Below are 100,085 nucleotides of genomic sequence, written 5' to 3'. Positions count from 1 at the left end.
TCACGAATCCGCTTCTGAAGATCACGGATGGCCTTGTCTTCTGGGTTTAGTTGTCCACTACCGGGAAACGCTTGACTGCCGTCCTGTTTGAACTCGGCGATCCAGCGGTAGATCGTATTCTCATGCAGACCCATCTCACGGGCTACCTGCGCCACCGACTTCCCATCTTCTTGAACGAGTCGAACGGTTTGAAGTTTGAATTCTTTGTCGTACTTTTTTGTCATGTCGGACACCTCGATTATGAATGCTTTTATTTTCGCACTCTCGGTTCTCCGTGTCCAATATTGAGTCTAGCACCAATTACTTATCTTGCTGTGATATTGATCTCTTTATCTCCAATACTAGGTCATTTAACTTTCTTTTATCTTCCTCCTTACGAAACAGCACTTTATTCCAACAATCGTCGCAATTTACTGTCCAGCAATCGTCATCCAAATCACGTATGGATGCTTCCTGAGCACCACAACGATAACAAGGTTCACTTACTTGTTTAGCTTTGAGCGCATCTTTCATTTTTTCATACTCTGCCTTGGCAGATTGATAACAACTATCGCAATAAGCCGTTGACTGTCCGTTGATTACTCGAATACTTCCCCCCTGACTGCAGGTCGCACAAGTCATTTTTGATAAATCCGTATACTTTCTGATAATAGGACTCAGATAAATCACTACCATTTTGCCATAACTCTCACTTATAGCGAAGATCTCCGGTTTAATTGAAGATTCATCAAGCTCCTCGAACATATTCCATATGAGTTGAAACCAACCTTCACCCACTGAAATGTTTACATCTGCTGCCCAAGGAAAACGCTCAACCAGCTTTTCTTTAAAATTCTGATTACACATAGATTAACCCCTCCAAGTTCTCATTTTGTATTAGCAGTACGCTTCTCAGCACAAGGATTACAATCTGTAAGTTACCAACCATCATGGAATCATGGTTGGACTTCACCTTACACTTCATATGAGTTTTCTCGCCGCGCTACTCTTGAAATAGAAAAATCTCAATCGGCTACCCCTTACTGCATTTCGGAGAAGAATAATCCGTTCCTGATCTTTAAGCTGCAGACAAACTACTCAAGACAAAATAAAAAGCTGCCGTTTTTCGCGGCAGCTGCATACTCCTACAAAATTATTGAGCGGCGGTTTCGGTATTTTCTTTTTCGGGCTTACCATATCTGAATGCGGAGTTACCCTCGAGCCGACTCAACAGGACCTTTCGAGCAGACTTGTATATATTTCCAGTCATGCCACAGCGAATGAGGAAAAGTCGAAAGGTGAACTTATCGTTGTCCGTTTCTTTCGACTTATTGGAAGCATACTTCAACGTCTTGGCAGTTTGATTCAATACTTCCACAAAATGCGTATATGCTTGAACCTTCTCGGCGGTCTGCTCACCTTGGAAGAACTTGAAGGTGATCGTCCGGTTGTCAAAGTCGAAAGCTATACCTGGGCAGAGGTTCTCCACTTCCGCTATTTTCGAAATAAGCTTCTCACTAGTGTCGACGGTCGGATCATGGATCGCCGCGATGAAAGGCTCCTCGATAATGTTACCCTCGAAACCGAGTGCCTTACCTATGAGGGATTGGCGGCTGTAAATCAGATTAACCAAGTTTCTTAAGGTAAACCCCGAATGATCGTCCAAAGGAACGGTGATCTCAAGGTCACGGATGACGGATTCAACATTCGGCGCGGCGGGAGATGCAGGTTCGGCAGGATTCCCCGGCTCAGAAGTGGCTGCCTGTCCTAATGATTCCGGCGCGGCAGGGGATTCAGGTTGAGCGGGAGGTTCCTGCTCAGTTGAACCTTCTTCTTGGGATTTTGACTCTGGATCAGTAGGAGCTACGGATGGAACCGGATCGGCAGGAACTTTGGGCTCGGGCGCACCGTCCGGATCGGTGGGGGCTTGCGATTCAGCAGAAGCCGCTATCCCATCAGCAGGAGAGCCGTTCAGCAAGCTCTGAAGCGCGACCTCGTTACCCTGTGGGTCTTTTACCTTCCCTGCCTGATCGACCGAGTAGACCCCGTTGGGAGCCTCAAAATGATAAATAAACGATGGGGCTCCCATATACTTAGGCTTGACAGCAAAGTGTTTACTTAATGCTTTGACGATCTCTTTTCTGTCCAAAATACGACCTCCAATTTTATCATGACGTTTTCAACAACGAGGTAATTAATAACCTTCGATTGAGGTTGTTGTTGTTCTACCTTGACTTTCATTGATTTGCAAGTAATTTTTGAGCAATAGAGGAAATAAGGGCAGTAATGTGTTCCCGTATAAAAACGAAAAATGTGACGCCGCTTTAAGGGCATCACATTGATGGTAGGTTAATTCCAGTATTTTCGATGTTACTTATGATGGACGCTTCCTTGTACGTTTCCACACCTTACAATGCCACCATCATAAACCTTCCCATGAACATTTCCACATTGAACACTTTCGCGAGCATCGACGTTTTTCCAAACCGTTTCACAAGTCACGTAGCCTCTGACGATCTCATTACTTTGCACATAGCCTCTGACGATCTCATCACTTTGCACATTTCCGTGAACAGTTACACTTGCATCAGATTGAAGTGAAGCAAGATCGACTTTAACTTTTTGGCCATATACACAAATGGAACCTCTAATAATGGAAACTTCATCTCCAATCTTGTTCATACGAACTCGCCTCATTTTCTCAATAGCGGCTGCAATCATTTTCATCAGCACCTTTCAATTAGACCGTAATAGGATACCTGTGACTTCTTTCTGCGCCGCGCCATCAGATGATAAAATCACTTCCACTCGTGTATTAAGATAAAGTAGCTAAGGATTCCACCAACAACGACTCCTGCGTATGGGATTCCAAATTGATAAAATAAAACAATGCACCCACCTACAATGGAAACAAGTAGAGAAGTGAAGATCGTCGCTTCTTTAAGCATGTCAAACCAGCACCTTTCGCAATGAATTGTGTGAACCTTTATTACTGTAATTTATCTCGTCCAGTGACTCCTAAATTAGAAAGTAATCTCGACTTCTGTGATAAAAGGTGCGGGAATTTATCCTACAACACAAAGAAAGGTGCTGAGAAAATCAGCACCTTCATTGTTTGCTATGAGAATGAGAACAACTGATACAAAGAAAAAATGGCGAATTACACTGCAGTTTGAGCCTTCAGATTAATTAAATCTTTGATCATTGACAGTTTCTAAAATCCCCTTCGTCCAATAGTCGTTAGACCAAACATACTCAGCGCGGGGAACAGCTTTAACAAAGTACTTCTCAGCCCATGTGCGGAAACCACCACTATTTGTCTGAATGAAGTATGAAAAGAGTGAAACGCTACCCCTCGGGGGAGCAATAGAACTGACTGCGGAATCAATAATGTACTCCAACCAGTATTTATCTCCACCTGCATATTTCAATACGCAACATAAGGATTCCTTACGAGACACATGATAAGCCAGCTTCAACCAGTTACTCGCGGCGCTAACCTTCTTCGTTACCCCATCCTCAATAAACTCTTTATCGGAAACATTGAAGAAGGACTGGAACTCATTCTTGTAATAATAATATTCCTTACCAAGAACATGACCGAAGAAGCTATTATAAAACTCTTTTGAAAGACCCAAGTCTCTATTCGATAGGCGTCCCATTGCTGTTGCAAAGACATGTACATCTCCAGCAAACTTATCTCGGTAATTTCCCGACTCTGTGCGAGCTAAGCGTTTAAGCTCTAGCTTGAACTGATTCACCATACGAGAAAACGGAAGGGAAGGAATCAGTTGCTCTAAATTCTCCAATACAAGCGGGCTGAGTTGACCTATCTCCTCGAACTTCTCTTTATAGTTGTTGTTCACAATAGCAGGGAATAGCTTATCAAATTCATTTCCTTCGAAAGCTTTCTCAAAACTGCGATTGATCTGGTCACGATACTTTTGGAACTCTTTAGGTAGTCGAACCTGTTCATTAAACATGACACGATATGTCTCATAATTACTGTTGTTCGAGATGAAACTTGCACATTCTTCAACAGCATCTACCCGACCGACATCCCGCTGCGAGAAGTCGTAGGACTGCTCTTTGGTATAGAAAATATGATCCCAAATACCCCGATCCTTTGACAACCATTCAATAACTTTTTCCTTCTCCGCACTATTCTGAGTGATGCTTTGTCTTAATTCGCTCAACTCTTCACGAATATCTTTTAACAGAGCCTTCTCTGCCTCTGCTCTATTCTCCTGAAGCTCTTCGTCTAGACTAATCTTCTCTTTACAGAAATCAAGCAAGTCGATAAGATCTTCATCTGTTACTACAGGAGGTGCTGTATCTAAAGAAACTGCTCCCGTTTCCGATTCGTTTGAAGAAGCACCCCACTCGGCAAGGCTATCATAAAGCTTACTGATCATATTCCCTTCAAGTAAGCCTGTGATTCGAGCGATATACTTCTCATACTCATTCTTTAAGGTTGTATAGCTACTCAGTATTTCAGGCGAAAGTATCGTGTTCCTTGAAGGCAAATAACTCAACAATGAGCCAAGGCAGGTATTGATCGCGCAGTAAAAGTTAAACGTATTGGTGTCAAAATACTTGGAGCTAATAAGGAAACAGTTATAGATCGCTTCGCTCTGGCTATTTAAGCGGTCGATCCGTCCATATCGCTGCTCTAAAGCAGATGGGTAAGCAGAAATATGGTAATTTACAATATGGTTATACCCCGGCAGATTAATGCCTTGCTCAGCAATCTGATACGTTAAGATCAATACAGTAGGCAAGTCAGTCAGCTTTGAAAAGTCTGACAATTCTTGAGGGTTACGTCCTGTGACAATATAATATGTCGGCTTGTCGGGTAGCTCTTTATTGGACTTTACGAAGCCTTCTGCTTCAAGCTGACCCCCGATGACATCAGCTTCTTTTACCACATATCTGGTGAATATGACAAAGCGATTGTCCTTGGACTCGGCGTAAAGATCTCGTAAATTCTTAACCAGTACTTCGTTTTTATTGCTGTACGATTGATACTTCCAAGTTAGGGTTTCATACCGTTTTGCCTGAGTCTTCTTATACCCCTCAGTCTGGAGAGACTTAATGGTGTCTTTGAAATACCGCGTTACCGGAAATTTCACGTCGAACTGACTGCAGATTAACTCTTCGGGCTGCTTACCTGATGTCTGCAATTGAGTGATCCAGCTTTCGTCAACATCTTTTCCAATAAGGGCAGCTGCAATGCGAGGGTATACCCTCAAATCCGAAACGTCCTGTTTAATCGGCGTTGCTGTTAGGAATACAACTTTGTTAGCAGAAACGTTCTGAACCAAGTTAGAATAACGCTGCGTTCCTTGACTCAAGAACAAATGCGCTTCATCAATAATGACTAAACCATATTTTTGCTTAATCTTAAACTTCGAGTGGTGATTGTTTACAGCCTTGATTCGGTGACTGAAGCCAAGATCTTCGAATGGCAACTTATCGAACCAATCCCCAATAAACTGTCCATGTTGCTTGATATTGCTACTTTGTGCGAGAGCATTAGTAGTAATAATAAGAACATTTTCATTAGGGTTTTGCTCCATGTAATCGAGTGCCATGATGCCGCTACTAATTGTCTTACCGCTACCAACTTCATCGAAAATGTAAACAACATCATTACCATGATTGTTTAAGCGTTCAATATTAGCAAACTGAAGTGGATACAAATCCACCACGTTCGGGTTTAATAAATTTAACCACTTCTTATCGACAGCCAAAGTCACAACTATTTCCTCCTAACTCTTAATGGTGTGATCATCTTGGTGGGTAGGTAGCTCACTTCAGATTCATGTTCCTAATGGATAAGGAAAAAAAAACCACGATACCCCAAATTTCTACATTATTCTACAGTCGACTCCTTATATCCTGTCTGAACAAACAAAAGCACCAAGACCCCAGTTTAAAGGGAGCTTGGTGCCTACCAATACGTTAACAAACCATACCACTCATACTTTCAAAGGTCGGCTCAATTGGAGAGCCTAGTATCAATCCATTGGAGCAACACTTTAATGAAAAAGAGATGAAGTCAGAATGACCCCATCTCCGTATTGTTATGAGCCTACTTTTACCGTCTTGGTTTGAGTGCCGGCTCTGTATGTTAAGACCCCATCCTTGAATCCCATGAACGTTACCTGCTTGTCCTCGAAAAGAAGTGTATCTTTCAAGCTATCCAGTTGCAAATCATGTATGCGGCTATTCTGGTCAAAACCTTTCGAGTAATCGAGAGCTTCTACATAAAACAGGTAGTTGTCCGAGAATAAATAGTTCCCGAAATCAATGTTCTTAGCGATGACTGTATCAGAAGTTCCCTCCAGTGTCACGCGATGAATTTCAACCTGCATGTTCTTACTGGCTTCATAATAAATGTAGTTATTTGATACAGACAACATACGTACGTCTTCCAAAAGGACTTTATCTTCTCCGGTACTCAAAGATACACGATGGATTGAAGTTTTGCTCGGGAGCTTACGAGCAGGATCATACCAAGTGGAGTAATAATAGACGTTACCCCCGATGATCTTAGGCTGACCATTCATGTCCTTAGCAACTAGTGTTTTATCCTTACCGTCCAATGTGACTCGATACAAATCTATCGTATGTTCGCCAGTCCGCTGATCGACAGTATAGAACAAGTGATTGTCGATAACGATCTCGTTCAGGAAGCCATTAATTTGTTCTTTTGCGAGCGCTCCACTAACTTCCTTACCATCTTTATCAATTGTCACAAGTGATACTGTAGAGTTACTATTTGCTCTCTGAACAATAATGTTATTTTTTGATTCGTAAACCGGAAAATAAAAACCAGTAGCTAATGGATCACCAAAGAGTTTATCAAACTTTGTTCCTGACTTAGGGTACTTATCCTTTTGGAAACGATGTGTTGCATATATAAAGTTGTCCGAAACCAAGAAGTAATCTAAATCTACGTCACCATACGGTGCAGGATAAACTGTGTCTTTGCGCTTCAAATCCCGATCATTCCAAGTACTATCAACATGATAATACTCGCCATCTAACTTCACCAGATTCCATGTGTGCATTTCCCAACTCTTTTTATCACTAGGTACTTCGCCAGTAATAATTCTGTTCTCAATCTTGGCTTTATCTAGAAATAACTTCATAGCCTCGGTATATCCCTGACAAACTGCAAAGCCCTTTAGAAGTGCACCTTCGGGGGTAAAGCTCTCTTTAGGAATCGTGTCATTCATGTAGTTGTTATAATCGTAGATGACATTATTGGCGAGATACTTGTTGAAGGCGTAGACCTTTTGGAAATCAGTCATTGAAGCATCAATGATACTGGAGTAGATTTCATTAACCTTTTGCTCCAACGTCGAAATGGTCTTTACACTCGTAATACTGACTTTCCTTGTATCGTTATTGAATGAGACATCAGCCCCTAATGCTTCGGCTACGAAGCGAAGTGGAACCATTGTGTTGCCATTGATGATCTCAGCATTTACTGCCAAGGTTATCGTTTCGCCGTTAATTGAAGCAGTTGACTTATTAATCGTAAGCTCAATTAGTTGGGCGCCTTTTTGTGCAACGACCCGCTGCAGTTTACCGTCCCACTCAATCTCAGCGCCAAGGGCTTCGAAGATGGCGCGAAGTGGTACTAAAGTGCTGCCACCCTTGATCAGTGCAGGTTGGGAGAAGGTCTGTACTTTGCCGTTAATTTCAACCGTCACAGGTGTCTCGGCAGACGCGGTGTTCCCGATTCCAAAAAGCAATACCCCTGCTAAGACAGCACCGCATAAAAGGGTGGACTGCTTCTTAAATTTTGACTTTACTTTCATGCTCGATCTACTCCCCTAAGCTTCGTTTTGATTGACAAGCTGCTGCGCCTGTCATGAACCGGTGCATATACCGACAGTCCGTAAGGCTATCTTACCTTGGAAAGTGCCTTCTCGTCCGTCGACTTTAAGTCACATCGCCTAAATGGTTGAATAACTGGACTTTGTGGGTGATGGGGAAGGATTCTTTATCGGATAAAAGGAAAGAGGTGCTGATTTTCTCAGCACCTCAAAATAGAAAAGATATTAGCGCGGCGGCTATTTGTGTTACTCCTGACAACTGGAGTTACTCTTATATTGAATTTGAATGTCGGCTACCACTTCTGCACCATGTTACAAAATGCTCACAATTATTGAGAGCGAGGTTATAGTCACTTTCTCCGAGCCTGGACTCTGCTCTCATAATTACTTCTTCAATATTGTAGAGCCGAGGACTATCTTTCATATACAACTCGGATATATTAAACTTATCATCCATCGCTTCCAAGTTATCACGCCTGACCGAACCGTTGGAGTAGTGAATAATTCTGTTGTCTCCTATGTAAAGTGCGTGATGTTCATACCCAACCCGCTTTACGTAGATATGATCTCCACGGCTTTTGGATGTCCACTCCTTATGCCGTCGAGTATTATGTAGCTTGGGGAAAGGGGTCGTGGTTGGCGATTGAGTTGTTACTGGAATAGACGGAAGCGATCTTCTTGCATTGCCAATTGTTTGTGCTGCTCTGTCGATTTTTTCTATAACTTCTCCGGTCTTTGGATAGTGCTGTTTCGTAAGGTCTTTCATGTCGTTCTTAAATTCCTTAAGGTCATTCTTTACTCCTTCGGCAAACTCTTTATTGGCGTCACTAATGCCTTCAACTAACCATTTTAGATTCTGGAAGAACCCCATGAATACCCCACCTTTAACTAAATGCTATTTACAGTGACCACACTCAATTTGTTCGAACTTTCCTTTGTAGCTTATATCATAAATATCTAATGCTTCTTCTTTAGACCGGAAGCTTTTCCAACCTCCGGTTCCTTGCTGCTTCTTCCATCCCTGTGCGGTCTTCTGCTTCATTTCCACAACATAAGGACATTTCTCATGATCCAAGTGGACCGTGTAGGTTTTTAACGGGGTGTCGATATTAGCCCATGCTTTCAACAGTGCACACCGTCCTTATATAGAGTTATCAATGATATCAATAACATGCTTTGCAAAGTCCTCAGTAAGCCTGATCCTATCAACCCCACGTTGCAATGCACCGAGTGTTTTCCCGCCATTTGTATTAATAACAGCGTCAGGATCAAAGGATTTCCGAATACTGGATATGGTATTGTTAAACTGAACCCATGAGTCACTATAATCTGGACAAAGATTCTTGGCAGTTAGCTCCCACTTCCATCTACTGGTGCTGTCCCAAACATAGGGCGCACTTGTAACTTCAAAATAGCCTAACAACTTCGTCGTTCCGACTCCATAACAAATTAATATATCACCAATTCGAACGCTTTTTGGCTCCCCAGAAAAATGCATCTTCTCAGTATCCCGTGAGAGTCTCCTCGTGATTTCAAACGGGTGTTGCAAATAACCAACAGGCTTTATGAAATACCGGAGTCCTGGCTTAAAACCACTTCTCCTGATTAAATTGTTTACCTTTAAATCAATATTTGGTGTGCCGGGAATACCCCTATTGCGGGCGTAATCTTCAATTTTGGTCAGGATACAGTCTAGCTCAATTGGATCAATAGCAAGACTACTCAACCTAAGAATGTCATCAATGATTTTCTGTAACTCAACTGAGTCATCAATGACTACACCCCATTCATGATTTTTCTTTAATCCTCGCCCCGTGAAATTAGCGGAAGAAATTATGCCGTTGACAGGAGAGCCACTGATAGAAGCAATATAAATCTTACCGTGAAGCTCATTATCAATATGCACACGAAAATCAATATTTTTAGCAGAGCAGTTAGCAATTAAAGATCGGAGAGAACGAGCCTTCTTAAATAGGTCTGGATCGTTATCTTTCAAAGTTGTAATTAAAACGATACCCTTTATCCCTGCGGGAGTAAAAATCTCACTGAAAATATCGTCGAAAGACTCCGTTAAAAAGGGACTTATGATGTATAACACGTCAGCATTCTTACTTAGTCCCTTTAGCTCATCATAATGAGTAGTAGCAATATTATTTATTACCCTCATGGACCGAACAACCTTTCTTCATCAACTAATGACTCTTGTTCAGCCTTTAGCCTTTCAAAAGCTTCTCGGGTAGCCCCAAGAGCGTGGTTGACCCAAATGATCTTACCGCTTTGGGCTTCAGGGTTAAGCTCGACGTCAAAGCCGAACTTCCGGTAAAAATGCTCCGATCGATCTATGTGATCCCAATCGACCCCGGAAATCCATCCGGTGATATACCGGACTTGTAGTTGATCGACGAGTAGCATGATGGCTGTCATTAGGATTGAACCGTAGCCGCGGCTAACTCTTTCACCTTTAATTTTAATATCCGAGATCCGCATGGACTTGTTCGTGTGCTGAAAGGACAAGAAAGCATTAGAGTCGGGAGTCTTTACCCCCTTAGAGGTTACGATTTTGATACGTAGGTGGATAGACTGATCTTCTGATTCATTGTAGTCATTATGGTGTAGGCGGTAGATCATGACGGTCTCGCCATACCGAGTTTGATCGACATGGATTACCTTATGACCGTCTTTCTCGATATCAACTGTCCGCCATTCGACTTCATAATTGATGTCGTCAATACGCTTCAGCGGGATCGGTCTATGCTCACGATCAAGATCAGAGAAGGGATCTCCGAATAAATTTTTGAACATGCTACAAAGCACCTTCTTTACTTCATCGTTGTGCTTACAAATTTCGCCATGAGTCATGTAAAAACCTGCTAATTCGGACAGGGCTTTTTAAAAGCGATACCCCTAACCTAGATGAGTTTTGTCGAAACACAAAAACCGCAGACTTGCCAGTTATAGGCAATATCTGCGGTGCTTTCCACATCGATGATTATTACTTTCTTAATCATTACTACTTAAGCTAGTGCAACAGCATAATCTTTAACATCAAGCATTTAACGGAACTGCGAAATCATCATTACCATTTTGAATAAACATTTTCTTCGCCACTTTGCCAATTGCTACGGTAGAAACTCCATCAGCAGTTCCTCCAATTAGACCGCCAGCTAATGGAACCATCTTACCAAGATTGACTACACCTTTACTACCGAACTTAGTAAGCAATCGAAAGCCAACTTTTTGATTTATTTTAGTAATTACTGAGCCAGAGATCTTTTCAATGGCTGCTTTTGTTAGTTTTTGACCTAAAACAATCCCTATATCTTTAATAATATCCTTTACACCATTACCGCAAAAACACATGTAAACAAACGTTTTTACCTTATCGTCCCGAAGGTCGTAACCACCCATATGAGCAATCGCTGCAATCATTCTCATTTGAACATATAAAACACTTGCAAGATTTGCAGGAATAGCAACAGGAAGAGTTACAATCCCTCCAAGACCAGTCAAAAAGCCCGAAGTAGCTGATTTAGATACTTGCCATCTGATTAGCGAGTCAGCCGCTTCATCTATAGATTTGGCTTTACGCAAATAACTTTCCGCTAGTTCTTCAGCGGTATCTGTACCTGGAAGACCGTTAAGGGCTTTATCATACGCCCAGTCTAGTGCTTTTACTACTAATTCTTGATTTAGTTTCGCCAATGTAATCTACCCTCTCAACCTATATAAAAGATTCTTATATGAACATTCTGGATATTACCCCCAAATCCTTCTAGTCGCACAATCAAAGTAAATAAAAATAGTCACGCACCGAACCGTGTTTGACTACAGTTTGCCTTAAACGTATCAAAAACCATACTTACTGTCTGTCGACTTTACATCACATCATTGGGCAAAAAGAAAACTGCCGATTTTTACGACAGCTCGATACCCAGAGAATTGATAACCCTTTTGCCTCACCTTCAAATATATAAAGTGACCCGCGCCGCGACATACTCCTTGATAGGAGGGAGCAAATCCTTGAAACGGGCAAGGTCTTGTGGGTCTTGATCGTCAAGCATGTGGAATAGCTTGTCGCAGAGATTTAGGACTTCGATGTAGGAGAACCCCTCATAAGACCGGAGGTCGTTATCGTCCAGCTTTAACAGCTTGCTGAATTGAAAGCTAATCTGATCGGCTAAAGCTGTGTATACGATGTTGGCATACTTTATTTCGTCGATGTCGGTTCCTTCATACTCCTTGAATAGCTTGTCGAGCATTATGTAATACGGCTTACTCGTTTTCGGAGTGACTCTGTATACCGCGTCCGATTTGAGAAGCATGATGTCTACCGGATCAGTTTCCAGTTGGGGGCGAAATAGGTCGGGTATTTGTTTCGAGTCAATGATTTGAACTTTCCGGTTGAAGAATCCCTTTAACTCAATCTCAAGATCAGTAAGGGCATGCCATCTTTCCACTTCATCTTCTTCCAAAGAAGCGAAAACGGCGATGAAGTCAATGTCCGAGTTGGTGTTCTCTTGACGGGCAAGGACGGAGCCGAAAAGCTTAAGAGCGGATACCCCATATTGGGCAGCGATGGACATGATTTGTGACCGCTGCTCGATGATACTGTCAATGACGTTCATGTGTTTACCTTCCTTTTCACAACTGGATAGTGCGAATCTTGGTTCCCGTCCTCTCGTCGGGATAGCCCAAGGCATTGTTGATTAAGCGACAGCCATCGCTGTGGAGATAGTCGACTTTAGTGTGAATATGCCCGAAGCACCATACCTTGCCCTTGGCTCGGGTGAGAAGGCTCGAGCCGTCAAAGTAATAAAAGCTTGTTACCGGATCGATGAGGTGTTTCCCCCCAACATGGGACCAATCGGGGCTGACGTGACTGATGATGACCTGGCTTTCATCGATGACTGCTTCGAGCTTCTCGTACTCATGATTGAAAAAGTCCATTAGAGTTGACTGAGTGAATCGCGGGTAAATCAAATTGGCGTCATTCATGGACTTCTTCCATTCTTCATATAGCTGTGATTGGCTCATATTCAACGTCTGGATGCCGAAAGAGCAATCATACCAAGATGCCGTTCCGCCGTAGGTTACCCCATCTATACAGATGGTGGTTCCATCAAGACATACGACACCTTCAAGCTGCTCGGCTAACTGCTTCATTTCGCCGCGGCGCTTCATAGAGTCTGAACTGTATTTACGCCGTTGACCGTTTGATACGAGGTATAGGTCGTGGTTGCCGAAAACGATCAGGATTTTATCGTAGAATCTCTTGAAGCTAATCAAGAGTTGCTGATTCTGGACATTGTAATGCCCGAGATCGCCAGCGATCACCAATGTGGAGGATGGGTGGTCGGGTGGGATAAGGCTGTCGACCAAACGATCGATGTTTCGCCGCTGCTTTACTTCGTTATTGTTCATCCGAACCCAAAAGTCTAAGTGGATATCTGAAATTAGATCGAATGATGAAGCTACTGTCATGTATAGAACCCCCGCCTTTATGGTTTTGATGTATTCTACCGTAAAAGCGAGGGCTGCTGAACCCCTTCAGGGATTTTATTTACCTCGGTGATCTCCCTGTCGCGGCGATGGATACGTAGTCCTTTAATTGTTTCTGTGTGGGAGGGATCAGGACATACTCTGAGTGAACTTCCCTCATTTCCTTTCCACGAGATCTGCGATTTACCCATTTTGTAATAGTGACTTTTCGAGTCTGTGGGTCATAATACCCCGTGAAATTCCTATACTTCTGGGTTAATGGCTTGTTTTCAGTTAGGGCTATATCCAACTGTTTCTTCGGCTCGGGATAAGATAGATCGATGCCTTCATTACAGACGCTACCCCGAATAGGAGCAAGAGGGGTGTCTGGTTGGGTGGGTAGCGATTCTGACTTCGGGACTATACTTTTTGAACCTTCAAGACCCTTCTTATTGAAAAATTGCTTCAGGTAAGTACCTAAACCTACTAAAACCGATAGAACCTGTTCCAACGCCATCATCACCTTTCACTCGGATCATTATAGGAGCCTTATGCTTCCTGTAATTTATCTCGTCCGGTGACTCTTGTAGTTGGTTGGAAAAGAGGTTCTGTGCTTGGGTGGGCGGGTGGATTATCATGCGGCATGAAGCTAACTCCTATTTTTCTTATAGGTGCAATTCGAGGTTCTAGGCTAAACCCGTTCGACGATCTCAACTACCTCAAATAAAGAAAAACTGCTGAGGGTATCAGCAGCTTGATCGATTTCATTATTTCTCTAACCTAGTTGCCATAGTACAGACCTCAAGTTAAGCTATAGCATCAACAAATTACTTGGTTCATTATATATCATCGTATACAGCATCTGCTTCACACCACGGGTTATTGTTTTCATCAACAATAATACCTTTGAAATCTTTATCATCAATTCTTGTGTCAATGGAGTTAGTCATAAGACCCGCGATGAACTGCATTACGACAGGACGATAAGCGCCGCGAAACTTCCTCGGGTAATTATGAAAATAATCGCTCGACATCTCGCTTTGGTCGATATACGCCTTGGCTTTAATGTAGAGAGGATCATTCCTGCTTACGTTTTCCTCTAAGTAGGACAGTATCTGATCCTTCTGAGCATCCGTGAGAGAGGTTTCTTCCTTAAACCCCATCCTGAAGACAAAGGTATCGAACCCCTTAGCATTTTGAATTACATACGATGCGGACTGTAACGAGTCAGCGAGTTCTACCTCTTTGAACATGAAAATCATCTCCTTCGGTCAATTAGGTACTGCAATAGAATCTGGCTCGTTCAAAATACGGTGGAGTGTCTCTCGTTGCTGCTGCGAGAGATCAGCGATCTGCTTCCCCTCCATAGTCATTGCCCACCACAGAGTGCCGCTGATTCCACATGACCCACAAGTACGCGGAGAGACGATTTGGAACCCCATTTTCGGTGGGTAGTCCCATCCTTGATTGAAAGCCTGGTCGGATGTTAGAATTTCTTCCTTGCCGCAGACTTCGCAAATATGACGCAAGAGCATATCTGATACCCCCTCACCGGAAATGAGCTACATCACGATCAGTCCTGATACCGGCTCTTTATTACCTCTTTTACCGAGTCCAACAGTTCTTTATCTTCTTTAGAATTTCTGAACGCACAGCGGATCAAGATGGTGAGTAAGTCTTCATTTGAAAGTTCATCTTGAATAGCGGACTCCACCTTTTCGGAGCTACCTCGGAAAAGGGAGTTGTATCGAACCAAATCCGACAAGGCTCCATTGGCAAGAAAGGAGCTGTATACCTTTAGGGCTCGGTTGGGGATATTGAGGACGGCTTCGGACTCCAGAGTAATCCGAATCTCGCTGACCCCTGAGATATGAACAACATCACATTCGGTGATGGCTTTGAAGTTCCTACTGCGCTTGGATACCTCATTGTAATGCTCGACTGCGTCTACCTTGATGGCTTTTGGATAATCTACTCCAGTTTCTTTATCTATTTGGGTTAGATCAACAGACTTACGAAGGGTCTCGTCTGAAAGCCATAAGCTCAGGTTGTATTTATACATCAACTTTCTCCCCCTAACCAATTACTCCACTTTGTCGTCTAAGTGCATTGTATCATGTCTGTTTATGGCAGTCAAGTCACATTGTACTTTGACTGTCAAAGCTACGCATAGAAAAACTTCTGATATCCCTCCTGACGAGAAACAGAGGTGCTGCGGGAGACACCTCTGTTTGAGTCGTGATTTGACGGTAAATTATCGTATACCATGAAGAAAGGTGCTGATTTTGTCAGCACCTTCGATTTCACTATTGAGTTTAGGTTTGCAACTAACGAGAAGGAGCTTATACCATCAAGGCAATTACCCCTACGCTTCTAATAACAAATCAAATATTGAGGACAGTACGCAACTTGCCGAGATTGACCTTCTTCTGATTAACAGAATCAATATTCCTCTGGATGGTACTTACCAACCTATCTGTAACTTTATCAAGCCTGTAGTCAATCGTTTCTACCGAGCCGTCAGCAGCTCCGCCATCTTCATCATAATGAATACCACCGTAGTATACTTCTATTTCGCCAAAAGTAACTCGATCATCATTAATGTAAAGTTCTACCCAAAGAGAGTCCGTATCTTCATCCCTGGGATCTAGTTGACCATCTACAGAAAGGCTAATACTGTTGTCATGTAGATCAGTAAAGCTGACTAGCTCACCTACTTCAAAATAATCTTTGTACTTGATACCATCTCGTAGTGACTCTAAGTCATCTACTGAAAGCAAATTGCCGCTCACAAATTCCAGAACTGCTTCGCGTACCTCATCATCACTAAAGCCACTTTCATAACTAATTTGTAAGAAAGGGGAGTTGGTGTTATACGCCTGAATCCTAGCTCTCAAATTAGCAATGGGTTCTGCATTGAGGTCATCTTCAAACTGAGAATACTCGTCAAAAGCATCTTCAATTAACGCTTCCAGACTAGACATTAAAGATTCTATGGTATTCAGCAATGCTCCAACCTCATCGCTTTCACCAATTCTTTCAATATAAACATCTTCTGAGGACAGAGCTGATAACCCCGCCGATTCTCTTTCTCTTTCATTCCAATCATCATGCATGGCATCAATCATTGCTCTTCTTTCATCCTCAGCCTCTTCGATCAATTGTTGCATGATATTAGCTTCAGTAGCTTCTTCAGCAAAGTCCTCTATCAGAGTCTTGGTGTAAAGTGAACGATAATTAAAAGCCTGAAGCAAGTTATTCTGCCTTAATTGCTCTTCAATGTGAGGATGAATTATTACCCTATCAGTCTGATTATTTCCTTTGGAGAAGTCTTTGTGATTCCGTGTAATGAAATAAATTTTGTCATCATCATTTATAGCTACAAAGTCACGAACATTGATCAATGTTTCAATGATCATCGCATCCGCCCAAGATTCCTTATCCTCTATATGAAACGGACATTGCTTATACAGCTTTCGTCTCTGTACTTTACTTAACAAATCTCCATTTTCCTCAAGAGTAATTACATTTCTATACTGCATTAACCCCGTTATTTTATTAGTCGCATCGGATATGTAGCGTTCTTCATTCCTTCTAAATTCGTCAACCATATTTCCAAGTGCTTGACTAAGTGGTCTAATCTTCTCATTGTACTTCTCGATCTCTTCAACGTGATTAATCCAGTAGACGTTATCAATTGATCTCCTTGCTTCCTGCACCAAATTCCCGACATTCTTGACTTCGCTTGCAATATGCCTTTTAACTTCTGCTTCGATAATCGAAGGAACTAATATCTTCACTTGGTTGTGATCCAGTAACATCTTTAACTGCTCATAGGAGTCAGCAGAGTTTGATGAGTTTCGAGAAACAATCATGTCGATATAGATGTTAGTGTCGAGAAACAAATACTTCATTGTGGTAGCTCCTTTTACTTTTCCAACTTGTCTCCTTGAGCGGAAAGTGTGGGTATAGAGAACTATTTCGACAAATACCAATAATATCCTTCTCGCTCATATGAAACACAAATTGAATCGAAGACGATAAAATTAGCCTTTTGTCGATGCCATTGAGGATAAATTATCTAGTGCCATGAAGAAAGGTGCTGTGATTTTGTCAGCACCTTCAGATTAATATTTCCTCCAATCAACTGCTTTAGCTTCCAAATGAAAGCACCCTCTTGAACAACCACTATTTCGTTCTCACCCCAAGGGTAAACTCTACCGTCTGGATGGACGTTTAATTCGACCAAGCGAAGTTGTCTGGCAAGATTATGTCTAAGATCTTTGATCGATGCAGGTCTGAAGTTGATTTCTCTTCTCTCTACACCGAAAAGGCTGATTTCTCCGTTTGCTAATCCTTGTGGGTGTAAGTATACGTAAACCGTTCTCATTGTCCGTTCCTCCTAATGTGCTTCGTATGTAATAAATGCATGCTACTATTCCTTGCAATAGGTGCAGTTGGGGTCGAGATCCCTGATGTCGATCGCTCTAAGGTTTACGCCCTGTTCTGCGGATAATAGCCGGGAATCGACGATTGATACCATTCTCCCCAGGAGTGGCTTAAGGTCGCGCTCTAGGTCAAAGAAAGAGTCGATGATCTCTGTTGTCGGGTCGCAATTGGCTAGGAATGTGATTGGTTCATTCTTGCCCATCTCGCCATAGATTGCCGATCCGTAGAGCATCAGGGATTGAATTCCGTATGCGGCAGAGTCGCGGAAGATGCGGGATCGCTTAAGGCAGATGGATGAGAGGATGGAGTGCATGAGAAAAAGCTCCTTTACGATTGAATGTTGATGTTTGGTTGAAATGGTTGTTTATGTTCAGTACTATCCCTGTACTTATATTTGATCTCTCAAACTAACTGCAGAAATCGAATCCCACTCGAAGCGAGTAGAGAAAATCTCTCTAACAAAAGAAAAGCCCAAGCGAAGGTTCACTTAGGCGAGTTTTGTACGATGCTCTGCAAGAAGGGATCGAGATTTACTTGTGCAAAATGGTGCAAGTTGGAGATGCTTGTCAAACGACGGCTTTTACTATTGCTACACTCAGATACTTTAAACCTAATCTTAATAGCATCTTGCAAGATTGAATTAGGTACTGTATACAACAGCTTATTGTAACGATCTTTTCGAGGGTAAAAGCTTAACAAAGAATCCAAATCTCTGAATAAAGTTACAAGGTTGATTGTTGTCCTGCGTTCTCGCCAACGATCAAAGTACTCTCCGAACTTATTCTGCTTAAGAATGTTGTTGAGGTAGTAATACTCGTAATGAACATCTTCTTCAAATAAACAATCTCGAATTCCCTTAATTGTCAGATCTTTATTCCTTAAATGTACTGAATAAGCTCCAACCATAGTGATTACATGTTGATTAGTCCTCTTATTGATTACTAAATTGATTAGTAAGTTGTCAGGTCGTGCAACTACCCCATAAGCCATGATCATACACTCCATTCCATTTAGTCATCATAATACCAATTCTCCAGATTCATAATTGGACAAGAATCACAAGCGAATTTCTGCAGTGGTGATCCTACCTTGATTACGAACTTACAGCAGACCTCACCACAGGCTATGGTGAGGTTGATCAACTGATCGAGATACCCGTTTAGCTTGAATTTCTCTAGCGTCTCTACATCACGAATCGATTCAATTTGTTGCCGAAGATCAGTAAAATCACGTGTGCCATATAACTGCTTTTTAATGCCTACTTTACGCAACTGATCCACTTTCTCTAAGATCGCTAAGTACTCGCGCTGCACATCGCTAACTTCGTACTTATCCAATATACCCACCCCTTATAGACCAATGACCAACTTAACTATTGGTGACACTTCTAATAATTTTTCTCTGATAAATTCTCAATAATGAGAAATTACTGTGTCGGTTAATACGTCCTTCGTGCGTAGGGGTTTAAAAATGCTATTCAGCGATTTACTCAACCTAAAAGGACTCAACGACAAAATAAAAAGTGCCGATTTCTCGGCACTCTTCGATGTAGCTAATTTAATGCTGTAAGATTGACGCTCTAACCTGCCTGAGTTGTTCGGGTATTTTCATTGCAAATCCAAACGTCTCAAGGAAATTAGCTAGTGACTTCACATGATTTTTATAATAAGGAATCCTCTTTAAGGGAATGTTGTGTTGTTGGCAATATGCTACTTTTAACTCGTCACGCATTTTAGTCTTCGAAAAACTTTCCTCACCGAACACTGGCTTATAATGTTGTAGACCATCATATTCGATAAGAACAAACTCATCTTTACCTTCTCCGAGATAGATGCAGTAATCAAAACGTAACTTTCCATCATGCTGCAAATCATCAAACTCTTTCTGCATTTCAAAATTCATACCATTTGAAAGCAATAAATGATAAAGATCCTTCTCAGGCTGAGACATTCGATTACAATAAAAGCAACCTTTACCTCGTAATAGATTATCAGGAGTAATTGAATATTCGAAACCACATGCTGTATGTCGGACTGATATTAAAGATCGAGAATCAATGTACTCTCCAAGAATCTCGTATTCATCATCAAACTTTCCACGTACTTCTAAGATAAACGATTCTGTGGTTTTCTTTTGATTATTTGCACATGCTCCACATCGATACCCCTTCAGAAAATTCCCGGTCCTAGTCTCATATTCATTGCCGCATGTGTTGTGTCTAATCAATAAAGGTGCACCCGAATTTACATACTGACCCAAAACGGTGTACTCGTTGCCCACTAATTGAAAAATTTCCTTTTTAATAATTTCCGTATTCTTTTTGATTTTACCGTAACATGCAGGACATCGAGTCCCACGTAGGAAGCTATCTGGGACGATGCTATAATGGTAACCGCAACTCATATGTTGCATCTCAATCTTAGTACGGGCATTTTTATATTCACCAAGCACCCGATACTCCTCACCAACGAGCTCCTGAACTTCGTTGATAAATCCTTCTGTAGATTTCTTATTCTTACCAAAGCAAGAAGGACAGCGTGTGCCATTAAAAAAGTGATTTGAAGAGACTTTATATTCATAACCACACGAGTTGTGCTTCATCGCCAGTTTTTCTTTAATCCCCTGATACTGACTCACTAAACTATATTCATCGCCCACCAAATCATAAATATCTTTGATGATTTGCTCATGTGACTTCCGAGGAGTTTCACTTCGAGCCTTAATACCACAAGGGATACAACGTGCTCCTGTAACAAAACTCATTGGAGTGGTAACGTATGAATGACCACATGTATTATGAAGGAACTCTATTTTCTTACTGCGCCCTTTATATTGTCCAAGAACTGAATACTCATCACCAACTAGTGATCGGATTTCTAAAAGAAATTCATCATGAGTCAGCTTAGGAGCCTTGCTACATTGGGGGCAACGTGTTCCACGAAGAAAATTACTCAAGAGAACATCATAAGTATGTCCGCAAATATTATGCGTGACCGTGATTTTGTCCATATACATTACATGAGTTTTGGGCGGTTTATGATAGAAGTATTCATTACCGACCAATACATCAATTTCTTCTCTTACTTGCTCAACTGTTCGTGTACGCGAAAGTCGCGCACAGCTAGGGCAGCGTTCTCCTCTGAGAAATCCCGAAGGATTAGCTAAATATTCATTCCCACATGGGACATGTTTCATTTTTACCTTGCTGTCTACCCCTTCGTATTGTGACTGGAACTCATATTCATATCCCACCAAACTCCTTACCCGCTCCTCAAACTGTCTACGAGCTTCATCCCGTTTTAAGGGACAATTCGGACATCGCTGCCCTCCCATAAAACTGTTAGGAGTCATAAGAAAGTCGTTTCCGCAAGCTATATGCTTCATAGATATCTTAGCTGAAGCCTTCGTATATTCACCTAGCACTTTATACTCGTCATTGGTCAGATCTTTCACGATCTTACTATAGTCATCCGTTGTCCTGTATTTACCAGAGCAAAAGGGGCAACGGTTACCTGTTAAAAAATGAGCAGGTGTAACCTCATAGTTGCGACCACATGTATTATGACGCATGCTGATCTTGGTTAGAGCGTATATGTATTCTCCAACCACCTCATATTCACCCTCAACAAGAGCATAGACTTCGCTTTTGAATTGTTCAGTCGTCTTTTTTCGTGATGACATACTTACTCACTCCACAAATAACATTTCCTAAATAATACAATATTTGCGCGTGAAATGCAGTATAAAGCATTTATAGTAGCCAACATTCCAAGAAGAATCAACGACAAAATAAAAAGTGCCGATTTCTCGGCACTTCGGTGTAGCTATATGACGAACTCAACAAAGCTCGGTGTTCTGAGCAAGTTATGCTTCGTGTAGCATTGAAATTTAACCTTGCACTTAATATGAGGATGGAGATAAATCCAGTTCTTATCCTCGCCGCGAACAAGCTGCTGCGCGATATTTGAGAAAGCTCTGCGCTCAGCCGGTGGAACCAATTCTGTATACCCCACATAACAACCGTCCTTCAAGAGCGACCAACCGAACTCGGCTTTGCGGATCGCGCCGATCTGTACGACATCGTATAAGTAGTTCTTCACTTTAATCCAATTGGAGCTTCGTGTATCGAGATGGTATAGCGAGTCCCTGGACTTGGATACTATACCCTCAAGTCCCAACTGTTTTGTCGCATTGAAAAGCTGAACCCCATCATCAAAGGAATCGCAGATCGTTATCACAATAGATGGAGTAATAACCTGTTTCAGAATGTAGAGCCTGTCGGCAAGCTTCAACTTGGTTAAATCCCTACCGTTCAGATAGAGGATATCGAATGCTGCGAATGATACCGGCTTTGAAACAGTAAGACGGTCGATGGACTTTCGTGCTTGGAATCGCTCCATGAGTGTCTCGAAGCAAGGCTTACCATCCACAATGGCGACAAGCTCTCCATCTAAGACAACTTCGTCAGCGTCCAGTTCGGCGCGGGTTATTTCAGGATACTGTCTTGTGCAATCATTTTGATGCCTTGTAAACAGTCGGAATCCCTTAGTCTTGCTGTACGAGAGAATGCAACGATGACCGTCAAGCTTAAGCTGATGTATATAGCCGCCCCCTGCGGGAACGGAGTCTGACTTATGGAGTAACATTGGTTTTATTGGAATGTGTATCATGGAGTATCACCAATTTTAGCATACCATCCATGCTGCACCCTTGATATAAGCAGATGATGGAAAAGACAGATCTGGTCGGGTGCTTGGGTTGGAAGTAGCCTTGTTTTACCACAATCCAACATTAGGATAACCAACCATTTGCAGAAATACGCTTCATGAGTTCGGTTTTCATTACGCGCCTCTGCGTTTTCTAAGTTCGCGCTTTAGCGTACTCTCGCTGATACCAGTCAGGTTCGTGACTTGCTTAATTGTGTTGGTTTCGAGCAAGTAGATGGCATGATTCATTTGTACTTTCGTGAACTTATTGGGGCGACCCTCGCGGAAGCCTTCCTTCTGTTTAGCGATATCTTTTCCCTCACCAGTACGTTCAACGATCATATCGCGTTCGAACTCAGCGAAAGCAAAGAAAATATTTCTGATCAGTTTTGAGGTGGGTGTGTTATCTAAAATGCCGATGTTAAGGATATGAACCCGAACACCTCGACCGATTAGTTCGTTTACGATCTTTGACCCCTGAATCATACTTCTTGCGAAGCGATCCAATTTCGTTACGACCAAAGTATCGCCTTCCTTTAATAACGCACAGAGCTTTGTAAATTCAGGACGATCCATCTTTGTCCCTGTGTACGTATCCGAGAAAATATTATCGCGTTCGACCCCCTCAACAAGCAACGCATTAATTTGACTTTCTAAGCTGTTGCCATGCTTGGATTGCCCAACCGTTGAAACGCGAATATAACCCCGCCTAACCACCATTACGACCACCATCCCCGATTATTTAGCCTCCGATTATGACCCTAAGTTTTGACACCGAATGAATGCCCATCCTACCGTCCGAAAATCGAGCAGAATCGAAGGGGGCAAAACTTAAGAGTTATGGTCGTGATGATACCTTGATTGGCGGGGTATTTGAACCCCTTACGGAAGTTTTCCGTCATGTGTTCTTTTACAAGGATAGCGGCAGCAAGCCAGGACTCGGCTGCAGTGATGCGTTCCTTCTATTGTAATGGAAACAAAGCGACCCTCTGGCTCAAGAAGGGGTCAAACATCAACGATGGAATATAATCGACCGGAACTGCAATTATATCAGTATAAAAAACGAAAGGAGGGATTGATAGAATGTACTTCAAACTAAAACGTGTAAATAAAGCAACGACTACCGAAATTGAATTCAAGCTTAACCTATTAGCACTTATTGGACTTATCAAAGACTAATCCCCTTATAGTAGTAGAAAAACGATTCAAGGGATTACGACCGAGCTGCCTAACGACTTGTAAGCAAAATGCGTAGGCGGCAAGGCTACATATAAAAATCGATTTGTGGGGCTTGTAGAACGAAAAACGGCTTTAAGCAGAAGCAAGCAAAGAGATAGACCACTTATAACATCTATACTGTCATTTTTCAAACAATCTGCACTACGGGGGAAGGAACTACCAAATAAAAAAGCCGAGCGCGATACACGCCCGACAAAAGAAATTAGCTGTCTGTCTTAATAACTGCCGTCCAATTATCAGCTTCCCAATCAACATCAGCACCTAGAGCCTCACTTACAAATCTTAAAGGGACATAAGTTGAGCCTTCAGCAGATATAAAAGAAGCTACTGATAAAGTTGCGGCTCTACCATTAACAAATGCTTTAGTGGTTCCGACATAAAGCTCAATCCTTGTTGAATCCTTCGTAATAGTAACAATACCCTGAAAATCAGGTTTCACCGATCTGCCGAGAGAGTCAAGAACTGAAGATGGTGCAGACTCCCAACCAATCTTAGCTCCCATTGCCTCGAATACCCCACGCAACGGAATGAAGGTACTTCCATTAACAACCTTGGCTTTAGGACTCAACTCAATGTACTTCCCGTCAAGACGGACACCTACGTCATTGGCACTGAATTTTCTAGGTGGCTTCTGGTCAACTATAGGCGGTTTGGTAGGTGGATTAGGAGTAGTACTGCCGCTCGAAGCAGTTGTGAAAGACCACGTTTTATTGTTTACAGTTACAGTGTATGTTTCATTTGAAGCTAGGTCCTTCTTAGGGTAGATAAACCACGTCTTCCACCCCTTATCCATAGCATTTTCCAAATAAAAGTCGACAGACTCACCCTTACTATTCTTCAAAGTAGCTTTCACATAATCAGGTGAGTTATACTCCTTGTAGGAAATAACAAAACCCGAAGTGTTTACTCCAAACTGCTTTAGGGGGTTAGGGGACTCTGTTGTTCCGTCAAATGAAAGAGGAACATTAGTTTGTCCGTCATACGGGTAGACGGATGTTTGACTGTTTTGTCCCTTTATTGCGTATACAAGAACAACAGTCTTACCGTTAATTGCTACGCCAACTTGATCTAAGTTGGGATCAACCAAAGGATCTCTGTGGTACGACATATCTAAAGCCAAATCGATAGCTTGCTGTATACTGGATGTCCCCAAGAAAATACCCTCGTCAAAAGCATGATACTTAAATGTCGACTCCCCACCAACGCTATACGCACGATCTCTTGCTCTTTCTCCAGTGAAGCCCTTAAGAGAAGGACTTTCTCTATGGGAGAAAGTATCAAGCGTTGTCATGTTGTTCGTTACAAGGTAACTCGCATGGTTTTCTGAAGCCTTAACGAGATAAGGATTTAACTTTACCTGTGAAAGACCGGATTTCTGACGAACATTATTGAGGTAACTCAAAGCTTCGACTATTTCTTTAGAGTACTCAGAGCTTGCATTATCAGATGAATCATTTGATACAGTTGTGAAAGACCAAGTCTTACCTTCGGCTGTTACAGTGTAAGTTTCATTGTACGCCAATTCTTTCTTAGGTACTAGATGCCAGTTATCGCTGTCCTTAAACTTAAAGAAGTCTACCGACTGACCCTTGCTATCTTTAATAGTAGCTTTCACATCAGAAGGGCTATTACCCGCATTCATATACGAAATAACATAACCCGACTCCTTCAAACCAAACTGAGTTAAAGGATTTGGATTCTCAGTTCTTCCATCGAAAGAAACAGGGACATCTTTCTGACCATCATAAGGATATACGGAAATTCCACCCGGTTTTGCTGTCCTTACAATGTTCAGAACACCAAGACCATCTTTAAAGGAAAAGCCAAATAAAGACATATCAGGGTGCATCAAAGGTGTCCTGTGGTATGGAGAACTAAGTAACCCTGTTATACCAGTCTCTATTGATGGAGTATTTGAAACAACATCCTCAGAAGCACCCCAGTAGGAATTTGGTAGGAAACCTACTGCTCTCAACCTGTCGCCTACACTACTACCAGTGTAATTCTTCTTATTACTATCTTCGATATGCGCCGACAAAGAACCTTCGAAAGTAAAATTATTCGCAATAAGATACCCTGTATGATTGTCGACTGCTTTTTGAACAAATGGGTCTAATTTAAGCTTCTGCAGACCCATCTTTTCTCGAATACTGTTAAAATGATTCAAGCCGTCGACGGACTCTTTCTGATAATCATAACCATCAATTGTCACCGTACTTGCTGCCGCTGAAGCTACTTGAGATACCGCGGCAAACACTGGTATCATTAAAGAACAAGTCAATATCATCGAGATTTTCTTCAAACTACTCCTCATCGGGCGTATCACTCCTCTGGAATTATTTTGATTCCGAACCATCCTATGATTTCTTATTATCTTGGTTATGTATCAATCAACACACAAACTTAAATCACCCCCAATCTACAGAAATCGACATAGGAAGCATAAAATCAGTATAATATACGAACTATACTTCGCCAATTATAATTTGTTATGTTTAATTCGCCAATTGGCTAGGATAAAGGAAACAATGCAAGGAGTTGTTTCCCCCTGTGACACTAAAAGAAGCCAGAGAAAAAAGAGGTATCAGCCAAGAGAAGATAAGTCGCGCCGTTAATATATCTTTGAAGCATTATCAAAACATCGAACACGGGATTACAGCACCAACTGTTAATATAGCACTACACATTTGCGAGGTTCTCGAAGTCGACCCCCGTGTAATCAATGAGTGGAAGGATAGACGACCACCAGCTTAAAAGCTGACTTTATACCCCATAGAACATGATATTAAGAACATTCATCTTAGTCAGTTGACTTTAAGTCACATCAGCATCAACTCGACAAATATTTCCACTTGACTCTATAACTTTTGACCTACTTTCCCGATATACTTATCAAGAGGAACATTGGGTAGGAGGTCTTTTTTGTTTGTGGATATAAGAACAGAATTTGGACAGAGAGTAAGGGAGCTTCGAGCTCGAAGTGGAATGTCTCAGGAAGTCCTGGCATATAGGGCAGGCTTAGACCGCACCTACATATCAGGGGTAGAGCGTGGGGAACGAAATATCAGTATCATCAATATCGAGAAGATAGCTGCGGCTCTTCTCGTATCGGTTGAATACATGTTCTCTAGCGAACGCTTCTCGTCAACCCCTGCATATCAACCATATGACTTTACGATACCATTCACAGAGCGGTTTAAATACCAACTCGATGCCGACAGAAAGGTACTATCCTTTCAGGTTTATGGACTGCTTACTGGAGATAATGTTGATTTTATGTCCAAGACACTCATGGGAATATGTAGTGCCTTTGGTAAAGGTGAACTCAACGTTTTTGTTGATCACAGAGACATGAAAGCATCTGATGGGGAGCCGGTAGTCTACTCGCCAGAGGTTTCTGAACGGGCTGTAGCTTTTCAACGGAATTTGCTTTTATATAGCAATAAAGCCGTAGTACTCTGTAATTCAGAATTTCAAGTTCATCAATTAAATCGAATTACCCAAGAAAGTGGCATTCCTACAGTGCCTCTCTTTGGTCGGGATAAGGATATGGTCGGACAGGCATACGAACTGCTTGACATCAACGGAAATGACTTAATTAAAGTGAAGTAGTTGAGGTGGATTTTGTGAGTGTAAGAACAGAGTTCGGGAAAAGACTACGCGAACTCCGTGCTAGAAGCGGCATGTCCCAAGAAGTGTTGGCTCATAGAGCAGGCATGGATCGGAGCTATCTCAGCGGTGTAGAACGCGGCTTACGGAATATTAGTTTAGATAATATAGAACGACTTGCTAAAGCATTGAATGTATCGATTTCGTATATGTTTGCTGTCGAAAGGCTTTCAGATACCCCTGCTTACCAACCGCATGACTTTACTGTTCCACTCTCCGAACGGTTCAAATATCATGTGGACAGCGATAAACGAATTCTGTCCTTTCAAGTAAATGGTTTGCTGAACGGACAGCATGTGGACTACATGTCAAAAACTTTGTTGGGGATTTGTAATGCTTTTCATAAAGAAGAACTTAGTGTCTTTGTAGATCACCGAGAGATGAAGGCTGCTGATGGAAAGCCAGCAGTGTACTCACCAGAAGTAGCAGAAAAAGCAGTTTTATTTCAACAGGAGCTTACTACCTTTAGTAGTAAAGTAGTTGTACTCTGCAATTCTGAATTTATGGTCCAACAAATGAATTTTGTTACTACTTCGAGTGGAATATTTGATAAATCAATCCATCTGTTTGGTCAAGAAAAAGAAATGGTCGGCAGAGCTTATGAAATTTTGGATATTAACGGTAACGATTTGATCAAAACAAAAGCACAATGAAGTTGCCGCAAACAGGCGCAACTTCATTGTGCTTTCCTTCTTTGTAGTGTAATGATGGACTCCCCCTAAGGAAAAGCACCTTTTAACCATAGCCAGAAGACTTAGAAGGTATAGAGCTTTAACGCTAAAAAAAAAATCACTGATATGTCCACCGAGCTATTTAGCAACTGAATGAGGGTAAACCATTTTGACCTTCTGCCAGAAAAATCCCTCTGCAACACTGATCTGCAATATACTCTCTGCTTTTGCAATCTCTTTAACATGAACATAGGCAAGTGACCTTATCTTCGAGTCAACTTTATTGATGATTAGCATGAGCTGCTCCATTGGCATCCTCATTTTACTTGCTGTTCGCTTTAAGGCTATTATATAGCCATACTTTTGATACTCGCACCAAAAATGAATAACACATTCTCTATGAAGTTGAGGTAGACTGCTGAGGAAGCCATTATTCATGTAGGGATGCGCTGACAACATGAAAGCATATATTTTATCAGCAGCTTCAAATTTCTTTCTAGCTATTTCTTCATCTTCTGCTTCAGCTTTTCCTTCGTCATTGGATGAATCAGAGTTCGTTCCTGTTTTTTCCTTGTCATTAGGTGCCTTAGATTTCGCTCTTGCTTTTTCCTTGACATTAGGTGTATAAAGCTTAGTTTTCACTTTTTCTTTGTCATTAGACTCATTAGGGTTCGCTTCTGCTTCTTCGTCTTTAGGGTCATTATATCTCACTCTATAGTTCTCGCGACATTTACCCCATTGTTTCCCTATTGCGATTATGCTCTTCATAAGAATACCCCTTTCTTTAATAACTCTAGCCATGATAATCAGACATAAGCTGAAACTGTCATAACCTCCAACACGTGCATCACCTTAGAGCAACTAGTTTTTGCTCATCACATCGTTATAAAACCTAACCACGATTTCCTTGGTTGCATCATACTGTTGCTGTGCTAACTCAATGGCAGGAACTCCAACATAATGACCCCATATGACAAAAATTGCTGTTAACAATACCACTGTTGCGAATGCGCTCATTACCACGTATAAGAGTAAAAGGAAGGATTTCTCGATAATGACCATTACCGCATTGTTTAATTTTCTGAATATCCAGCTAGTTGGCTTCACGATAAAGGTCTGCGTCCACCAGTTCACCGCTTTACCGGCTCTATCTGCCGTTGTTGTCACATCCTCATGGATCACAGCACCTGTTAAAGGAGAAGCCTTTTCTTCATACTTCTTCGTTAACTGATTTAGACTATCGACCATAGATTCATCGATTAGTGGCTCATCCTCAATATTTAATGAGCCTTGAGGTTGCGGCTTTGTTGGGGTCTCAATTGGCTCTAAATGATGTTCACTTGTCTCTGACATGATCTCTTTGAAACGCACCTTGCTCTGTTCAATAAGATTGACGGGATCGAGATCGATGGTCGGCATCTGCTCGTCATCCTGAGGAATCTCAAATGACGGGATATCGACAGGATTGGTCACCTGCTCCACTTCATGATCGGTAGACGGTGGAGGTTCCATAACCAATGCCGATTCTAAAGATACCTCTGGTATTTGTGCTGCTTGAATGGTTTGTGTCTGGGTGGGCGGGTGGCTCAACACTTCGGGCTGTGGCTTAGGCTTCTTCGGTGGTGCGTCAATATTCAAGTTTGTTGGTGCGTCGAAGCCGACCCCAAGATTTAAACTTGAACTTCCATCATTGAAAACTACAAAGGAAAGCTCATTCTCGTCATCATTTAGCTTCTTAGCAGTAGCGCTCATAGTCTTTCACTCCTCTCCTTAGTTGATATAAAATAGCTCTGAAATAAAGTGCTGATTATAATAAGAGTCCTTTGCAAATTTAATAGCTCTCAAAGTAGTAGCAAAATTCTTATGTATACTATCCGACAGCGATAAAATCATCAGCCGCGACACCATAACTCTCCAAATTTAATCGGTTTACCCCTGGATGGCAAAAAGAGAAGCACCTCGCGATTAGCGAAGTGCTTCCTGGCTTACTGTTTTTACTCCTCTGGACTGAAAGTAATATTTTTCGCATCATCAGGCAGTTGGATGGATGCGGTCTTGTCACCATACTTAATGATGATCTCTTTATCGCGGAACTGAGATGGTTTTCTGAACACAATCTTGAATACCTCGGCATCCAGTCCGGTAAGATCGATCAAAGCAGATTCACTCTTAGGTCTAACCCTCATCTTTTTGATGCGGAACCCTTTTTCGTCGTAAATTAGAACATTACGCCGGAAGAATGGAGGGATAAGCACCAAAAGCAGAAACGGAAGGAATTTCTTGATTGGACTGTCCTTCTTTGGCTCAACTTTTTCAGGCTCTTTCGGTTGCGGTGATTGCGGCTGTTGCGGCTCAGGTTTATCTTCCGGTATAAACTGCGGTTTCTCAATTGGCTCGATGATGAAGTCGATCCGTTGCTTATTCTTCTCTTCATCCAATACGACACCTTGGGCGACTTCATTACCGTCGTTTACAGCAGAAACCTTTTCTGCGGAAGCCGTATCAGTATGATCGTTATAGACGAGGACGTTAATAGCAATGTCTTCGCCAGTCAACGGGCTAGTTTTTAAGAGAACAGTATGCTTACCAAGTTCCACATTGTCGAAGCTATAAGCTCCATTTTCATCGGTATAAGTGATTCTTGGATTAGAGTGAAGCTCAACTTGGACTCCAGCTAAAGGTTTACCGTCAGAATCCTTCACTACCCCATAGATCGTTCCGATCACTACTTTTTGTGTTGGCTGCTTGACCACTGGCATCACCGGCTCCGATCTCCATGCCTGTTCAACGACTGCAGGGGCAGGGGTTGGAGTAGTCGGCTCCGGCGTTACCACTGGTACTGGAACAGGTTTAGGTACTGGAATTTCTTTGTGTTCTTCTGGTAGAGGAACCGGTACTGGCTTAGGCGTTGGAACTGTTGGTTCGGGTGTAGTAACTGGTTTTTCTGGCTCCGGCGTTTGATCTGTTGGGTCAGGCGTTGGAGTCGGCTTCGGCTCAGGTGTAGGGGTCGGTGTAGGAATTGGCTTTTGTTCCTCGACCTTTTTGTAGTAGAACACAATCACCTTGATCTTCTCCTCAGCGGTTAAAATCACCTTTTGAACCGCATCGCCAACAAGCTCAAATACCCCAAGTTTTTGATCTGCTGTATACGTTTGCTGCTCTCCTAGTGGAAGATTGTTCAATGTGACCTTATCCTTGATGGACTTCATCGTATCCTGATCAATAAACTCGACCGTCAGTTGCCCTTTGATTTTGGCGTACTGGAAAGTGACAGTCTTGCTTTCATCCTTGCCAAGCGATACCGTAACCTCTGCAGGAGAAGTTAGTGCATACCCCTTGATATCCTTAGCCTTGAAGGTGTGGCTACCAAGGTCATACTTCTTGACCTCCGAGGGAATCAGGTCCTTAACGTCTTCATTGACGTAGCGGATAGTGATCGTTCCAGCTACTTTCTCATACTGGAAGGTTACCGTTTTGGATTCATCCTTACTTAAATTGACCGATACCGATGCAGGTGAACTCAACACGTAACCATCAATCGACTTGGCGTTGAAATCATAGTTCCCCACATCATACTGTTGCGTTTCAGGAGGAAGCAGGTCTATTCCGTTGCTGTCGACATGTTTTAATGTGATGCTTCCCGTAGATTTGGCGAAGTGCGCTACGGCAACTTTATCATCATTCATCACTAAAGGAACTGTCGGAGTGCTGTAATCTACCCCATTGACCGTCCATTTTACGAAATACGATGTCGCGGCGGGAGTAGCAGTCAACGTTACCGGCTCTAACTCATTAAAATCAGCCGTAGTGCCGTCTGTCGGAGATGTCTCTCCATCTCCGATCTTGGAAACCGAAAGAGTATGTTTTTGAACAGCAACCTTATTGTAGTAGAAAGTGATTGTTTGTGTGTTAGTGATATCGGCTGCATGTACTGTCGCAGGGTATGACCCCAAGAAGATCCCGTTTTGATAAACCGCTACTTCCGTGGTGCCGTTGCCAACTGCGCTTAGAATCTTTAGATTGTCATCGAAAGTCAGGATACTGGTGTCGGCAGGTTCAAATGTGTAGTTGGGAATCATATCTTTCCTTGCGTTCGAGACTGAACCTGTCTCACTAAAGAACACCTTGTAGATATCCGGCTGCTTATAGTTGCTGTTAAAGGAAACCTTTTGCTCGCTCGGATCGGTGACTTCGTAGCCAGCAATTTCTTTCGGTTTGTAGGTACTGTCTACCCCGACAGGGACATCTGTAAAAATTGCTGAATCGAGAAGTCTATCTGTGCCAAGTTCCCTATACTCAACATTTACGGTCTTCGATACAATGTCCTGTTTAAATTGGAACCCGTTCTGCGGGGCAAGAGTAGAACTCATTGTTGGAGTGAAAGGAACCTTGGTCGATACTTGGGTAATGTAATTTGAACTAGCGTTAAAGTGCTTAATGTTTAGGGAAGCCTTCAACCCAACAAGGTCGGTAAGTCGGTTCGAGTCTACATTCAACATATTTGTAACCGTTGAAAGGTTGCCGAGAGCGTTCAAATCAATCAATACGTTAGATTGTAGGTAAAGTGATCCGACTTTACTTAACTGACTGATTCCAGAAATGTCCGTCAATTTGTTATTTCTAAAGTCAAAGGTTCGGTCATAAATGTCCGGTCCGAACTCGCTTGTATTAGACGGATCTATGTTATTTAGTCCATCTAGGTTATTTAATTTATTGTCTTGAATAGATAAACGATCTCTCACGTACTGCAAACTGCTTAACCCCAAGACTGATATTAGCTCATTAGAATCAAGGTAAAGACTTTGAACACTCTTTAAGTTCCTCAGACCGTCGACATTAGTCAAATTATTACCACTCAGATTAAGGCTTACCGCAAATTCTAACCCTTCTAAGCCCTCTGTCGAAGTGAGAAGATTTCCAGAAAAATTCATGCTATATGGTACGCCAGTAGAGGAACTGTTGAATACCTGCATCCCAACTAGGCTTGTGATACCTTTGTTCGAAGCATCAAACGTATATAAAGCCTTGTTGACACTTTGAAGCTCGACTTTGTTTAATGTACTGTTAATATCCTTAGGCAAGCCGCTCTGAGTGAGCCATTGAGAAAAATAACTCGCCAGTTTCTTATCTTTGAATATGCTTTCGATAAATACGTCTTTACCATCCTTGAATTGATCCAACGCTTCTTGCGGCGAGGATGGCATTAAGGCATATACGGCAGTCGTGACGGTCGGAGCATCTGGAACCCCATAGACAGATTCCGCTACGCTTTTGTTTTCGAGCAATGCGTCCTCTACCACTGCAGTGTCCGCAGATACAATCCCGAACGGGATGCCGCCGAAGGCTAAACAAGCTGCGACAACCGCTGAGATTACTCCCTTCAATTTAATTTTGAATAACTTCTTCATTTGAACACCTCTCCCTAAACCAAGCTTTTTATTTTCTACTGATGTAAATTAACTCAGCCGCTAACTGCTGAATTTCATCTGCCCAACGAACAAGATTGCCGTTAATTCGCCGCATCCAGCACAAGATCGGAATTGTGGAGAATAAATCCAATAAAAATGCAGCTGCCCGAATTAGCGGCAGCTGCATTTGATGTGGTTTAATATGATAGCCTTAGAAGTGAAGTGCGAGTAAAACGACAAAACACTACAAGATACCCCTTTAATATTCTTCGGGAAGAAGGACAGTGTAATATTCCGTCTTCCCATCATTACCATAGATCGCCCAAACCTTGCGAGGGAACAGTAACTTGTCGACCGAGCATAAATGATTTCCGTCACCGTCAGTAACTACTGTTTTCCCATCCCTCGCTTCAAAGGAGAGAAAAAACTCATTGTCTTCGTAAAGCCTCGTTATGATGGACACGATAAGCTGCCAATCTCGGGTGCTGAGACGCTCTACCCCAATAGTCATTACAAAGTCCATATCGCTGACCCTTCCCGTATCAAGAATTTGATGGAGAATTTTCCGGCTTAATGTTAAGCAGATCTCTAGCAATAACTAACGATTTCAGTAACTGCTGCCGTTCCCACTCAGCAATCTCTTTTTCTTCATAATGAGTATCAGCCGCGAGTAAAGCACGAACTAAAAGATTAACTTCCAATTCGTTTGACTGCCAGCCGCTAAAGATCAAGTTATAATCCGGCAAGGAGGGCTTGCCAGTAGAATAGGAGTTAGGAATTGACATAACATACACCAATGCTTCGACCGTCTCTCTTGGAACCCCCAATTCCATTCCTTTATCAGCTATCCCGGTCACCGTAACCTTCAAGTACTTTTGCCTGAATAGACCGTCTATAGCAAATTCGATTCTATCCAACTTCGACATGCTGTTTTGCGGGATCGACCAAATGACAACAGGAACCTTATCTCCCTGGGATTCTTTAATGGTCGGGAAGCTACGGAACTCAAGATCATAATTGTCGATATACCCCCGCGCGACGATATCACCGCTTATCTTTCGCTTCAACTCGTGTTCATTTGTATGGATACCATAAGCTGCAAAGAAAATACGCGAAGTCATATGTAATCACCCTTTTCGATTAGTTAGGAATCATCGTTTGTTGATTGGAGCCGGTTTTATCTGCGGCGGGATGACGCCGACCAGAATCACCACTGAGCTGCTTCAACAGCAGTAAGCGCATATCGCGGAATTCCCTACCGATTGCGCCCATTTTCAATAATGTCACTCGAAATTGGAATTTCTCATTATCGGACATGGCGATACGGGTTATTGCCTTCTTACTCTTAAGAGCGCTAGAACAAAAAAGCAAGCACAATTGAATATATGATTTTATAGCAACTGTATCTAATGAGCCGTTAAAGAGTCTGAACTCGACAGCCTTGAAGCGCCCCGACAAGAGGTTGTGTAGGTTCAATACCTTATACCTTGTTTCGTTCCTTCGTAAGGCTCGAGCTGCCTCGAGAGCATTGAACCCCGAATACCAAACGTTAGCGAAGTCCTCGAACGATTCCGGTTTTACCCGATTGAGCTTCTCGATAAACTCTTCCGTAAGCTCGGCGCAAAATTGCTTCTTCCGCGATTCCCTTACACATAAGGCACTGGTGAGCAGATATTGCTTGCTGTAGACCAAGTTGCAAAGGACACGCAAGGACTGCGCCGTGAATCTGGATGCATCAATGTGGATATGGATTCCGCAGTTTGCGCCAGTTGTTGCGCCCTCTCGCTTAAGAGCTGTAACTACCCCTAAGAGAGTAGGGATACCGCCGTACTCTAGGATTGGAGATACTAACTCGCACTTGTAATCTTCCGTAGCCGGAATGATGCTGTTACCTTCTCGGCGCTGAGCGTCGACGGAATTGTCTTTAACAATCTTCCAGATACGATCTTGCTGATCAGGAATATGATATTCTTCAAATTCAAAATTCCCGAACTTTGCAAAGGTCGTGCCAAAATACCCCACTAAGACTTGAGCGGCGTGTTCGCGAGTTATTCCACTAAACTCGACCTCTATGCCCGAAGTCAAATCATTAAACTGAACTTGCAAAAAATAGCCCTCCTTACCGCGATAATTACTACCTATGTAATATAATTTTTCTCAGGTTTTGTTTGCATCAAAGTGGCACTTTTCTAGAGGTTTTTGAAAAAATGTTGAGAGAATTTTCGTTAGGTCAGATTTTTCTAAAAGGTTTGATGGCTGAGTAGCCTGGGTGGGAAAAGAAAAACCACCCTTCGGGTAGGGTGGTTGGGTACTGGGGATTAATTTCAGGCTCCTTTAATACTATTGTCTTCTTGAGATACTTTCAAAGACTGAATCATTAGGTGAGAAAAATTCTGATAGAAGAATGTTTCAAAAATATCATAATCCTTTTCACTAATATCAGTCTTTGAGTTGCTGTCCCTTAACTTATGAACAACCAAATTTCTAAGATTCTTACATCGTTCTATAATTTCTCTCTTACCACGATGCTCCAGTCGTGTTGCTCTTGTCGGTGGTTCAAGAAGTTCCTTGAGTAACCGGCCAGCGCTCTTATCATTTCCGTTATTATCCTTGACTATTTCCGGTAAAACAAACTTAATCATCCCAGTCAAAAAGTCAAAACGATCTGAAATGATTTTATTTTTAGCCTCATGCTCATACGGTCGCATCACGTCAGGCATACTTTCAAGAAAAGCATGATGCGCAGTTTCAATAAAGAACTGTGTCCAAACACCTAAGATTACGGTAACACTCGTCTGCTCATCATTATCGATTTGAGCTGAAGCAAACATTCGCTGAATCATATCCCTGCTTGGAACACTCAACTGCTTAAACACCGGCTCAGGGAAAATAGATTCTATGCTTCGCTCATCTTCTGTGCTGAATATAATATTCTCTAAATTTAAACTTGAACCACGCATAAACTCGAGGAATCTCTGCAGTATATTTACGAACCTTTCAGCCTCCTCATAGCTCTTTGGTTCCTTAAACTCAATGTTCCAAGCTTTGCTAATCCTTGTTCCATCTTTCAATACTAAGGGATTAGGAAGCAGACCCTCAATACCTTTTGAATTGAGGGCAACTTTGCTTATTTTCTGGCTAAAGGTCGCTTTGAATTCTTCCTCTGTTTCAACGGGATGGCAAACAATCATCCTTCTCGCAGAATACACATTATCATCCGTTTTCTCAACATCCACTGCAACAGTATAACGATCCACTTCTTGACTATTTATTATTACTTGGCTGTGACTGATTGAGGAAAGATTATCATGATAATCTAAGGTAGTTGGCAGTATCTCGGATTTTACTTTTATGTAGCCCTTCTTACGCTTAAACTCAAATCGCTTCTTCCTAGTTGTAACGTTTATTTTAATTGTAATTTGACTCAGCCTCCTGTACTGTCTAGATTGTTATTATTAACTAGTCTTGCCAAAAGCAACAGTTGTAAATCGAGCCTATCCGTTTCCAAACTGACGTATGACGGCAATACCCCTATATTGATGAGTCGCTTAAGGTGATAATCAACCATTGATAATGGGTATGACAGATTGTTCAGATACTCAAACACTTTCTCCAGATCGTAATGTAGCCCTTTGAACTTAGGGGATCTCGAATGTAGAAGGTGTCCATGAGCCATACCATCTTCACCAAACGTCATGTTCTGCAACGCTTCGTATAGCTCATCGACCAATACATGTAGTGAATTCAGGTATTGCGCTACTTCTTGCTGTTCCTGCTCGGGGAAGTCCTGTGGAGCAGTGAACAGCTCGATCAGCGTCTGGATGTCATAATGATACCCATCACCCTCACGAATTCGAGTACTGTTCTCCTTCAAGAGAATTTGGAGCTGCTCGACAACATCGGAGCCGTGGCGGGAGATCGGGCGCTGCCGCTGCTCCTCGATAAAGATACCATGCTTTTTCTTAATTTCGCTGATCACGTTCGATAAGAGGGAGTATCGTTTAATCGTATACTCATGAATTTTGGCGAAGCTCATGGAGAAGCGAATCGGTTGAACCGTATCGGGATTGTTGCTGTAGAGATAAACCGAGTAATCATCGTTACCCCCGATACTGCTGCTGACATCGCTAGACCAAGAAGCGAAGTACTTATCCGTACTCTTCGTTCCATCTGCACTCCTTAAGTCGACCGGATGCGCTCCGAAGCAAGCCCGGATCTGTGCGAAATACGCATCGTCGGGAACTGCCGCGTTGAATATCGAATTGTCCTTCTTTAGCGGGTGTTCCATCTCGAATACACGATGGAGCTGCTCGATGGATTGAAGGACAATATCGTATGTCGTGATCAGCTGCAGAACATTCAATGAACGAGCATCGTCATGAGAGTGGGTCAAATTGATGTACGGCAAACCGTTCACGCTAACGGAGAGCCAGTCCTTCGCAGAGCAGATCAGGCTCCATAGGTTCTTGCCGTTGTAGTTGCTGTATGTGTTAATTAGGAAATCGTCATGATCGCTTACGGCTTGCTTGAACTCCTCAAGCAAGGAGCTATCGAGAATGTATTGATTCTTGTCTTTCATGCTTTACCCCCGCTCGACAATGGATACTTCAATTCTAGCTTAAATACCCATTTTCAGCCACATCTGGTCGGGTGGTTGGGTGCAAGTGCCCCATGTGCGACATGGGGCTATATAAAGGATGGGAGCTGATACGTTCCAAGATATCAGCTCCCGTATATTATTTGTCTCGACTATAGGGTCTTGAAATTCGCCCAGGACTACTCCGATCCGAGCGGCTGAGGAGTGGACTTACGCCATCCTGTTCCTTACCAATAAGTCCTTGCCGTATCGTTGATAATTCATAAGGAACTGGTTGTCGATGTGCATGTGGTTCAAGATCCCCATATAATCTACCCCTGGCTCCGAGTGACGGTAATCCTGAGTGTTATAGTATAGGTTGAAGTAAACATGATCCTCATCGTCCAATTTACTGATACTGTCGAATAGACCTTCAACATCGGCTCGGTTCAAGTATCTGAAGGATTTTCGCTCCTCAACAATGTAGAACGGATAAGATAGCGTACTTACCGAAACGATACTCTGGAATTTTCTCAAATCTTCGGGGATTGAATTGAAATAATCCTTCGCCGCTTCTTCATCTTGAAGGATACCTGATATCCAAGTCCGTTTGCCGTTGTGAGCTTCTATAATAAACATTGTCTTAACCCCTCCTTGCCTAATTTCCTTCAACTACAGATGTTACCTGTATTGAACAATCAAGTTGCCAGAAAGTCAATGTTACCCCTCTTTGAACAGAAGGGAGAACTCCTTCCGGATCGAGTCGTAACAGTGGTCGCATACCATAATGTTCTTGTCGCCAGTACTGATGAATTTGGCTTCGATACGATAATCTGTGTCGGGAAGAACCTCGGGCGGCATGAAGCTCGTACTGCATACCCCACAGGAACCATGAAGCTTCATGTAATCATCCATGCAGAGGGAACCCATGTCGTGGGTTAAATGATTGAACAGCATCTCAGCTTTCTTCTGACAAAATACACAACAACTCATCTACAACGCCTCCTGATTTGTTTTTGAACGCAAAAAACCGCAGACTCTACCCGTCAAAGGTAATGTCTGCGGTGCTTCCGCATTCGAGTGTTATTCAACTTCTTCCATAATACCCCAAGATGAGGAAGGGAGCAACATCCTTTGATGCTTAGATAGAACCTTCAACAGGGCTTGATATATGATACTTAATCATTAACCCCTTTACATCGGAAGGAAGGGATTTATCGAGTTTTACGATGTTCACCTTTTGACTTGGCTTTAGGACTTCAGAGGTGTAAATTACCTTGTCGTCAAGAACAATATCAAAGTAGAAATCGGCTTTATTGATTGTTTGATTCTCAACAAGTAGGTGAAGCTTTTTACTACCTTCCTTCATAATAGCTTTATCACTCATTTTCATTTGAAACAAATTATTGCTTGAAAAATTGGCATTTAACTCTTGCTGACTTCGATCAAACTCTTCAATAGATATTTTTCTAGAGCCGACTGTAACAACTTCATCGCCACTCTTCCAACTTAAATTCCCGATCTCATACCCCAATGGGATATTAATGAATTTAAGGTGGTTACTATACCAACTGAACCAACAGCCTAGAGCTACTACGATAATAATCGCAAATACATGAACAGAACTCTTTGCTTCACCTTTTACCATCTTCGATCATCCCTTCGTATAAGAGCTTTTAAGCAACCCGAAAAATAAGTTCTAGTGTTATAGAATAGGTCGAGTTAACCATCCTGAAATTCGACCTTTCTCCTCCTGAAATTAATTAAAATTCGGAGCTCCCTTCAAAGGGACTACAAGCAACCATCAACAATAGAGCTAGGTCAGGAAATTCGGATGCACTCCAGGGCAAAAAAGAAAAGCCCCTTCGGGCTAGTAGAAGTACGTGTTCAGTAACCATTTGATGATTTGCCCAATACCATCTAATGCTAGATACCCCAAGCAGATGCTGAGGATAATATAGCGCAAAACAATGCGCCTGAAGTAAAGGACATACACATTTTTGTAATTTGCTGAACCGATAGATGTTTCCGACTCCTTCATCGAGTTAACAGCCGTGCTGCTGACAAATCGAAATTTACCGTTTTGTTGAGAACGAACCTCCATTAGCTCCCTTGCAAACGGGAGTCCAAGGTAAACTAAGTCCAGAACAGTACGCATGACGAGGAATAATACGATAATGATCGCTGCAATACCAAGGATTAGCCTGATTACATCTAAGTATGGACTCAAAATGCGCAATGCCAAATAGATATAAGTCTCGTCCGAGTCGGTTACGATTGGGTCAAGCGCTGCGGAGAGATCGGTACTGGTGCGCCTTAAAGTGTTGGTGATACTCTGCTGCGTCGATTCCGATACCTTGGATTTGTGAAGCTCTTCCATGAAGGATTTCAGAGCTGTCTTTCTCGACTTGTCTGTGGCTGCTAAGAAGTTCGAATGGTTGAAGATGAGGGTGCCGGTTATCGTGTCGTACTTAAAAAGACGCGAATCGTGAGTCTTGAAGTTGCTGTGGGTTTTGAACTCGACCATCAATGCACTGCCATCTGTTCCAAGCTTCGACCAGACGACCTGCATCTGTTCTCGGTCTGATTGTGGAAGCTCCATGATCCTGACATCGTCAGCGGCGGCATAGATGCTCGTAGCTGATAAACAAAAGAGGATCGCCATGAGCAGGAGTATTCGGTTCATATAATCACCTCGGAGGGTAGTCTGGTAAGGTTCTGGACTTGAAGCAGATCGCAATGTTGAGTTATGGTAATGTTGGCATTCCAGTCCCGTATATTATTGTTTAGCTCTCCCCGATACTCTTGAATTTGAACTAGATCGATAAAGGCAGATAGTTTCCTGTAAGTTTCAATATAAAAACCCTCCATAAGAGTGGAGGGTTTAAGGGGAAGCTTTATAACAAAAACCTAAAGTTTCAATTTTCGCGGTATCTCTAGATCAGTTAAACAACTCCAACGAAGCTGACAACTTTGTAGTAAATCCATAATATAAACTCAAGGACTGGTTCACCAAAGATGAAAAGCAACCCGCACACCATACCTAAAAGACCATGAATCAGAATACGCGGGAAGGTCACGTATGAGGTTCCCTCAGCTTTAGAGGTGATATATCCCATATCGTCCTCTCCTGCAACTGGATACAGTCTCTTAAAGGTCATCATGTTCAGAATCGAGAAGTCAAAGAGAGGATTTAAAATATCGATCCAGTAAGCGATAATCAGCATTAAAGAATAAAATATCAAAAACACTCCTGCAATTAGGACAATCACTTTGATGAAGGTCATTAGTTTAGACTTACCTGCCGAATCGAGCTCAGACCGAATCTCCTGCATTCTGTTCCATTGCTCATAAGTCAAAGGCTTATTATCAATCTCTATACCGCCAGTGATTAGCTTATACAGAACATCTGCTTTTACCCCGGTCATTGCTTTAGCCTCGCTGCTCTCCAACCATGTAATGAGATTAGGGTCATCAATGTAGTAATTATTTCGGATGATACTGAACCCTTTGGCTTCTTCATCTGTTGTATTAAAAATGAGTTTAAGCCGGAAGTTTTCAGGTGCTTGCCCTACAGAATTATGATCTTCTCTTTTCAGGTGATCTGCTTCTTCGGTGAAGGCGAATTTTCTTACATCAATTGCCTGCAAACCCGATGACTTTGTGTCGATTCCAAATAAATCCTTGTTCATCCCGTCTAATGACAACTTACTGCTGTAGTCATTACCCATCTTTACCGTCCGTCCTGTATAATACAAAGTTCCAGCGTCCGAAGCGGCGGTACTCACAACAACTTCCTTATACCACAACGGAATAACCGCTCCCACAGTTCGTCCGTCCGGAGTTATTGTCGATCCAAGAACAAGGCTATTCAAATAAATTCCAAAATCATCGTAATTGCCTAACTTCTCATTCTTGCCGCTGACCTCATCGAATTTATAAATCATATTTTCTGTGATCCGCATCTTAATACCATTGATCAGTTTATAACCCTTCTTACCAGTTACGATAGGATAGTTCTTTAAATCGTTCTTACTGAACGTTGAAGGGACAATTAGACGCATTCCGACATCAACCATATTTTTAGGTTCAACTGCGATCCCCGAAAGAGCGGCACGGACGGACTTTACCCCGTTAGCACTAGCGACAATATTACGATCAATATCGCTTAAGAGTCCTTCTCTAATCGGAGAGTCCGGTCGCATAAAATCAAGAAATTCATCTGAAATACCAATGGTTATTTTATCATCTGATCCACCGGCTCCTATCTTCACCTCGTTGACTTTACTTGTCCAACTAAAACCACTTTTCAGAATCATCGATATGTCCATCTTACCGAATAAAGGATTGTAAAACCCGTCTAATGAATAACGCATGGTGACCCCTGAAGACTTTATTGTTTGATAACCAAGCGCAACCCCCTTGGCTTCTTTTGCATCTTGAAGAATATCAGTCAAAGGTACTTGTTGCTCTGGATACATAGAATAGATATTGTAGCTACTTGCCAAGCTGCCAAAGATAACTCCTTCTTTTACCATGAGTAAGTAACGTGATAATGCTTCTTTAGAAGCACTAATGACTTTTTGATTAACTTCTACCCACATTGTTCTGCCCTCAGGGTCATTCGGGATAGGAACCTCTTTCTTACCCCTCGGAATGAAGATAGAGTAGGGAGTCGACCCTCGATGGATCGTTACCACCACGCTTTCTTTCCTCTGTTGAAGCTGAGAAAGATCATAATTCCAAAAGTCGATACCCCCACTGGTATCGATCCCTCCGCTAATCGTCTTATCAATAAACTGATCTGCGCCAATTTTCTTCATATCAGCAATAACACTTGATTGTCTGTCCTTTAAAATTTGATCGAACAACTGACTGTCGCTCGTAGTTCTCCTCATGACTCCGTTGGTCTCAAAGTAATAAGCATTTGATGGTAAAAGTGAAGGGACGTTATCATCATACATGGATGAAGCGTAGGTTCTCCCTGAAAATAAAACACAAGTGAGTAGTATTAGTAGGAAAAGACCAATAAGCGGTTTAGCTGTTCTCGACATTATTGTGCACCTCTTTACGTCTCGAATTAGAAAGAATTCCTTCTTATTGTTGTAAGATAGATCAGAATACCCATCCCAAAATTTGAAACATGCTCCTACTCAAATTGCTGTGTTTTAATTAAAAGAGAAGAACCCCTTCATTCGGTTGAAGGGGTCTAACTTACTCAAGGCAGTAGATCTTTGCTCTGATTTTTATTATCCTTATCGGTATTGCTTGTCTTTTTATTCGAGTGAGGTGACGTCTTATCGTTGATAAATTTTGAAAGGTCTTTGTCCTTATTGGAAGGACTCGAGGATGATTTATCCTTTTCAGCGTTAGTGTTATCTTCCCACTTTAATTTTGACCTAAGCATTTCTACCTGCGACGATGACGATGACAGTTTTGCAACTCTCTCTCGAGTATCTTTATTGGCTGCTTCACCTTTCCCGTAATCTCTATGAGGGAAGACATTGTTTCTCAAGGCAGAACCAATGCCAGCTGCTTTTTGGGAGATGGTGTTAGATGCTTTTCCGATTACAGACAAGGGTGAATCAACATTTATTCCCTTTCGGGTGATACTCCTTACTGAACTTCCGATAACAGAAGCTGCACCGGCTGCTGCCATAACTGCGGAGTGGAACACAGTTTCGACATGGCGCTTCAACGATCCGATTAAAAAGCGAGTGATTTTGTATAGGACGAATACAAAGATGGCATCCACTACGATCATCAGCAGAATCATAATTGTTGGATCACTAACGCCAAGAGATGGACTACGCCCACCTACATACCCCGTTAATCCTTCACCCATAAACAGGGAGATCACATAAGCAAAACCGATGCTTGATATTAAGAACAAAAGAGCAGGAGAAATCACATTTTTGAATACTGCCTTCCAGACATTATCAGGCGGCGAGAACAAGCATGATAAACTCACTACGATACCTAAGAACAACAGTAACAACAGTACGAGTAGCTTCATTGACGGAATTACTATAATTGCAAACAAATCAGCCATTAGAAGTAGAAGACCTGTGAAGATTGATGTCTTATCTAGAACTCTGACATACAGATCTTTTTCCGCCAGCAATTGCTCCCCTGTTGAGTTAAGCAGTGTTAATCTCATAAAGGCATCATAGTTGAAATTCTTTAACTCGAAGTTCTGAGGGTACTGGACAACACTTTCTCCAAGGAACTTATTTTCCGAGAACTCCCGATTAAAGTTGAAGGTAGCCATCATTGCCGCCGCAGTTACTAAAACATCATCTCCAACAGTATCATTCGAGAAATCATAATAATTGTTGAGGTATTTCAAATCTTCGTAAGTAGATCTCAATGTTGCCTGAATTCGAAGCTCAACATTAGACAAATCAGATACTTGATAACCCTTGGCTGCCATATCAGCTTCCGAGAAAATCATTGGTCTTCCAGCCGTATCGTATGCACCTGGGTTCAGAGTGTCCGAAACAAGAACCTTTTTCTTCGCAATCGATACATTTTTGTTCATTACATCAAGCCCATAAAGCTGATCAACCCAAGGTGTATAAAGCTTCCAAACCCGCTTGAGGTTTTCCTTCTTCGATTTTTCGTTCTCATATTTCTCGCTAAGAGTAGGATCGGAAGGAACCCCTCCACTCTCGAAAGCGAATTTATCAATTGATTTACCGTGTTGAGCAGTCCAACCATTTACATAATCATTCCCCTGTGCAAGATACGGAACAACATAGGTGAATAACCCCTCTAAGTCGAGGAAATCGCGCATCTTCCTGTCTACTTTGGTACTGTCACTCCTTACTCTAAATACTTCATCCGATAGTAGAGCACCTCTAAAGCCACCGTTGATTCCTGAATATCTTTGTTTGAACATATTGTAAAAATAATAGAACGGACCCTCGGTTGACAAAGAATAGGCATTGTAAAACGGATTTGAAGAATCTGTAGCAATACCAGCATTTGTTGAATAATCGTTTCTGAAGATTGCCCTTGACACATCCGCATTATTCAATGACCAAAATCTATAGCTGTCTAAAGTGCTTTTGTCTTGCCCTGGAACGGAATAAACTGCAGAAGACTCTATCAAGCTTTTTTGATCTGGTGTGAACTTTACCTGCAAATCCGAGCCAGTTAAAAACTTGAATCTGTAGTCTAAAGCCTCTTTTAAGTTAGTCTGAGCATCTTTTACCTTATCCGCGGCGATCTGCTTCGGAGTTATACTTTGACGCAATAATTCATAGGAGCTTTTCGCTTCATTGGCAATCGAAATGTAAGGTCTGTAAAGGTAAGTAGCCAACGGATCGTCATAAACGTATTCTTCCTGATTAAGAAATGAACTGAACAACCACCGAAATACGGTTATATTCTGTATAAACCCTTGAGTAGCTTGATTCTTATTGAACATTTTATCGAATACATCATCCTTCTTAGGAGACATCCACCTCACACGAACCCCAACATCAGAACTATATACATTTTTAGCATTGTCCATATTCTGAGCGATAATATAATCGCTCTCGTCACCTTTCATCCTCGTAGCATTCAAAGCTGACAGTGATTGTTGGTGCTGCGTGATCGCCCAATAATTAAATCTGCCTGAGTATAGTTTGTCTCCAACGGTATTAGATAAATTTATAACGTTAGATATAAGGAACTGTGGTAATATCAAGACTACTGTCATTAAGATGAAAAGTAATAACCCTTCTCTAATGTTCCTGAATTTCGAGATCACCATCACAACAACGCCGACAAGAACAAAAACCATAAGAATCATGTAAATATGACTATAGTCGCTTAACACCCATTGTGTTAACGGCAGATCGTTCAAACTTGGGGTGTTAATATACCCCACTACAGATGCGTAGGAACTGTTACCTCCGGCACTTACGCTCAAGGAGTTTCCAATCCATGAACCTGTAATCGCTCTGTGGGTAGAAATAATCCAACTGTCTTGTGTTGATTTAATCAACTTATCCCGATAGTCATTCGGTCCATCTTGAAGTAGACCGTAAACTTTCTTTAGGACATCCTTCGACATTTCTTCCTGTGTTTTCTCCTCGGACGGAACAACTCCCTTAGCCCCGATAATATCATCGAGCTTTAAACCATCACTCATTGTATTAATGGTCATCGGAGGAAGCAGAGCATTTGAGAAACGATCACTTTTCCAAACCTCTCCGTCTTTTCGGACGTTAAGCAGTTGAACCATGTAGCCCCAATAAATGCCTGGGAAGTTGTTTACCCCGTTCATTACGGCTGTCATGACCGTGTAGTCTCCAAGCACACCTGAATATTTGTCCCCGGCATATAGCTTATCGCTGTCCAATTTGCTTACGAAGGTGTTATTCATACCGAAGATCCGGTAAATCATCGAATTGTAGAACAATGTGGAGAGAGCGTTCTGTCCGTTTTTACCTACATTTTTACCTTTATCATCGTGTCCTACAATCTTACCGCCATTACCTGCACTGAAAACCCCAGTCCCAGTAAACTCTAAGTAAGGGTTATCCGGCATACCTTTATATCTGTTAAGAATCGCAGTACTGTTTCTTATGGCTACAGAGATGTAACCGAGGTAATCATCGTTTGCAGTTAATCCAAAACCAGTTGTTGAAATCTTAGTTGGTTTAAACCAACCCGAGTCAACTATATTATCCGAAACCATTATTGCAGACGGAATCAAGTTATATACAAAATTATTCTTGTCTGCCCTTAACAATTTAAGTGCATCGTTAATTATGTCTGGATCTTCTGTCCCAAAATCACCTGAGTCGAAGAAGCTCTTCAATGCCTTAAACTCCTTAGAACCTGATTCAACCTTTTTACCCAAAGTGTTGTTTTTAAGATAGTTGACTAAGAAGTCAACGGCTCCCTGATCACCAGAATTTTTAGCATTATTGTATTGCAGCATAAACCGATTAAACGGAGAAGCAAAATAAGCTCCAGAATAAAAGTTAAATTCACCATTAATCTCTTTTGCGAACATCTTTTGTTTCAACATCAAGGCGTTATCGTCAGTCTTCCAATCGCCCTCACCGCCACTTGCGCCATTTTGAATGTTAAAATAATACATATCATCAGCCAGTTGGTTTAAGGAAAAGACGCTACCGCCGAACAAATAGTCAGAAAGAGTTGATTTCTGCGAAGGATTTAAACTTTGTTCATCCTCAAAATATTCCTTACCACCAGTAAATTTAGTAGCATCGATAGTAAGAAGGATCGAAGCCTTGGATTCTGAAAAAACTGAGTTCGAGGTTTGATTAATGAACTCTACAACATCCGCATATGGATTCGATTCAACCTTATCGCTATGCATTATGATCGCATCGGAGTTACCCACCGCTCCCTTAATCTTAGAACCCCCTGTGAAGGAGGTACTGGCTGAAGGTGACTGGATACCGTAAATGCTTAACATGTTCTTCTGATTCATAAGGCTTGTATTGGACGAACCGTTGGTGAAGAACTCCTTTATGTTGTAGTACGGAGTCATGAAGCTTTTATTTTCGAGGAAGTCCTCGGTGACCTTAACTACCCCTCCCATAACAAATACATTCGCTACAGGGAACTTGCTGTCATTGACCTTACCGGAAAACACAACAGGGTTTAAGGCTGCAGGAAGCACCAACACATAGTCCTCAATACCAACATTGTTATAAGCGCCCCAAATGTTCCCGATTCCATCCATATACAGACCTGACAACGCCCTGATCCCTTTCTTACTATCCAAGATCAACTCAGGCGAGAAGGAAAAGAGCACTTGTATTGCTGCCCGAGTTGCCTTATCGTTCAAATCCAGCACAATGGCATCAGGAGAGCCGTTTTTAGCATAGATTTTTCGATCCTGATCAACGCCAGCCAGCTTATCGTATAACGCCTTGCCCGTCATCGGAACCGAGCTTTCGGTTGGGGGAGATGCATACAATCCAAATGCCGACTTCGAATTTCTTAATACATCAGTGATCGCTGAATACAGCTTGTTATTGACGTTGACGATTTGCTGATAATTTTCAGACGATCCAAAGAATTTCGTACTTACCCGTTTTGGTAATGTTCCTTCGGATTCCGAAGCATCGATCATATCCTTTAGCTTTGTTTGACCTGGTACAAAGAAATTGGACAAAAATACACCGTAGACTATGAGCTCGTCTCTCGACACTTGATCCGCATTGATTTGTGTACGATCTTTTCTGAAGAAATCGATCATTGATCGAGCTGTGTCTGCCTGTTGGGATGTCTCTGCAAATACTGGTGCCTTTACTTGAACAGAGAACAGCACGACAAATGCCAACATGATCTTCATGCAACGAACAGCTGCTGACTTAAGCATCGCACTTTACCCCCTATTCTTTATGTCAAAATGCTCTTTCTTAGCTTGCGACCAAAGATTTATAGTTTGTAACATATCCGATACCCGAGACAGGAAAGGAATCAACTTTACGATCAGAAATAAACGATATCGGCTGCATTGAATGTGAAATAACTCCCCGTTTCTTATAAACTCATGATAAGTTTGATCATCGATTGTTACATTGCCCATGTACCTGCTCTGCAAAATAACATCGATCAAGTTCTCTTGGCGCATTTCATCGAATTTCATAATTCTTCACTCTCCCTGAAATTGTTATCTCTATATGCCCTCGATAGGGCGTCTACACTTGGTATAAATTCAATGCCACCAATAATCCTAAAATTGAGTTTTAAATCAAGATGAAGAAGACGAATATGGGAAGTATTGAAAAATGGACAAAAAAAGTCCCACGCTGCACATGGCAACGTGGGCAAAAGAGAGAGGGAAGATAGCAGGTAGATTAAGCATTTCCTGCTACTTAATAATATTTTTTATGCTCTAACATCTCTTAAACAGAAATCTCTTCAACACTTGAATCATAATCTTACCAAGGAACGATTCGACCAATCAATTTTCCGACGAAATCTCGACCAGAAACCTCACCTGACGCGGTGGAATCAGTAACTGAGCCGAAGGAGCAGTTTTCACCGACTAAACCGCCGACCTTCCCACTTCCCGAAACGGCTCCCTCTGCGGAAGAATAGCTTATCTCAGCTGTCCTATCTGGCGTCCCCGCATTCTGACCGACCAAACCTCCAACTCTATCGGATGTTGGGCTTCCTTTGACATTAGCTTTAGAATAAGAATTGTCGATAGTTCCGTGATTATTCCCGGCAAGTCCGCCAACATTAATCGAGTTATAAGCAGCAGTTACAATTCCGGTCGTGTAACAATTTTCAATCATACCGTAACTGCGTCCAGCTAAAGCGCCAGTAAAGGATGCTCCCAATACAGTAGCATTCTCCAGACCGAGATTCTTAATAACCGAGTCTTCATCGGTGTAACCGAAAAAGCCTACGTTATTGCTTGAAGATTTGTCGATCTTCAAATTACTGATCCTATAACCCCTGCCATCGAATAAACCATTAAACGGGTGTTCGCTCGTCCCAATGGGGTCATGCTTTAAACCAGCTGCATCAATATCGCTTCCAAGTTTAGCATTGACGGAAACGTCCCCTTTATTTACTTTGTTCGAAAGCCACTCTATGTGTTCCTTACTGACAAGAACATATGGATCTGATACTGTTCCAGAACCTGAAGGGGCAACTGGAGCTGCAAACGTCTGAGATGGCGGTGCCGCGGCAAAGATCATGGTCAAAGCTGTTAACGTAGCGAATGCTTTCGGGAACGACTTCATTATCTTTCTAATCATATTCAATATCATCCTTTCGGGGGAGTTGGCGGTAGGACTTGGATCAAACCGCCTTGTATAGTAATGATTTTGATTGCTGAATTTCTCTTAAAGTGGAATTTTCTCAAGAAGAAAAAATGCGAATTACCCCGAAACAGAATTCGTACTTTGACTAAGGGAAATCGCTAACTGAACTGGCAAGTCTGAATTAAACAACATAATACGAGTAGAGAAGACCTGGCTTACTCATAAAACTAAGCTCAAAAAATTATAGATAGTGTTAATGACAACACTAGATTATCATCCATTAAATAAATAACTCTAAAATTTTGGCCATCTCATAGTTTGGAGTAAACATAGAAAAACCCCTCATTAAGAGGGGCTCGGAAGTCTACTATATTAGCTTGCTAGTTCAACACGAATATGCATCTTATAACCAAGCACTTTGGATTGCTTGAACGCCATACCGTGTTTACCTTCTAACTTGATTTCTTTTGATCCCAACCGATCAACTCTAATCGAATCGACCACAGTGTTAGGTGTCTCCCCTTCGATTTCAGCAGGTGACCAAATTGTCGACCCATCAACATTAAGACCAAGGGCGATCTCCTGCTCCGACTTGCTCGCTGACAACTTGCGCCAGTCAGTGTCGCTATACTTTTTCGCATCTACTACTTTTGCAGATGTATCTGGATTAGCTTGGAACCCTAAAACCTCCACATCAACTGGAGCCTTAGATTCGTTTTGAACGCTAAACGGGACACTAACAAAAGGATTTACTTCGGAGTTCGTTTTGATAGCAAAGCTTACGGAAGTAGGTACGGTTACAATAATGAGTGTAGAAGAAACATCACCTGTAATATCGATCTTTTGAGATTCATCTGTATTACCAGAAGAACCATCTCCGTTACCACCATTTTCTGTTCCGCCGCCCTCGGAACTTCCGTCTAACGACTCAAATTTCAGCGAGTAATCTGTGGCGAAAATTTGTGCCGTTGAGGAACGATACCCCCGAATAGTGATGTTGGAGGTAACGGCTTCTCCGCTCTCAGTGAAATTAATGCTCTTGTCCTCAACGGTTACCGAATTAAGATGAGTGTTATTAACGAATGCATCTTGAATTGCTGTCACATTATACCCCTCTAAGACAGAAGGGATGTTTACTGATGTATTCGATCCAGCATACCCAACAATGGTCGCTGTTCCGTCAGCATTTGTATAAATGAAATCAGACGCCGTTTTCACATATGTTGCATCTTGCAAATAGTCCTTACTACTACCGATAAGACCAGGGATATTTTTAGATCCTCCTGAGATAGTCCCCGTAGCAGATGAATTATAAATTCCTCCGTTGACACTTCGACCAGCCAAACTACCAATGAACTCTGCTAAACCTGATACGCCTCCTGAAGCAGTAGAACTGTTAATCTCTCCAAAATATGAATTCTCACCAGCCAAACCACCGATAATCCATTGACCAGTAACATTTCCAGTTGCATACGAATTCGTTATTGTTGCCAAAGGATTAGGCGATCCAGCGTTTTGACCAACCAGACCACCAATTCTCAAAGAGTTCGAACCCCCGGTAACATTAGCACTTGAATGAGAATTTGAAATAGTTGCATGGTTGTTTCCTGCAAGTCCACCAATATTAAAAGCGTTCGCACTGCCTTTAACTGTTCCTGTTGTGTAGCAATTTTCAATTGAACTGTAACTCCGCCCAACTAAACCGCCTGTTGAGTTGCCACCAGTAACATTAATACTTTCAAGACCAAGATTTCGGATTACGGAACCTACTTCTGTGTAGCCAAACATCCCGACATTATTGGTTGATGGATTACTGACGCGAAGATTGCTTATCTTATTGCCTTTACCATCGAATACCCCTCTAAAGGGATTAGCCATAGACCCAATTGGATTCAGTATTAAACTACTTGCATCGATGTTATTTCCCAACTCGACATAAAGATTACCGTTGCCACCGTTTACTTGTTGAGAAAGCCACTCCAAATTATCTACAGTTTTTAGAATGTAAGGGTCAGCTGCCGTTCCCGAACCTGAAGGGGATACTGCAGCTGCATAGGACTTGATTGGCATTGCTGTAAAGATCATGGAACATAAAATAGACATGATTGCAAAAAACTTCGTGAATCGCTTCATCTAATCCTCATCCTTCCTAGAAAATATAAGCTAAACAAATTAAAGACGAGTTAATGTCCTAATCGAACGATTTAACTCGCCTTTTTGCGACTCTTACTCCTGTGTCAGTTCTACTCTAATGTGTGCTTTAAAGTTTAAGATTTGTGCGTTGCTCCATGCGTTACCATGCTTAGCACTGACCGAGATTTCTTTTGTGCTGTCTGGATCAAGTTTGATCGTGCCAGCTACTGTAGAAGGAGTCACATTGGGAACCTCTGCCGGTGACCAAATCACCGTCTCTTTAGACGCCTCTTTAATACCGAGCGCAATTTGGGAGGTAGTTGCTGACTTACCTAACCCTTGCCACTCTTTATCAGTATGCAACATTTGTTCAACTACTTTTGTAGAAGTGCCTGAATCAGAAATAATACCTAAAACCTGAAAATCTACTGGAGCGTAAGTGCCGTTGATGATGGTTGCAGGGACTGAAATGAATGGTGTCTCAGAGTTAGGGTTGATGGCGAAAGACAAAGCAGTCGGCACAGTAACGATGATTATCGTAGAATCGGTAGTTCCGACCACATCGACTGACGATCCATTATCGGGATCGACCGTATTTTCAGCAAAAGCTGCAGTTGAACCAAATAGCATAGACAACATCATAACTCCTACAGCGATTTTCTTCATTTGTTTCTTCATGTACTTTCTCCTCCGATTAATCAAAGATTTTTTAATCCCTTATCTTTTGTAACTACGTAGACCTTCACTTCAGGATTACCAATAATAGTGTCCTGATATGACACGTAATATCGTACAATCAACTTGTTTGTACCTTCCGACAATTCTCTGGACAATTCGGCGGTTTTAATGTACTGCTTTGGCTTCATTTGTGGTGATGTATAGATTACTTCACCATTGTCGAGAATCTCGAAAAAACAATCTAAGGAATTCTTATCTGAATTTCCTACCATCAGATTAAGAATTTTGCTACCTTTCTCATACGTGGATTGTGAATCTACCGCAAGGGTGAACATTGATGCATCTTGGTTCTTTTTCAGTGCATCCTTAATTTGTTCATCCGTCATATTTGGTAGATCACCATCAATAACCTGTCCAACACCCGGTCTCGGTTTTGCATCTTCAACCGGATTCGCCGGGTCTGAGGAACGATTAAGAACAATGAACAATAAGGCAAGAATAATTACTACTACGATCCAGAATAAAATCCTCCGTTTCCGTTTTTCTTTTTCATCTTTGGGTTTCTCCGTTACAGGTGCAGGTGCTTCATCCATCTTCACTCATCCCTTCACATATTTTTCTTATTTGATTGCCTCCTCCCGAAACTGAAATGGCTAGAAGCTAATCACTTTTACGTCTTACAATTCCTATAAAATTTATCCCCATGCTTATCCTGAAATTGAAAGAATCTCAACCTCAGGAAATAGAAAAGTGCAATTACCCCGTGTAGTGGGGAATCGCACTCAGCCTAACCAACCTCATTTCCAGAATGAAGACTAAAATAATCAGTTTACATTTCAGACGATTACTCAATCATCACCAATAAGAACAAAACTGCTAAAATTATCGATTGATCGTCACCATCGAATCAACTTCATAAATTCCACAAGATCAAGGTTTCGCATGTTTGGGTCTACAATTTGTTACAAAGTCCAAGTAAAACAGCATAATTCAACTACTTGTAAAAGCTCAAATCTCTAGTTAAAGGTATTAATGAGTGCAGGGAAACATGTTGAACATCTTTCAGAGTCTTTCCAGTGATGATCGAAGATATAAGTGATACAGGATCGAATAAGGCAAAGCTTACACTTGCATACCTTACGTTTGAAAATTTATACATACTCTTAGGACTATGAACATTTAAATACCCAAGTGCTATTTGCCAACTCTGGTCGGGCTGCACGATAGCAACCATCAAATACGTTGACAAATCTAAGTTTTGAGCTACCTTTTCAAGAGCTAACTGTTTTGATTTATCGCCCAAATTGTCTTTTGAATAAATCACGTAGACCCCGACCCCTGCGAAAGGGGCTGTTCCTGTTACAAATTTATATTCTTGAATCGTTGCTAACCTTGTCCCTAAATCATCATTATCAACTACCAGGCATCTAACCGGCTGCTCATTAGTTAAAGCTGTTTCTGAAGAAGAACCTGTAGAGTCGTCGGACTCTACAGGTAAAGTTTCAATTATTGAAGAAAAGAACTCATCAACATAAGTACGAAGTCGGATTTTGGAAACAGAATAAGACAATCGCGCAAAATCCGGTTCTGTATATGAAGCTTTTGCAATTTCCAATAATTCAACGGGATCTGCATCCGATACCCCTATAAGATGACCATTCTCCAGAACTAGAGAATGTGGTTCAAGGGATGATGATCGTCTGTGTATTCTTGGCACTCGCAACGCCCCCTGTTTTTACCTTCTTATTTTTAGCTTTAAGCCACTCAAACATTTTGATGACTTGGTCGGCAGGATGAAGGAAAGAACCAGTATCTGACTTAGAAAAGTCACCATCCATATAACGAGCTACAGCATCATGAACATCTGATTCACGCTTTTTACTATTCGTTAAAGATGTCAAATACTCTAGCTTGGATTGGTCGCCCGTCTCTTCAAAATACTTTCTGGCATAACCAACAGCCTGAGAAGCAAGGGGTTCAAGATCATAATTTATATCCTCATGAACCATAGAGGGTTTGAACCGACCGTAAAAAGGAATTAACGGCGGTTTCGTGATCTCACGAAATTCTGATAAAGCGACTTGAACAATTCCACTATGTTCTGCATCTTTAATACGCATGATTTGGTTACCGACCAATGAAAAGAGGGATTTAGAAGAGTTATGAATGCTAAAAATGACCGATTGAACAGAAATATTGAATCGGGTAGCAACCTTCTGATAATTGAAATCATCTTCGTGTAGAAAGTAATAGGTTCTTTCCTCTACAAGAGTTGACTGACAATAAGTTAGAATATTCTCTTTGGCAAAATGAAAGATCTCTTCTAAAGCAATGGTTTTTTCTTGATTCAGCAACATCTCGCTCGTATTCCTACAAAACATTCTCTCCAATCTAAGATTAAAAATAGAGTCTCGAAGGGTAGTGTATGTGTTTGCCATATCGGTCGCCTCCAATTTAATTGTTGTATGGGTTTTGGTCGTCGAGCCACTGGAACATGCGCTCAACCTGCCCTTGAATACTTACAGGTTCTCCGCTATCTGAAATACTGAATTCTCCATCAAAGAATAGCTTTAGCGCCCCCCAATCTTGATCATTTCCTTTATCGGAGTTGAGTATAGAGAGGATATGTGCCAGCTTAATTTGATTGCAACCTCCCTTTAAGATGAGGTTTGCATACATATGCGTAAATAACCCTAAAACCTCCAACTCTTTACGGCATTCATCTAGGGTGCAGTTTGGGACATACTTCTGTTCTGGAAACAGCTCCGTCATACCATTAAGAAAGTACTCATTTGGGACTTCAAGTTGAACTGCCCGACGAAACTTCTTCATAGCGGCTTCGAGAGATTCAAAGTCGGTTGACTCCTCTAAATAAGTAAGTGGGGCTTCAATGATTGGTTTCAATTTATCGGAATAGTACTTTATAGAAGAATGGATCGTATCTTCATTGATACCAAACCTAGCTGCCGTTTGCTCCACATTAAGATTTGATTTCAAGAAAAACTTAAACCGTTCTATCGTTTCTTCCCGCTTTATCCAACTAAACTTATTAATGAAGCTCGTCATTTCTTTAATGCCTTTCAGCTTTGAAATGTTGAGTTCAATCTGGTCATGAAATACATCGCCAGTTAAACGGGCTTTAGTATCCCTATAAACATCATTCAGTTTTTCGAATATGTTCTTGTCATACGCCATGTCGTGACCCCCTTAATCTACCAAGTAGCTTATCAATCTCTTATTGTGGTAAACATGCATGGTGAACCATTGCCTAATCTCGTCAACTTCCTCATTTGTCGTACTTTTCAAAAGAGCTTCGATCTTTTCTTCATTTAAAACTGTTCTCTGGAGACGATCCATCATTCGTATACGTGCTTTGTCCATCGTATCAACAGAATTATAATGAACCTCAGATGCATCATTGGTAGTACCCCCTTGACCTGATAAACAAAGAAGGAGAAGCTTTTTCTTCCTAGCTGAAGCTTTATCCAGAACAAGATGCAAGAATTCAAAAATAACTTCAACTGATTGGATTTTTTTCTCATAGATTGTGCGGTCCTCATCAGATAAATCAGGTGACTTTAAACACTTTTTAAGTTGAGACAAGTCTTCCTCCAATCTTCTAAACTGAACAGCAATCCGAATTTGATCTTTTCCCAAGTTGCATTCCCCTCTCTCTTTGGAATAACACATAAGCCCTGTCATAACGTTTAAAAGCAAGTCGGACTTAAACAACAGAATAAAGGAATAGTTTTTGATTCCTTGTTCGGTTTTGACGTTTAACGACAAAACCGAGAAAACTACCGAGAAAACCGAACCCGTAGCAGACAAGATAGCTCAGTTTTTGGATTATTCCAGAAATCCTTAGAGCCACAAGAAGAAGTGACCGAAATTATAGACTGAGAAGTTAAAATATCAGCAGTTTTTCTCAGTTAGGGCTCTCGGTTAGCGTTAACTAAATAAATTAGGTTGCCTAAAATCTCTTAAAATGAAAAAGTGTTGCTGAGCTAAATTGACGATCAGTGAAGGGAGGATATTTCTAATAGAAGTACTACCAAGTCGATAAAATGTCGAGGAAGTCGAACACAATCAACATAAAACGGGGGAATGGTATTAGAGCAAAATCACTAAGAGGTTCAGTTATTGAGTGATTTGGGCTTAAGGTCTGTGCATTCTACACAATAGTTTGGGATTTATTGCCGAAAGCCGCTTAAAGAAGCAGAATATTAAGATTTTGAATTCAGACTGTCTCCTGAAAAAACTCTGTGATCAATTTGAGTATAGTTGGAGGATAATTAAGGGGAGAATTTAGTTTTATAAAAATCTGTTACTTTATTGACAGATAGTCTAGAGGCTGTGCGATAGATGAACGGTTTTTATAAAAGTTGTCCTTATAATTCTCAAGAATGTCCTTCATTTTATGAAGGACATTTGGATTTTATAAAAACTGTCCTTCATTTTATAAAATCAGTCCTTCCGGTTATGAACCTTGTCCATCGGATTATCAAACCTGTCATTTTTTATAAAAAGTAATCCCTCTGATTATAATTTTTGTCCTGCTAATTATAAGAATGATCCTCATCGTTCTATAGATAGTCAGTATAATTATCAAAGCAATCTGTCCTGTTATAGTTATTCGATACCCCTGATCAGAGAGTGTAAGAACCTATTGCCAATATTTCTTCTCTACAGTTCCAAAAGTCAGAGACTTATCCGCCGCGGCTACCTTAGGTCTCAAATTTAGGCGAAACTGCAAATGCAATCTACCCCGTATGAACCAAATCTACACTCATCCGCTCCGGCATCGCTATTCTGCAGATAAAGGATACGCTTAAGCCAGGGCGACCCAAACAGGGTTCAGAATGATACTCGGGCTATTAGTCGGCGTTGTCTGAGGAAAAACAAAAAGCTTCCGTCTACAGCTACAGCTGCAGGTCAGAAGCTTTTATGGGATGAACCCCTCAAGGGTATCAAGATCACGAATTCCATCTTCACTGCGAGTTCGGATTTGGTGAACGGCTAAATCTTCTCCCAAGAAGTCATCGTCTAGTATTACGAACTCACCTGATTTCAATTCGTGAAGCTTGATGTACTCTACGATGCCTTCTTTCTTTCGGAAACTCCTGTCGAGGATAGTGATCTCATGAGCCTGTAAATCACCATGATCGTAGAGTAGATCGATGATCTGGCTGTCAGTCCGGTCGAACCGCCAGTTACTTATTACGACCACTTTCACCTCATCAAAGCGTGTTTTAAGCCATTTGATTATGGACTTTAAGTTCTCTGTGCAGTCCGGATCGAAGGGAGAAGACTGTGTGGAGAATTTTGTAGCCAAGACCCCATCGAAATCCAATAGTAAACTAAAGTTTCGCAAGCTGCAGATCACCCCTTTATTATTTAGGTTACCATCCATTCGACAGTTCGAGAAGTCTACTGGGTAAATCCTTAATGTTACCCCTCCCGAGGACATACAAAAGGGAGGTCTCCATAGTGGCTACCTCCCAACCTAATCGCCTATTAACCATTTTCCATTAGACACTATTTTAAGTCTCCTTTAACTAAATTAACTTTGAGGGCTTACACTTCGAAACGCGTTTTATGGAGCCATACTCCGGTGTCAATTAATCCGAAAAGCTCAGAAATTTTTTCCTCTAGCAACCGATACATCAAAAAACTATGAGCACTATTTTCTTTCTTTGTGATTAGCTCTAAATTATCAGGGCGATTATCGTAATGATCTAGATTCCGATGATTAATCTCCAGTTTCGACTTCTTTCCGATAGCACTTATAGCTTGTTCACCAAAATAAAGAACTGAAATTAACTGATGATCTTTTACATACAGACTCTTTGATCTGAAACCTTTCTTTTTAACCCATTCAATACCAAGATAATGTTTACAGCCTAGACGAGCCGAGCTACTCATCAGCCATGACCCAGAGGTTGTATGGAGGTCTCCATCATAAACTAACTTTGATTTAAGCGAATTAATATGCCTTAAGAAAATCTTGTTTCCACGAAGCTCCATACGAAAATCATGACTATTAAAATGTCCGACCTTACCTGTCTTGAAGTCAACGAGAATTGTGAATTCATCATGATAAGTGCTGTATACCCGATCCACAACGTGCTGCTTCCGCTTCCGCATTGTTGCAAGGATTTTCCGCTTCTGTGACCATTCCTCATTAATGTCGATATCAGTGGCAGCTTCATCAAGCACCGGTTCCCATTTGCGCCAGTTCTGCGAGACGAATTCATCTGTAACTGGGATATCAATGATTATACCTTGATCAGGAATAATATATTTTTTAATCATTTCAACCTCTCCTTTCAATGCTTATCACAGTTTCTTATACCGCTGCAAGATCATAGCTAGTTTCGTAAAGCTCTAACGCCTCGCAAAGTTCTCTATGCCGAAGAATGTAGCGCAGAAATTCTTCGAGTGTTCCGTAATCTTCCAGAAAGCTTTTAAGCTTAAGGTTGTTCGGAGGGATGATAATAAAACTCAAGTCGGTGTACTCATTCTTCCAAATGGTGAGAGTCGATTGGCTTCTTGCGTTATTTTTCATTGCATTAGTTAATACCCCCCTTAAACTTGCGGGATTCCACTTACCTTTGGCACTTTCATGACTGTAGATGTGCTCTTCCACCAACTGGAATACAGTTTTTACAAGATCTACATCTATCTCTAATGACTCCAACCAATTTTCATCATTTGAGAAAGAATACTTCGCAACGAAAACAGTTTCTGATACCCCTCTAACACCAGCTTCAAGTTCTTCTGCGGTTAACGGGGCGACTTCCCGTTTATAGTTTCTCCTTTGTGTATTCCGTTCAACCCCATACCCATATGCACCCGCATTAATAGGTTTATCAGTCGGTTTACCTTTTCCTTCAACCAATTTTAGGAAACCTGCGCTAACGCCTTCCCGCTCGAGAGGATCTAACATGAAACGCGGATTGTTTTCAATAATATCATAGGCAGCATCAGCAATTTTACGTATTGACTTATTGACAGAAAACGTTAGCATATGTGATTCCATCATACCTAGTCCCTCCTGAAACAATATCTTTGTTAAGCTTCGAACATTCTGACTAGCTCGTAAAACTTAGCCCTATTCTTCAAACCTAAAAGCTCAATTGCTTTGGCTGCTTTAATAGATCCAGATGCGTAATCCTTATAAACATCATAAAAATTAGTTGGATACTCCATCGCTTTACGACCAGTTTTAGTTTCTCTAGCAAAAACCGCTTTCTCTTTAGCGGCTTCGAATCTATAAATGTAATCAACGACCTTCAAGCTAAGATCATTCATCAGTAAACCGCCGTCCTCTTCGTCAAGGATCGTTAGTTTTGCATCAATTGTGAGCAAAGTCGAAAGTAATTTACTTAATTCCTCAGTACTGTCAGCCAGCTGACTGAATCCCCGAAATACGATGGTGTCATTTGCAGTTGCTGTTTTGAGCATTTTGGCTAACTGTAACCCCTCTGACTCCCCAAAAGCATTAGCTAAATCCACGAAAAGCTCATCTGGTTTAACCTGTTCATAAAAGCTGTTGATTTCCTTCTTCGTTCTTGCTCTAACATACCCGAACTTCATTACCATTCACCTCTTAAATGTTAGTGTAGATAGCAAGAATAGTGATTAACGAAGCAGCAGTTGTAACTCCAGAAATTTTTCTTACTGTTGCAGAGTTACTGTCGTCTACCGACAATGCAAAAGTTTTTACTCCGATAATGGTGCAAGCAAAGCCGAAAGCACATAACATCGTTGTCATATCAAACATTTTAACAACCTCCCGAATTTTACTGTAATTTATTTCCTTTTATGTATTTATTTTAGCATCCATTGTCAGTTAATGCAAGACGTTTAACATACAATTTTCATAATTATTTTCATAGACCGACCCTTCACAATAACGCTAACCGAAGCGCGAGAGTGAATATAGAGCGTTGGGCGACCGTGGGGCGCACAGACGAGCGAGTAGACATAGGTGGTGGGTAGACAGCGGAAAAGGGGAAGGGCAAGCGTGAAGCGATTTAGAAGGGCAAAACAAGGCGAGCCTTTTAATGGGCTACCCCACCAACAGCGAAGGGACGGAGGAAGGGGAAGGAAACCGCAAGCAGGACATAGGCGGATTTTTAGGAGTTTACGAATTGAGGGTGATCGAATACTCGCTGTTGGAGCCTGTAAGTCGGAAAATCTGTGATAGGTTGGGTGGGTGGTTGGGTGGATGTTGAAATCGGGTTATCTTTCGATAAAAACTTTGGAATGCGTTCGGAAAAGTGATGCCCCCCTAACCCCCTGAAGCCCAGGCTTTACCTTCTCGCCGTATGGAAGTGGAGGTGTGCCAAAAGAAAAGAGCAGCCGAACCCGATCCGGCTGCTCTCAACGTTTATAAAAGGACTTCGGTTCGTAATAATCGTTACCCCTTAACAGGGCGTTTGAAGTGTTACACTCCAATTAATACTTACTGGCTACATTTTCGATATTTGGGCGAAAAAGCCGCGTCGTTGAAGGGGTCTATGTGTTCTTCTGCAACACTGAAGATCATTTACCGCAACTGACCTCGACATAATCGGACTATACTTCCGATGTTGCAGGCTCAGCTTCACCAGCTATCAAAGAAACTTGTCTTTGTAGATTAAACCGATCAAGTCGCGAAGCGTTTTCTGTTCCAAGAAGAGAATCACTTCGTCGGTAAGTGCTGTTCCGTCAGGCTCAATTTTGATATCCGCTAGACAATGTTCATACTTATTGACAACCTCTATAGCTGCCTTCTGGTCGGATACGAAATCTCTTGTCAATCTCGGCTTTCGGACTTCCCCCTTGGTCTGAACCAATACCGCATTAAATAACGGAACGATGACCTCTTTGATCAAGGATACCCCCAACTCTTTGAGGTGTGCTTCCACAATACTGAACACCCTGAAGTGGACTTCTCGATCTTCCTTAGCTACTACCTTACCTTCGATTGATGCGTTCCGGTAATCAGAAACCCTATCGTGTTCTGTATTCGAATCGGACTCCATATCAATTGCCCCATCAAGAGCTAAGTGATAGATTTTGTTACGCCCTATCCCTTTTCTCCAGTTATCCAGCATCTCTTCGTGCTCTACACGTTTACCATAAGCACGATAGTCCTTTATATTCTTAGGTATTTTACCTTTTTCTAAATACTCAGAGATCAGGTTGCTTATGCCAAGCCTTTCATCCTCATCACAATTTGGGCTTTTCAACTTCTTAAGCTGACGGGCTATTATTCTTAGGTCTTTCTCATGAAATCTTTTCTCGTTAACGCTGAACGTAATCACGATTTTCACACACCCCTTACTCCAATAATATCGGTTGGAGTGTTTTTCATCTATAGGGGAATAGACATTCGATGAAACTGATCCTTCGTCGGGTATTGGCGACCGAAATGGCGAATTAAGAGCAAAATAAAGGCTACTACCCCTTAGCGGGGTTAGGGCGAGACGAATGGATCGATTTTGAAGGGCTTGTCCGGCGATTTGAGAGGGGTATGGGGGCTTCCGAATACCAAGGGAAGCCCCGAGGGGATTGAACGGGGCGTAGAGGGCTTTTTGAAAGACGTTTTCGTTCGGGAGCTCCCCCTAACTGCGGAAGCTAACTGGTTGCTGAAAATATGCCGACCCCTAACAAACAGAGAATACTCATGCGTTACTTACCTAATCTGGACGTGAGTTCCTTAGAATGCCACACTTGATGGGGCTTCTCAATTTCACCGTAGATCATAGCATAAAGGAATTTATTGAAATAATCCTTCACGTTTGAATGAAATCTATCGTCATTTGCAAAGTCGATGTAATGGGACAGGTTTGCAGGTAAGTAATAATAATGTGTAGTAGCAACTTTACCCCTGAGTGGCTTGTCCAACATTTGAACAACTACCAGAAAAACTCGGAACCCCTCATCAGATAGTTTGCTTATGCATTCTCTATCGCTTTCCTCCAAAAGCACATTATCGATGACATGCCCTTCCTTAAAGATAAGCGTCTTGTGACCCTTCTTGAAGTTTTTAGCGAGTTGACCTAACCCAACCCAATCTAGCATATATTTTGCCAACTCCTTAGAAAGCTCCACTCCGAGGGTATCAGTATCCATATCACAATTTTCAAACATAAATTTGTTGATACCTTTGTAAAGCTGAAGAGTCTTTTTCATTTGGTCATCTCTAGTCTCAAAGAAAAGCTGTTCTCCATTTAGCAACATTTTCACTCTGGAATGTGTCTTATAATTGCTCATGTATGGTTCCTCCTGCGGCTTAGTGCCGGTTAATTTGTGGTTGGGGCTTCGATACCCCGAATAGGATGCGCTGTACGCTTTATAGATCAATGATTTAGTTACATCTCAAATGGAAACGTCGACTTATTCGAAGCCCAAAGTCAATTTTTCTGCTAAATCATTTAAAGTGATGCCCTTGATGCCCTGGATACCCCTAGTGCTTAAAGTAGTACTCTCAAATCATGAATTACCTGTCCAACTCTACGCTAGGTAATTATTTGCAGAGTGCATACAAAGTGATGCCCTTGATGCCCTGGATGCTGATTTACGGTATTTATAACCTCACACCTAGTCCTTTAATATACCAATAACCATTAATCTTACCTTCCTGATAAGGCATCTTATATTCTTCCAATACACGTTTGAAGAGATCCATAAATTTTCTTGAATTACTCACCTTCTCAAACCCGTTTTCTTTTGCCCATCTATTAAAATCATCTTTAAAGCTTGAACGTAAGGTCACTGCCGCATCATCCTCATAAACCTGTTCTATTACAAACTCGGCAACTGGATTCAGCTCATTTTTATACTTATCCAAAGCGTGATCACATGCTTTGCTTCTAGTTAGATTGAAGTCGTTCTCGATCAACCTCGCCAACCCCTCCAGAGCAAAAACTAATATTCCCGGCAACTCTTTTAGAAGTTTATCTGTAAGAGTTTTATCCATGTAAGCTACACCTGCAACTGGAGTCTCACCTGCTTTCAACTCTCGGTAAGTCTTATTGAAGGGAAGAATTATGAGACGGCGGAAAAAACCGTTTGATAAATCATCAGTGTCCATCATGCTGTTCAATAGAATAATCGACTTTACAACTAGACTCGTGTTAAACGAAGGAGTGTACTTCTGCTCCACATTTACGGCATCTCCACTTGTCAGCATCTTGAAATTCTGAGTATTAAATTTTTTAGAAAGTTCATTTTCTGCGCTAATATTAACCAACTTCCCTGGGAGATTTTGCAGCCCGAAACGTCCGTTCAGTGCATTTAAGGGAACATTTGAAACATTCTCTACCCCAATCAGATTTCTAATGATTTCTGCTAAAACACTCTTTCCGTTTGAACCCCCGCCAAGACAAATGAGGGAAGCTTGAATTTTAATCTCATTCAGGAAGCAATAACCCATCCACTCTTGGACAAGATTTACACGTTCTTCATCACCATCGAAAATATCATGGAGGAAGTTAATAAATACTGGACACTCAGCTTTTGAATCATACGCAATTGGAATCTGGAAGGTGGACAAGAACTTGGGATGGTGACTTACAAGTTCTCTAGAATACAACCCCAACATCCCGGATCTTAGATTCAAGTACTTTGGTTCGGGATTCATACTTTTAACATACGGGATCTCTCTCTTCAAAGCCTCAATGTATTCTGTTTCATATTTCTTCTTCCAGATATTTGGCTCAGCGTCATGAAGAATTTCACGACAAATTGTTCTTAAAAGCCGATCACTCATTTCAATATAATAACCACTGTTCGTATACACATAGATTTGACCATTCTCCAGTTGAACCAAAAACATACGCCTTAACACGAAAGAAGCAAAGATATTAGAGTTGACTTCAATTTTACCCCTAGCTTCTGAGATACCTCTATTTCTCTTTTTGACTTCCTTAATACTTCTTAAAATATTCTCAGCGGGGCTTCCAAAACCACCATAAGGAACTTCACCCGAATATCCATTCTGTACTAAGGAATGATAATTTGTTGGCGAAATATCACCGATTTCACTGTAGAATGAATTTTTTAATGCAATCACTAAGTCTTCCGTAGAGTCGCCTTCAGAAAGAACTTTTAACAACTCTTCTAAATACTGTTTACCAGCATCCGTCAACATTTTCAGATTTGAAGCAAGTCCTTCAACTAAAGGCACATTCAATTGGTTCATGTTGATTAAAGCCCATTGAAGGAACGGATCTTGAGACATTCTTCCACTTACGCTTTCTTGAATAACTGGAGCAAAATAAATATTTCTAAAATCAGTAGCTGTGTTCATACTTAACTCTTCTTGCTCAAATGAATAAGTTTCCATGATTTGTTGCCCTCCTGTGGCTATTTTCGATTTGCTTTGATGCTGCTTACACTTAACTGGCGGTAACATGGGAGCGATCTCGCTCCGGTGAAAATTAGCTTGTTTGGTTGTCAAAGAGCGATTTGCCTACACTTGAATGTCTGCCACCTCTTGCGCTATTGAGTTTCAACTCCACCCTGTGGAGGTTCATGTCCTGATTTGGGTGTTCATGTCCTGATTTTGGATTCCATGTCTTGCTGAAGGAGGGATGAGTCGTGAACGGGGGAGGGAATAGTTTCTGGTTGGGTGGGTGGGTGAATCGGAATATGTAGGGGGAATAAAGAAACTCAACTCTGAGCGAGTTGAGTTGTTATAGGTAGGTTTGTTGATACTGAACGTTAGTTTGTTTTTGAGAAGTTCTCTGCTTACTACTATCTTTTAGATCAGCGAGAATGTGTTGAAATAGATTTTGGTCTAGTAATTATTTTCAAGCAGCTTAGAGAACCTGAAAAAGCCGGAATTACATTTCGCTATTAGATTAATGACTCAAGACACAAAAAGAAGCTGACAAATTTTATGCCAGCTTCATTCGATACCCCGTTATTGAAAAAACTCTTTGGACAGCTCACGATATTTAAGAAAGATGGCAGTCACCTCTGCATGCGGGGTTAGACTTGAGATATCCAGATAACCAAAAACCTCTTTGATCTCGAAGATTGTTAATTCGAATGGCAAATTTGTTGATTTAAAGAAATTATCGACCTCAGTGAACATCTGCTCGATCAGTTCAAGCACCGGCTCGGGAAATTGCCAAGGCTGCACATCATAAAACCCCTCATCAGGATCAATAGCAGGTTTGAGCGGAACCGCCCAAGGGAAACGATTATAAAGAGCTAATTCAGAAAGTTTAGGCACAAATAGCACCCCTCCCAAAGAAAATAGTAGTAGCTATGATACCTTGAAAGTCCTAATTACTCCAGCTTGTCAAAAAACAAAAAAGAGAAGGTTCCCGATTCAAGGGAACCTTCTCTCAGATCGTCAATCCTTATTACTGAACAGTGCCGAAAGTGTCGAGCACTGAGGTATTGCTTACTATTGCCTGTGGCAAATTTTTAACACCGCCTTGACCTGTAGAGCTATCGGCTGTCATTTCGGCATTACCTGCTCTCAAATGGAACTTGGTGAATAATGGTGCTCCGACGCTGAAGAATTTGTTTTTATCAATAGGCGTTGCAAGATCAGGAGTCAACTCGAGTGGGATCTTGTCGGCATATTGAAAGCCAGGGATGGGGAACAGCGTCACATATTCCCTTACAACTAAAACTGTTGTATCCTCGGAATACCAGCCTTTACCCACTGCAATATCGTTGGAGCCACGAACAGCAGCTGCAAGAGATGCGATTTTCGCTTCGGTCAACTTGTCTCCGCCACCCAACTCGAAGGTGCTGAATACATTATCGTCGGTAGATATGTGCATACGAGTCAATGCATCCTTCAGTTCTTGCGAAAGGCTGCTCAGATCACGCGATCCGTTTACCCCTACTAGTTTTCCGCCGCGTACTTCGAGGGAATGATATTTCACTGTGGTCGGCATTTGATCAACGGTTTGCTTGGACGATTGACCGCCAAAATCTTTACCGTTGATGACAAATTTGCCGTCAGCATCGAAAGTCACTTGCCACTTGCCTGTTTCAGGGTTTTTAGTCGCGTATTCAGCCAAGTAGGAATCGTTGATGGCATCTGTACTATACTGCAATGATGGATTCCAACTGTTCTTAAGTGCAGAGTTTCCGATATCCAAAACAAAGTTCTTAATTTCGAGATTGCCCTTCACTTCAAAGTTGTTTGTTGTAGCCGAGCCTTTATAAAGCACGTCCTTATCGGAATTGAGTCGAGTTGCCAAGGCTTTAGCTGCAGAGTCAGTTGCTGTACTCATACCCATTACCGTTGGTTCGACTTCAATGTTTATGAATTTCGCCTGATTATAGCTAACTGGTTGGATCGCTCTGGCTTTTTCACCTACAGTAAAGGCTACGCTTGTATTACCAGAAGCATCAGCATACCCCATTAAAACCTCAGGAAATACAGAGAAGGAATCCTGGAACTGCTTGGTCTGCCAGTAAAGACCGTTCGTAGACCCTGAAGTCGGCTCGAACTTCTTCGTCACCGAGCTGTCCTTTGGAGTGTAGTGTTTAAACTGAACGGTTACACCATAATCTGCAGTACTGGTGCTTTGAGATGCCGCTCCCGACCAAGTGTAAGGATACGACGAACAGCCATTTTCACCACAAGATGTTCTCCATCTTGTTTCGCTATAGGTGTAAATCGAGGAAAGTGCTTTTACCCCGTAAGAGAAGATACTGCTCTTCTTGACAACTGATTTATCCTCGACCGTGCCTTGATTAGCGGTGCCAATCTTACCATCAAACAGTTTAAAAGGATTTACCCATTCCGCAAGCTTCGTATTTAATACCGTGTTGTTATCCTTAACTGCGAGTAAATCGCCTGCCTCCTTAAAAAAAGCGGAAGTACTGTAAACGGAAATATCTTTGTTCGGGACATCATTAAATAATTTTGCGCGACTCTTTCCCCAAGGTGTCGATGCAGGATCTACCAAGCTAAAGGTCTGCATACCAGAAGGGGAAAGTCTTGGGTTGTCGAACGTCTGAATCGGTAAACTTAAAGAGAACTTCGATTTATTTGAGCCATTAGGTGAAATGTTAGCCCAATACTCCGAGAGCATCCATTGTGGGACTTCGAATGAACTGCTGATCGGTTCGCCTGGGATGTCTTCTTTAGCTTTTACGAACAAGGTAAGCTTGGCATTTGATGCTTCACCCGATTTGGCATATTTGTTTTCGACAGAAGATACACCGTCTCCACCAAGATATTTATTCAAATCGAGTGGGCTTGGAGCATCATACCCCAATTCTATTTCCCATTGATTAGCACCATTTGTCGGTAAAGAAATAAAACCATCTTTTCCAGCCCCAGCAATGGTAAGCTTCTCCTTATTTAGGTTCTCGCTATCCTTCTTATCGACCAGTGAAAAACGTGCTGCATCATCAGGCATGATTTCGTAGGACTTTCCACCATGATCGACTATCATCCCATCTGTGATAATCCAATTATTTAGTGAACCAAGAAGGTTTTTGTTCTGCTCAGACCAGCCCCTTACTGGTTCTGTGAAAGTTTCACCAGTCGGTTTGTCGTTCTTATCAACGACAGTAACGTGGACTTCTGCCTCGATAGCAGGGGTGTTTCCGTATTTACCATCACTCCATTTTTGCATACCCCAACCACCGAACGGGTTAACAGAAATGTCACCTGAGAGTCCAACTTCCGTAGTTACCGGCTTTAAGGTCTTGGCGTAATTATCACGCATATATGTTCTGAAGCTGAACGGAAGGTTACCGTTCTCTAAATAAGGAGAGTATGCTCCCATTGCAGTAGTTGAGGCTCCTCCGTGGGTGACAGCTTCTGCTTCACGATTAGCGCTTAAGCCTTGAATCTTTTTGTCTGAAGGCTTGGCGGCTTTTTGAATATCAAGATACCATGTCACTGCATCATGAGAAGGGATGAAACCAAAATCACGACTCGTATATGCTCTGTTGTCTTTAACGGAAATCCCAACTACTGTATGGAACAGCAAGGTGAGCTTATTGGCTTTAAATGCAGAATGAAGTTGACTTTCAAAGTTAGTGAACTCATCGCCCTTTAGTATGCCCCGTTCCTTGATGAGATTAAGATACCCCTGCAGTATCATACTTTGATTGATTTGACTATCGATATCCGGTTTACCATTTTTAACGATATATTGCTCAAGTATCTTCTTCAAAGTCGATCCTACAGGTATTCCGCCTGTTCCCCCTAAATTCCGGCTCGGATCGTTCGGATCGATGGAGACGAGTGCCTTGCCAATTACTTGCTCGAAATAGTTTTTACTGTCCTGAGCCTTGTCTGCGTACTCAAGAGTCTTAACCATCAAAGCATCATGGCTTGAGAGTGCTGTGCTGTCAGAGTATAGTGGGTTGTTACCGTAGAGCGTAATTACCCCATCAGCGGTGGTGTAGCCAAGCAAACCGCTTCCCGACTTGCGGAATAAGGTATCGAACTCTTTGTTTGGAGAGATATACAACATAGTTTTTTCGAGCTCATGACTGAACTTAAACGGATCTTCAAGATCTTCAACAGAAGCAACTTCGCTTAAGATCCCATCGGGATTCGAAATGAAGCCTACACCTAACACTGCAACCTTATCTGAGGTCTGAAAATCGCCAGCTGCAGTCCCTGAAGTTGCACCACCAGTTGAACCATTGACCCCACCAACCCCGGCTGAAGCCGCCTGAACCATCGTAGGTTCGATTAGACCGAAAAATAGCGAAAATAACAAAGACAGGGTCAATAAAAGCTTAAGTGCTAAGTATTTAGTTCGCATTTTTTGTCTTCCTCCTCATCTTTACGAAAACTAATGCCGCCCCGAGTACGGATGCCACGAAACAAATGATATCCCACACAATCGAATCTCCAGTATGCGGGATGGTTGCTGAACCTCCAAAGACGACACCACCTCCAAGGATAACTTTGGTGTGTTCTGACTTGGGATCAATGAAGACATTATCGATCTTTCCTGTGTCATTGTCCTTGATCATGAAAGACTCACCTGGGGTTACCCCGTAGGTGATTGCGTCCTTACCTTTGTAAATCTTCTCAGCAATCTTCTCGACGTTGATAACTGTGAAACTGAAGGGCTTACCGTCCTTGTCAATTTCTAGGGTATACTTCGGCTTCAACTGGACATCGAGTGACGCAGAGCCGTTTTTGACGTTTATGGAATCAGATTTCAAGGATGCATTGGCATACTTACCTTCAACAGTCACCTTATATGTGCCATCGGGTAGACCTGAAATGGTTTTGTTCTCTGGATTAAGAGTGAAGGCGCTTGATACCCCATCTGAAGACGACAGGGTGACATCGACTTCCGTCCACGATGTACTTAAATCCGTGTTACCGACTGGTGAGAGATTGACCTTAACGTTACTGGTTTGAGCAGCAACCTCATTTTGGAATACCACCGGAATCGTAATGGCTTCCTTTTGCTGACCTATAACAACCACTTGTGGCAACTCTACTTCAAACTTATTACTACCGTTCACTACCTTGCCGGGGGAGGAAACAAGGAACTTCCAAGTAAGCTTGTTGCTATCGATCCAGACCATACCATCATCATCCGAGGTCTGCTTGAAAGCTCCCTTATTGTTCAAGAGCTTAATGTCGATCGGCGTTTTCTTGAGTGGAGTGCCGGACTCCGATTGGAGCAATAACCCGATTTTCTTGCTGTTTGTTTGCAACGAAGCCTTGATCGGGTGAAGGTTCGTTGCAATCAAATCGCTGATTGCCTTTTCGTTGCCTTCCTCGCCTTCGAAATAGGTAAAACTGTCGATTGGGAACAAGTAGTTCGTATCACGCTCAAGGTTATTAAATGTGTACTGACCCTTTTCATTCGGTTTCTCACTTTGGAACTTGATGTACTCTACGACTCCATCTGCTTTGCGAAGAATGAAGGCGAGTTCGTCACCGAGCTTAAACCCCGAAGGGTGGTTGAAGATTAAGTGATATGCACCCTTAACCTTGTCATAGTTCTTGCTGTTACCAACTGCAGAACTGATCGGCTTATCCTCCGTTACTGACCAAAGCTCTAATGTAAACTCAGGGATAAACGCTTGAGCATTATACAGAACATCCAAATGGATACCGTCTTTTACTACCCTTGTAGTATTGTCGATAGTCGGCGGCGGCTGAACCATTTCATTTGAGATCGAAAGGGGTGTTTCTACAGAATCTGTTGGAGCTTCAATCTGAACTTGTTCTACGATTGGCTGCGGTTGATCCTCGGCTGCCGAAACTGAGGATGCTACAAGGACTGAAGACAAGGCAAAGGTTCCAATGAATAACCTCTTCACTACTATGGGTAGCTTCTTCATTTACTGTTCCTCCTGATATTGTTAGTGGGTTTACACTTAGGATTCAAAAACTATCCTTGAATACTGTGTTTTATCTCTGTTATCAGGTGCTGAAATTGAAACAGAATTCATCAAAACAAAAAGCGATGCCCCGAAAGACACCGCATAAAAACCCAACAATAAGTTTTATAATGTTGATCTACCTAGTGTAGGATCGACTACAATAGCTGAACCACCTTTCAAAGCTTTTTGCACATCGACCTTTTCAAAAGCACCAGCTGCCGTTGTGAACCACGATCCTCCAATCTTAATTATTATCTGTGCGTGGTTTGCTCCTCCGATAATGGCAGTGTTGTAAGACATTGAGTCAAAAACCGCAGAATAAACCTGGGCTTCAGCGTCACAATCGCTTCTGTTATATAATAAATTATCTGCTGCCGACGAAGGAGAACCGTCACCTGGATCTGCTTTTCCCTGTAACAGGTTAAGCGCAACATTTACTATTTTGTAGACCTTGATAATCTCATCTTTACTTAAGCCTTCTTCGACAAGCGGACCGATTTTGTTCTCGGCAGATTTTAGTCCTTTATTCCTTTCCTGTTCTTTGTGATCCGTAGTATTTGTATTTCCCGACCATCTTGCTCCATTTAGGTAGTCAGAATAATACTCCGAATACTTTTCCCCGCCGAATACAACAGTGTCAACCCCTTGAATAGCTCCGTTGACAATCTCCATCACCTTGTTGTACTCAGTTTGGTTTGCACTATCGTATGTGTGTTTCCCATATAAGACCTTGATTCCACCTACCATTTGTCCCGTTGAACTTGTCGGGCTCTTTGTTGATTCAATGTAGGCAGTTTGTGTTTCGTTGTCCCACTTAACCGTTCCCCCTAAAGCTTCAGCAATAAACCGTAATGGAACCATCGTAAATCCATTGATCTTAGTTGAAGGAGCCGTTAGTTTAACCTGTTTCCCATTTACGTAGGCGACCTCACTGCCGACCTTCAGAGAGACTTCTGTTGAACCCTTTGTTGCAGAAACAGTTTCTGTTGCGTTCGACCAACTAACCGTAGCACCTAATGACTCGAAGATTCCTCGAAGTGGGACAAGTGTGCTTCCGTTTTGGATGACTGGTGACTGCGGATATGACTGCTTCACCCCATCAATCACAACGGACGGAATGAGAACACCTGCTGAGAGAATCTTTACCTCGTTCTTTTTACTAACTGGTGATTGAGAAGCATAATTGGAGTTATACGTCATACCGAGTTGTTGTTTTATACTAGCAAGCGTAGTTTGATCATTACGGAGCGTTAATAACCCATCAGAACCGTATTGAGCAAAGACTCTCTCCACATCGAGGATCACTGGCTTCAACTCAGTTTTATCTACAAAGCCGCCCGAGGAAAGCTTCTCATCAACTGCATTAAGCCCATCTAAAATCTTAGAGATAGTATTTATGTTGAACCCTTTTTCCTCTATTACCTTCACAGAAAGCTTCAAATTTCTAATCAATGCTTGCTCATCTTGAAAACTCACACTCAGTTGCTGCTCCGCGGCGACTGCTTGGGTGGTCGGGTGAGATGTTGCTGCTGAAGCCATGTTACCCCCACTGAGAGCGATTGAGCCGAGTAACAACGAACTGATCAACATACCACATATTACAAAATTGAATTTCCTCCTAACTGGTTTATGCCTCGTATATTCCGTACTCATATGGATTTGGGTGTTTTCATCAATATCTTTGCCTTTACTTTTACGACGATCCGAAATAGTCCCCATCTCACCTTTCTCCTTTGCTTGGAAATTGAACGGTAAGCACGAAAGGAAGCAGTCTACAAGCTTACCTGTAAGTTAGAAAATAACAGGCATCTTGGAATTCCGAGATGCCCTCTCAACCCCGCTACACCATACGATTTAACTCACTGATTAAATGTGGTTCGCAGTACGGGGCTGACTTCACATTTTGATTGGAACCTTTTTCTCCGCATTCTTTGCAAGTCTCCCGAGACAACTTTTCGTATTTATCAACGATCCCCTGAACCAAGTCTGGAATGATGTCGCTACTTACCCAGACACGCATTTCACCATACTTCTCAGAGACTTCATTAATGTGGACATCGATGGGGAGATTTTTTTCTTTAAACAACTCCTCGATCTCACTAAGCATCCTCCAAATCAATAAAAACCAGCCTTTATTACAAAAGAATGGAGCAAGATATCCCTTGCCGTTTCCATTATCATTTTTAACTTCAGCCCAAGAAAAACGCTGCAAGATTTCTTGCCTGAGTTGCTCCTGATCTTTCCAGAACAAGCCACCCCTAAAATTTAGAAACTCTTGGTCCAATAAATGCTTTTCGTAGCAAGGATCACAATAACCTCTTCTAACTTCGTTCCCTAACTCACGAAGGGTTCCAGTCGAACTACAGGTGAAGCATAAGCCGTTAAAGTTCTCGATGTCTCTAGCTTTAAGTTCAGCTAACCGCTTTAAATGTTCATCTTGGGCTGATTTGAAACAAGGATCACAATATGCAGTTTGCCATCCCTTAAGCACTCGAATTCTCCCATCTGCACCACATACTTCACAAGTCTTATCAGATAGCAACACATATTTTCTGATAATTGTCGTGACCTCCGTGGGGCATTCTTCTTTTTCACGGTAGTCGATAATCATAGCTCCGTACTTTTCGTTGATTTCCCTAACTTCGAGATTAACGCGAAACGGTTCAAGCTCCTCAAACATATTCCAAATCAGTTGATACCAACCAGCATCAACAAAAATGGCAGTATCCGCTGTCCAAGGGAACCGTTCCACAAGCTGATCCTCTAAACCCTTACTCAACATACCCAATCCCACCCTTCAATTCTTTGTTTAGCTTCCTCCAACCGCTTTTCTACACAAGGATCGCACAGCGTGAATCATCAACTACCCAGATTACGCTCCTTTATTACTGTAATTTTTCTCATCTTTAGTCTTCAAAAGTAGAAATTCAGATTAACTCAAGAAACAAGGAAAATAAGCAAAAAGTTATAATGTGTAAATTGGTAGGATTCTACCATTGAAGTTATCTCTATTCAAGAAACTCTAACAGGAAGATTCGCGGATCGAGTAGGAGAAGGCGTTCGGTGTAAGCCAGCGGATCGAACTAGTGCTCAATTTATAAAATTCAAATCTGGATTATTCTGCTGAAATCGTTAGTATTTCTTACTAAGAAAAATAATGGAATGATATCCTCTGTAATTAAAGAAATATCTAGAATAAAATCAATTTGCGAAAAAAAAAGGTGATCCAGATAATGGGATCACCTTTACTCATGCAGTTAAGGTATAAAAAAATAAACGGCATCTCTGCCGTTTTGGTTTTAGGTGTTGGTGGAGAATAGGGGGCTCGAACCCCTGACCTCTTCGCTGCCAGCGAAGCGCTCTCCCAGACTGAGCTAATTCCCCACGTATTAGGTTTAAAGAACTTTATTTTGGGTGCTAAACTGGTAATCGTGTTCTCCCAGCTGAGCTAAGGCCCCGTATTGGCGACAAAAATGATAATACCACAGGTGTAAGAAGGTTGTCAATATAATTGCCGCTTACACCTGCGGATTAATTATTATCACCGGTGCGATGCTTGGAGAGAATGTCGGTAAGCTCGCGCATAAACATATTGATGTCTTTGAATTGCCGGTATACCGAAGCAAACCGGATGTAGGCCACTTCATCGACCGGGTACAGCTGTTCCATCACATTTTCACCGATGTCGCGGCTGTCGACCTCCGCGTGGGCGGTATTACGGATTTGTTTTTCCACCTCGGAAACGATCATTTCCAGCTGTTCGACGGACACAGGACGCTTCTCACAGGCGCGAATAAGGCCGCGCATCATTTTCTCTCTGCTGAACTCTTCACGGCTTCCGTCCTTTTTAATGACGATCAGCGGTGTTTCCTCGACCATTTCGAATGTGGTAAACCTTTTCGTGCAGCGCTCGCATTCCCTGCGGCGACGAATCGACTTGTTCTCGTTCGCTGCCCGGGAATCCAGCACTTTGGTTCCTTGGTAGTCGCAATAAGGGCACTTCATTTGTTTTCACTCCTTCAAGCCCGGCAGATCTCAAAAATTGCCAGTGAATTCCTCTCATGAACTTTGGTTAAACGCGCATAATAGGTTTACCAACGACAAGGAGGTGAACAAACATGGCTCAAGGACAATCTCGTTCCAGCAACGTACTTGTTGTTCCTCAAGCGAACCAAGCGTTGGATCAATTGAAATACGAGGTAGCTCAGGAATTGGGTATCGCTATTCCTCAAGACGGTTACATGGGTAACATGGCTACTCGTGACGCTGGTGCGATTGGTGGTAACATCACTCGCCGCCTGGTACAAATCGCCGAACAACAACTTGCCGGACAATTTAAGTAATCATTTGTAGGAAGAAGTATTGGACAACAGGCTCCTTATGGAGCTTGTCCAATACTTTTTTGTTTATGCTCGGACATTCCCCATTCTTGTGCATAAAGCTTATGATATTTATTATAATAATACAAAACGCGCTGAATGTAATGTCTTGTTTCGCCAAAAGGAATCGCATCGGTTCTTTCCAGCGTTCCGTCCCATTCATTATTTTGCATCCAGCGGTTGACATTGCCTTGCCCTGCGTTGTAACCGGCGATAACCGCTACCGTATTGCCTTTAAATTGCTTGTGCAGCCAATTGAGATACCACGATCCTAATTGTATACTGACCTTGGGATTGTGTAAATTTTGTTTGTATTCGGGCGAAAAATGCCCCATCTCGACGATCCATTCCGAAGTATCCGGCATAAGCTGCATAAGTCCAAACGCGCCCTTCTTCGACTCGATATCGACTTTAAAGTTCGATTCCACACGAATAATGGCTGCGATTAAAAACGGGTCCAATTCATATTTCTCACTATTGAGCTTAATATCTTCCTCAAATCGGATCGGATACAGCATTCGGCCTACCATGGAGCTGCTCAAAAACATAAATATGACAAAGGCTGCCAGAAAAAGGGCAAACACCCGCTTTTTTCGCCAAAAGCTAATGCTCATAGAAGCCCCCTCTCCCGTAAAAATTGTTCCACTTGACTTTCCGTATGCTCAAGCGTCCCCTCATTGTCGATGACAATATCGGCCAACTCTTTCTTTTGCTCAATATCCATTTGCGCCAGCAGACGCTGCTCAGCCTGTTCGACGGATAAGCCGTCGCGCCAGATCAGCCTGTCCAATTGGACATGGCGGGGAACGTATACGACCATAACTTCATCATACTGTTCCTGCAGTCCCGATTCGAATAGAAGCGGAATGTCGGCCACCACCAGCTTGTCCGGATGCTGCCGCTCGTACTGCTTCACACGCTCCCGCATTAACGCCCGGATCGAGGGATGCGTAATGCTTTGCAAATCCTGCAACGCCTCCGGATTGCCGAAAACCGTCTCCCCCAGCTTTTTGCGATTCAGTGTGCCGTCCCCGTTCAGCATGTCCCCGCCGAAGCGCTCGACGATCAGCGCCAGGGCAGGGCTGCCGGGTTCGACAACCTCCCTGGCAATACGATCCGCATCGACCAGCAGCGCGCCGTGCTGAACCAGCATGCCGGATACGGTGCTTTTGCCGCAGGCGATCCCTCCCGTGAGACCTATGTTCATAATGTTCTCCTTATCGAAACAATTCGATTCGAACGCTCGTTCGAACGTAATGGTTATATCAGTTTCATAATTCCCATAATTATCAAAACAAATCCCGGAAAAACAGACATACGGCGAATCCATGACAAATCCGAATACCTGAACCCGATACGCAGGCCGGTAGCGAGAAATGCGCCGCTGGCAAACGCAATAACGGTCGAGGTCAGCCATGGCGTAAAGCCGATGAGCGCAGCCCCTATACCTGCGCCGAATGCGTCCAGCGATAGCGCCAAGCCAAGCAGCAGCGCCTCCGAGGCGGAAATATTGCCCGACCGGTCCATGTCGGCAATCGATGGGGTCCGTAAAATTTGAATGACGAGCCCAAGCCGCTTCAGCTCAATATAAAAAATTTCTTTTTTCGTGGCGGCGAGGGCCGCAGCCGTCAAATCTTCAGCATCCGCTGCGTCACCCTTTAGATCGGCGTCGGAGGCTTCCTTTTTCTCCATAATGACCTGGTAGACAGCCCATATGCCAATACCGATCAAGATCAGTCCGCCGATCGCCCTCGCATAGTCCGGATCGACAAGTGTGGCGATCCATACGCCGATCTGCATCGATATGAAAATAATGAGCCCGGAGCATGCCGATATGATCGCAACCGATAGTAGAGGAATCCGAATTTTACGCAAGCCGTACATGACGCCCACGCTAAAACCGTCCAAACTGACGGCCAATGCCAAAATCAACAAGGAAATGACTGGCAGCATAATTTAACCCTCCCGACCTGTTTACCCCTACTATATGGCAAATATGGGCGGAGGGTGCACGGTCATCGGACCGCGGCCTTTTTTACCCGTTTTTGTTTCAGCGGCTGACATTTCGGACAAAAGTGGGTGCCGCGTCCCGCAACGACGCTTTTCACGATAGGCCGGGCGCAAGTTTGGCAAGGCTCGCCTTGGCGGCCGTACACTTTGAACTGATGCTGGAACAAGCCGATCTCCCCTTGTCCGTTCACATACGATTTGATTGATGAGCCTCCTGCCGCGACCGCCTCCTTCAGCGTCCTTACAATCGCTTCGTATAATGCGGCAAGCTCGCGCCGGCTCAAGGAATCAGCTTCCCGCTCCGGGTGAATGCCCGCCATATAGAGCGACTCATCCACATAAATATTCCCGATGCCGACGATATATTCCTGATTGAGCAGCAGCGGCTTGATCTTCGTCGATCTCCCCGCCAGCCTGCCTTTGAACGCATCCAGTGTAAAGGTATCTTCCAACGGCTCAAGCCCGAGCTTATTCAGCGGTTTTTCCTCCAGCTCGCGTCCCTTCGGAAACAGATGCATCGTGCCGAACTGGCGGACATCCTTATACCGCAGCTCGCTGCCGTCCGTAAAATGGAACACGACATGCGTGTGCGGCTCCAGCGGATCGTTCCGGTCATACAGTCCGTAGCGCCCCTCCATTCTGAGATGGGAGACCAACGTGTAATCGTCCAGCACAAAGCGGAGAAACTTCCCTCTGCGCTCGACGCTGTGTATCGTTTGACCGGCCAGGAGCAGACAAAATTCGTCCGGCTCCTCCGGCAGCTGGATAATACGCCTCAAATTTACGGTAACATGGTCGATCTGTTTATCCAGCACCAATTCGTTCAAGGTCCGGCGGACCGTTTCGACCTCTGGCAGCTCAGGCATTGCATATCACCCCAATTTCTAATGAAGAATAACGACTTCGCCGTCCTTAGGGACGGGTTACTTGGCCTCATACCAATTGGAGCCCGTATCGACATCCGCCCGCAGCGGAACATCGAGCTCCAACGCGGTTTCCATAATATCCTTAACCGCCTTTTTCATCGGTTCAATTTCGTCCTCCGGCACCTCGAACACCAGTTCGTCATGCACCTGCAGCAGCATCCGGCTGTTGAAGCCGTCGCGCTTCAGACGCTCGTCCATTTGTACCATAGCCAGCTTGATAATGTCGGCCGCGGAGCCCTGGATCGGCGTATTCATCGCCGTCCGCTCGGCAAACGAGCGCAGGTTGAAATTGGATGCCGTAATTTCCGGCAAATACCGGCGGCGGTGCAGTAATGTCGTGACATAACCGTCCTGCCGCGCTTTCTTGACAATGTCGTCCATATATTGACGAACCCCTTGGAAGACGGCGAAATACTGCTCGATGAACGCAGCCGCTTCCTTGCGGGTAATATTCAGGTTTTGCGATAAGCCGTAATCGCTGATGCCGTATACGATGCCGAAGTTAACGGCTTTCGCCTGGCGGCGCATGTTGGCATCGACGTCGGATTCGGGCACGCCGAACACATCCATCGCCGTTTTCGTATGAATGTCCATGTCGTTGCGGAATGCTTCCATCAGCCGTTCGTCCTGCGATATATGCGCTAGCACGCGAAGCTCGATCTGCGAGTAGTCGGCGGTCAAGATCGACCAGCCTGGCTGGGACGGCACGAACACTTTGCGGATTTTGCGGCCTTCCTCGAGGCGGATCGGAATGTTCTGCAAATTCGGATATTGACTGCTCAACCTGCCCGTGGCCGCGATGGTTTGCTTGAAATACGTATGCACCTTGCCCGTATCCTCGCGCACCTCCTTGAGCAGTCCTTCGACATAGGTGGATTGCAGCTTCGCCAGCGTCCGGTAGTTCAGAATATGACCGACGACCGGATGGTAAGGCTCCAGCTTTTCCAATACCTCGGCATCGGTGGAGTAGCCGGTTTTCGTCTTCTTAATGACCGGCAGCTGCAGCTTCTCGAATAAAAGATCTCCGAGCTGCTTTGGCGAATTGATATTGAATTCCATGCCGGCTGCATCGTAGATCGATCTCATGATCGTGTCCAGCTGACCTGCCAGTTCGACACCGTACTGCTTCAATCCATCGACGTCGACCTTAATGCCCTTTTCCTCCATCGACGCAAGCACCGACGCCAAAGGCAGCTCCAGCTCATAGAACAGCCGGTGCATCTCGCCGGTCTCCAGATCGCGCTTCATCGGCTCCAGCAGGCTTTGCACGGCGGTTACCTTGCGGCATAAATGGTCGCACACGACTTCAGCCGCGGGAACCTGAAACTTCGCGCCCTTGCCGAACACGTCCTCGTCCGCCTTCAGGACGGGGAGGCCGTATTTCGTCGACAGGCCGTTCAGCGTCAGCGCAGACTCGGTCGGATCGAGCAGGTAGGCGGCGAGCAGCACATCGAACGATGTGCCGCACAGACGGATACCCTGCCAACATAACGCGACCTCTGCCCGGTGCTGGTCATAGACGGCCAACGTTTTGTCCGACGAGGCGATCCAGGTCCGCAGCGCCTCCGCGTCGGCCGACGCATCGCTTAGCACTTCGAACGGCACGTAATAGCACGTGCCGCTTGCCGCAAGCGCGATGCCGAGCACATAGCCGGTGTGCGGATTGTCGCCCACCACCTCGACATGGAGCGCATCGACCTGCGGCAGCGCCTCCAGCAGGTCCGGCAGTCGTTCCCGATCGACGGCAACCGTCGCGATCTCCGCCTGGGCGGGACGATCGCCGTCCGGCGAATCCGGACCGGAGAAGTCCATTTTCTCCAGCAGCGATTTGAACTCCAGCTTGCGGAACATATCCGCCAAGGCTTGTCCTTCATAGCCGGAGTACGTCAGATCATCCCAGGTGGACGTCAAAGGCACCTCGCGGTATATGGTTGCGAGCCCTTTGCTCATTCTCGCGTCGTCGGCATGCTCCACGATCTTTTCTTTCATTTTGCCCTTCAGCTGGTCGGTGTTGGCCAATACGCCCTCCACCGACTCGTATTCGTGCAGCAGCTTGAGCGCAGTTTTCTCGCCGACGCCCGGAATGCCCGGGATATTATCGCTCGTATCGCCCATCAGCCCTTTCAGATCGATGATCTGCTTCGGCGTGAGGCCGTATTTTTCCATAATATACGGCGGGTCATACAGCTCGACCTCGCTGATTCCCTTGCGCGTCAATGCGATGGTGACCTGCTCCGAAGCAAGCTGCAGCATATCCTTGTCGCCGGTTACGACGACGACTTCGATATCGCCTTTTTCATCGGCGACCCGCGTTAACGTCCCGATAATATCGTCGGCCTCATAGCCGTCCAGTTCAAATTGGGAAATACCGAAAGCTGTAATCAGCTCTCTCAGCAGCGGGAACTGTTCGGACAGCTCGGGCGGCGTTTTGGCCCGCCCGCCTTTATAATCCGCATAATCCTTATGTCGAAAGGTCGCTTTACCCGCGTCGAATGCGACCAAAAAGTGAGTCGGCTTTTGTTCGTCCAGCAGCTTTAACAGCATCGTCGTAAATCCGTAAACCGCATTCGTATGCAGTCCGCTTGAATTGCTCAGCAATGGCAGCGCGAAAAAGGCGCGGTAGGCAATACTATTGCCGTCGATAATGACCAATTTAGACATGATTACACCCCATTTTCCATACTACCTCCATGATATCATAGGACAACGCAAGAAGAAAAACTTATATTGCAATTCATGTCCTTGGGGGTGATGCCAAAAGCTGGCGCATAAGCATAATTATAGAGAAACAGATGCAAGCACGGGAGGTAGACGTTTATGAGCCAGTCCTATCCGATTCGTGAAAAAAAAGCGATCTGCTTTGACGTTAATCAAACTTTGATTTACCAAGGCGTTCATTTCGAGCAAGCCTTCATCGCGGTCTGGGACGATTATTTCGCCCGTTCGTCGCGGGACAGCGGCTTTCCGCAGCCGGATAAGCTGTGGTCCGCCTATCAATCCAAGTGGCAGCAGCACAAAAAGCTGCGCGGCGGCAAGCTCCATCTCGACGATCTGCAGCAAAAATGCCTCAATGAAGCGCTGCAGCAGCTGGACGTGCCGGTGCACCAGCAGTTTGCCGCCGATTTTTTTCAAATGCTGCGGAATCACCGCCTGGCGGCCAAATCGTTGGCGCCCGGCGTATTGGATACGCTCCGCCGGCTCTCTTCGCACTACAAGCTGGCCATAATCAGCAACAGCCCGCGCAGCGATGTCGTCCATCTGCTGAACCGGTTCGGGCTAACCGGCTATTTTCCGGACGACCGGGTTTTTACGGCACACAAGCATTACGACAAAAAACCCGGCAGCTCGCTGTTCAAAACGGCGATTCATACGCTCGAATTGTCCCCGAAGCAGGCGGTAATGGTCGGCAACTCATGGAAGCACGATGTTTGCGGCGCTGTGAAATCGGGAATGGATGCCGTATGGATTCAGCGGCAAATCGATACGCAGCCAAAAAAAATTTCCCAGCAAAAGCTCGGGAAACGGAATGTGTACTGTATTCAGCAGATCGATCAGCTGCTGGAGCTGTTCGGATAGGCGGAGCCGACGGGCTCGCCGTCCTCTTTCGCCGGTAGGCCGATCCGGGCGCTGACATATACGCTGCCTGATTGCGACTTCGAGCGCTTTTTGAGCCTGGCGGACGCCTGGGAGATTTCCTCCAGGGTGACCGGCGAAGCATTCTCGCATACAAGCAGAGATAAAGATAAGGTGACGCCGCTCGTTGCCACCCGGTTGCCGCTGCGGTCCTCCACATACGACCAATCCTCATCTTCGTAAAACATCCGTACCCCCTCATCGAAGCGGCGGATCACCTCCACGCACAGCTTTTCCGGCATGTCGGTCGAGGTGAGCGCAATAAAATCATCGCCGCCGATATGCCCGACAAAATCAAACGGTCTGCCGCAAACGACGATGGCCTGCTGAATGACATCGGCGGTATATTGGATGAGCTGATCGCCCTTTTGAAACCCGTAACGATCGTTAAACCATTTGAAATAGTCCAGGTCGGCATATATCGCGGAAAACCGTTTATTTTCCTGCAGACGCTTGTTCAGCTCGCGGTGAATTTGGAGATTGCCCGGCAAACCGGTCAACGGGCTCGCCACTTTGGCCGTCTCCATTCTTGCATTCGTGATGTATTCGAGAATGGAGCGGATCGAAGCGGCTCCCGCCAGCCTGCCATCGCTCGTAATGAGCACCAGATCATACAGGTTCGTATCCCGCGAGGTCGCCAGCTGGGATACGGTTTCGACCGGCATATGCTCGTCCACGATCAATGGGCCGTCGTCCATGACCTGATCGATCGTCCGGTTCCAGAATAACGAAAACCCGTATTGACCCGCGAGCTGCTGAAACAGCCGTTCACGCATGATCAAGCCTACCGGCACCTCATCGGAAACAACCGCGGCTCCGGCCGCTTGGCCGTTTTTCTTAAAATAATTGGCCACCTCCGAAATGAGCGTTTTCCGGTCGAACTTTTGGATCGGGGTGGTCAAATCCTCGATCGCCCAGGCGCTCCCCGCGTAGTCGTGAAGCTTCCGCTGCTGCACAATTTGCTGAATCAACCCGGGCGCGACATCCGCTTTTTCCGTACCCGGCTTGCCAAGCAGATAACCTTGCCCGTAATGCACGCCCATCCGCGTTAAAAACAGCAGCTCCTCCTCGCATTCGATCCCTTCGGCTATCACTTCGATATGAAGCTTCCCGGCGAAGGCTACGAACGTTTCCATCATATACTCTTTCGTTTTATGAAGATGAATGTCCTGCACCAATGAACGGTCCACTTTAATGAAATCCGGATGAAGCTCCGCAATCGCCTGCAGCGACGAGTATCCGGCCCCGGCATCGTCGATGGCGATCCGGTACCCTTGGCTGCGGTAATGCTCAAGCACCTGCTTGGCCGCTGCAAAATCGTGAATGGAGCTGCGCTCCGTAATTTCAAACACGACATGCTCAGGCTTAAGTCCCCGGTCCCGCAGCAGCTCGATCGTTTTCCCTGCTGCAAACTGCGGGTCCTGCAAACTGGCCGCGGGAATGTTAATAAACAGCAGCTCGCGACCGCCCATGGCCAGTGAGTTGCGAATGGCCGTCTCCCGAGCCAGCCTGTCCAGCGGGTATATCAGACCTTCCTTCTCCGCATACTCGAACAGCCGGACAGGAGACTCGAAGCCGCTGTCTTCCGGCACCCGGGTCAGCGCCTCATAGCCCGCAATGATGCCGTCTTTCAAAGATACGATAGGTTGGTAGACGGTATGGATTTGTTTGTGCCGAAGTAATTGCAGAAACTGCTCGCGGGCAAAAGCGTGCTCTTCATCCCTCTTCATACTCCGATTCATCTCCTGATCAGCCGCCATGTTCATCCCTACTTCAGTCAAATTTGATGGTCAGATTTAACTATAGCATAGGAAATTTAACCCAGTGTAAAAAGTCCCTCTTGCGTTTTTTTAAGTTTATGTAAAGCCGCCATGAGGACCAGTGAACTCGTTCAGCTTTGCTGAACATCGGGGAATCTGATGGGGACTCTACCCCACCTGATTCAAGGCCCACCTTGGAGGTTGGGGTCTTAACCCGATAAAATCGTAATCCGATAAACCGGGACGGGTTTTGACGATCGTATATATTGGCGGAAAAGCAAACGAATTGAAATGCAAGCGTGTATATCGAATGAACGGATAAGGCAGCATAAAGCAAGAGGCCGATTTGCCAGCCTCTTGCTTTATGTTTAACCGACTGCTACATATTCAAATCTTTGCGCTTGCCCGTCACCATATAAATAACGCCTTCGCCGATATTGGTCGCGTGGTCCCCCACGCGCTCCAGGTAATGCGCCACGAACATCAAGTGGGACAACTGGCGGTTGCGGATCAAGTCCTGGCTCATCAAGCCGATAATTTCGGTCATCAGTGTGCTGAAAAGCTTGTCGATCTCGTCATCCTTTTCCGCAAGCGCAGCGGCCCGGTGAATATTGCCCTCCGTATAAGCGATCAAGCTTTCGTGCAGCATATTTTTGACGAGCAGCACCATTTGCGGAATGTCCTCAAGCGGCTTGATCAGCTCTTCGCCGGAGAGCCGGATTGTTATCTTGGCGATATCCACCGCATGATCTCCGATCCGTTCCAGATCGGTCGCGATCTTCATCGCCATACCGATGAGCCGCAGGTCGCTGGCCATCGGCTGCTGCAGCGCGATGAGCCGCATGCATCTTTCCTCGATACCGAGCATCATTTCATCGATAACATCGTCTTTGGAAACAATCTCTCTGGCCAGACCCTCATCCAATGCGGACAACGATTCGACCGCTTTGGAAATCGACTCCTCGACACGGTCCCCCATGCTTAGCAAAGCTGTTTTTAATTCGTCGATTGATTGGTGAAACATAACCCGCGTATCCATTCTATACCCCTCTCTCAGGGCTTTCTGTAAGAAAGCCTGCATCGTAAGCATTCGCTTTGGGCTTTCCGAAGGAAAGCCTGCATCGTAAGCGTGTTATCCGAAACGCCCCGTAATGTAGTCTTCCGTCCGTTGATCGGTCGGAGCCGTAAAAATTTTATCCGTCTGATCGGACTCGATCAGCTCGCCGTTCAAAAAGAAAGACGTATAGTCGGAAATTCTCGCTGCCTGCTGCATGTTGTGCGTTACGATAATAATCGTATATTTCTCTTTAAGCGTCTGGGTAAGCTCCTCGACCTTCAACGTCGAGATCGGGTCCAAAGCCGAGGTAGGCTCATCCATCAAAAGAACGTCGGGCTCAACGGCCAACAAACGCGCGATGCATAGCCGCTGCTGCTGACCGCCGGATAAGCCGAGAGCCGATTTATTCAAACGGTCCTTCACTTCTTCCCATAGCGCGGCCTGTCTCAAGCTTTTTTCCACAATTTCATCCAGCAGCGCTTTTTTCTTCGTTCCGTGAATTCGCGGTCCGTAGGCAATGTTATCGTAAATGCTCATGGGAAACGGATTGGGACGCTGAAACACCATGCCGACCTTTTTGCGCAGCGAGACGACATCGGTCTCCTGATCGTAAATGTTTTGACCGTCCACATAAATTTTGCCTTCGATTTTAACAATATCGATAAGGTCGTTCATTCGGTTCAGCGTTCGAAGAAATGTGGATTTGCCGCAGCCGGAAGGACCGATTAACGCAACGATCGAATGATTGCGGATGTCAAGAGCGATATTATGCAGCGCCTGATTTTCGCCGTAAAACAAATTGAGCTTTTCCACTTTAATTTTATGTTTTTCTATCATGGTTTATTTCCCCCCGGTCAGTCTTTTTTGCAGCATCCGGCTCGGAATACCGATCAGCAGGTTGAAGATGAGGACGACGATTAGCAGCAGCGCTGCGCTGCCCTTGGCGATTTGTTTGGCATCGGGCACGATCGCCTCGGATTGCACATACCAGAGATGAGTCGCAAGCGTCTCGCCCATCGCCAACGGATTCCAGTCCGGAAAATGCCGTGAAACGGACAAGCCGGCCGTGTAGATCAAGATCGCCGACTCACCGAGGGCACGTCCGGCGACAAGCGTGATGCCTGTGATTAACGTAGGCAGCGCCGCCGGAATCAGCACTTTGCGGATCGCCTGCCAGCGGGTCGAGCCGAGTGCAAGCGAAGCCTCCCAGTACGAATCGGGTACGGAGCGAAGCGATTCTTCGGTTACCCGTACAAGTACGGGCAAATTCAGCAGCGATAACGTCGCGGCGCCGCCGATGATCGAAAATTTCAATCCCATCAAATTGACGAACAGCAGGAAGCCGAACAGACCGAATACAATGGACGGTACCGAGGACAACGCTTCGACCGAAATGCGGATGAAGTCGGTGAACCGGTTTTGTTTGGCATAGATGGTCAAGTAAATGCCGGCCCCGATGCCGATCGGAACCGAAAACAATAAGGATAAGAACAAAATATAGAACGAATTGAACAGCATCGGCCCGACGCCGCCGCCGGCCATAATTTCCTGAGGCTTGCCGGTAATAAAATTCCACGACAGCTGCGGCAGCCCGTCGCCCAATATGCGAAACAGAAACCAAGCAAGCAGCAGGATGATCAGCACGCCGATAGCCCAGAAATAAAAGGTTGCAAGGCGGTCCGTTGTTTTACTCGTCACTTCACTTCACTCCTCTTGGAAACGATCCGAATCGCTATGATCATCGACAGGGAAATCAGCAGCAGCACCAGCGCCATCAAGTACAACGCATTGTTCCATGTCGTGCCGTAGTTCGTATTGCCCATATCTTTAACGATCGCGGTCGTCAGCACCGTAGTCGATTCAAGCAGCGACCCCGGCATTTGCGGCGAGTTCCCGATCACCATGAACACCGCCATCGTCTCGCCGATCGCCCGGCCCATGCCAAGAATGATGCCGGTAATAATGCCCGGCCGCGCTGCGGGAAGGAGCACTCTCCAGATCGTCTGCCAGCGCGTCGCTCCAAGCGCCAACGAGGCTTCCTCCAGACGGCCCGGCAGGGCGCGGATCGCATCCTCGGATATGGACAGGATCGTCGGCAATATCATAATCGCGAGTATGATCGCAGCAGGTAAAATCCCGTAGCCGATCGTCCCGGTTATTTCAGCCAATGCAGGCACGATGACGGTCAAGCCGATCAACCCGTACACAACCGACGGGATCCCGACGAACAGGTCGGTGGCCGGCCGCATAATCTCGCGCATCCAATTGGGCGCGATTTTCGCCATAAATACCGCTCCGGATAGCGCCAGCGGCACCGAAAGGACGACGGACAGCAGCGTCAGCAGCAGCGTGCTGTACAAAAAGGCGAAAATACCGAACTCGCCCTTTGATGGCGTCCATTCCGTCGAGAAGAAGAACGACCAGGGCGATATATCGTTGAACGTCTTTACACCCTGGATTCCGACGAACGAAATGATTGAAAAAATAATAGCCGCCACGAGAATTGCGCTCCCGACGAACAGCCATTTCATCCCCATATCGTTGCGATTTTGTTTTTTGGTCCACTGGCTCACTTGTTTATTCACTTTATTTCTTTCCGCGAGTTGATCAGCAAAAGAATTCACAACCCCTGCCCCCTTAATCATTTATTTACAAACGGCGGAATTCGCCGGACGCTCCAGAAACCGTTCTTTACCTTCACGCTCTACTCATCATAGTGGACGAATGTAAACACCGTACAAATGAATTGTTAAGGGAATGTAAAAATTATCGGTCATCGACACAATCCGCCATTGTCCTCCAAACGGCAGAACAAAGTCCCCCAAAAGTGAAGTGAAGCACTGAAGCGAATTCCGCTAACCCGTGTCCACCGGGTTTCGTCAAGAGTGCAAACAACTCTTGACCTTACTTTTGGGGGAGCCCCCGATTATGCACGGAAATATGCTGCGCATAATTTCCTAAACAAAAAAAAGACATGGTCGAAACTCAACCATGTCTTTTTGCCTGGCGTATCGTATAAACAATTATTTTTTCAACAGGTTTGCAGGTAAAAACTTCAGTTCTTCAACTCGCTTGGTTTGGAATTCGGTGCCTGTTACATAGTCCAGGAACGCTTTAACCGCATCCTTGGCTTCGCCTTTTGTATACATATGCTCTACGCCGTACAGCGGGTATTTGCCGTCTTTGATCGCATCTTTGCTGAATGCAACGCCTTCGAATTTCAAAGCTTTGATCGAATCGTTCAGGTAAGGCGTATCGACATAACCGATCGAGGCTTTCGTCGAACCGACCGTCGTCGCAACCGCGCCGCTGGATTCTTGAGTAACGCCGTCTTTTGTAAATTCTTGGCCGCCAAGAACGATTTGCTTAACGAGCGCTTTCGAGCCCGAGCTGTCGGGACGGTGAACAACTACGATCTTCTCGTCTTTACCGCCAACGTCTTTCCAGTTCGTAATTTTACCCATGAAAATGTCGGCTGCTTGCGCTTTAGTCAAGTTTTCTACGCTGACATCCTTGTTCACAATCAATGCGAACGGCGCGATCGCCGCTACGTGGTCAACCAGGTTTTTGTCTTTATACTCAGGACCTGCTTCAATGTCGGAGTTACCGATATCGGAGGTACCGTCGGCTACGTTTTTCAAGCCTGTTCCGGATCCGCCTGCAGTTACGTTAACAGTTACCTTCGGGTTTTTCTCCATAAATTCGGTTGCCGCTTGTTTCACCAGCGGAAGCAGTGCGCTGGATCCCGATGCCGTTACGGTGCCGCTCAATTCTTTCGGCGGTTCCGGTTTTTTGTCCGGTGTTTGTGCTGCCGATCCGTTGGCCGGCGCTTTTGTGTCTGGTGCTGGCGCTTTACTTCCGCAAGCCGCAAGTACCCCCATCATTAAAATTGCGATAAGTACGAGTCCAAATCCTTTTTTCGAGAAATGCTTCAACATCTCTGCATGTCCTCCCTTTATCCATCTGTTTTTGTTTACAGAAGTTATCTTATCAACCGATTGTAAAGTACAAACCCGTGAAACGTTAACGGAATGTAAAAGTTTAATCGTGACAAAATGTATACCTGATTTACGGGACTTTTAACTCTTCGTTAACAAAAAGCGCGGTCTGGCTTAATAAAATAGTCCTAATATGAAGGCATACATAGAGAAAAAAGTAGAAGAGTCTATCTCATGAAGATGACGGAGGGGTAACGATGATGAAAAACAAACGGGTTTGGAATGTACGCGAGCTGTCCGGTATGACGCTGCGAATGAAGCTGCTGTCAGGCTTTACTTGCATGTTGATCCTGTTCCTCGGCACAGCGCTGTACAATTTGTTTCAAGTGCAGGAAATTAAAACGCAGCTCAACCTCCAAAATAACAAAGTGGAGCTGAAACTGATGGCTCTGGAGCTGAAAGAAATGGTGCAGGAGCTCAATATTATCGCCTCCGGTTTGGAAATTTCCAAGAAGGTCGAATACATTCCTATATATAATGAAAAAAGAAAGCTGTACGACGTGATGATCAAACGGATCGGCGATACCGCGACGACTCCCGAGCAGGCCAAATGGCGCAGTCAATTGATCGCTTTGACGGTAGACTACACCAATACGTTCGATGTCGCCGCGAAGCTGATTCAGGAAAAGTCGCTGCCGCCCGCGGATCTCGATAAAAATATGGAGTATTTATATAATGAATCGCAAAAGCTGATGGGGGATATTTTTACAAATGTCGACCAGTTTTACGTAACGTATTCCAGGGATGCCGAGCTCGCCGTAGCAGAAACGGAAAGTTCGCTTGACCGGACGGTTACCGTTATGTTGATTGCCTCCTTGCTTGTCGTGGTTTTCAGCGCGGCGATTGCAACGGTACTGATCCGCTCGTTCGTTTCTCCGATCAGACGTTTGCAGCAGGCCGTCCAGTCGATTGCCGAAGGCGATCTTCGCTACAAAATCAACAGCCGTTCGCAGGACGAGCTGGGCGCGCTCAGCCGAAGCTTCGATCATATGATCGATCAAGTGCGAAGCATGCTGGCCAATACACAGGCGATTGCCTCGTATTTGTCGGAGCATTCTTATACATTTCACGGCTTCTCCCGTTCGACGGCGGCGGCCAATGCCGATATTATCCGCGCCATTGATGAAATTTCGAGCGGCGCCGACCAGCAAGCATCGCATTCCGAACAGAGCTCCTACATTATTGCCGAATTGGAAAAAGAAATCGAAACGATCTCCGCGTTCAGCCAAACCGTGCAGAGCCGCAGCCGCGAGGCGGCATTCAACACTCATACCGGATCAGCTTCGATGGAAGCGCTGAAGCAAGCGACGGGAGCTTCCCAATCCGTATTTGAGAATGTATTCCATGAAATGGAAAGCTTGTCTTCCCGCTCCTCGCAAATTAGCAAAATCGTCAATACGATCAGCGATATATCGCATCAAACGCATGTGCTCGCAATTAATGCCGCCATTGAAGCGGCGCGGGCCGGCATTCATGGCCGCGGCTTCTCGGTCATAGCCGAGGAGGTCAGACAGCTGTCGTCGCAGACGGGCGAATCGTCCAAAATGATCTCGTCGATCATCCGCGCATTATTGGATCAAATCGGAGGGCTGGAACTGCTGCTGAGCGATGCAAGAGCCTCGTTCGACCAGCAAAACGGAAAAATGTCCGAAAGCATGGATGCGTTCCGGCAAATTCGCGGCTCGATGGACGAGCTGTCAGGACAAATTGATCTCATACAGGAGCAAATTGCGAGCACCAAGTCGAAAAACGGGCTGCTGGTTGAATCCGTGCAGTATGTAGCCGCGATCGCCCAGGAGACGGCGGCAGGCGTCGAGGAAGTCAGCGCGGCATCCGCTCAGCAGGATACGGCCATTCATCAAATCGCATCGCAGGCCGACGATATTTTGTCGCTGTCGCAACAGCTGTTCGAAGAAATCAGCCGGTTTCGGATCGGCGAAGGAGAGGAGCTTGCGCTGTCGGCAGGCGATGCGAATGCATCCGGCGGGCAGTCGATAAGCACAGCAATATCGCCGGGTGGTGGCGAGAATTTACCAGGCGAAGCGAAAGAGCATGTGAAAGACGAAGCCCCGGTACGAAGCACAGCCGAAGCGGAGCGTGACGCGGCTAAAGGAACAGCCGGCGGGCAAGAGCAAGGCGAAGCCATGGCGGCGGACGGCAATGGGGCGAAGCGAAACGCGACGGAAAGCGGCGAGCGTGTGACGGGCCAAGCGGAGCCAGTTGCAGCAGGGGCGGCGGGTACGGCGAAGCGGCGCCGGCCTTCGCAGACAGTGACAGCGGCACCCGCAGAAGCGGCCGCTTCGGGAGCCAGATCCGAGGCGGCTGTCAGGTCCTTGACTGACACCAGGCAGGAGCGCGAAGAAGCCAAGCTGGCCGCTGCCGGAACAGCCAAATAATCAGGCGTTAAACAGGGGTTCCCAACACGGATCTCCCTGATTGGAACAGCCTATAGATATAGAACATGCCGCAGGGAGCTTTATTTTTCCAAGCTCCCTGCGGCATATTTTGTTGACTTCAAGTATTCCGCATCAAACTATTTTTTCCGCTCCTTTAAGGAGCCGAGCGTCGCATTTTCGGGAATGTTGATGCCGCGTCTTTTCGGCACGGACACCCGCTGCGACATGTAGATGCCGGTATGTCCCGAAAATAAGTAGCTGACCACACAGGCCAGAAACATATAAATCGCCGCTTCGGCGCCGAACAGTTCAAGTCCGAGAATAAAGCAGGCGATCGGCGTATTCGTCGCCCCGCAAAATACGGCGATCAGGCCAAGACCCGCCAGAAATGGGCCATGCAGGTCCAGAAACGGGCTCAACGCGTTGCCGAATGTAGCCCCGATAACAAACAGCGGGGTCACCTCACCGCCTTGAAAGCCTGCGCCTAATGTAACGGCGGTAAAGATCAGCTTCCATAAAAAAGCGAACGGCGCTGCCGTTTGTTCAAAGGAATCCTTTAGCAGCGGCAGCCCAAGGCCCAAATAATCGCGGGTGCCGATCGCATAAGTAAGCACGATAATGATGCCGCCGCCGACGAAGCTTTTCACAACCGGATTTGGAATCGCGCGGGAAAACCAAAGCTTCAGCTTATGAGTCAGCTCGCTGAAGCATAAGCTGATCAATCCGAACAGGATGGAAGCCGCGGCCACTTTCAGCAATACGCCGGCCGTGACGGCAGGGACAAGTCCCATGGCATAATGAGCATGCCGGATGCCCCATGCGGTCGTCACGCTGTCGGCAACAAGACTCGCAACGAAGCAGGGCAGAAGCGCCTCATAGCGGATGAGGCCGATGGCCAGCACCTCCATGCCGAATACCGCCCCGGCCAGCGGCGTACCGAACACGGAGCCGAAACCGGCGCTGACTCCGCACATCAGCAGTATTTTTCGGTCGGCCGTACCGATGCGAATAAGCTTGCCCAGCCATTCGGACAAGCTGCCGCCCATCTGTACCGCGGTCCCTTCCCTGCCAGCCGATCCGCCGAACAGATGGGTCAGTACCGTACCCCCCAGCACCAACGGCGCCATCCGAAGCGGTACTGTTTCGTGACCTTGATGAATTTGTTCCAATATGAGGTTATTCCCTTTGGAGCTGCTTTCTCCATATTTCCAATATACCCAGCTAACGAAGGCGCCGCCCAGCGGCAGGAAATACAGCAGCCAAGGAAAGCTCATTCTCGCTCCGGTAGCCGCATCCAAACTGAGTAAAAATAAAGCGGAAGCGGAGCCTGCCAACAAGCCTACCGCACTTCCAATTACGGTCCACTGCAGCAAATGTTTCATTACATGCAGAAACAGCCTGCTATGACCGGCCAATGCCGTAAGCCACCTTCCAATCCGCAACATCATTTCACCCATTCGCTCCCCGCTGTTTCCCGCAAATAATCATACCGCTATCCCCATGCTGTCCATCCGTACTAGTCTCCGATACAGCGGAAATCAATTATTTCATGGCGCGGAATGAAACGGCGGTTCCCCCGTCGGGAATACTCTCTATTTGAAGTCCCCGGCCATATAGCTGCTTCAGCCTTCTATCCGTATTCAGCAGCCCTACTCCTCCGCGCTTCCCTTCCGTATTGCGATATAATACCGTCTGCAAGGTTTCGTCGCTCATCCCTATTCCGTCATCGGCAATCGTAATGTCCGCATACTCCGGGTGATCGGAAATACAGATTCGTACCGTTCCGCCGCGGGAACGCTTCGTTATTCCGTGCCTGACGGCATTTTCGACAAGCGGCTGGATCGACAGCGGCGGAATGTCCAGATCCATATTCGGGTCCACTTCCCATATAACCTGGAGCCGCTGATCGAACCTTGCCCGCTCGATGAACAAATACGAACGAACAAGCTCCAGCTCGTGATGAATCGGAACCAGCTTCTCCGTGTTGGCAAATTGAAAGCTGGTTTGCAAATAATTGCCGAAGGCATCCAGCAGCTGACGCATTCTTTCCGTATCCAACTCGCTTAATGCCGCTATCGAGCTTAATGTATTAAACAGAAAATGCGGTTGAATCTGTGCCTGCAGCCACGCCGCTTCCATCTGCATTCTTTCCCGTATGGATGCTCTCAGCTCGGTCAAAGCCTTCACACGCGACTTCAACTCGTCTGCTTCCACCGGTTTCATGACATAATCGTTTGCTCCTGCCTGAAAACCGGCTTGAATGTCCTCGGGACGGCTGCGCGCGGTCAGAAGAAGAACCGGCAGCTCGGAAATGGAGAAGCGCAGGCGAATTGTTTGCGTCAGCTCATATCCGGACATCCTCGGCATCATAACATCCGTTATGACAAGATCCCAGACATGGTTATCCAAAATCGAGAGCGCCTCTGTTCCGCTTGCAGCTGTTACAATTTCATAATGATCGGAAGCCAGCAGATTGACAAGAATACTCAAATTGATTGCATCGTCATCTACCGCTAATATCCGCGCTCGATCATTACGGTCCGAATACACTTCCGTTTTAATCGGAGTCTGTCCGACTTCGGGCAAAACGGCCGGAGCCGCTTCCGAATAAAAGAGCGGCGGCGTATCTCTGCCTCCTATCTCTCCTTCGGCAGAAGGATCGGCAAGCGGCAGCGTGAAGCTGAACACAGATCCTTGACCTGCAGCGGAGCTGGTTTCAATATGACCGCCGTGAAGTTCCACCAACTGCTTGGCTATGCTTAATCCGAGACCGATACCGCCGCCGATTGCCGTAATTCCGGAATCTCCCTGCTCGTAAGGTCGGAATATTCGTTGAAGCGTTTCCTCGCTCATCCCGATTCCCGTATCTTCAATGACGATTCTCGCGTACCCGTCTCCCCCAGCTTCGGCTCTGATCGTCACACTTCCTTCGTGCGTATACTTCACCGCATTGTGCAGCAGATTGAACATCACCTGAATCAGCCGGTTCTCATCCGCTATGACATACGGGAACGTATCCGGAATACGGTTGATCAAGCGAATCGGCTTGCCTTCCGTCATGAACCGAAGCATATCCAACACCCCCGAGGCAACGGCTTCCAATTGGAGCCGGTTCGTATGCAGCACAATTCCGCTCTCGCGAAGCCGGCTCATATCGAGCAGATCGTTCAGCATATAGGACATGCGTCTGCCGACCGTAATGAGCAGATCCAGACTCTGTATATTCCTTTCGTCAAGTGCGGCGTTCCCGTTATCCTTCATGCTTTGCGCAATATTTAATATACCATGCAGCGGATTTCGTAATTCGTGGGAGGTATTCGCCAGAAAATCGTCCTTTTGCTTGTCGGCCAGCTGAAGCATGCGAGCCAGCTTCTCCGTTCGATTGGCCGTCCTCATATAACGCTTGAACCAAAAAGCGGCAAAGGCAAAAAAGGCGGCGATCAGATCAATCGGATAAAAATACATGTCAACCGATTTGATCATCCCGAAGTAGTTCCACAACATATTGATCATGACAAACGTCGCGCCGGATAGCAAAAATATCGTGTCTTCTTCACCGCGCAGCGTGGAGCGGACGGGCAGCCATACCAAAATTACCGCTCCCGCAACGCCGGAATTAAAGATGAACAGGCCGATCGGCGCAGCGTACTGTATGGGCAGCACAAGAATACAGGCCGCCAGAAGCGCGCAAATTACGGAATACCACGCGTTTATTCTCGGCATTGCATAGTTCGGCAGCAGGGCGTTCGCAAACCGGACAAGCGAAAAGTTAATGCCGATGAAGGATAAATAAATAAGCTTGACATACAAGACGTAAGAGATCGGCAGCCAGGTCAGCAGAAGCCTGTCGTCGGAAAGCAGCGTCATCAGGATGGTGCTGAAATTGAGCAGGGCGAACAAAAGCAGCACGCTCTGGCGCGCACCGATCCAATAAAGAATGAACGCATACAACATATGAATAAGCAGCACGGTGCACAACAGCAGCTGCATACCCATAGAAAACAACAAACGGCTTTGCAAGGCGTCGCTTGGGCCGAACAGCAAAGACTTGACCAGGCCTCCGGCCGTGTCGTTATGGAAGTTGGCGACGTGGATCACGAGCTCGACCTGATCGCGGCCGGTATGGAACGAAGTCGTATACGGCCGCTTGTTCGGTATATATTGCTCCGCGACTGCTGCCGGCTGTCCGGAATGTCCGCGCGAGATGCCGTCGACAAAGAACTCGGACGAGACCGTAATTTCCTGGATGCGAACGGCGAGCAATCTGTCCGCTTGCGGATCCATCAAAATACGCAGACGATAGGAACCGTAGCCTTGCATTGTCGGCGACGATGCAATCTTCCAGTTGCCGGGAACGCGGATATATTCCTTTTCCGCACCGCTGTCTTGATCCGGCAGGTCCGGCTTAATCAGCCTGTCGGGATAAAATTCCCACTCCCCGTCGAGTGTGATCGGGCCGTTTTCCTCCAGACTCCAGCCCCGCAAATCCAGCACGCCCTGCACGGCCTTCGGATGCTCCGGCGTCGCCTGCAGCGTAATCCATACAAGACGCACGACTATCAAAACAAGTATAAAAATTCCAAGAATAAGAAAGGTTGTACGTTTTTTCATCATACTTCAATAATTCAACGTCCCGGTGCCGATTCCTTCCTCCATTTCGGCTTTTATCGCATGTCCGGCCGGAGCTGCGCCTTACTCCATTTTCGTATGGGCTTCGCGATACTGGCCTGGAGTTACGCCTGTAATTTTACGGAAGGTCCGGATGAAGCCGGTCGAGCTGTTGTAATTAAGCCGCTCAGCGATTTCCGAAATTTTCAGATTCGTCGTTTCGAGCAGCTGCTTGGCCATGCTTACACGATAATCGGTCAAATATTCGATGAACGTAACGCCGATTTCCTTTTTGAATACCCGGCTTAAATAGACCGGATGGAATTTGAGCTGGTCTGCACATGATTCCAAGGATATATCCTGATCGTACTGCTCGTGGATCATTTGCACCATCTGATGCGCGGTATTCAAATATTGCGATTCCACGCGCTGCTTGACGAACGCGAGCGTCGGCGGCAGCAGATCTTTTTTAAACCAGGCCGAAATGCCCTGCACCGTGTTCAATTTCATAAAATGGGCGACCGTCGAGTTGGAGCCGACCAGTTGATCGAGCGAACCGCCCTGCTGCTGCACAAGCTGGTAAATCCGGGTAATGAGCTGGAGCATCAAAATTTGAAAATCGTTGAACTGCACCCCGCGGTCCATAATCGAGGAAACGTACTCGTCAAAATGTTGAATGGCCGCAACGTCGTCCCCGCCTTTGAGCGCATTGATCATATAATCCTCGACATGATTCAGCGACGCGATCGCACTGCCTTTATTCCCGCTTACGGTTTCAATGTCGTCATAGTGAAGAATGATGTCATTGCCCAGACTGATTCTTCTTTTTAATGCCTCGAGCGCCTCGGTATAAGCGTCCATGGCGCCGGTATATTTGACGAACGGGCGGCTGATGCCGATGCTTATATTCAGCTGCAGCAGCTCATGCACCTTCAACTTGATCAGCTCGGACGTTTCGTAGAAAACCGCCTTCAGCTCCTCCGGATCTTCCTTCTCGCTCGTCATCAGCGACACCTGGGATTGATCCAGCAGCAGCGCTCCGACCATACGGTCGGCGGGAATCAGCTCATTGACGATATTGTTGATCGCAAACAGCAGAAGCTCTTTGTCCCGGTCCAAATAACGCGAACCTTGGAGCGTATCGATCTGCAGCGTCAGCACGGCCAAAGCTTTTTTGCGCGCGGTAAAGCCGTACGTATCGCATTTGAACGAAAACTCGCTTTCCGTAATCTGGCCCATGAACAGCTTCAGCAAAAAAAACTCCTTCATCTGGGACATCTGCACCCGATGCAGCTGCTCAAGCTCCTTGCGCGAGCTGAACAACGTGTGAAACCGGTCCTCCAGATAAGCGAATTCGTCCCTTTTCTTCAAATCGGCCGCTCCATCGCCCAGCTCCTCCATCGTGATGAACAGCTTGCGGATCGGCGTATACATTTTCCGGCTGCCGTACCAGGCGGCGGCTGCGAACAAAATGAATATGGCGAGGCAGGCGTTCAGCGTAATTAAAGCAATCTTTTTGGATTCCTTCGTGATGGCGTCGATAGAGACGACAGAAACATACGACCAGTTATTGTACTGCGCAACTTTATAGGTAACCGCCAAATCATTGCCTTTAAAAAAGCCGCTGGAGCCGGTGGCGCTTTTCAGGTTAGCAATCATATCATCCTGCAGCTTCGGCGAACTGTAGCTGGCCAAAAAAGGCTCGCGCTCGGCGTTAAGCACATAAATGCTACCCAGCTGCTGATTTTGCGCCAAGTAGCTCTCCAATACGCTGTACGACATATTAATGATCAGCATCGCACGCGGCTTGGATGCGGCCGCAGCAATCGGGAGCTTTACTACGAGCCGGATCGTATCCATGGCGAGATTTTCCCCTTGGGCCGGCGGTTTTTCTTTGGCTGGATCGTATGCGGTCCAAAATAAGTTTTTGGAACGCATGATATATTCATCGAGCACATCCTGGTTGGAATAGCTTGATGCGGAAGTAAAGCCGCGGCTGCTGATCATCCAGTCCTGCTCCAGGTTGATCAAGTAAGTTCCCGAAACGCCTGCCAACGATTGGACATGGTACAACCCTTTGGCAAGGTCGGTGATCGTGCCGAAATCCTCACTCGTAATATTCGAATAAAGGGAATCGAGCACAATCGATGAATTCAAATATTGAACTGCGGCCAGCTCCACGCTTTTCAACACCTGCTCGATACGCATCTGGTTTTGCAGCAGTATTTGCTCATTTCCTTTATTCACTTTCAGCTCGATATCTTTCGAAGCGATATAATACGATATCGTCCCGATGGAAGCTACGGGGATGAACACGAGCAGCAGAGTGAACACTAGCATGCGGTACAAATATTTAGGCAATTGGGGACAGCTCCTAGCTTGACTATATTAAAAGATTGCCTTGCCGAAAACATAAACCGTAAAATTAATTATAGCAGAAACAAACCGATACGGCGATGCCTAAACCGCTTTCACGGCAGCCGCTCGCTTAGGGACCGCTGCGCGTGACGGTCGTCCGCTGCGGCGATCATGATACGGCTTCGCGGTCTTTAAGGGACGGGCACATCAATCAAGTTTGGCAAGGCAGGATGAACGGGATACTTACAAGGATAAACGGCTTCGCGTCCTTCGGGAACGGAAGCATTTGTCAAGGCTGTGCGAAGCAAAAAGACGGCCGGAGATCATCGTCTCCGGCCGTCCGGCAATATAGCGGATGCCGGAACGGTTCCGGCCGCAATGTCCGTTGTCACGCTGTTACAAATAAGAGTGAATATCCACTCCGTAATGATGGCCCGTTTGCTCCAGATCGCGGAAGACAGCCGGCGACAAGGCGATGCCTTCGGCCAACTGCCGCTTCATTTTCAACGTCTCGATCTCACCCGGCATATACACCCGGTCAAATCCTTTGGCCGGCTTGCTGTTGACGGTTTCGTCGATCTTCTCTTGAATTCGGCTGCCGAATTCCTCCACATCCATAAAGGCGCCGACCTTGATTACGCCGAAAAAGTGGCCGATCCGCTGCGGCTCCGGATCCTCGTACATGCGGGGAACGCGCTTGCCGAACAAAGCGCCGGTCAGAACCCCGGATAAAATGTCGACCATAATGGCCAGTCCCGAGCCTTTGGAGCCCATCGGCAGCAGGAAGCCTTCCAGCGCTGCGATCGGGTCCGTCGTCGGCTCGCCGTCCTTCGTTACAGCCCAGCCTTCCGGAATCGCTTGGCCCTTTGTTTTGGCCAATATGATTTTTCCTCTGGCGACGTTGCTGGTAGCCATATCGAGCACTACCGGGTCTTTGCCTTCACCGGCCGGTACGGCGATGGACAGCGGGTTGGTGCCCAAGGACGGTTCGTTGGAGCCGAACGGAACCATCATTGCCGAGCTGTTCGTCATCGCAATGCCGATACAGCCTTCCGCCGCCGCCATCCGCGTATAATAGGAGCAGGTGCCAAAGTGATTCGAATTGTTCACGCCCACGAACGCCGTACCGTAAGCCTTCGCCTTCTCAATTGCCGTCTACATCGCCTTGACGGAGACAACCTGCCCCCAGCCGTTGCCGGCATCGTACATCGCTGTTGTCGGGGTTTCGGAAAGAAGCGTTATGTTCGTCCTTCTCTCGATGAGACCCTGCTCCATTCGTTTCAAATAGCCGGGTACGCGGGAAGCGCCGTGGGATTCAACCCCCAGCAAATCGGAATCGATCAGATTGTCGGCGATAATAACGGCCTCCTCTTCAGGAAGCGATTTGGCAAATACGGCTGCGCAAAATTCCTTTAATGATTGTGCCCGGATGACGAAGTTACTCATGACCTCTCACCTCTACGATTGGAATAAATGCCGGTTGACACAATACAAGGGCTGTTCGTTGCGCAGAACGCGCACAATTTCTTCCGCTGCGCCGACAGCCATAGCAATCAGAGCATCTTCGGTGTGGGCCGACATATGGGGAGTGACGATTACATTATCCAGCTCCCACAGCGGATGGCGGCCGATCGGCGGTTCGTGCTCGAACACATCCAAGCCCGCCGCGGCCAGCTTTCCTTCCTTCAGCAGCTCATACAGCGCCTGCTCATCTACCAGGCCGCCCCTGGCGCAATTGATCAGAAGCGCTCCCGGCTTCATGAGCGACAGCGCCCTCCGGTCGATCAGATTGTGAAACTGCGGCACGTACGGGACATGCAGCGATACGATATCCGACTCCGCCATCAGCGCGTCGAACGAATCCGACATGCGGACATAGCCGAGACCCGAACCGTCCTCGAGAAACGGGTCGTAAGCGATGACGTTCATTTCCATGCCGAGCGCACATTTGCGCGCCACCCTTTTGCCGATATTGCCGAGACCGATAATGCCCAGCGTTTTGCCTAGCAGCTCGGTGCCTATGTACCGA

Annotated in this window: 78 protein-coding genes, 1 tRNA gene and 1 pseudogene (1 of these 80 only partly in view); 6 read left to right on the top strand and 74 right to left on the bottom strand. The window is 44.6% G+C overall.

All coding sequences use genetic code 11. The annotated features are described in order from the left end of the window. The 22 genes from E1757_RS04730 to E1757_RS04620 all read right to left on the bottom strand — a co-directional run. A partial coding sequence (locus tag E1757_RS04730; RefSeq protein WP_133225631.1) for a transposase occupies window positions 1–224 on the bottom strand: 224 nt, incomplete at its 3' end. Between the two features lie 76 nt (window positions 225–300). Further along, the gene (locus E1757_RS04725) at window positions 301–846 is read right to left on the bottom strand and encodes a hypothetical protein (RefSeq protein ID WP_133225630.1); all 546 of its coding nucleotides are present in this window, start codon (window positions 844–846) and stop codon (window positions 301–303) included. A gap of 286 nt (window positions 847–1,132) precedes the next feature. Beyond that, window positions 1,133–2,128 (bottom strand): hypothetical protein, encoded by a 996-nt coding sequence (locus E1757_RS04720; RefSeq protein ID WP_133225629.1) that lies wholly within the window; start codon window positions 2,126–2,128, stop codon window positions 1,133–1,135. Between the two features lie 221 nt (window positions 2,129–2,349). Then, the gene (locus E1757_RS04715; RefSeq protein ID WP_133225628.1) at window positions 2,350–2,700 is read right to left on the bottom strand and encodes a hypothetical protein; all 351 of its coding nucleotides are present in this window, start codon (window positions 2,698–2,700) and stop codon (window positions 2,350–2,352) included. 464 nt (window positions 2,701–3,164) lie between these two features. Continuing rightward, complete coding sequence (locus E1757_RS04710) at window positions 3,165–5,738, bottom strand: DEAD/DEAH box helicase (protein WP_133225627.1); 2,574 nt, start codon at window positions 5,736–5,738, stop codon at window positions 3,165–3,167. Between the two features lie 327 nt (window positions 5,739–6,065). Beyond that, complete coding sequence (locus E1757_RS04705) at window positions 6,066–7,811, bottom strand: stalk domain-containing protein (RefSeq protein WP_133225626.1); 1,746 nt, start codon at window positions 7,809–7,811, stop codon at window positions 6,066–6,068. A 289-nt stretch (window positions 7,812–8,100) separates the two neighbouring features. Beyond that, window positions 8,101–8,700, bottom strand: coding sequence for a lecithin retinol acyltransferase family protein (locus E1757_RS04700; RefSeq protein ID WP_133225625.1), 600 nt, complete (start codon window positions 8,698–8,700; stop codon window positions 8,101–8,103). A 24-nt stretch (window positions 8,701–8,724) separates the two neighbouring features. Then, window positions 8,725–8,955, bottom strand: coding sequence for a hypothetical protein (locus tag E1757_RS04695; protein WP_133225624.1), 231 nt, complete (start codon window positions 8,953–8,955; stop codon window positions 8,725–8,727). Between the two features lie 15 nt (window positions 8,956–8,970). After that, window positions 8,971–9,996 carry a restriction endonuclease PLD domain-containing protein gene (locus tag E1757_RS04690; protein ID WP_133225623.1) on the bottom strand — a complete coding sequence of 342 codons (1,026 nt, stop codon included), beginning with the start codon at window positions 9,994–9,996 and terminating at the stop codon, window positions 8,971–8,973. Then, window positions 9,993–10,688: a hypothetical protein gene (locus tag E1757_RS04685; protein WP_165971957.1), complete on the bottom strand. Its 696-nt coding sequence runs from the start codon at window positions 10,686–10,688 to the stop codon at window positions 9,993–9,995. Before E1757_RS04685 ends, E1757_RS04690 begins: the two co-directional genes overlap by 4 nt. Before the next feature lie 186 nt (window positions 10,689–10,874). Continuing rightward, the gene (locus tag E1757_RS04680) at window positions 10,875–11,531 is read right to left on the bottom strand and encodes an EcsC family protein (RefSeq protein WP_246079009.1); all 657 of its coding nucleotides are present in this window, start codon (window positions 11,529–11,531) and stop codon (window positions 10,875–10,877) included. A gap of 260 nt (window positions 11,532–11,791) precedes the next feature. After that, complete coding sequence (locus E1757_RS04675; protein ID WP_133225620.1) at window positions 11,792–12,454, bottom strand: nucleotidyltransferase family protein; 663 nt, start codon at window positions 12,452–12,454, stop codon at window positions 11,792–11,794. Window positions 12,455–12,470: 16 nt separating this feature from the next. After that, complete coding sequence (locus E1757_RS04670) at window positions 12,471–13,310, bottom strand: metallophosphoesterase family protein (RefSeq protein ID WP_133225619.1); 840 nt, start codon at window positions 13,308–13,310, stop codon at window positions 12,471–12,473. 836 nt (window positions 13,311–14,146) lie between these two features. Continuing rightward, on the bottom strand, window positions 14,147–14,560 hold the full coding sequence (locus tag E1757_RS04665; RefSeq protein WP_133225618.1) for a hypothetical protein: 414 nt from the start codon (window positions 14,558–14,560) through the stop codon (window positions 14,147–14,149). 320 nt (window positions 14,561–14,880) lie between these two features. Then, a complete protein-coding gene (locus E1757_RS04655; RefSeq protein ID WP_133225616.1) occupies window positions 14,881–15,369 on the bottom strand; it encodes a hypothetical protein in 489 nt (162 codons plus the stop codon). Between the two features lie 322 nt (window positions 15,370–15,691). Further along, the gene (locus E1757_RS04650; RefSeq protein WP_133225615.1) at window positions 15,692–17,221 is read right to left on the bottom strand and encodes a PIN domain-containing protein; all 1,530 of its coding nucleotides are present in this window, start codon (window positions 17,219–17,221) and stop codon (window positions 15,692–15,694) included. A 167-nt stretch (window positions 17,222–17,388) separates the two neighbouring features. Beyond that, window positions 17,389–17,697 (bottom strand): hypothetical protein, encoded by a 309-nt coding sequence (locus E1757_RS04645; RefSeq protein WP_133225614.1) that lies wholly within the window; start codon window positions 17,695–17,697, stop codon window positions 17,389–17,391. A gap of 1,069 nt (window positions 17,698–18,766) precedes the next feature. After that, window positions 18,767–19,093 carry a hypothetical protein gene (locus E1757_RS04640; RefSeq protein WP_133225613.1) on the bottom strand — a complete coding sequence of 109 codons (327 nt, stop codon included), beginning with the start codon at window positions 19,091–19,093 and terminating at the stop codon, window positions 18,767–18,769. A 220-nt stretch (window positions 19,094–19,313) separates the two neighbouring features. After that, window positions 19,314–21,437 (bottom strand): hypothetical protein, encoded by a 2,124-nt coding sequence (locus tag E1757_RS04635; protein WP_133225612.1) that lies wholly within the window; start codon window positions 21,435–21,437, stop codon window positions 19,314–19,316. 143 nt (window positions 21,438–21,580) lie between these two features. After that, window positions 21,581–22,426 carry an ATP-dependent DNA ligase gene (locus E1757_RS04630; RefSeq protein WP_133225611.1) on the bottom strand — a complete coding sequence of 282 codons (846 nt, stop codon included), beginning with the start codon at window positions 22,424–22,426 and terminating at the stop codon, window positions 21,581–21,583. 171 nt (window positions 22,427–22,597) lie between these two features. Next, window positions 22,598–23,194, bottom strand: a complete 597-nt coding sequence (locus E1757_RS04625; RefSeq protein ID WP_246079008.1) for a recombinase family protein — start codon at window positions 23,192–23,194, stop codon at window positions 22,598–22,600. 709 nt (window positions 23,195–23,903) lie between these two features. Next, a complete protein-coding gene (locus E1757_RS04620; RefSeq protein WP_165971956.1) occupies window positions 23,904–26,015 on the bottom strand; it encodes a stalk domain-containing protein in 2,112 nt (703 codons plus the stop codon). A 236-nt stretch (window positions 26,016–26,251) separates the two neighbouring features. On the opposite strand from E1757_RS04620, the gene E1757_RS04615 reads away from it, so the two are divergent. The 3 genes from E1757_RS04615 (at window position 26,252) to E1757_RS04605 (ending at window position 28,023) form a co-directional block, all read left to right on the top strand. Continuing rightward, on the top strand, window positions 26,252–26,455 hold the full coding sequence (locus tag E1757_RS04615; protein WP_133225609.1) for a helix-turn-helix domain-containing protein: 204 nt from the start codon (window positions 26,252–26,254) through the stop codon (window positions 26,453–26,455). Between the two features lie 174 nt (window positions 26,456–26,629). Next, window positions 26,630–27,313, top strand: a complete 684-nt coding sequence (locus tag E1757_RS04610; RefSeq protein WP_133225608.1) for a helix-turn-helix domain-containing protein — start codon at window positions 26,630–26,632, stop codon at window positions 27,311–27,313. Between the two features lie 14 nt (window positions 27,314–27,327). Continuing rightward, window positions 27,328–28,023, top strand: coding sequence for a helix-turn-helix domain-containing protein (locus E1757_RS04605; RefSeq protein ID WP_133225607.1), 696 nt, complete (start codon window positions 27,328–27,330; stop codon window positions 28,021–28,023). Between the two features lie 156 nt (window positions 28,024–28,179). On the opposite strand, the gene E1757_RS04600 is transcribed toward E1757_RS04605, so the two are convergent. From E1757_RS04600 to nrdR, 36 genes are all read right to left on the bottom strand, one after another. After that, on the bottom strand, window positions 28,180–28,809 hold the full coding sequence (locus tag E1757_RS04600) for a hypothetical protein (RefSeq protein WP_133225606.1): 630 nt from the start codon (window positions 28,807–28,809) through the stop codon (window positions 28,180–28,182). Between the two features lie 93 nt (window positions 28,810–28,902). Beyond that, a complete protein-coding gene (locus E1757_RS04595) occupies window positions 28,903–29,793 on the bottom strand; it encodes a hypothetical protein (RefSeq protein ID WP_133225605.1) in 891 nt (296 codons plus the stop codon). Between the two features lie 242 nt (window positions 29,794–30,035). After that, window positions 30,036–33,449 (bottom strand): MucBP domain-containing protein, encoded by a 3,414-nt coding sequence (locus E1757_RS04590; protein WP_133225604.1) that lies wholly within the window; start codon window positions 33,447–33,449, stop codon window positions 30,036–30,038. A 259-nt stretch (window positions 33,450–33,708) separates the two neighbouring features. Further along, complete coding sequence (locus E1757_RS04585; RefSeq protein ID WP_133225603.1) at window positions 33,709–33,972, bottom strand: hypothetical protein; 264 nt, start codon at window positions 33,970–33,972, stop codon at window positions 33,709–33,711. A 19-nt stretch (window positions 33,973–33,991) separates the two neighbouring features. Further along, window positions 33,992–34,570, bottom strand: a complete 579-nt coding sequence (locus tag E1757_RS04580; protein WP_133225602.1) for a gamma-glutamylcyclotransferase family protein — start codon at window positions 34,568–34,570, stop codon at window positions 33,992–33,994. Window positions 34,571–34,589: 19 nt separating this feature from the next. After that, complete coding sequence (locus E1757_RS04575) at window positions 34,590–35,555, bottom strand: amidoligase family protein (RefSeq protein WP_165971955.1); 966 nt, start codon at window positions 35,553–35,555, stop codon at window positions 34,590–34,592. A gap of 218 nt (window positions 35,556–35,773) precedes the next feature. Next, complete coding sequence (locus tag E1757_RS04570; RefSeq protein ID WP_133225600.1) at window positions 35,774–36,706, bottom strand: hypothetical protein; 933 nt, start codon at window positions 36,704–36,706, stop codon at window positions 35,774–35,776. A 167-nt stretch (window positions 36,707–36,873) separates the two neighbouring features. Beyond that, on the bottom strand, window positions 36,874–38,028 hold the full coding sequence (locus E1757_RS04565) for a hypothetical protein (RefSeq protein WP_133225599.1): 1,155 nt from the start codon (window positions 38,026–38,028) through the stop codon (window positions 36,874–36,876). 228 nt (window positions 38,029–38,256) lie between these two features. Continuing rightward, window positions 38,257–38,664, bottom strand: a complete 408-nt coding sequence (locus E1757_RS04560) for a hypothetical protein (protein WP_133225598.1) — start codon at window positions 38,662–38,664, stop codon at window positions 38,257–38,259. Between the two features lie 502 nt (window positions 38,665–39,166). Then, window positions 39,167–39,673, bottom strand: coding sequence for a SurA N-terminal domain-containing protein (locus E1757_RS04555; RefSeq protein ID WP_133225597.1), 507 nt, complete (start codon window positions 39,671–39,673; stop codon window positions 39,167–39,169). A 222-nt stretch (window positions 39,674–39,895) separates the two neighbouring features. Continuing rightward, window positions 39,896–40,711 carry a hypothetical protein gene (locus E1757_RS04550; protein WP_133225596.1) on the bottom strand — a complete coding sequence of 272 codons (816 nt, stop codon included), beginning with the start codon at window positions 40,709–40,711 and terminating at the stop codon, window positions 39,896–39,898. 259 nt (window positions 40,712–40,970) lie between these two features. Continuing rightward, the gene (locus E1757_RS04545; RefSeq protein ID WP_133225595.1) at window positions 40,971–43,079 is read right to left on the bottom strand and encodes a hypothetical protein; all 2,109 of its coding nucleotides are present in this window, start codon (window positions 43,077–43,079) and stop codon (window positions 40,971–40,973) included. A gap of 164 nt (window positions 43,080–43,243) precedes the next feature. After that, window positions 43,244–48,379, bottom strand: coding sequence for a hypothetical protein (locus E1757_RS04540; protein WP_133225594.1), 5,136 nt, complete (start codon window positions 48,377–48,379; stop codon window positions 43,244–43,246). A gap of 565 nt (window positions 48,380–48,944) precedes the next feature. After that, a complete protein-coding gene (locus E1757_RS04535; protein WP_165971954.1) occupies window positions 48,945–49,772 on the bottom strand; it encodes a GLUG motif-containing protein in 828 nt (275 codons plus the stop codon). 378 nt (window positions 49,773–50,150) lie between these two features. Further along, window positions 50,151–51,911: a GLUG motif-containing protein gene (locus E1757_RS04530; protein ID WP_133225592.1), complete on the bottom strand. Its 1,761-nt coding sequence runs from the start codon at window positions 51,909–51,911 to the stop codon at window positions 50,151–50,153. A 93-nt stretch (window positions 51,912–52,004) separates the two neighbouring features. Next, a complete protein-coding gene (locus tag E1757_RS04525) occupies window positions 52,005–52,589 on the bottom strand; it encodes a hypothetical protein (protein ID WP_133225591.1) in 585 nt (194 codons plus the stop codon). 20 nt (window positions 52,590–52,609) lie between these two features. Further along, window positions 52,610–53,182 (bottom strand): cell division protein FtsQ/DivIB, encoded by a 573-nt coding sequence (locus E1757_RS04520; RefSeq protein ID WP_133225590.1) that lies wholly within the window; start codon window positions 53,180–53,182, stop codon window positions 52,610–52,612. Between the two features lie 401 nt (window positions 53,183–53,583). Further along, window positions 53,584–54,306, bottom strand: a complete 723-nt coding sequence (locus E1757_RS04515) for a hypothetical protein (RefSeq protein ID WP_133225589.1) — start codon at window positions 54,304–54,306, stop codon at window positions 53,584–53,586. Continuing rightward, window positions 54,272–54,946: a hypothetical protein gene (locus tag E1757_RS04510; protein ID WP_133225588.1), complete on the bottom strand. Its 675-nt coding sequence runs from the start codon at window positions 54,944–54,946 to the stop codon at window positions 54,272–54,274. The genes E1757_RS04515 and E1757_RS04510 overlap by 35 nt, the downstream gene beginning before the upstream one ends. A 97-nt stretch (window positions 54,947–55,043) precedes the next feature. Then, window positions 55,044–55,784, bottom strand: a complete 741-nt coding sequence (locus E1757_RS04505; RefSeq protein ID WP_133225587.1) for a hypothetical protein — start codon at window positions 55,782–55,784, stop codon at window positions 55,044–55,046. A gap of 12 nt (window positions 55,785–55,796) precedes the next feature. Continuing rightward, on the bottom strand, window positions 55,797–56,246 hold the full coding sequence (locus E1757_RS04500) for a hypothetical protein (protein ID WP_133225586.1): 450 nt from the start codon (window positions 56,244–56,246) through the stop codon (window positions 55,797–55,799). Between the two features lie 1,285 nt (window positions 56,247–57,531). After that, window positions 57,532–57,960 (bottom strand): HAD domain-containing protein, encoded by a 429-nt coding sequence (locus tag E1757_RS04495; protein ID WP_133225585.1) that lies wholly within the window; start codon window positions 57,958–57,960, stop codon window positions 57,532–57,534. Window positions 57,961–58,163: 203 nt separating this feature from the next. Then, on the bottom strand, window positions 58,164–58,901 hold the full coding sequence (locus E1757_RS04490) for an HNH endonuclease (protein ID WP_133225584.1): 738 nt from the start codon (window positions 58,899–58,901) through the stop codon (window positions 58,164–58,166). 34 nt (window positions 58,902–58,935) lie between these two features. Beyond that, entirely contained in the window at window positions 58,936–59,631 is a 696-nt protein-coding gene (locus E1757_RS04485; protein WP_133225583.1) for a hypothetical protein, read from the bottom strand. 29 nt (window positions 59,632–59,660) lie between these two features. Continuing rightward, window positions 59,661–60,185 (bottom strand): recombinase family protein, encoded by a 525-nt coding sequence (locus tag E1757_RS04480; protein ID WP_165971953.1) that lies wholly within the window; start codon window positions 60,183–60,185, stop codon window positions 59,661–59,663. A 13-nt stretch (window positions 60,186–60,198) separates the two neighbouring features. Then, window positions 60,199–60,372 carry a hypothetical protein gene (locus E1757_RS35655; protein ID WP_165971952.1) on the bottom strand — a complete coding sequence of 58 codons (174 nt, stop codon included), beginning with the start codon at window positions 60,370–60,372 and terminating at the stop codon, window positions 60,199–60,201. Window positions 60,373–61,207: 835 nt separating this feature from the next. Next, the gene (locus E1757_RS04475) at window positions 61,208–61,909 is read right to left on the bottom strand and encodes a hypothetical protein (protein ID WP_133225581.1); all 702 of its coding nucleotides are present in this window, start codon (window positions 61,907–61,909) and stop codon (window positions 61,208–61,210) included. Between the two features lie 358 nt (window positions 61,910–62,267). Further along, the gene (locus E1757_RS04470) at window positions 62,268–62,852 is read right to left on the bottom strand and encodes a hypothetical protein (RefSeq protein ID WP_133225580.1); all 585 of its coding nucleotides are present in this window, start codon (window positions 62,850–62,852) and stop codon (window positions 62,268–62,270) included. Between the two features lie 313 nt (window positions 62,853–63,165). Further along, window positions 63,166–64,926 (bottom strand): DNA primase family protein, encoded by a 1,761-nt coding sequence (locus E1757_RS04465; protein WP_165971951.1) that lies wholly within the window; start codon window positions 64,924–64,926, stop codon window positions 63,166–63,168. Between the two features lie 579 nt (window positions 64,927–65,505). Beyond that, window positions 65,506–65,820, bottom strand: coding sequence for a hypothetical protein (locus tag E1757_RS04460; protein WP_133225578.1), 315 nt, complete (start codon window positions 65,818–65,820; stop codon window positions 65,506–65,508). A 133-nt stretch (window positions 65,821–65,953) separates the two neighbouring features. Continuing rightward, window positions 65,954–69,343, bottom strand: coding sequence for a hypothetical protein (locus tag E1757_RS04455; RefSeq protein ID WP_133225577.1), 3,390 nt, complete (start codon window positions 69,341–69,343; stop codon window positions 65,954–65,956). Continuing rightward, a complete protein-coding gene (locus E1757_RS04450; RefSeq protein WP_133225576.1) occupies window positions 69,333–70,889 on the bottom strand; it encodes a hypothetical protein in 1,557 nt (518 codons plus the stop codon). Before E1757_RS04450 ends, E1757_RS04455 begins: the two co-directional genes overlap by 11 nt. Window positions 70,890–71,054: 165 nt before the next feature. Next, complete coding sequence (locus E1757_RS04445) at window positions 71,055–72,650, bottom strand: copper amine oxidase N-terminal domain-containing protein (RefSeq protein ID WP_133225575.1); 1,596 nt, start codon at window positions 72,648–72,650, stop codon at window positions 71,055–71,057. Between the two features lie 121 nt (window positions 72,651–72,771). Beyond that, complete coding sequence (locus tag E1757_RS04440) at window positions 72,772–73,713, bottom strand: hypothetical protein (RefSeq protein WP_133225574.1); 942 nt, start codon at window positions 73,711–73,713, stop codon at window positions 72,772–72,774. Between the two features lie 525 nt (window positions 73,714–74,238). After that, window positions 74,239–74,315 (bottom strand) — tRNA-Ala (locus tag E1757_RS04435). A gap of 147 nt (window positions 74,316–74,462) precedes the next feature. After that, window positions 74,463–74,936, bottom strand: coding sequence for a transcriptional regulator NrdR (gene nrdR / locus E1757_RS04430; protein WP_133225573.1), 474 nt, complete (start codon window positions 74,934–74,936; stop codon window positions 74,463–74,465). A 113-nt stretch (window positions 74,937–75,049) separates the two neighbouring features. On the opposite strand from nrdR, the gene E1757_RS04425 reads away from it, so the two are divergent. Next, window positions 75,050–75,274: an alpha/beta-type small acid-soluble spore protein gene (locus E1757_RS04425; RefSeq protein ID WP_133225572.1), complete on the top strand. Its 225-nt coding sequence runs from the start codon at window positions 75,050–75,052 to the stop codon at window positions 75,272–75,274. Between the two features lie 35 nt (window positions 75,275–75,309). Here the strand turns inward: E1757_RS04425 and E1757_RS04420 are convergent, their stop codons facing one another. The 5 genes from E1757_RS04420 to polA all read right to left on the bottom strand — a co-directional run bounded on the left by E1757_RS04420 (window position 75,310) and on the right by polA (window position 80,907). Then, a complete protein-coding gene (locus tag E1757_RS04420) occupies window positions 75,310–75,918 on the bottom strand; it encodes a lytic transglycosylase domain-containing protein (RefSeq protein WP_133225710.1) in 609 nt (202 codons plus the stop codon). A gap of 2 nt (window positions 75,919–75,920) precedes the next feature. Continuing rightward, window positions 75,921–76,517, bottom strand: a complete 597-nt coding sequence (coaE, locus tag E1757_RS04415; RefSeq protein ID WP_133225571.1) for a dephospho-CoA kinase — start codon at window positions 76,515–76,517, stop codon at window positions 75,921–75,923. Window positions 76,518–76,570: 53 nt separating this feature from the next. After that, window positions 76,571–77,263, bottom strand: a complete 693-nt coding sequence (ytaF, locus tag E1757_RS04410; RefSeq protein ID WP_133225570.1) for a sporulation membrane protein YtaF — start codon at window positions 77,261–77,263, stop codon at window positions 76,571–76,573. 62 nt (window positions 77,264–77,325) lie between these two features. Then, window positions 77,326–78,186: a DNA-formamidopyrimidine glycosylase gene (gene mutM, locus E1757_RS04405; protein WP_133225569.1), complete on the bottom strand. Its 861-nt coding sequence runs from the start codon at window positions 78,184–78,186 to the stop codon at window positions 77,326–77,328. Between the two features lie 57 nt (window positions 78,187–78,243). Beyond that, window positions 78,244–80,907 carry a DNA polymerase I gene (polA, locus tag E1757_RS04400; protein ID WP_133225568.1) on the bottom strand — a complete coding sequence of 888 codons (2,664 nt, stop codon included), beginning with the start codon at window positions 80,905–80,907 and terminating at the stop codon, window positions 78,244–78,246. Between the two features lie 156 nt (window positions 80,908–81,063). Between polA and E1757_RS04395 the strand changes: the two genes are divergently transcribed. Continuing rightward, a complete protein-coding gene (locus E1757_RS04395; protein ID WP_133225567.1) occupies window positions 81,064–81,822 on the top strand; it encodes an HAD family hydrolase in 759 nt (252 codons plus the stop codon). Here E1757_RS04395 and E1757_RS04390 read toward each other — a convergent pair. From E1757_RS04390 to E1757_RS04365, 6 genes are all read right to left on the bottom strand, one after another. Beyond that, complete coding sequence (locus tag E1757_RS04390; protein WP_165971950.1) at window positions 81,798–83,609, bottom strand: bifunctional diguanylate cyclase/phosphodiesterase; 1,812 nt, start codon at window positions 83,607–83,609, stop codon at window positions 81,798–81,800. The two genes, E1757_RS04395 and E1757_RS04390, sit on opposite strands and share 25 nt — an antisense overlap. Window positions 83,610–84,018: 409 nt before the next feature. Then, window positions 84,019–84,678, bottom strand: coding sequence for a phosphate signaling complex protein PhoU (gene phoU / locus E1757_RS04385; protein WP_133225565.1), 660 nt, complete (start codon window positions 84,676–84,678; stop codon window positions 84,019–84,021). A gap of 93 nt (window positions 84,679–84,771) precedes the next feature. Next, entirely contained in the window at window positions 84,772–85,533 is a 762-nt protein-coding gene (gene pstB, locus E1757_RS04380; RefSeq protein WP_133225564.1) for a phosphate ABC transporter ATP-binding protein PstB, read from the bottom strand. Between the two features lie 3 nt (window positions 85,534–85,536). Beyond that, window positions 85,537–86,394 carry a phosphate ABC transporter permease PstA gene (gene pstA, locus E1757_RS04375; RefSeq protein ID WP_133225563.1) on the bottom strand — a complete coding sequence of 286 codons (858 nt, stop codon included), beginning with the start codon at window positions 86,392–86,394 and terminating at the stop codon, window positions 85,537–85,539. Then, on the bottom strand, window positions 86,391–87,320 hold the full coding sequence (gene pstC, locus E1757_RS04370) for a phosphate ABC transporter permease subunit PstC (protein WP_133225562.1): 930 nt from the start codon (window positions 87,318–87,320) through the stop codon (window positions 86,391–86,393). Before pstC ends, pstA begins: the two co-directional genes overlap by 4 nt. A 399-nt stretch (window positions 87,321–87,719) precedes the next feature. Next, entirely contained in the window at window positions 87,720–88,634 is a 915-nt protein-coding gene (locus E1757_RS04365) for a phosphate ABC transporter substrate-binding protein (RefSeq protein ID WP_133225561.1), read from the bottom strand. Between the two features lie 257 nt (window positions 88,635–88,891). Here E1757_RS04365 and E1757_RS04360 point away from each other — a divergent pair, with 257 nt between their 5' ends. Continuing rightward, entirely contained in the window at window positions 88,892–91,090 is a 2,199-nt protein-coding gene (locus E1757_RS04360) for a methyl-accepting chemotaxis protein (protein WP_246079007.1), read from the top strand. Between the two features lie 137 nt (window positions 91,091–91,227). Here the strand turns inward: E1757_RS04360 and E1757_RS04355 are convergent, their stop codons facing one another. The 5 genes and pseudogenes from E1757_RS04355 to E1757_RS04335 all read right to left on the bottom strand — a co-directional run. Beyond that, window positions 91,228–92,472, bottom strand: coding sequence for a voltage-gated chloride channel family protein (locus E1757_RS04355; RefSeq protein ID WP_220446483.1), 1,245 nt, complete (start codon window positions 92,470–92,472; stop codon window positions 91,228–91,230). 160 nt (window positions 92,473–92,632) lie between these two features. After that, entirely contained in the window at window positions 92,633–95,704 is a 3,072-nt protein-coding gene (locus E1757_RS04350) for an ATP-binding protein (protein ID WP_246079006.1), read from the bottom strand. Window positions 95,705–95,782: 78 nt separating this feature from the next. After that, entirely contained in the window at window positions 95,783–98,059 is a 2,277-nt protein-coding gene (locus E1757_RS04345; RefSeq protein ID WP_133225560.1) for an AraC family transcriptional regulator, read from the bottom strand. Between the two features lie 393 nt (window positions 98,060–98,452). Further along, window positions 98,453–99,502: pseudogene (locus tag E1757_RS04340) on the bottom strand (Ldh family oxidoreductase). 12 nt (window positions 99,503–99,514) lie between these two features. After that, window positions 99,515–100,085, bottom strand: the 3' portion of a protein-coding gene (locus E1757_RS04335) for a hydroxyacid dehydrogenase (RefSeq protein WP_165971948.1). Its footprint extends 398 nt past the window's final position; only the last 571 of its 969 coding nucleotides appear in the window; its start codon lies off the right edge, out of view; it ends in the stop codon at window positions 99,515–99,517.

Source organism: Paenibacillus piri (assembly GCF_004354045.1).
GTDB lineage: Bacteria > Bacillota > Bacilli > Paenibacillales > NBRC-103111 > Paenibacillus_S > Paenibacillus_S piri.
Note: the sequence above shows the minus strand (reverse complement) of the source record. Positions and strands in the feature narration are given on the sequence as shown.

Bases quoted from the DNA above. Each gene is read 5' to 3' on its own strand.
- E1757_RS04725 (WP_133225630.1), bottom strand. From the start codon at position 846: ATGTGTAATCAGAATTTTAAAGAAAAGCTGGTTGAGCGTTTTCCTTGG.
- E1757_RS04715 (WP_133225628.1), bottom strand. From the start codon at position 2,700: ATGATTGCAGCCGCTATTGAGAAAATGAGGCGAGTTCGTATGAACAAG.
- E1757_RS04705 (WP_133225626.1), bottom strand. From the start codon at position 7,811: ATGAAAGTAAAGTCAAAATTTAAGAAGCAGTCCACCCTTTTATGCGGT.
- E1757_RS04700 (WP_133225625.1), bottom strand. From the start codon at position 8,700: ATGGGGTTCTTCCAGAATCTAAAATGGTTAGTTGAAGGCATTAGTGAC.
- E1757_RS04690 (WP_133225623.1), bottom strand. From the start codon at position 9,996: ATGAGGGTAATAAATAATATTGCTACTACTCATTATGATGAGCTAAAG.
- E1757_RS04685 (WP_165971957.1), bottom strand. From the start codon at position 10,688: ATGACTCATGGCGAAATTTGTAAGCACAACGATGAAGTAAAGAAGGTG.
- E1757_RS04675 (WP_133225620.1), bottom strand. From the start codon at position 12,454: ATGAACGTCATTGACAGTATCATCGAGCAGCGGTCACAAATCATGTCC.
- E1757_RS04670 (WP_133225619.1), bottom strand. From the start codon at position 13,310: ATGACAGTAGCTTCATCATTCGATCTAATTTCAGATATCCACTTAGAC.
- E1757_RS04665 (WP_133225618.1), bottom strand. From the start codon at position 14,560: ATGTTCAAAGAGGTAGAACTCGCTGACTCGTTACAGTCCGCATCGTAT.
- E1757_RS04655 (WP_133225616.1), bottom strand. From the start codon at position 15,369: ATGTATAAATACAACCTGAGCTTATGGCTTTCAGACGAGACCCTTCGT.
- E1757_RS04650 (WP_133225615.1), bottom strand. From the start codon at position 17,221: ATGAAGTATTTGTTTCTCGACACTAACATCTATATCGACATGATTGTT.
- E1757_RS04645 (WP_133225614.1), bottom strand. From the start codon at position 17,697: ATGAGAACGGTTTACGTATACTTACACCCACAAGGATTAGCAAACGGA.
- E1757_RS04635 (WP_133225612.1), bottom strand. From the start codon at position 21,437: ATGTCATCACGAAAAAAGACGACTGAACAATTCAAAAGCGAAGTCTAT.
- E1757_RS04630 (WP_133225611.1), bottom strand. From the start codon at position 22,426: ATGATACACATTCCAATAAAACCAATGTTACTCCATAAGTCAGACTCC.
- E1757_RS04625 (WP_246079008.1), bottom strand. From the start codon at position 23,194: ATGGTGGTCGTAATGGTGGTTAGGCGGGGTTATATTCGCGTTTCAACG.
- E1757_RS04620 (WP_165971956.1), bottom strand. From the start codon at position 26,015: ATGAGGAGTAGTTTGAAGAAAATCTCGATGATATTGACTTGTTCTTTA.
- E1757_RS04600 (WP_133225606.1), bottom strand. From the start codon at position 28,809: ATGAAGAGCATAATCGCAATAGGGAAACAATGGGGTAAATGTCGCGAG.
- E1757_RS04595 (WP_133225605.1), bottom strand. From the start codon at position 29,793: ATGAGCGCTACTGCTAAGAAGCTAAATGATGACGAGAATGAGCTTTCC.
- E1757_RS04590 (WP_133225604.1), bottom strand. From the start codon at position 33,449: ATGAAGAAGTTATTCAAAATTAAATTGAAGGGAGTAATCTCAGCGGTT.
- E1757_RS04585 (WP_133225603.1), bottom strand. From the start codon at position 33,972: ATGGACTTTGTAATGACTATTGGGGTAGAGCGTCTCAGCACCCGAGAT.
- E1757_RS04580 (WP_133225602.1), bottom strand. From the start codon at position 34,570: ATGACTTCGCGTATTTTCTTTGCAGCTTATGGTATCCATACAAATGAA.
- E1757_RS04565 (WP_133225599.1), bottom strand. From the start codon at position 38,028: ATGAAAGACAAGAATCAATACATTCTCGATAGCTCCTTGCTTGAGGAG.
- E1757_RS04560 (WP_133225598.1), bottom strand. From the start codon at position 38,664: ATGTTTATTATAGAAGCTCACAACGGCAAACGGACTTGGATATCAGGT.
- E1757_RS04555 (WP_133225597.1), bottom strand. From the start codon at position 39,673: ATGGTAAAAGGTGAAGCAAAGAGTTCTGTTCATGTATTTGCGATTATT.
- E1757_RS04550 (WP_133225596.1), bottom strand. From the start codon at position 40,711: ATGAACCGAATACTCCTGCTCATGGCGATCCTCTTTTGTTTATCAGCT.
- E1757_RS04545 (WP_133225595.1), bottom strand. From the start codon at position 43,079: ATGTCGAGAACAGCTAAACCGCTTATTGGTCTTTTCCTACTAATACTA.
- E1757_RS04540 (WP_133225594.1), bottom strand. From the start codon at position 48,379: ATGCTTAAGTCAGCAGCTGTTCGTTGCATGAAGATCATGTTGGCATTT.
- E1757_RS04535 (WP_165971954.1), bottom strand. From the start codon at position 49,772: ATGATTAGAAAGATAATGAAGTCGTTCCCGAAAGCATTCGCTACGTTA.
- E1757_RS04530 (WP_133225592.1), bottom strand. From the start codon at position 51,911: ATGAAGCGATTCACGAAGTTTTTTGCAATCATGTCTATTTTATGTTCC.
- E1757_RS04525 (WP_133225591.1), bottom strand. From the start codon at position 52,589: ATGAAGAAACAAATGAAGAAAATCGCTGTAGGAGTTATGATGTTGTCT.
- E1757_RS04520 (WP_133225590.1), bottom strand. From the start codon at position 53,182: ATGGATGAAGCACCTGCACCTGTAACGGAGAAACCCAAAGATGAAAAA.
- E1757_RS04510 (WP_133225588.1), bottom strand. From the start codon at position 54,946: ATGTTGCTGAATCAAGAAAAAACCATTGCTTTAGAAGAGATCTTTCAT.
- E1757_RS04505 (WP_133225587.1), bottom strand. From the start codon at position 55,784: ATGGCGTATGACAAGAACATATTCGAAAAACTGAATGATGTTTATAGG.
- E1757_RS04490 (WP_133225584.1), bottom strand. From the start codon at position 58,901: ATGATTAAAAAATATATTATTCCTGATCAAGGTATAATCATTGATATC.
- E1757_RS04485 (WP_133225583.1), bottom strand. From the start codon at position 59,631: ATGATGGAATCACATATGCTAACGTTTTCTGTCAATAAGTCAATACGT.
- E1757_RS04480 (WP_165971953.1), bottom strand. From the start codon at position 60,185: ATGAAGTTCGGGTATGTTAGAGCAAGAACGAAGAAGGAAATCAACAGC.
- E1757_RS35655 (WP_165971952.1), bottom strand. From the start codon at position 60,372: ATGTTTGATATGACAACGATGTTATGTGCTTTCGGCTTTGCTTGCACC.
- E1757_RS04470 (WP_133225580.1), bottom strand. From the start codon at position 62,852: ATGAGCAATTATAAGACACATTCCAGAGTGAAAATGTTGCTAAATGGA.
- E1757_RS04465 (WP_165971951.1), bottom strand. From the start codon at position 64,926: ATGGAAACTTATTCATTTGAGCAAGAAGAGTTAAGTATGAACACAGCT.
- E1757_RS04455 (WP_133225577.1), bottom strand. From the start codon at position 69,343: ATGCGAACTAAATACTTAGCACTTAAGCTTTTATTGACCCTGTCTTTG.
- E1757_RS04450 (WP_133225576.1), bottom strand. From the start codon at position 70,889: ATGAAGAAGCTACCCATAGTAGTGAAGAGGTTATTCATTGGAACCTTT.
- E1757_RS04445 (WP_133225575.1), bottom strand. From the start codon at position 72,650: ATGGGGACTATTTCGGATCGTCGTAAAAGTAAAGGCAAAGATATTGAT.
- E1757_RS04440 (WP_133225574.1), bottom strand. From the start codon at position 73,713: ATGTTGAGTAAGGGTTTAGAGGATCAGCTTGTGGAACGGTTCCCTTGG.
- nrdR (WP_133225573.1), bottom strand. From the start codon at position 74,936: ATGAAGTGCCCTTATTGCGACTACCAAGGAACCAAAGTGCTGGATTCC.
- E1757_RS04425 (WP_133225572.1), top strand. From the start codon at position 75,050: ATGGCTCAAGGACAATCTCGTTCCAGCAACGTACTTGTTGTTCCTCAA.
- coaE (WP_133225571.1), bottom strand. From the start codon at position 76,517: ATGAACATAGGTCTCACGGGAGGGATCGCCTGCGGCAAAAGCACCGTA.
- ytaF (WP_133225570.1), bottom strand. From the start codon at position 77,263: ATGCTGCCAGTCATTTCCTTGTTGATTTTGGCATTGGCCGTCAGTTTG.
- mutM (WP_133225569.1), bottom strand. From the start codon at position 78,186: ATGCCTGAGCTGCCAGAGGTCGAAACGGTCCGCCGGACCTTGAACGAA.
- polA (WP_133225568.1), bottom strand. From the start codon at position 80,907: ATGTCTAAATTGGTCATTATCGACGGCAATAGTATTGCCTACCGCGCC.
- E1757_RS04395 (WP_133225567.1), top strand. From the start codon at position 81,064: ATGAGCCAGTCCTATCCGATTCGTGAAAAAAAAGCGATCTGCTTTGAC.
- E1757_RS04390 (WP_165971950.1), bottom strand. From the start codon at position 83,609: ATGAAGAGGGATGAAGAGCACGCTTTTGCCCGCGAGCAGTTTCTGCAA.
- phoU (WP_133225565.1), bottom strand. From the start codon at position 84,678: ATGGATACGCGGGTTATGTTTCACCAATCAATCGACGAATTAAAAACA.
- pstB (WP_133225564.1), bottom strand. From the start codon at position 85,533: ATGATAGAAAAACATAAAATTAAAGTGGAAAAGCTCAATTTGTTTTAC.
- E1757_RS04365 (WP_133225561.1), bottom strand. From the start codon at position 88,634: ATGTTGAAGCATTTCTCGAAAAAAGGATTTGGACTCGTACTTATCGCA.
- E1757_RS04360 (WP_246079007.1), top strand. From the start codon at position 88,892: ATGATGAAAAACAAACGGGTTTGGAATGTACGCGAGCTGTCCGGTATG.
- E1757_RS04355 (WP_220446483.1), bottom strand. From the start codon at position 92,472: ATGAAACATTTGCTGCAGTGGACCGTAATTGGAAGTGCGGTAGGCTTG.
- E1757_RS04350 (WP_246079006.1), bottom strand. From the start codon at position 95,704: ATGATGAAAAAACGTACAACCTTTCTTATTCTTGGAATTTTTATACTT.